The following is a 114,992-nucleotide window of genomic DNA, read 5'->3' on the forward strand; positions in this document are numbered from 1 at the left end:
TGCCATATAATCAAAATTTATTTCATATTTGAACCGAACCTGACCACCCGTTACCAAAGCTAATTGGCGGCGCGCACCGGACTGATGGCAGGTAGTGAGGGATGGGCCGAGCGTGCGAAGGGCCCGACCTTTTCGATGACGACACCCCGCCGCGACAGCCCACAAAATAAATCGACCGAGAGTCGCAAACCGGACCGACAACACGAATTTAATCGCGCATTAAATGCGAAAAGATAATGTTAACGAGTTGCGTGAGGGGGAGTGAGACCAGTGATCCGGTTGGCCGATCTGTCCGTCAAGAGGAAGATATTTAGCAGAATATTTGGCACGAAGCCGCAGGGATTTGGACATGCTAATTGTGAGGGCCTCCCAGAAGCCTTCGGTTGAAGCCGAAAGCCTCATTTCATAGGCCTGCCGGCTAAGCCGGCGGTATCCCGAGAATTCGCCAAGCAGGAATCCGGTCGGTTGGAGAAGCGTCGTCACGAGCAAGCTGCCCTTTGCTCGACAACGACCCCAGGTGCGATGCCCCCCCAAGTAACCCGCACCGACGAGAGCGCACTCCAGCCGACCGGCCCCTTTTTCAGCAGTATGTTTCTGGGAGGGTCACATGGGTATGGTCATGGTCGAGTGTCCGCAAACGGGTCGCGCGATTCCTACCGGCATCAAATCCGATCGCGAGACTTTCCTGCGGAGCATCGTGTTTTTCGGCAATACTCTTTGCCCAATCTGTGAGGCCAATCACAACTGGTTCGCCCGCGAGGCCTGGGTCGAAGAATCAATCGTCCGGACGGTGGATATCCTTCGTGCGGCTCCTTCGCGCTGAAGTAATGCCAGGGCCATTTCAAAGCGCGCGTCCAAACTCCCTTTTCCGATGCAAGCATTTTGATGCAATGCACTAGAGTGCTCGAAAATATTTCTGCGTATCGTCGTAAAGCGAACGGACGACTCCGGGATCCATTGCTTAGAAATTATTGTCACGTCGTCACAAATTCGATCTTCCCGTCACGGATTCGGCAAGGCCTGTTGGGGTGTTATAGTGAGTACTGGGGTTTGCAGCCTGGCTGTTCTGCATCATACAGCGATCGAGCTCGTTAACCTGCTCGCTCAATTGAAGCGGCTCCGGGAGAGAGTACGAAGGGCGGAAGCACGGCGCTCGGGAGACAGACGACCATCGGCGTCGCGTGCGCGAAAGCCACGAGCAACGAGATATCGCACGCGAACGATTCCCAAGTTAGTGCATTTCTGATCACCATGCTGCCTGAATCAAAGACCAGCATGGATGCGCAACGCCTATTCGCCGCAAGCGTGCCGTGTCCTCTCTAGCCCGCCTTCGACAGGCGCCAATTGCCTTCGATGGATCCTTTGGGGTCTACCGGTGCCCACATCCCGCCCACGAGAGCGAGGCCATACGGCCACTTGCACAGCGGCAAACATCGCAGCTTAGACCCTGATTCCGGCTCTCATCACGACCAAAGTCGCATCACAACAGACAGCGCCGAACGTATTCGCGCGAGTCTGATCGGGCTCTTCCCGTTTCCTCGCTTCGTACTTCCGGCTTCGTTGGACGAGACGCGTCGATGACTTCGGAACCGCTAGCTGTGAAGTGGCTCACATTGCGCAAGACAATATACGTGTATCCGTCGTGCTGGGTGGACATGGCAGACGGAGATGCGCATGAAACGCCTCTTGCTCTCGCTCATTGCAGCCTTGCTTCTCGCCGGAGCGGCCAGCAGCATGCTCAGATCGCACGCACTGTTCGATCAGAACGGCATGCCATCCATCCAAGAATTGCAGACAGGTCAGGCGAACAAGCTCCCTGAACAGGAGATGCAGGACCGTTCGATCTTGTTTGCGAAAGAACCGGCGCAATAGAGCGAACCACCCGCTTTCGCGGCTGTCCGTCTTACTCTGCCGCCTCGGTTGCGGGTCGTGACTGTCCGTCGTCGGGCCCCGCTCGTGCCGTCTCCTGGTCGAACCAGAGGCTATGGTGCTCGCGCGCCCAGTTGACGTCGACCTCGCCTGAGCCCATCGCCTCGAACGCACCTTCCATTCCGATCGTGCCAATATAGATGTGCCCGATCATCGCCGCGACAAACAGTACGGCCACAATGGAGTGGACGATCTGGGCCATCTGCATGGCCTCGATCCCGGTCATATAGAACGGGAACATGAGCGCGTACCCGGTGATTGCAACCAAGCCGCCGCCGATCACGACGATCCAGTAGATCATCTTCTGGCCGGCATTGAAGCGATAAGCCGGCGGATGATCGTGACCGATCAGGCCGCCGCCGCGCCTCGCCCAATCGACATCCACCTTGTTCGGGATATTGCCGCCGATCCACATCAGGAAGATCAGGACGACGCCGATGGTGAAGGGGAAGCTCAGATAGTTGTGGGCGTACTTGGCCCATTGCGACCATTCGGAGAAAGCTTCGAAGCCGATCAGCGGCAGCAGCAATGGCCGGCCGAACGTGATGTTCAGCCCGGAAATGGCCAGGACAATGAAGCAACTCGCGGTCATCCAGTGCACGAAGCGTTCAAACATGTTGAAGCGCACGATGGTGCGGCCCGACCGTCCGGCTTCGAGACGTACCATCCCGACGGAGAGATAGAAGATCACGATGATCGCGATCATGCCAAGGATGGCAACGCCCCCGACCCAGCGCAATGTCACGTTGCGGAACTCACGCCATTCCCGCCCCTGCGGCTGCTCGAGAACGCCCGACCGCTGATCGGGAATGCTGACGCGCCCCTGGATCCGGTTGAGCTCCTGCAAAAGCTGCTGCTCCTTGACCGCACTCGCGGTCGGATTGACCTGCTGAGCAGTTGCGGGCGCCGCCATGGCCAAGAGGAGCAGCGCGCACGCGCCGAAAGCCAGGCGAATGATCCTTTCAATTGACGCCATCACGTCCTCCCGGTGTTGTGCGCCCTTCGATTGTCCATTTCAGGACTCGATCGTCTCGCGATACGCGGTCTTCCAGCCCCACGCGCCCGAGCCGTAGCCGCGCTTCAAGACGCGCTCCTTGTAGATCTGGGCGATGATCTCGCCGTCGCCCGCAAGCAACGACTTGGTCGAGCACATTTCGGCACACAGCGGCAGCTTGCCCTCGGCGAGGCGGTTCGCGCCGTACTTCTCGTATTCCTCCTTGCTTCCGTCGGCCTCCGGGCCGCCGGCGCAGTAGGTGCATTTGTCCATCTTGCCGCGCGAGCCGAAGTTTCCGACCTTCGGATATTGCGGCGCGCCGAACGGACAAGCGTAGAAGCAATACCCGCAGCCGATGCAGAGATCCTTGGAATGCAGGACCACGCCATCGGCGGTGGTGTAGAAGCAGTTCACCGGGCACACCGCCGCGCAGGGCGCGTCGGTGCAATGCATGCAGGCCATCGAGATCGAGCGCTCGCCCGGCTTGCCGTCATTGATGGTGACCACGCGGCGCCGGTTGATGCCCCAGGGCACCTCATGCTCGTTCTTGCAAGCGGTGACGCAGGCATTGCATTCGATGCAACGGTCGGCGTCGCAGAGGAATTTCATACGTGCCATCGTCGTTGCTCCTTATGCCGCCGCGATCTGGCAAAGCGTGACCTTGGGCTCCTGCATGCCGGTCGCGGGATCGTATCCGTAGGTGGTGATGGTGTTCGCGCTTTCGCCAAGAACGATCGGATCGGTCCCTTTCGGGTAGGCGCTGCGAAGATCCTTGCCTCCCAGCCAGCCTCCGAAATGGAAAGGCATCCAGGCGACGCCCTTGCCGACGCGCTCAGTGACGAGCGCCTTCATCCTCGCCCTGGAATTGTTCTCGGCGCCCGTGACCCAGACCCAGCCGCCATCCTTGACACCGCGATCGGCAGCATCGGCCGGATTGATCTCGATGAACATGTCCTGCTGCAGTTCGGCAAGCCACGGATTGGTCCGCGTCTCCTCGCCACCGCCCTCATACTCGACCAGACGGCCCGAGGAGAGGATGAGCGGGAACTGCTTGGCAATCCCCTTTTCCACGGCAGCCTTCTGCACCGAGAAGCCGATATTGGGCATGCGGAACTGCTTGGCATCGGGCAGCGTCGGATATTTCTCGACGAGGTCGACGCGTGGCGTGTAGATCGGCTCGCGATGGACCGGAATCGGATCAGGCAGTCCGAATGCGTTCATGCGAGCCTTGCCATTGCCGTAAGGCACGCAGCCGTGCTTGAGCGCGACCCGCTGGATGCCCCCCGAGAGATCGAGCGACCACGACACCGAATCCGGATTGGTCGGATTGACCTTCATGATCGTGACCATCTCCGTTTCGGTGAGATCGGTGTCCCAGCCGAGCTTCTTCAGGCTCGCCAGCGTGAATTCGGGATAGCCGTCCTGGATCTCGGAATCCTTGGAATAGGATTTGTCGGCCAGCATGCTGACCTTGCGCGTGGTTCCGTCCGGCAGCTTCTCCTCGCGCTCGATACCGAAGCGTGGTCGGAACGTGCCGCCGCCGTCCATCACCGCGAGATTGGTGTTGTAGAGCAGCGGCGTGCCGGGATGCCTGACTTCCGGCGAGCCCCAGCACGGCCACGGCAGGCCGTAATAATCGCCACCGACTTCGGGATCGTCCTTCGGCGCGCGCATCGTCAGCATGTCGAACTTTGCTTGGTTCTTCATGTGCGCCTTGAGCCGCTCCGGCGACTGGCCGCAATAGCCGGTCGACCAGCTGCCGCGGTTCATCTCGCGCAGCACGTCTTCTGCTTCAGGCAGGTTGTTCTCGACCTTGATCTTCTTGAACATCTGGTCGGCGAAGCCGAGTTTCTTGGCCATGAGATAGATGACCTCGAGATCATCCTTGGATTCGAATATCGGCTTCACGATCTGCTCGCCCCATTGCAGCGAGCGGTTCGAGGCGACGCGAGATCCCTTGCACTCGAATTGCGTGGCCACCGGAAGAATGTAGATGCCGTCCTTGCGGCCAGCCTCCACCGCCAGCGACGCCCAGGTCGTGGGATGCGGGTCGGCAATGACAAGCAGGTCCAGCGCCTTCAGGCCCTTGAGAGACTCCGGAATGCGGGTGATGCTGTTGCTGGCGTGTCCCTGAACGAACACGGCCCGCACGTTGTCCTTCTGAGCGACTTGATCTTTCGGCAGCGTCACCGCCTCGAACCAGCGGGTCAGCGGAATGCCAGGAGTTTCCATGATCTGCTTGGAATCAAAGCGCAACTTCAGGAACTCGTAGTCGACTTCCCAGACCCGCGACCAGTGCTTCCAGGCGCCTTCTGCAAGGCCGTAGTAGAACGGCAGCGTCACGATATCGAGCCCGACATCGGTCGCGCCCTGCACGTTATCGTGGCCGCGGAAGATGTTGGCGCCCATGCCCGGTCCGCCGACATTGCCGGTCATGAGCAGCAGGATGCAGCTCGCCCGCACATTGGCGGTGCCGACGGTCTTCTGGGTCTGGCCCATGGCCCAGATCAGCGTCGACGGCTTCTCGGTGGCGAACATCTTAGCCACCCGCTTGAGCTGTTCGCCGGGAATGCCGGTGACGCGCTCGACCTCTTGCGGATTCCATTTCTCCACTTCCTTGCGGAGATCGTCGAAGCCGTAGACGCGTTGCTTGATGAATTCCTTGTCCTCCCAGCCGTTCTGGAGGATGTGCCACATGATGCCATAGAGCACGGGAATGTCGGTACCCGGACGCATCCGCACGTATTCCGTCGCGTGCGCGGCGGTGCGCGTCATGCGCGGGTCGATGACGATGAAGTTGGCCTTTTGCAGCTCCTTGCCCTCGAGCAAATGCTGCAACGAAACCGGATGCGCCTCGGCCGGATTGCCACCCATGATCATCTGGGTCTTGGCATTGCGAATATCGTTGTAGCTGTTCGTCATCGCGCCGTAGCCCCAGGTGTTGGCGACGCCGGTGACGGTGGTGGAATGGCAGATGCGTGCCTGATGATCGGTGTTGTTGGTGCCCCAGAACGCCCCGAGCTTGCGGAACAGATACGAGCCTTCATTGGTCATCTTGGCCGAGCCGAGCCAATAGACGGAATCCGGCCCCGATTTTTCGCGAACCTCGAAGATCTTGTCGCCGATCTCGTTGATCGCGGTGTCCCAGGAGACGCGCGTCCATTGCCCATTCACGAGCTTCATCGGATAGCGCAGACGCCGCTCGCTGTGCACCAGCTCGCGCACCGAAGCGCCCTTCGCGCAATGAGATCCGCGATTGATGGGGGACTCCCAGCTCGGCTCCTGGCCAATCCAAACCCCGTTCAATACTTCCGCGGTCACGGTGCATCCGACCGAGCAATGCGTGCAGATGCTCTTCTTGACGGCGGCGCCGGCGGTCAGCGGACCCGCCACGGCCGCTTCCGCCTTGCGCACGCCTGAAACCGGCAGGGTGCCGAGGGCTGCGAGCGCGCCACCCGCAAGACCGGACCGGCGCAGGAAGGTACGGCGATCGAGACCGGTAGTCTGGCTTGCAAGGGTGTTCGCGACAGAACCGCGGCGATTGGAATTCTGGTGGGTTCGCTTGATAAGCACGGGCGGCCTCCCTCTCAAGTCGGGTAGCGATTGACGCGGTAATAGGCCTTCACGTGGTCGGATTCCTTGTAGCGCGCCTTGCGCTTCTCATCGTTGTTCTCGCTGTCCGCTTGCGCGGAGCCGACCAGCGGCGTCGCGAGCGTCGCGCCCGCGCCGACCGTACCGATGCCGACCTTGCGCAAGAAATCGCGGCGTCCGACCTTGGCTTTGGTTTCTTCACTCATCGCATTTCTCCCGGACCGACGCGCGTCGATCAGTTGGCGAATGTGAATGCTTCCGTCTCGATCCCGATGAAGGTGCGACCGAGCGCGCCGACCGCCCGATAGAAACGGGCGTTCCCGGCACTCTCGATGTCGGCGAACAGCCGCGCCATCCAGGGCGACACATGTTTTTCGAAGAAGGCGCGCTGGGCATCGGGCGAGACGCCGAAGCGTCCGTCGGCAAGGCCCGACATGATCTCGCACAGGATGGCGGCGGAATCCTCAGGTTCGGAGTTGTTGGCAACCCGCTCGATGCCGAGCCCCGCCAGGTCCGCACGCAGGCGCGACAATGGCCGTTCGTTGAGGAAGCCAGTGAGGTAATAGGAGGCGTAGGGCAGCAATTCGCCGCGGCCGAGCCCGACGAACAGGTCGAAATATTCGCGCTCGACTTTCGCCGCGACAGCGCTTGAGGCCGCCTCAGCCAGCGCAACATGCGCGCGCCCGAGCGGCGTCGTGTCGCCCGTCAACATGGAAAGCTGGTCGAGCAATCGTCGCGACGGCGGCGCAGACAGCAGCATTGCCAGCAGCGCGTATTCCTGCGCCCGCGCAGCATCGACGGGATCGACGAGCTCTGAGGAAACGGCTTGTTCGCTGTAGAGGTCGGGCCGCAGGTCGTTGCGAGGAACGCCGGTGGCGGTTTCGACCGCAATCACCCGTTGTGCGGGCACGCGCGTCCAGTTCGAGACGGACGGCTGGCTGATGCCGATTTTGCGCGCAAGCTGGGCGATGCCGCCCGCGGCATCGATCGCACGATCAAGCCCGTCATCACGCACGTGGACCTCCCATCCAAGAGTCCCGTCTGCTTGATTTTTGCTTTTCTAACAAAGCACTAGGAAGAAGCGTAATCCCGGTTCCACGAACCGTCAATCGCCCGCCCATAGCCCAAGCCTATAGTCTTTGGTCGTGCTGCTCAGTGCGGCAGTGCACCACCGTGCGTACGCGGCCTGACGGGCTCGGCAAAATCCGCAGGTCTGTCCGCCACCGTCGGCTGCGCTGCAACAGGGATCGCCGGGCATTCCGCCTCGATCGGTGGCTCGACGACGTCGGATACGGCTGTCGAATCGGTTTGATGCAAATGCGCTGAAGAATCCGCAGTTTCAACCGGCGCCTCGGGGAGAGATCGGACTGCCTCACGCACCCCGCCGACGATGCGATCGACGAGTGCGGCCAGTTCCTCCGAAGAGCAATCGAGCGGCCCAAAACCCGACATCGCGGTCGGATCGTTGAAGTCCCACGCATTCTCCGCGAGCCCGATGAAGTCGCGAATGGCGGGATCGGCCGCCCAGGCGCGGCGAAGGGCCGCACGGCTCAACTCCTGCGGAATACCCTTGCGCAGGAACGCGGTGACGTCGGTCGCAGCGTTGATCTCGTCGATCGATGGCAGGCTTGAGAGGTCGAACTCGCTCTCGCCGTCCTTCGCGACGTCCTTTGCACCATCCTTGGCCTCGGGCGGCGGCGCGGGCTGCGCCTCGGCAGGCTTAGCCGGCTCCGGTCGCGACTCGCGCTTGCGGCGGGACCAACGCGCAAGGAACTCTTCCTCGCTCATTCCTGTCCGCCTTCATGTTCGCGCCGGGCGAGCGCCTCGGGGTCAGCCCGGCGCCGCGTGCGCTTGACGAACTCCCGCTCGACATGGTGCTCGACAACGAAGCTTTCAATCACCTCCCGCAGCACCTCCGGCATCGGCACCGCCTCGACGAGATTGTCGGCAGCCTCGGTAAAGCTCTCGCCTTCCGCGGGATCGGCGGTAACGGTCGTGACGACATAGGGCCACACGCCTTCCGAAGGCGACAGCACGGTCCAGATGCTCGGACTGCCGGAGGCGAGATTGTCGCGATAGCGCGCCGTCTCGGACGGATAAAGATCCACGGTCGCGCTTCCGGCATAGAACAGCGTCGTGCCGTCCTGCTCGCGAAGCACGGTCCAGGGTCTCGTGGCGGGCTCGTCCGGCAGGATGGCGACGCCACGCCAGATGAAATCGACCCAAGGAGAGTCGGCCTTGCGCCGCTCCACCACGACACCGACCGGAATCGACAGCAATGGCAGCGCCGCGGGGCTCATGTCACCATCTCCAGACGTTTGACCGGCAAGCCTGTCAGCAGATTCTGGGGCTTCATGCGCAGTTTTTGATCCGCCGACATCGACAGGATCAGGTAGACCGGCTCGTCCTCGACATCGTCGAGCGCGAGCGCTGAATCGACAAAGGTGAGGCGGAACAGCGCGAGCACACGGTCGGCGCTGGGCCCGTCGAGCTCCTCGCCGTGCCAGAGACGATCACCGAGCCTTGTGGCATCGGCATCGAGCCCGACATACCAGGTGAGCTTTGCGTCCTGCAGTGCGCGCAGCGGTTCGATCGTGACGTCCAGACCGAGCAGATGAGAGAGCCAGCGCCTCATCACCTGCGCCAGGGCAGTCGGCCCCATACCGTCGGCCGTGAGGTCGAAGGCCATGTCGAACTGGTCGCTGCGCTGCCAATAGGCAGCAACATTCTCCGCGTTCAAGACATCGACCACCGCATCAGTCGTGGCGCCCAGCATCGACATCAGCGAGAGCACCGGAGTTGGGCTAATTCCGCCGACGATCTCCTCGTCGCCGAGCAGCAGGGCCTGCTCATGCGGCAGAATCCGCTGGGCGCGGAAGAACAGTTCGGCCGCGCGCAGCACGAACGGATCGTCGCAACCGTCGAGCGCATTGCGCAGGATGACGTGCACGAGCTGATTGACGAACAGCGGCGGCAGATCGTTCGCGCCTGCGCGCACCGTCGCAAGATAAGCGGCTTCGAGCGTCGGATGCCGCAACAGGAGATCGCGAAAGGCCAGCACGAACTGCCAGTTCTCCCGGGCGTCGGGGTCGGCAATGCCGGCGATTTCGCCGGCGCTGACCGGTTGGCGCGGATCGGAGAGCAACTCCCGGTGCAGCCGGCGTTCGACCTGACACGCATCCTCCGGCGGCATCAGCTCGGGACGGGCAAAATAGGCCTTGAGGAATTCGTCGGTAATGCGGAGCCCACCGCCCTCGTCGCGATCGAGCAGATGATGGCCGCAGGCAATCCAGAAATCGTTCATCTGGCGGTTGGCCTCCGGCCCAGATCCACAAGCTTGAGATTGCCGTCAGGCTCGATGTCGTCCTCCATTTCCATGAACGAGAACGCCTTGCCGTGCCCCTGCCCTTCGCGCAGTTGCAGTCGGCGGAAGGACTCGCGAACCTCGCCGTCGCTTACGGCCCGGTGCACCGCAACAAGGGAGCTGATCGGATGGCTGCAGAGCGACTGCGAAAACGCTACCTCCTCCTCTGCGGCGCTCTTCGCGGCCGCCATATCCGGCGCGCCGAAACGATCGACCAGTTGCCCGGCAAGGAGATCGACCAGGCTGCGGTAATCGTCCTCGGTGGCCGGAACGATCTGCGCCAGCGTCGACCAGCCCCAGGATTGCACCCCGAGGAAACCGCCGCGAAAAGCCGCGCGCGCCTTTCCCTCGAGCTTCGCAGCATCGCAATCCCAAAAGCGGAAAACGCCGGAGACAGCCCATTCGCCCGGCTCCGCCGCCACATCAAACACGAATGTGTCGGAGGGATCGAGCGCGATGGTGCGCAGGAGCTTCACAGCCGCGGCCCCCCGAGTGCCGGATCGAGCCAGGATGGGGTCGCGAGCGCCTGCACGAGGTCGCCACGCTCGATCGCGCCGATCCCGATCCGGCGCGTGAGGAGATCGCCGCGATCATCGATGCGCTGAACGGTCTGCCGCTCGCGCGGCATGCGGGACAGATATTCGCGCGCGACGCCGTCAAAACCGTCCGCCTGCCAGCCATCGAATGCCAGCATCAGGTGCCGGGCAAAGCTCTCTGTGATCTGCGCCGCGCCGGCCTCACCAAAGCCTTCCAGGTCGAGCGCCGAGGCGAGCGGATGAACACCAGGCTCGTCGTCATTCATGGCAATCGTCCGGATCATCGCGCCGAACACCAGCCACGGCGACGGCTCCTCCTCAACGGCCGCGAGAGGCCACCCCATGCGGCCGCCGCCGACCAGGCCTCCGTCGATCCAGACGGCGTCCGGCCAGCCGATCGCGATCGACTTGCTCGGCGGCGCGTAGGCGCGCAGGGCATCGGTGAGCGCGACCATGCCGGCGTAGAACGCGCGTCGCGCGCTGCGCAGCGGCTCAGCCGGCTCGAGCACCACGGCGAACTCCGCCAGGTCAAAGCGCCCAACGTAGACGAGCGTGCCGGCGCCACTCTCCGGTGCAATGCGGCATGCTTGGGCAAAAGCGTTGCCACTCTCGCGCAACCGCACCAATGTGAACGGCGGCGGCAGATGGATCGGTTCCGCCACGGAAACGTGGCTGACAGGGGTCGACGTCAGGCCGTCCTCCGCTTTCCTTTTCTTCCCGATGAATAATGTCTATACGAGGCGAAGGGTCGGCGCGAGTCCGTCGTCGGCGCCCGAATGGCGGAGGGGTCAACCTGGAACAGCCATCGAAGACCGTCCTGATCTGCTCGTGCGAAGACACGATGCGTCTCGACATGGCCGCGATCCGGCGCGGATGTCCGAACAGCGAGATCAGAGGCTTTCGCCATCTCTGCGGGCCCGAACTCGATCATTTCCGCAAGGCAGCCGCGGAGACTGGCCCGCTGACGGTCGCCTGCACGCAGCAGGCCGCGCAGTTTTCGCACGAGGCGGGCGAACGGGCCAAGGCGATCAGCTTTGTCAATATCCGCGAGACGGCCGGCTGGTCACACGAAGGGGCGCGCACCGGCGCGAAAATGGCCGCCCTGTTGGTGGCCGCCTCCATCCCGGCGCCCGACTATCCGCTGGTCACCCTGTCGAGCGACGGCGTGATCCTGATCTATGGGCGCGACGAAGCCGCGATCGAGGCCGGCCGGCTGCTTGCGGATCACCTCGACGTCACGGTCATGCTGAAGCAGATCAGTGACACCGTGCCGCAGGCGGCAACGGTCTTCCCGATCGTGAGGGGCACCATCCGCTCCGCAAAAGGACACTTTGGCGCCTTCGAGCTCACGATCGACGACTATGCCAGGCCCCGCCCCTCCTCGCGCGATCGCTTCATGCTTGACCCTCCCCGAAACGGAGTGACGTCGCACTGCGATATCGTGCTGGACCTTTCGGGCGGAATGCCACTGTTTCCCGCACACGACGTGCGCGATGGGTATCTCCGCGCCGACCCGAACGATCCCGCCGCGGTGCTGCGTGCCGTGCTCGCCGCACGCGATCTCGTCGGCAGCTTCGACAAGCCGAAATATGTCGACGTTACGCCCGGTCTTTGCGCCCATTCGCGCTCGAAGCGCACGGGGTGCCATCGCTGCCTCGATCTCTGCCCGACCGGCGCAATCACGCCCGCCGGCGATCATGTCGCTGTTGACCCGAACATCTGCGCGGGCTGTGGGCAATGCGCCGCCGCCTGCCCGACCGGCGCTGCATCTTACACATTGCCGCCTGCCGATACGCAGCTTCAACGAATTCGCGCCATGCTGCTCGCCTACCACGAAGCCGGCGGCGCCAACGCGGTGCTGCTGTTCCATGACGGCCCGCACGGCACACCGCTGATCGATGCTCTGGCACGACATGGCGACGGTCTTCCGGCGAACGTGCTTCCCTTTGTCGTCAACGAACTCACGCAGGTCGGGCTGGAAGCGATCGTCGGCGCATTCGCATATGGCGTAACAGCCGTGCGCTTCCTGCTGCGGGCAAAGCCGCGCCACGATGTGACCGGACTATCGCAGACGATCGGCATTGCCGATGCGATCCTTGGCGGTCTCGGATTTGAGGGCCAGCGCGTCGCCACGATCGAGACCGACGACCCTGACGGGCTCGGCGGCCATCTGACCGGCATCGGCATGCTTGCGGCGGTCGCAACACCGGCGACCTTCAAGACCGTCGGCAAGCGGCGCGACCTCCTGCGCTTCGGCCTCAGCGAGCTGCATCGCCTTGCGCCAAAGCCGGTGGACGTGATTGCGCTGCCGCAGGGCGCACCAGTCGGCGCGATCAGCGTCGACACGGGCGGCTGCACGCTGTGTCTCTCGTGTGTCTCCGCCTGCCCGACCGGCGCGCTGCGCGACGACCCCGAGCGGCCCGTGCTGAAATTCATCGAGGATGCCTGCGTGCAGTGCGGCCTGTGCCAGACCACCTGTCCGGAAAAGGTCATCACGCTCAAGCCGCAGATCGATTTCCGCGCCGCCCGCGCACCCGCCGCGGTCATCAAGGAAGAGGAGCCCGCGCTCTGTGTCCGCTGCGGCGCGGCCTTTGGCGTCAAAAGCACGATCGACCGGATCGCCGCCAAGCTCGAGGGGCGGCACTGGATGTATCCCGCCGGCGACAAACGGATCGAGGCGCTCAGGATGTGCGCCGACTGCCGCGTCATCGTCATGAGCGAGCAGCAGTTCAATCCGTTCAAGGGCGTTCCCGAACGCACGCCACCGCGAACCACGGACGACTACCTACGTCAGCGCGAGGGCAAGGACTAGACAAGACCACCAGACATCTACGCAGGGGCAGGAAACCAGGGGGAGCATCACCATGTCTCGTTTGATCACAGCTCTGTCGACGTGCTTGATCTCCATCGCTTTCGCCGGCGCAGCGGCCGAAGCTGCCGCTCCTCCACTGACCAAGGCACAAAAGGTTGCCGTGAAACAGGCGATCGCCGCCTGCAAAGCCGAGGCCAAGGGCAAGAAGATCGCATGGCTGTCGCGTCGCAAATACGTCAATCACTGCGTCGCGGAAGCGCTCAAGGAGCACCCCAGCATCGACGTCATTCAGATCCTCAAGCAACATCCGGAGATGAGGGATCTTCCGATGGACAATTGGGATTCGATCTGAGAGGCAGCTATCGCGATGTCACGCGGCCAAGGAAATCGGTGAGCGCGCGGCGATCCTCGGGCGAGCCGATGCGCTGCTCCGGCATCTTGGTACCGGGGGTGTAGGCGTTCGGTCCAACCTCGAACAGCTTTGCAACCGTCTCCGGCGTCCAGACGATGTCCATCGTCTTCAGGGCATCGGAGAAGCGGTAGCCCGGCAGCGATGCGATCTTACGGCCAAACAATCCGGCAAGGGTCGGGCCTGCGCGCTGGACCTCCTTGTCCGACAGCGTGTGACAGGCAACACACGCCCGGAATACGTCGGCGCCATGATCGCCGGCATAGGCAGCAAGCGGATCGGCCGGTGAGCCCATCAGACTCGAGCCGACGGGATCGCCAGTGCGTGCATTCCACCGCCTGATCTTGCCGTCCGCGCCCCCCGTCATCAGCGTCTCGCGATCCGGAAGGAAGGCAACCGACCACACCGGCAGCCCAGGCCCGACCAGCGTGCGTAGCAGGCTGCGCGACTTGCGATCGATGATAGCCACTGTGCCTCCGATGCTGGCCGCGGCAATCAGCTTGCCGTCGGCCGACATCGCCAAGGCCACCACTGGTGTTGGGCCGGCCGATACCTCGCCGTTGACCTTGCCGTCCATGGTCAGCATCCGCAGCATGCCGTCGATCCCGCCTGTGACGATTTCACCGTCCGGCGCCACGGCCACCACGTTGAGCGGAGCCGGCAACGTTACGACTTCAGGCTGGCCGTCCGACAACCGCCAGATGCGCAACGTAAGGTCATAGCCGGCGCTGACGAGCGACCTCCCGTCGGGCGTGAAGGCGACGCCGTTGACGTTCTGCGAGTGCCCTTCGAGCACGCGCGACACGCCGTCCGACAGCGACCAGAGCCGCACCGTCCGATCCCATGAAGCCGACGCGAGCAGCGCGCCGTCGGGAGAGACCGCGAGTGCGACGATTGGACCGACGTGTCCCTCGAACACCCGGTCCGGCTGCCGCCTGCCCGCCATCCAGACCGCAATTCGTGCATCGGCACCCGCCGTGACCATGCGGCCGTCGCTCAGAAAGGCGACGGCATTGACTGCATCAGCATGATACCGCAGCACCTCCTCCGCTGGCTCCGCCTTTAGCGACCACCGAATGGCGGCTGAGTCGAAGCTGCCGGACAAGAGTCCGTTCCCATCGGGGGAAATAGCAAGAGCCCGCACGGGGCCGCCGTGTCCCGCCATGTCGGCGTGCACGGATGATACGGCAAAGATGGCCCACAATGCTGCGGCGCCGCCCGCGCAGAAAGGTAGTTTCATTGACCCTCGCCGCGTCACGTTCACGCTCTCAGATTGCCAGAACAGCGGACTGAGGAGAATATCCGAACCGATCTACTTGGCTGGTGCCGTCGTGCTCTTGGACGATCCGTGAGGCGCGGCCTGCATTCCAGGCGGACTCTGACCTTGGGGACTCTCGGCGGGCGCGCCACCCGAACCTGTATTGATTGGGCCCGTCCAGCCTTGCGGCTGTGGTTGACCCTTCTCCTCGGGAGGGCTTGGTGGCGCAGATGAGTTGGTTTGCGCGGGTTGGGCGGAGGCGCTCTGGAAGAAGCAGAGTGCTGCGAAGCACAAGATCGTTGTTGGCAATTTCACGTCGGATCCTCCGGTGCGTGTACTCAACCGGGCAACACGGCCTTCCGTTCCGGAGCGTGCATTGCAATAACCCGACTTCGCCCTCCTCCGCTTGAACGCCGGTGGTCCGAAGACTAGTCTCTTGCTGGTCACGTCAAGGACGACTGACATGCAGGGGCCAACGCGGCCATTTCTGCGGATGATGGCGCGGCTACGCGCTCTGCGCGCGCTTGATGGGCCGGAAGATCCCATTTCCCGGGAAGCCTCGCCCTTCCTGATCCTCGTTGCCATCGTGCTTGCGCTTCTTCTTGCGATATTGGAAGTCGACCTGAATAGCGCGGCGCTTCGGTCCGTAGGCTTGTTGGGCGATGGATTTTCCATCGATCCCATCTTCAAGAGCCCATAAGATCGCTTGTGCCTTGGTGCGATCAACGAGTTTGCTCGCGGCAAGCCGTGTCGTATAAACACCTTGACGTTTCGATCGAAGGAGGCTGCGGATGAAGGCTTTTCTTCTTGGCTGCGTCGCGGCCATCGTGATCGCGATTGCGGGAGTGGTGGTCTTGAATCGGGTCCAGGAGCCCGTCGCCCAAGCGTTTGCTACGACCGGGGTGCGTCTCTGAGACACTCAAATCTCGCAGAGCGTTAGGCCCCGTCGGCCGGTGCCATTCTCCACGCTTCTGCGTGCGAAAGACCCCACGATCGTCTCGGCTTTCGAGACAGTCGGGGCATCCTGTATCGGCAAGACGGCACGCGAGGAGTTCGAGAGCATCGAGGAACACTCGTGCACAGGCCTTGGCGGCTGCGGTGCAAGATATACTGCAAACGCCGAAGACCATCGCAGCGTTCGGCGTTAGCTTTTCCCGACCAGCCCTACCCGTTTTGGCCTTTCGGTGCACACGAAAACTGGAGTGCACATGCGTAGTGGCCTTCACTCAATTGGCATCAGGAACTGGCGCGGCCGAGTCCGCTGCAAGAGACATGATGTGGCTGAGACTTTTCGACGGGGCAAGGGCGGCGAAGGATGATGGAGCGCGAAGCCGGCAAGTCCTCGCCAGTGCTTCGCGTGGAACCTGGCGAAGGCAGTCTAACCCCGAGGTGGTGCGATATTTTTGAACCACTATTGCATGATACTCATAATATAAAAGACTATGTCGGCTTCGACCGCAGTTCCGATGGGAGGATAAAAATGCGCAGCACTGGAGCACACAATTTTCCGGCAATTGATCGCGTGATCTATGGCAGACCGGCGGCTGAGGCCATCAACGAAGAAGCGGAACGACTAAAGGCAACGCGCGTCTTCCTTATCGTCAGCCGCACCTTGAACACCAAGACCGACGAGATTGAGAAAATCCGGCATACGCTCGGCGACAAGCATGCCGCGACCTTCGACGGAATCGCACAGCACACCACGCGCAAGCAAGCCGCCGAAGTTGCCCTCCACGCCAAGGAAGCCCACGCTGATCTCGTCGTGGCCGTCGGCGGCGGTTCTGCCGTTGACCTCGCCAAGATCGTCATCATGGCGATGGAGCACGATATCCGCGATGAAGCGGGCTTCGATCCGTTCCCCATGGGACCGGGCGTGAGCCATTCCCCGTTCCGCGCGCCTGCAGTCCGACAGATCGCCGTGCCATCAACGCTAAATGGCGGCGAATATAATGCCGCAGCGCTTGTCACCGATGAGCGCAACAAGCTGAAGCAAATATTCTTTCACCCCCACATGATGCCGGTGGCAGTCATCCTCGACCCTGCCCTCACACTTCATACGCCTTCGAATCTCTGGATGGGATCGGGCACTCGCTCCATGGATCACGGCATCGAAGCATTGTGCTCGCCAGCTGGCACTCCCCTTGCTGACGAAGTGGTTCTGGCGGGTATCCGCGAGCTGCGCGAGGGAATGCTCCGGACCCTGCAGCAACCCGACGATTTCGAGGCGCGCCGCTTGTGTCAATACGGCTCATGGCTTGCGTCCTTTGGACTGCAGGCACGCGTTCCCATGGGCGCAAGTCACGGCATCGGCCACGTGCTTGGCGGGACCTTCGGGGTACCTCACTACTATTGCACGCCCGTCATCATGCCGAGCCTTCTTCGCTACAACAAGCCGTTCACCGATGACGCGCAGAAGCGTTTGGCGGCAGCTTTGGGTGCTCCCGGTGGGGACGCGGCAGACGCCTTTGCGGAGTTCGTCAGGCAACTTGGACTACCGGGCCGCCTCGCCGAGGTCGGCATCGGCGAAGACAAGTTCGGCAAGATCAGCGAAATCGCGATCAACCATCGCTTCGTCAAAGCCAATCCGCGCCCCTTCAACGATCAAGCCGAAATCGTCGATCTGCTGCGAATGGCTGCGTAGCCGCCACGGCTGCGGCCGATGGTGGAGGCACGGTCGTTTGCCTCCGCCATCGGCCTGCACCGCCCTGAAGCCAACATCGGTTAAGACAGGTCTCAATTGTCGGCCGAATGCGCTCTCTCGCAGTCGCACGCAACGGAATTGCCCAAAGCCTGCCGTCCGGCCTCCAGCAGGAGGTCGGACAAACGCTTGTCGTCGACCGCACGCGCCAGCACGACCGAACCGACCATGGTCGCAATTGCGCCGGCGGCCGTCTGTCTCACATCCGATGACGGCCTCGCCGAGGTCAACCGCGCGATAATATCGATCATCTTGCCGAGCCCCCTTTCAAGGGTGCGCCGCGCCTCCGGACCCGACCGCCCGATATCGGCCGCCAAGGCCGGCAGCGCGCAGCCCCGCCCCGGATCGTCACGGTGGCGGGGGCTCAGGTAAGACTCGACAAGTGCGTCGAATCCCTTCCCGGCGGGCAGCCCCTGCGTAAGACTGAGCCAATGCACGATCGTTCGATCCATGGCCAGGGCGAGCCCTTCGACGACCAACGCATCGCGCGATTTGAAGTAGGCGTAGAAGCTGCCATGCGTCAGATTGGCGAGCTTCATCAGGTCGGCCACACTCAAGCCATCGGCCCCGGCCTGGCGCAGACCGCGGGAAGCGCTTTCGACGATGCGTCTGCGGGTGTGCTGCCCATGGTCCTTTGCGTAACGCATCGCCTGCTCCGGGATGGCCCAAGATATTCGCTGATGACGGTCCCATCACGGCCGGAGCTTCCAGCCCGCGCAGAGACGACGAAATGTCGTCTGCAGCGCGGATCGCCAAGCCGTGGCTTCACGCGACCTTGAGCGTGGCCCCGCTGTCGGCGTCAAGGAATCCCGTCAGCCTGCCCCTGATCAATCGCTCGGCGTCCGCCATGATGCGGTCGATCAGCTCCTTCACGGTCGGAATATCGCGAATGAGTCCGACGACCATACCGCAGCTCCAGGCGCCCGCGTCCATGTCGCCGTCGATCATCACCCTGGGATAGACGCCTGCCACCTGATCATGGATGTCGTCGATCTTGAGGCTCTTGCCCTTCTCGCGCTCGATTTCGAGCAGATTCTCGACGCCCCTGTTGTTCAGGACTCGCTCCGTGTTGCGGAGCGCGCGCATGACGAGCCTGGTGTCGAGCTCGGACGCTGCGACCAGCGCCTTCTTGACGTTCTCGTGCACCGGCGCTTCCTTGGTGGCGATGAACCGCGTACCCATGTTCATTCCCGCGGCTCCCATCGCCAACGCCGCAACCAGGCTGCGCGCGTCGGCCATGCCGCCGGAGGCCACGAACGGGATCTTCAATTCTTCGGCCGCACGTGGCAGCAGGATCATGTTCGGCATGTCATCTTCGCCCGGATGACCGCCGCACTCGAAGCCGTCGACGCTGACGGCATCGCAGCCGATCTGTTCGGCCTTCAGCGAATGCCGGACGGAGGTGCATTTGTGGATCACCTTGATGCCGCCCGCCTTCAGGGCCGGCATGTACTGTTCAGGGCTGCGCCCGGCGGTCTCGACGATCCTGACGCCGCCCTCCCTGATGGCAGCGATGTACTCCGGATAAGGCGGCGCGCTGAAGGTCGGCAGGAACGTCAGGTTCACGCCGAACGGCTTGTCCGTCATGTCCCGGCAGCGCGCGATCTCCTTGGCAAGCAGCTCCGGCGTCCGCTGGGTGAGGCCCGTGATCAAGCCGAGCCCGCCGGCGTTGGATACCGCGACCGCCATTTCCGCGAAGCCGACATAGTGCATTCCGCCCTGGATGATCGGATGTTCGATACCGAACAGTTCAGTGATCGCTGTCTTCACGAATGATCTCCCCGCGTATCCGCTCAGTGGATGATTTCAAACAAGCCCGCGGCGCCCATGCCGCCACCGATGCACATGGTCACCACGCCGTATTTCGCCTTGCGCCGCCGTCCCTCGATCAGGAGGTGGCCGGTGAGCCGCGAGCCGGTCATGCCGTAGGGGTGGCCGATCGCGATCGAGCCGCCATTGACGTTGAGCTTGTCCGGATCGATGCCGAGCTTGTCGCGGCAATAGATTACCTGCACCGCATACGCCTCGTTGAGCTCCCAGAGATCGATGTCGTCGATCCTCAAACCATGGCGCTTGAGCAGGCGCGGGATCGCAGCGACCGGGCCGACACCCATCTCGTCCGGCTCGACGCCGGCGGCAACGAAGCCGCGGAAGACGCCGAGCGGCTTCAGCCCCTTGCTGGCTGCAAACTTGCCGCTCGTGATCACACAGGCCGAAGCACCGTCCGAGAGCTGGCTGGCATTGCCCGCGCTGATGGTCTTGCCCTCGAACACCGGCTTGATCTTGGCAAGGCCCTCGGCCGTGGTTTCCGGACGCGGACCCTCGTCCTTCGTGAGCGTCACCTGTTCGTAGGTGACCTCCTTGGTTTCCTTGTTGACGAGCGCCATCCTGGTCGTGAACGGCACGATCTCGTCGTTGAAGCGGCCGGCCTGCAGAGCGGCGCCGACACGGCGCTGGCATTCGAGACTGTATTCGTCCTGCTTGTCGCGGCCGATCCTGTACCGCTCGGCGACGACCTCCGCCGTATCGAGCATCGACATGTACATTTCGGGCTTCATCGCCATCAGCTCGTCGTCGACGGCGTGAAACTTGTTCATGTGCTCGTTCTGCACGAGGCTGATCGACTCGATCCCGCCGCCGATGGCGACTTCGACCCCATCAAGCATCACCGAGCGCGCGGCAACGGCGATGGCCTGCAGGCCGGACGCGCATTGCCGGTCGATCGTGGTGCCGGCCACCGTCACGGGCAGGCCAGCGCGGATCGCGCCCTTGCGCGCCACATTCATCACCATGGTGCCTTGCTGCATCGCGCAGCCCATCACCACGTCTTCGACCTCGCCCGGCGCGATGCCGGCGCGCTTCACGGCTTCGGCCATCACATGCCCGGCCATGGTCGGGCCGTCCGTGTTGTTGAGCGCGCCACGATAGGCCTTGCCGACGGCCGTCCGGGCGGTGGAAACGATGACTGCTTCAGTCGTCATGCTGGCCTCTTCTTTTACGCGGCCGCATCCAGCTGCGCGTAGCGCAGGACGTGGAATGCGGGATCGCCGAACTGGATGTTGATGGAGGAGATTCGCTTGAAATAATGTCCGACGTTCAGCTCGTCGGTCATTCCCATGCCGCCGTGAAGCTGCACCGCCTGGTCGGCTACGAACTTTCCGGTATAGCCAATCTTCGACTTGGCCCCGGAGGCGAGCCGCGACAGGCCTGAATCACGGGCGTTGAGGCTGAGATTGAGATGCTGCATCAGGGAGAGCGCCTCCTGATGGGCAATGAACATGTCGACCATGCGATGCTGCAACACCTGGAAGGAGCCGATGGTGGTGCCGAACTGCTTGCGGGTCTTCGAATAGTCCAACGTTGCGGCATTCAGCTCGCCGATCGCGCCGACGACCTCGGCGCAGAGCGCGCCGATCGCGCGGTCACGACAGGTTTCCAGCGCGGCAACGCCCTCGCCTTCTGCTCCCAGCAATTGCCCGCGGACCTCGCGCAAACCGATCTCGGCGGCGCGGCGTCCGTCGATCGTCTTGAAGCTCTGGAGATTGACGCCCCCGGCATGGCGGTCGACCACGAACAGGCTGACGCCGCCGCGGTCGCGATTATCGCCGGCGGTCCGCGCCGAGACGATCAGATGATCCGCCCACGGCGCTGCCATCACCATGGTCTTCTCGCCGCTCAGAACGTAGTCGCCTCCCTCACGCCGCGCCTTGGTCGCGACATTGGCGAAATCAAACCGGGAGGCTCTCTCGGTCCAGGCCAGCGACCAGATCCTGGAGCCGTCGATGATGCCTGGAATGAAACCCTGCTTCTGCTCGGACGTACCAAGCTGCTCGATCAGGCCGCCGGCAAGCACCACCGTTTCGACGAAAGGCTCGACGACGAGGTGACGGCCGAACTCCTGCATGACGATCATGGTCGACAACGGACCGCCGCCGAGGCCGCCGGCGTCCTCGGAAAACGGCGCAGCGAGCAGGCCGAGCTCGGCGAAGACCTTCCACCGCGTCCGGCTGAACCCCTCCTCGCTCGCCACGATCTTGCGCCGCGCCTCGAAATCATACTGGTCGCGCAGAAGGCGCTGAACGCTGGATCGCAGTAATTCCTGCTCTTCCGTGAACTGAATATCCATCCGATCCTCCCGATCCGCCGTTGCTTAGAGCCCGAGCACGGCTTTGGCGATGATGTTTCGCTGGATCTCGTTGGACCCGCCGTAGATGCTGAGCTTGCGCGCGTTCAGATATTTCTCGGACGCGGTGTGGCCGTAGTCCGGGCCCGGCACGAAGCGGTTGGAGCTGATCGGATGCTCGCGGATCGCAAGACCATAATTGCCGATCGCGCGGTGCGTGAGCTCGGTGATGTCCTGGAAGATCTCGGTGCCGCGGATCTTGAACAGCGACGCCGCCGGACCGGGATCGATGCCACGCGCCATCTGGGCGACGACGCGCAGTTCGGTCGCCTCCAGCGCCAGCACGTCCAGCTCGACGCGGGCGATGTCGCGTAGAAATTCCAGATGCGCCGGATCGTCGGCCGGTATCTCGGCCTTCACGATCTGCTTCAGCTTCCGGAGATAACGGGTGGACCGGCCGATGCCCGCCATGCTGGTGCGCTCGTTGCCGAGCAGGAATTTGGCGTACGTCCAGCCCTTGTTCTCCTCGCCGACCAGGTTCTCGACGGGCACCCGAACGTTTTCGAGAAAGACGTCATTGACCTCGTGACTGCCGTCGATCGTGATGATCGGCCGCACGGTGACGCCGGGCGACTTCATGTCGATCAGCAGGAAGGAGATTCCGGATTGCGGCTTCACATTCGGATCGGTTCGCACCAGGCAGAAGATCCAGTCGGCGTGCTGTGCCAGCGTGGTCCAGGTCTTGTGCCCGTTGACGACGTAGTGGTCCCCCTCGCGCACCGCCTTGGTTCTGACGGTTGCGAGATCGGAGCCGGAGCCTGGCTCGGAATAGCCCTGGCACCACCAATCCTCGCCGGACAGAATTCGCGGCAGAAACTTCTTCTTCTGCGCCTCGTTGCCGAACGTGTAGATCACCGGCGCGACCATGGTCACGCTAAAGGCAAGCGGCGGCAGCGTTCCCGCCCGGGAGGTTTCCTGCTCAAAGATGAACCGCTGTGTGACCGTCCAGCCCGGCCCGCCATACTCCTTGGGCCACAGCGGCGCGATCCAGCCCTTCTTGTGGAGGATCCGGTGCCAGAGCAGTGACTGCTCCTTGGTCAGGTCGGTCTCCGGATTGGGAACGCGCATCTCCGCCGGATAATTGTCCGCGATGAAGGCGCGCACTTCATCGCGGAAAGCCGCGTCCTCGGCAGACAGCGCAAGCTCCATCGTAAGGGCCTCCTTACCACTTCTCGCCGAAGGGGCGGATTTCCAGCTCGAACGTCCACGCGCTCTTCGGCTGCTGATAAAGCTGCCAATAGGACGCAGCGACGGACGACGGCGGCATCAAGAGATCGGGATCGTCGAGAGCATTCGGACCGAGCGCCTCGAGCCGGCGCTGCCGCACCCATTCCGTATCGACGCCGGAATCGATGATGAGATGCGCGACGTGAATGTTCTTGGGGCCGAGCTCGCGCGCCATCGCCTGAGCCACCGCCCGCAGGCCGAACTTCGCGCTGGCAAAGGCGGCATAGCCGCTGCCGCCGCGGAGAGACGCTGTCGCGCCGGTGAAGAAGATGTTGCCGCCGCCGCGAGGCAGCATGAGCCGTGCGGCTTCGCGGCCGGCGAGAAAGCCGGAATAGCAGGCCATCTCCCAGACTTTGCGGAAGACCCGCTCGGTCGTATCGAGGATCGGAAAGTTGACGTTGGCGCCGATGTTGAAGATGCAGACCTCCAACGGCGCGTGCTGGTCGGCATCAGCGAGGAAGGAGATAACCTCCTCCTCCTTGCGGGCATCCAGCGAGCGCGCGTGGATTTCGCCTCCGGTGGCCTCGATCTCCTTGACGAGCGGCTCGAGCTTGGCGCCGTTCCGGCGCCCGGCAAACACCGTGAAGCCCTCAGAGGCGAACTTCTTGGCGATCTCGCCGCCGATATAGTCGCCGGCACCGATCACTGCGACAGTTGCGTTTCTCTTTTGCACGGATCGTCTCCCGGTTGAATTGAACTTCGTAAACTCGTAGCTCTACGCCGTCCTGGCGACCGGCCTGGTTTGCTCGAGGATGGACTCCTCGACGTCTCGAAGCTGGTCCTTGCCGAAGAACATCTCCTTGCCGACGAAGAAGGTTGGCGACCCGAACGCGCCTCGGCTGACGGCGTCGTTGGTCAGATCAATCAACCTCTTCTTGACGTCGTCCTGTTGGGCGCGAGCGATCAATCTGTCGATATCGAGCCCCGAAGCGATGAACGCATTCCGGAAGATTTCGAGGTCATCCATCTTCTTCGGCTCCTCCCACATATGGTGATAGGCCGCGCGAAAATAGGACTCGAACACACCCTCGAACTGGGCCGCCACGGCACCCCGCATCAGCATCAGCGTGTTGACGGGAAAGAACGGATTCTGGCGGAATTTCGTGACGTTGTGGCGGCGGATAAACCGCTGGGTCTCGAGCGCCTGATATTGCGGCTTGTTCTTGATCCCACGAAGCGAGTCGAACGGCGACATGTTGCCCGTCGCCTTGTAGATGCCGCCGAGCAAGACCGGAACATACTCGAATTTCGCACCGGTGCGATGCTCGATGCCCGGAATCGCCACCTCTGCCAGATAAGCGTTCGGACTACCGAAATCGAACTGGAATTCAATCTTCAAGGTCATCTCGGCTCCTCCCGCGGAACATGTGCTTGCCCTGGCGATCCCGTCGCCGGCCTGACTTTCCTCAAACATACAGTTCTAAAATAGAACTGTCAAACACTCCCGCAATCTGCTGATTTCGTCTTGCCTGGAAGGGTATTGTTTGGAGTTTAGTACCTATCTAGAATGGCAAATCCCGCGCCGGCCTCCGCAACGATTCGAGACGAGGTCCGTGCCGCGGCGGCGATTGGAGTGTGTGGATGAAGTGGAAGGAACTCGAGGAAGAGCCGTGCTCGATGGCCCGAACTATCGGCGTGATCGGCGATCGCTGGACTCTTCTGATCCTGCGCGAGTGCTTTCTGCGCACACGCCGCTTCGAGGGATTTCAGTCGGCACTCGGAATCACCCGGCATTTGCTTGCCGAACGTCTGAAGAAGTTGGTTCGGCAGGGCATCCTGCGCCGCATTCCCTACCAGGAATCCCCCAAGCGGCACGAATATATCCTGACCCAGAAGGGGCTCGATCTGTATCCGATCATGATGGCAATCGTGCATTGGGGCGATACTCACATGGTCGACGAGCGCGGCCGCCCCCTGCTGCACCAGCATCGCAAGTGCGGAAAAGATTTTGATCCGGTCATGGTGTGCTCCGAGTGCGGCGAGCCGCTGTCGGCCAAGGAGGTTCATACTCATCCCGGGCCGGGTGCTCGCAGCGCCCCGGCGGCAGTGGCGCCGACGACCTCGAAAACAAAGGCGCGCTCGCGGGCCGCCTGAGGCCTGCACCGAAGCCGTTCCGCGGCAAACAATCCCGCAGAAGGTACCGGCAGACGCGATCTGGCGGCCAGGAGTCCGTAACGGCCGCACAGCGACAAGCTCGCTCTTAGACCCGGATCACGTCGGCGCCAGCCTCAAGTGTGTAGAGACGCTCAACCTGCTCGGATCGAACTTTCAGCACAGCGCGTTGGTTGACATAGGCCTTGTCGGTGATCTCTCCTGCCGCCATTGATGGCGGATCTTTCAGCAGAACGAAGGAGCAGATCCGTTCGCTGCTTCCAACAGTCTCGTTGTAGTCCCGAAAGCGATCCTGCAGGAATCCGACCACGGCGGGATCCGAGGTCAAATCCGCACCCGGAGTTTTCGAGATTCGCGCGGCCTCCGTGGGGTTCAACCAGCAGAGCAGCGCGCACGCCTCACGATTTTCGCCCGCGACCACCATGTCGAGCAAGACACCGCGCGTTGCGGCCAGGATTGCCGCGCGCATATTGCCGATCGAGACCCAGGTCCCATTCGCAAGCTTGAAGTTCTCGGAAATTCGACCGGTAAAGCGTAGCCCGAGCTCAGGCTTCTGCGGATCCAGAAACGAGACAGTATCGCCGATGCGATAGAAGCCTTCCTCGTCGAAGGCCATTTCCGTCAAATCCGGCCGCCCGAGATAACCCGGCGTGACGTTGGGTCCCTTGACCCTGACCTCGTAGGTATCCGAGACCGGAATGAGCTTGAGCCGCAGTCCCGGCGCGGGAAGACCGATCTCGCCGGGTCGATCTGTCGCCCAATGGGTCGTACTGATGGTCGGGGCGGTTTCGGTCGTACCGTAACCCGACATGACCGGAATTCGCCGGCCGGTCACCGAGAGTGTCAAGCGATAGAGCTTCTCCAGCGTGTCCTTTGAAATTGCAGCGCCGGCATAACTCATTCGGTCCATCCGCTTGAATACACTGGCGCCTAGATTGGGATCCTTCTCGACCGCGTCACACAGGAGGTTATAACCGGCAGGCACGTTGAACATGGCGGTCGGCGACACTTCCTTGAGATTGGCGACCGTCTTGTGAAAGAGCTGCGGCAGCGGACGGCCGTCGTCGATATAGAGCGTACCGCCGTTCTTGAGGATGCCGTGAAGAATGACGTTGCTGCCCATCGTGTGGTGCCAAGGCAGCCACTCCACCTGGACTGGCGCAGCCGGAGGAGACACGAGCTGGCTGCCCATTTGCAGGGAGCTTGCCATCATGCGATGGGTGTTGAGCACGCCTTTCGGAAAGCCTGTCGAACCCGACGTGAAGAGTATCTTGGCGACAGCGTCGCACGAGACCGCACGAGATGCCCCGGCAAATCCGTCGCACGCGGTTTTGGCTGTCAGGGTGCGGAACGGTACCGTGTCCGGCGCGCCATCGACACTGATCCAGGTCGCGGCCGCCAATTCCGGAATAGTGCGGCCTGCGGAAAACTCACGTCCGCTTTGGACGAACACGAAGCTCGGGCGCAGCACTTCGGCGATGTCCTTGAGACGAGCAAGTCCACCGAGCATCAGCGTGTAGTTTGGCGATATCGACGCCAGGATAACCCCGATTGACATCGCCGCAAACGAAACCACGGCGTTCTCGATCGAGTTTCCGGACAGGATGGCCAGCTTGTCCGCTGGCTTTGCGCCCAGATCGAGCAAACTTTGGCCCACCGCCTGGACCTGAGACCATGCCTCGCCGTAGGTGATCTCGTCCCACCCGCCTTTCGCATTGCGCTGCGCGAGGAATATCCGGTCCGGCGTGGCGCTCGCCCAACTCGGCAAGAAGTCCGTGATACGCCAGTCACACGGCTTCCACTCGAGGGGCGAACTCAATATGAGCGCGCCATCTGGTCGGCGCTCGATTGAAACCTCGCGCGGCGCAAACGTCAGTGCCTTCGTCGACATCGAATTGATCTCCTGAAGTACCGGGATGGCGATCGCACCCGTTGCGCTCAAGTCGCGCAGGACGCCGGCGCCGGCTCAATGCCGCTCCGCCCCTCGCCTGTTACCTGCTCATTCGGACCTGGCATCCAGCACCTCTCCGAAGGCTTCCCAAGTCGATCCGGTCCATCGCTGCAGGCGCATCTGCGTCCAGATCATGTTCTCGGTTTCGCTGGTGTTGATCTTGATGCCCGGCAGTGCGGTCGGTACGACGAAGTCCCGGAGGTTCTTGGCCTGCGCCAGGATATTCTTGCGGGACAGGTCGTCCCCACATTGCTTCAGGATCTGCTCGAGCAGGATGCCTTGCTGGTAACCGGTGAGATAGCTGCCGTTGGTGATATCGACGCCAGGCAGATATTTGTCGATAAACGCCCGATAGGCCTGCATGCCGGGATCATCTTTCCACTTCGGATCCACGACATCCTTGTTGATGGTGCCGACGATCACGCCAGTCGACTTGTCAAGGCCGGCCGGCGTGAGCGTGCCTCCAACCGAACCGGACGGAAAGTTGATGATGACGGTCGCCTTCCAACCAATCAAAGAGGCCTGCCGGATCGCCTGCGCAGCGAATTTCGGCGTGCCCGCGATCATCAGGGCATCCGCACCGGAGCTCTTCAGATTGGTGATCTGCGAATCGACGGTCGGTTCAGTGACCTCGTAGGACGCGGTGACGACCCTGCGATCGTAGTCCTTGCCGAGAAACGCCTTGAAGGCGTTGACGTAGTCTTTACCGAGGTCGTCATTCTGGTAAAGGATCGCATATTTGGCGTTCGGCAGGGCCTTCGTGAGGTATTTTGCGTAGATCTTTCCCTCGGTATCGTAGCTGACGAGGCCTGTCGTGATCAGTGGGTAACTGGCGACGTCGGTGAACTTGGACGATCCGCTGACGATCGCGATGCTGGGCACCCCTTTCGACTTCAGGTATTTTGACGTTGCCGAAATGGCGGGAGTGCCGAGTTGGCCGAACATGAATGCAACTTCATCGCTCTCAACGAGCTTGCGGACCTGCTCCACCGCCTTGGGCGGGCTATAGGCATCGTCATAGGCGACGTAATTGATCTTGCGCCCGCTGATGCCGCCGCGATCATTCAGGGACTGTATGTAGGCGATCAGCCCCTTGCCCACGAGACCGATCGATGAAGCCGGTCCGCTGAACGGAAACACCCCGCCAATCTTGATTTCGGTCGCGGTAACCCCGGGCTCGTCGGCCGCGAATGCCGGGCTGCCCAATAGCACGAGCAGAACGGCAAGACTCTTCCATCTCGGCAACATCGGCATCCTCCCTGAGGCGCACTCTTCCGGTGCGCCGTTCGATTCTTATGTGTCTCTACGACTCGCGAGGCGTAATGCCGTGCGAAATCGAGCGCGCTCGCCAAGCGTCGATGGCCAAGCGCGTCAACCGTTGCGGCTCTTGGATCGGCCGCCTCATTGCCCAAACTTACAGTTCTTTTTTAGAACTCGTCAAGCGCTAGATGTATCTCCCCTGAGAAGGAACGAAGCGCTTGCGATGTTGTGACGGGTTATACGTTTAACCCGATAAACTCCAGAGCAGTGGAGGGAATCGATGCCCAGTTGCGGGGATGCCCCGCTCAGCCCGGATATCGCGGGTTACAGTATCTGGTTACTTCATTCTATTATTGAACTTACAATCAAAGAAAAACCCGTGATTTGACCTACCGCCGAACGATGAGCCTCGCCCAGGCGGTAACACGGAGTCTGGGACCATCGCACCTACAGACCGGTCTGGCTGATAAACTTGGTGTTGAGGTAGGCTTTCCATGGCCTCGGTGCCCCCTTCCGAGCCGTAGCCGGAATCCTTGATGCCACCGAACGGCACTTCGGGCAAAGCCAGACCGAAGCTGTTGATGGACATCATGCCAGCTTCGATCGCCGAGCCGATCGCGGTTGCAGTCTTGGTCGAGCTGGTAAAAGCGTAGGAGGCAAGACCGAACGGCAGGCGATTAGCTTCCTCGAGTGCAGGCGCTGGCGATCGGCCTCGACCTCGCGGCCGACTGACAATTCATAACGGAGAAGATCATGGCATCGCATGGCACTACGAAAATTCTGGCTGGCAAGGTTGCGCTGGTGACGGGCGCTGGACGCGGGCTCGGCCGCGCATTTGCGGAGAAGCTTGCCGCGCTCGGCGCTGACGTCGCCATCCACGGCATGCGCGAGAACGGGCCGGCGGAATATGGCGAGGGCACCACGCTGACCGCGGTGGCCGCGGAGATCGGCAAGGACTATGGCGTCCGCAGCCAACGCGTGCTCGGAGATCTCACGGAGGGAGAGGACATCGCGCGCGTGATCGCCGAGACGGAAAGCGCGCTCGGTCCGATCGATATCCTCGTGCACAATGCCGGCGGCGATATTGCGGCTGCCGGCGGCAAGCCCGACCGGAACGACGCCGTGCACATCAGGGAAGCCGACGTGCGCGCGGTGCTGGAACGCAATTTGCTCTCGACCATCCTGACCTGCCAGGCGGTCGCGAAGGGCATGATGGAGCGGCGGAGCGGCCGCATCGTCACGCTCGGCTCGGTCGCCGCATTCAAGGGGCGCACCAACGGCTCGTTCTATGCAGTGGCGAAGGCCGGCGTGACGCATTACACGCGTTGTCTCGCCGACCAGCTCCGCGCTTACGACATCGCGGTCAACTGCATCGCGCCAGGCGACACCCGCACCGGCCGATTTCTCGGCACCCGCGCAGTCGATCCGAGCCGGATGGTCGAGGCCGGCACGCTCGACCGCATCGCCACCGTCGACGAGGTCGCGCGGGTCGTCGAATTCTTCGCCGGACCCATGGGCGCCTTCGTCTCGGGTCAGGTGCTGCGCATCGACGGTGGCGGACAGGCATGGCCGGCGTGAGCTCCGGGGTGCATGCTCCAGGCCGACCAGACGCCTGGCTTCAAATGGATCACCGGTTCACGTAAAGCTTCTGCGAAGGCTTCTCCCGACCCAGCGCTCGAGGTCGTCCATCACCGTGTAAAAGGCGGGCACGTACACCAAACTGAGAATTGTCGAGCTGAACAGTCCACCGATCACGGCGATCGCCATCGGCGCCCGCCTCTCGGCATCCGCTCCCATGCCCAGGGCTATGGGCAACATGCCGGCGCTCATAGCTATGGTGGTCATCACGATCGGCCGAGCTCGTTTCCGAGCGGCGTCCAACAAAGCCTGCGTGCGATCAAGGCCACCATCGCGCCGGGCCACAATCACGTACTCGACGAGAAGAATCGAGTTCTTCGCTGCGATTCCCATGAGCATGAGCATTCCGATCATGACCGGCAAGGACATCGACATCCGCGTCATCAGCAACGATCCCAGAGCGCCTCCGATCGACAGTGGCAGCGCGGCGAGAATGGTCACCGGCTGAACGAAGCCATTGAAGAGCAAAGCGAGAACGACGAAGAGCAGAACGATGGCCGATCCAACCGCGAGCTTGAACCCATCGAACAGCTCCTGCATGCGTTCGGAATCGCCTGCGGGCTTGTAGAATACTCCCGCCGGCAGCCCCCTCAGCGACGGCATCTGAGCCACCAAGTCCTCCGCCTCACCTACCGTCAGGCCACTCAGTTCCGCTTCGACCGTTTCGCTTCTGGTGCGATCGGTCCGCTCGATCTGGAGCGGACCCGAGCCAAAGCTGATATCGGCAATGGCGGACAACGGCACCGGCTTCTCGAAGGCAGGCACCAGCAGCAGCGACAGGCCTGCCATATCGGAACGAGCAGCGTCGTTTAACAAGATGCGCACGGGAATCTGCCGCGCGCCTAGGCTGAACTTGGACAGGTTCTGGTCGATATCTCCGACGGTGGCAATATTGACCGTCTTGGCAATCACGGCCGTAGGCACTCCAAGTAGAGCAGCCTTGTCCGGCTTGGGCGTTATCTGGAGCTCAGGTCGGGCGACGCTGCTCATGACTCTCGCGCGGTTGAATCCCGTAGTGGTACCCATATCCTGGGCCAACCGACGTGCCGCATCGGCGAGCGCAGCGGCGTCATCGCTCAACAGCGATACCTGGATTTTCGCGCCGGAAGATCCGTCCTCGCCGAGGCGGATCCGAATGCCCGGAATGATCGAAAGTTGCCGCCCGATCGAGGCTTCGAACGCCTGTTGGGACTGAGCCCTCTCGGCTCTCGGAACGAGATTGATCGTGACGGTCGATCTTCTGACCTCGCCTACCGAGGTAGACAGGTCTCCCGGGCCGGAAAACGTCGACGTCTCGGTTCCGACCGCGGCATAGACGGACGCCACTTCGGGTCTCGTCCTAAGCAAAAACGCAACCTTCTGCGTGGCGGCGTCCGTTTCCTGCAAAGTCGCCCCCGGTGCCAACTCCACGCTGAGCATCGTGCGGCTTCGATCGGCCGCCGGCATGAAATCCGTCGAAAGGGATGGAATAAGGGACAGGGACGCAACGAAAAACATCACGCCGGCGACGACAGTGGCCCATCGGTAGCGCAGCGTCCAGGTCAACGTCAGCGCATAGTACCGCACCCATGCCGGCTCGCGATGCTCCCTTTTGCCCGTCTTCAGGAGATAGGCCGCCATCAATGGCGTAAGCAGGCGGGCAACCACGAGAGAGAAGAAGACAGAGCTGCAAACGGCGATCGAGAAGGCCTTGAAGAACTGCCCAGGGATGCCCGGCATCAGCCCAACAGGGGCGAAAACCACGATGATGGCGAACGTCGTCGCAATCACGGCCAGGCCGATCTCGTCGGCCGCACCGATAGCCGATTCGTAAACGGTCTTTCCGGACTGCCGAATGTGCCGAACGATGTTCTCGATTTCGACGATAGCGTCGTCGACGAGAATGCCGACAACCAGAGCAATCGCCAGAAGAGTGATATTGTTCAGCGACTGATTCAGGGCATACATCACAGCGAAGGTCGGCAACATCGACAACGGCAGTGCAGCGCTCGAGATCAACGTCGCCCTGATATCCCGCAGGAAGATCCAGACGACCAGAACCGCGAGCAACGCTCCCAACAGAAGTGCCTCGATGGCGGCGTCGTATCCCTCGATGACCGCGTGGGTCGAGGATGTCACCTCGAGGATCCCTACGCCATCGTGAGCGGCGGCGAATTCGGCCATCCGCTTTCTGACGTCTCTGGTCACGGCGAACTCGCCGGTCCCAACGGCGCGATAGACGCTGAAGCCCACGACCTCCCTATCATTGAACCATGACCTCTGTCGCGGCTCGGCCCACCCGCGCTCGACGGTCGCAATTTCCGATAGCTTGACGCTGCGGCCGTCACTGAAGGCGAGCCGCATCTCCTTGAGAGCCGCGACGTCAGGGACACTGCCCACCGTACGAACGGCTTGCTCGGACCCTGCCAGTTTCACACGGCCGCCGGGCTGGGTGATGTTGCGGTTCCTCACGAGCTCGGAAACTTCTGCGGCCGTCAAACCAAGAGCGAGCAATCGGTCTGGTTCGAGCTTAACGGTAATTTCCGCATCGACACCACCGGATCTGGCAATCTTGGAAACGCCGGGCACGGCAAGCGCAGCTTTGGCGATGTCGTTGTCTATGAACCAACTCAGCGCGTCCGGCGCCATCATCGGCGCGTCGACGATGAACGTGAGGATCGCTTGCCCCGTGGCCTCGACGCGCCGGATCATGGGATCGAGTGTTCCTTGCGGCAGCTTCGAACGTATCGATACGACGGCATCCCGGACGTCGTTCGTGGCCCGGTCGATATCGGTACCGATCGCAAACTCGACCATCGTCATGGACAATCCCTCGTTCACGATCGAACGAGTGCGATTGACAGTCCCAAGTCCTGCGACGCCGTCCTCGACGAAGCGGGTGATTTGCGTCTCTATTTCACTCGGCGCAGCTCCGGGCCAGGCGACGCTGACCGTCACCGTCGGAATGTCCATATCGGGCATGTTGTTGAGCCGGAGCTTCGAGAACCCGACGGCCCCCGCCAGGCTCAGCAGCACGAACAGGATGATGGTCGCAACGGGATGACGGATCGCCCAACTGGAGATGCCGTTCATCGCAGTGCACCGCCTTTGAACGACGCGGTCTTGACGTTTACGAGATCTCCGTTGCTCAGAAGACCGGCACCTTGGGTCACAATGCGATCTCCAGCCTCCAGTCCGCGCAAAACTTCCACGTCATCCGATTCCTTGACGCCGATTCCGATCTCCACCAATGACACCAGACTGTCGCCTCCGACCTTGAAGACGTGAGCCTTCGCTTCTCGCCAGACCACTGCCTTCAAAGGAACGGTCAATACAAGCCGTCTTTCGACTGAAATCTCGACACGGGCGAACATCCCTGGCTTCAGATTCGTGCCCTTGGGGAGCGCGACATGCACCGTACCCAAGCGCGTCTTCGGATCCACCAGCGGCGAAACCATGCGGACCGCCCCCTGCTCGGCTTGCCCACCGGCGCCGACCACTGTCGCGTGTTGTCCAGCGGCAGCGGCGAGGATGTCTGTTTCAACGACGCGCGCATCGACCTCTATTCGGTTGTCCTGGATCAATCGGAACATCTCCACTCCGGCTTGGACCACCTGCCCGATCGCTACGGATCTTGCCGCGATCATTCCCGCCGCGGGAGCGACAATGACCGTCTGCCGTTGCCGCGCTTCTGCTTCGTCGAGCTGGGCACGAGCCGCGCCCAGCTTGGCCTCGGTCGTCTTGACGAGCGTATCGCGCTGCTCGACGACTTGAGCGCTCACTACCCCTGAAGAGACCGAATGCGCGCGCGCAGCATCCGATCTGGCACTGGCAAGGCTCGCTTCCAGTTCGTCGACCGCGGCCTTCTGCTTGGATACCGCTGCAGCCGTCAGATCCTGGCTGAGGCGGGCCAATACCTGACCTTTGGTAACGACATCACCTTCGTCCACGGTGACCTCGATCACCGCGATACCGCCAGCTTCGGAGCTGACCGGGATTTCGCGCCACGCGACGACGTTGCCTGTCGCGGCGATCGTCCTGGTGACCTCCAACTTCTCGACCGGTGCGGCCACCACAGTCATTGCGGATGAGGGAGTTTCCGCACGGACGATCGAATTGAAGATCAGAGAAGTCGCTATGATCCCAATCGTCCTCAGGCCACGATGGACACTCTTCATGCCAGCAGTTTCCTCCACGCACCGTCGACGCCTCAATGCCTCGCCAGCCGCCCACTTCCGAACGACCGGCGACGATGCAGGTAGGACGGGAGGTTTGCTCGCGTCGAACAATTTGTGTCGGATCGTCTCGGCGGGGCCCCGATTGTGTCGAAACATTGCTGGATTGGAGCCTTGGGGCGTTTCGTTACGAATTCCGGCTTCTTTCGACCCGACTTCGCGGTAGAACAAAATCCCCCGAGCCATCATGAACGGCGTCCATGAGCGAAGAAACCTCCCAAATTCTAGTGGTCGACGACGATCCCGAGATCCGAAAGCTGCTTGCGCGTTACGTGGAAAGCCAGTCGTTTCGCGTCGTTCTGGCTGCGAGTTGCGCTGAAATGCGCGAGCGCCTCGCGGGAGACCAGATCGATCTGGTGGTTTTGGACGTCATGCTTCCGGACGGCTCCGGGCTCGACGCCTGCCGCGATTTGCGCGCGAAGCGGAACACGACTCCGGTCATCCTCCTGACGGCGCTCAAGGAAGATGTCGATCGCATCGTCGGGCTGGAGATGGGAGCCGACGATTATCTGGGAAAGCCGTTCAATCCGAGAGAGTTGGTCGCCAGAATTCGTGCCGTCTTGCGGCGCCGCTCGGAGAGAAATCTCCGAGCCCAAGAGACAAGAAGGTACCGGTTCGACGGGCTCACGGCCGATCCGCAATTGCGCAGCGTTATCGACGGACAAGGCAATGCACTCGAATTGACCGGCGCGGAATTCGACCTGTTGCAGGTCTTCCTGGACAGACCGGGTCGCGTGCTTTCGCGAGATCAGCTGCTGGATCTCACGCGCGGCCGGGAAGGAGACGTCTTCGATCGCTCTATCGACGTCCTTGTCAGCCGCTTGAGGCGCAAATTGGACAGGCCCGGGATGCCACCGCTCTTCAAGACGGTTCGCAACGGCGGATATCAGCTCGTCGCAAAGGTCGGGCTGCAGGATTTCCCGTCGTGAACACTTTGCGCGCCAAGCTCGCCGTGCTTCTCACCGTCGTGATCATCTCGGTGGTCTGCATCCTGACCGGCATCCTCATCTACCTGTTCGATCCGCCCAACGAACGACAAGCAATTGGTCCACTCGTCGAACAGATAGAGCTGTTGACCCAAGCCAACCGGATCGCTCCCAAGTTGGTCGTCGTTCAGCAGGCTGCGGCTAGCGGCAAGGTCGAATCCAACCTCACCTCTTGGCTTCGCGACGCGCTGACGACTCGAGGAACTCCACGCGACGTTATCGTGTCTCGCAAGGACGACCTGCCGCTTCTGTCCATTCCATTGGACCAAGGGTGGATCGTTACGCAGATCACGGATTTGCCTCCAGGAGGCGGCGTCTTCCATCTACTCCTGATCTGGCTCGCGGTGACCACGCTTGGTACGATGGCAGTCGCTCTCTTCTTCGCGAACCGGATGGTCAAGCCTCTCGTCCTTCTCGAACGTGCAATCGAGACCGTCGGACCCGACGCCGTGCTTCCGGAACTCGCAATGACCGGGCCGGCCGAGGTACGGGTCGCGGCCAGAGCGCTGAATTCGCTCTCCTCGCGCCTGAAAGGGGCAATGGAGAGCCGGATGCGTCTCGTCGCCGCGGCCGGCCACGATTTGCGGACACCGATCACGCGTATGCGTCTACGTGCGGAGTTCGTAGAGAACGACGAGGACCGCGAAATGTGGTTGAAGGATATCGACGAGCTTGACCGGATCGCGGATAGCGCAATCCTTCTTGTGAGGGAGGAATCCGGCAAATCGGCCCCCGAACCCATCCGACTGGACATTCTCATTTCCGACCTCGTGGACGAGCTTCGGACCCTGTCGTATGACATCACTTTGACGCGCGCCGCGGCAGGGACCGCGCAGGCGAACCGAACAGGATTAAGTCGCGCCTTCAGGAACCTGATCATCAATGCGGCAACCCATGGGAAGAAAGCCCGGGTCGCCGTTCAGAGCACTGCGACGGAAATCATCGTGGTGATCGACGATGATGGGCCAGGCATCCCACCCGGTCTCATCGGCCAGGTTTTCGAGCCGTTTTTCCGCGTCGACCGAGCGCGCATGAAGCAGTTCGACGGTGCCGGACTAGGCTTGACGATCGCAAGAGAGATCATCCAGCGGGCCGGAGGCAGCATCAAGATCGAGAACGGTTCTCTGCGTGGGCTGATTCAGACCGTGACGTTGCCGGCTACGCAGTTGCTCCCGGCGGAGCCACATTGATTCGTGTCCTCTGTGGCGTCAGAGAGCCTGGATGCCCTCGCGGACGAGCCACCGCGCTCAGCCGTCCGCGCATCTCTTGCGCAAACTTCGGAAATAATTCTCCGCAATACGGCCCAGATGGACATGCATAGTTGTCAGCTGCGGGCGCATGCTTCTCAGGCTTGAGCTTCGCTAAGCCTCCGCCCTGGAAAGCCCCAATGAACCAGGGTGGAGGCTGACTTGATGTGGCGAAGGCCCCCGAGGGATCTCGCTACCTGAGTTCCGCGCCCTGGCCCGCCGAGAGGGATGCCGAACCGGGTGTGCTACTTATCGGCTCCGGGTTCTTTGCTATTCCAGGAGGCGCTTTCATCCAGTGATAGCCTGCGAACCCTGAACGATAGCCTTCCTCATACAGTGCTTGCATATATCCCGGCTCGAATGACTTCTCCCTCGTCGCACCAAAAGTCGATGGTATCGCCGCAAGGTTGAAGTTGACACCGTCGATCTTTGCTTTCGCATAGATCCGGTAAAGATCTCCGATGCTCTGGTTCTTTATCAGGGTGGAGATCGATCTCAGTGAAATCGAGAAAATGCCCGGTTCTACGGCTTCCCATTCCGGGCTGATCTTTCCGTTTCGGATGATGAATAGTCGCGCAGCGGTTCGTTTGGTCGAGGCGTCCCTGCGGATGGTTGTCGAAGGTCGAGGCACGAAGACTTGCTGAGTCACACCTCCGTCGACGTGCAGCTCCTCGTAGGTTCGATCTCCAGCTCTGACTTTGATGCGCACGGGAGGAAAAGCGCCGGGTACGGACGCGGAAGCCAGCAGGATTTTGCGAAAGAAGTTCAAGGCTTGAGGATGATCGCTCATTGCGATGCGGCCCATATCCCACAGGACCGGGCGCTGCGCGTCCAGATTGGTCGTTCCGACGAGCAATACCCTTCCCTTTCTCCGCTCGTTGGCGACTTCGCGGAGAAAGCGATCATCGACATATTTTGCGATCAGGCTTTCGAGCGGAGAGCTGTCGACCAAGCCCGATCCAAGCAGCGGCGCGATAACGCCGGGATCGTAGATATCGCTGCGCTCATATCGCGTGAAGACCTCCTTCAGTGCCGTGTCCCTGCTCCGCCCGAGATAGACCAACGGAGCCGTCAAAGCCCCGGCGCTAACCCCGGTGACGAGATCAAACTCAGGTCTCGTGCCGGCATCGCCCCAGCCGACCAAAAGACCGGCGCCAAAGGAACCATTATCTCCCCCGCCAGAGATTGCGAGAATATTCAGCCGGCCCGATTGAAATGCCGCGGCACCTGGCGCTGTCCCCGGCTGCTCGGTCGTGGAGAGCGCGGCAAGCGCTTCCGGCGGAGCGTCTCCCCATACCCGAATGTTCGGCATTCCCGCGAGTTCGGCCTCGTCGATGAGGCGTTTCGGAACAACATCGCGCGGAAACAGGGAGGCGCATCCGCAAAGAAGAACGGTCGTCAAAAGGAGCGCGAACAAGCGCATGACCAATCTGGACAGGCACACAGTCGTCACGATCAGCAAGCCTAATCCGACTCGCGAGAAGGCTGAGGAATGATTGGGATGGTCATCCGGGCCATCCCGTCCTGAACAGCGAAAAACCAACATAAGCTACAGCCCCGTACACGACGGCGAGGATGACCGTCATCATGGCGACCTTCGCGGTTGATCCGTGCAGGCAGCGTCCGTCGTTCCGGTCGTCCATAGCCGCGTCACCGCTTTCGCGTCGCCGCCGGACCGTCGTCGGTCCATTCAGGAGGAAGTCCGAGCTTGCCGCCGACCAGGCCAGCGATGCCAGGCGCGCGGCCATACACTTCGCAGGCCACGTATTTGGGGGCGAGACCGATGTTCGAACCGACTTTCTCCAAAGAGGGTATGTCGATGCTGAAGCCCTCGAAGGGGCTTTCGCCCTTACTGAGCATCTTCGCAAAGTCGTCGCCGAAGTCCCGGGCGAGGTCGTAGGCGTCACTGGCTTTCGATGCCCTCGGTGTACTGAAAAAGGCGGTCGCTCCTCTTCCCCAGACCATGGCGGCCTGCTGCCGCCCCGCGGCGTCGACGGCCTCAGCTTCGATGGACATATCCCCCAAGCCTACGGGAATGCGCGGCACCGGAATCGGCACGCTCGCATCGACGAAGCTCGATCCGAGACTCGCAGCAGCCGAGACGCCAGCGGCGACTTCATCAGTCGGCGTAGCGCGCGTAATGGCCGCACGCACCGTCAAATCTGCCCGCTGATCGGGCGGCACCAGTCTGAATCGATCGCTCAAGTTGATGCACAGGGCGCGACTAACCGTATTGGCAACAAGGACGCGCTGTTCGTGCGTCAGGTCGGGCGCAACATGCGCCGGGAATGCTGTCGGTGCGACGTTGATGGTTTTTGCTGCCGCTACCTGCTCCTTCTTCACCTGAAGGCGGGACTTGGTGATCTTTCCGTCGGACTGCTTCAACCCATCGTATGAGGAGAGGCCGTTGCCCTGCACCAGTGCGGGAGTCGCGCAGCCAGGTAGCACGGCAAGGATCGGCACGGCCGCCAACCACATCGCCTTGTTTCGGGCACCCACCGTTTGCTTCCGGCTCGCAGCGATCTCGGCGCAGAGCCGGTTACGCGGGTCGTATGGGATCTTCGCGCGCGCCTGCCGGCACAATAGCAGTCTCAGAGGCCGGAGAGCGCGGACGATCAGGAAGAACGCACTTGGAACGTTCTCGCCGAAAGCGTGCGTCTCCGGGATCGCCACAACCCGAAGGAGCGAGCACGACATGCCGAGCAGCCGCGATACGCCAAATCCAAGAGGCCCCCGGCGCTGGTACGGAAACGACTTATGTGACCGAGACTGGTTAAAACCGGCGGCGGAGCGCATTCAGACCCCCATATTGTGACCCTGCGCTTTTGATAGACGGGCTACATGGCTCGGAATCTGGCCGCGGATGACCTAATTTTGCTACTCGACCGCCATTTGTGTCGAAAGATGTCCACGCGAATTGGGGGACAGCCTTCGTTACAAATAATACTCTTCCAGTTGCTCGAACCGGACTAAACCGGCCCTATGCACGTTCCACAAATCCTTGTCGTCGATGATGATTTAGAGATCCGAAAGCTCCTTGCTCGCTACATCAAGGAGCAAGGCTTTCGGGTGCAGCTCGCGTCGAGGTGCGCCGAGGTGCACGAGCGGATCGCCACGAGCCAGATCGATCTGATCGTGCTTGACGTGATGCTTCCCGACGGATCCGGCCTCGATCTTTGTCGCGATCTCCGGTCCAGACGATCCCGAGTCCCCGTCATTCTACTCACCGCTCTGAAGGAAGACGTGGATCGGATCATCGGCCTGGAGATCGGCGCCGACGACTATCTTGGCAAGCCGTTCAACCCGCGCGAACTGATCGCCCGCATCCGTGCCGTCCTCCGGCGGGGCGAGAATGATCGCTCCTCTCCGGGCGGAAAGGGGCGCTATCTCTTCGAGGGATTCGCTGCCGACCCGTCCGCCCGGTCGGTGATCAGTCCGCAAGGTGGTTCGATCGACTTGACCGGCGCCGAGTTTGATCTCCTGTTGACCTTTCTCGATCGTCCCGGTCGCGTGCTGTCCCGAGATCAACTGCTCGAGCTGACACGCGGGCGCGACGGAGACGTCCTCGACAGATCCATCGATGTGCTGATCAGTCGACTGCGGCGCAAACTTTCAGAGAATGGCGCGAACCACATTTTCAAGACGGTGCGCAATGGTGGCTATCAGCTCGCCGCCAAAGTCACGTATCTGGACGAGCACTCTTAAGGCTGCTGCCCCGCAGTCCTCCGACCAGTGATGCTGGGTTTGAATTCCTGCTTGGTGCGACCGAGGCATGAAGCTGCGGGATCGCGCCGACATCCACGCCTCTGGTCGGTTCATCGAAGATGATCAGCGACGGCGGCGCGCCGACGCCGGTTGCCACCATCGAGATGCTGGCGGCGAGACTGCCGCATCTGCAGCTGCTCAGCGCCTATGGGGCAACCGAGACAACCTCGCCCGCGACCATCATGCCGCGAACGCAGTGGCGCGGACATATCGACAGCGTCGGAATGAGCGTACCTTGCGGCCGGATCAAGCTCGTCGATGACACCGGTATCGAAGTTTCCAGGGGCACGCCGGGCGAGCTGTGGATCGCCGGACCGATGGTTGTCCCCGGATATTGGCAGCGGTGATCATGCTGCGCACGACACCGCTGCCGCGCAATGCAAACGGCAAGGTTCTGAAAGCTGAGTTGCGCGAGAGCAAGACATGAAACCGCCCCGATTGTCAGGGGCCTGCAAATCTTGAGACGCCTGCTGACGTTACTGTCGGAAGACTTTCCTTGATCCAGGTGCGCACGTCGTGCAAGCTATTCGACAGGCGGCAGGTGATCGAATTGACCTGGCACGTGTCGCGGCCTGGCACAATGGTGCAATAAAGTTGTACTGGCCCTTTCCACCCTACGACCCCGCCTTCCCCTTGCGCGCAGCGATCTGCTGAAGCGCCCAGCGCGCGTTCTTGCGCACGTCGGGATCAGGATCGTTGGCGATCACCACGAGGTATGCCTCGCCCTCGGGAGCGGCGATCTCGCCGAGCGCGGCAGCCGCCTCCTTCCGCAAATTCGCCTGCTCATGGTTGATGCAGTTACCGATCGGACGCAGGGCGCGCTCGACCTTCATCTTGCCGAGGCTGCGGATCGCCTTGAGCCGCACCTGCCAAAACTCGTCGGCAAGTGAGACGATAAGCTGATCAGCGGCGAGCGAACCATTGACGTTGAGCCCGAGCGTCTCGGCTGCCATCTCCCGGACCATCCAGTCCGCATCCCTGAGTGCGCGGGTGATCGTCTCGGCCGCCGGCTTCATCTGCGAGAAGGCGAGCGCGCTCACGGCGGCGCGGCGTACATGGGCGTCGGGATCATGGATCAGCGCGGTGAGCGCCGGGATCGACTCTTCGAGCTTCAGGAAGCCGATGACGCCGATCGCCTGCACGCGGACGGCCGCGTCACCATCCTGGAGCGCTTCCAGCGCGGGCTTCAGCGTGTCCTTGCGGCGCAACTCCTTGAGCGCGCGCAGCGCGCCCATGCGGACGAAGGCGTGGGCATGCTTGACCAGCGGCAGGATGATTTCGGCGCAGGCGGGATCCTTGAATTCGGCCAAACTGTCGGCTGCGGCCGACGCCACGATCCGCTCGGGATCGACGAGCAGCTTGACGAGTGCACTCGCCGCTTCCCGCCCGTCGAACTCGCCGAGCGCCATCGCGACCTGCTGGCGCACGCCCGCGTCGGGATCTGACACCATGTTGGCGAGATGCGCAACCGCAACCGGATCGCCGGAATGGCCGAGCGCAATGATGGCGACGCGCCGCTCGGCTGGATCTGCGGCTTGCAACCGCTCGTCGGCGTGTTCGAGATCGTCATAGGATTCGAACGGGCTCGACATGACTACCTCAAGAGATAGGGAATGTTCACGGTGACGGCGCCGGTCGGGCAATCAGCCTCGCAGGGCATGCAGTACCAGCACTCGTCATAGGCCATATAGGCCTTGTTGGTCATGTCGCTGATGCGAAGCACGTCGAGCGGGCAGACGTCGACGCAGACGGTGCAGCCCTTGTCGGCGATGCATTTGGCGTCGTCGACGACCACCGGGACCGATGTCTGATAGGACGCGAGAGGCATCGTTGATCTCCTGTTGCTTGTCGTTGGCGGTGGATCAGGCGGTCGCGCGGATGCGCTGCTTGTCGTAGAGATCCTTCTCGTCGTCCGCGATCGGGACGACATAGGGTTCGACCGCGCGCTTCTCACTGGTCATCCTGCCGTTCTGTTTGCTCAGCAAGGTGTGGCAGAACCAGTTCTCGTTGTCCTTCTCCGGGAAGTCCGTGCGCCAGTGATAGAGACCCCAGCGGCTCTCCTCACGGTAGAGCGAGGCATGTACCGCCATGTCGGCGCAATCCATGATCGACTGCACTTCAAGCGCGCGGAGCAGCTCGTGTGCGTTACGCGCAATCATGTGTTCCTGCATGTCTTGCCGCGCCTCGGCGAGGCGGCGCATGCCGAGCTCGTATTTGCGCGTGACCTTCGGCGGCTGGAGATAGTCGTTGACGAGGCGCCGCGTCTTGTACTCGACCTGGTTCGGCGGAATGCCGTCCTCGCGCCTGGTCGGCGCCATCACGCGGTCGCGCTCCCTGGCCACGTCGGCGGCATCGAACTCCGCGAAGTCGTGGCTGTCGGCGAACTCCATCGCGTCGATGCCAGCCACCGCGCCGTTGGTGAAGGCGCCGAGCATGTAATTGTGCGGCACGCTCGCCATGTCGCCGGCGGCGTAGAGGCCGGGCACGGTGGTGCGCGCATTGTCGTCGACGAACACGCCGGAGGCGCTATGACCGGAGCAGAAGCCTATCTCGGAGATGTGCATCTCGATCGAATCGTTGCGGTAATCGACCCCGCGTCCCTGCTGGAACAGGCCACGCGTCGGCCGCTCCACCTTGTGCAGCGTTGATTCGATTTCCGAGATTGTATCCGGGTGGAGATGCTTGAGCTGGAGGAACACCGGGCCCTTACCCGACAGCAGCTCGTTGTAGAATTCGAGCATCATCTGTCCGGACCAGTAGTCACATTCGATAAAGCGCGATCCCTCGTTGTTGGCGGTAAAGGCGCCGAAGGGACCGGCGACATAGGCGCAGGCGGGACCGTTGTAATCCTTGATCAGCGGATTGATCTGGTAGCATTCGAGGTTCGCAAGTGCGGCGCCGGCGTGATAGGCCATCGAATAGCCATCGCCGGAATTGGCAGCATTCTCGTAGGTTCCGAACATGTAGCCGGAGGTCGGCAGACCCAGGCGGCCGGCCGCGCCCATGCACAGGATCACGGCCTTGGCCTTGATCACCAGCATCTCTGCGGTACGCGTATTGACGCTGATCGCGCCAGCGATGCGCCCATCTGCCGACTTGAGCAGACGCGTCGCCATGTATCGATTTGAGATCAGGATGCGGGCACGCCGGAGCTGGCGGTAGAGCGCCTTTTTCACTGTCTCGCCGTTCGGCATCGGCAGCACGTAGGTGCCGATGTGATGCACCTTCTTGACGGCGTAGTCGCCGTTCTCGTTCTTGAGGAAGCGGATGCCGAAGCTGTCGAGTTCTTCGATGATTCCGTAGCAGTTCTGCGCGTATTTATAGACCGCCTTCTGGTCGACGATGCCGTCATTGGCGATGGTGATTTCCTTGGTGTACTGCTCCGGCGTCGCATAGCCGGGAATGACGGCGTTGTTCAAGCCGTCCATGCCCATCGAGATCGCGCCGGAGCGCTTGACGTTGGCCTTTTCGAGCAGGACGACGTTGGCCTTCGGATTCTTCAGCTTCGCCTTCAGCGCAGCCATCGGGCCGGCCGTGCCGCCGCCGATGACCAGCACATCGCAGGAAACCTCCGAAAGTCCGTCGACGATCTGATCTAGTGCCATCGCTTGCTCCTGGTTCGCCGGCATTTCCGGCGCCTTTGCATCAGATTTGTTCAGAGGGCGTCTCGGCGATAGCAATTAGTTGTCGCCGGGACGCGATTTGCGCCTCAGCGCTCGACGAAGGCTTTCTCGATTACGAAATGGCCGGGCTGGCTGTGGTTTCCTTCGACGAAGCCGTGCGCGGAGAACATCGCGGGGAGCTCCTCCAGCATCGCCGGGCTGCCGCAGAGCATGATGCGGTCGGTCTCGATATCGAGGCTGCCCTGCCCGATATCGTCGAAGAGCTGGCCCGAGGCGATCAGATCGGTGATGCGGCCACGATTCCTGAACGGCTCTCGGGTGACGGTCGGATAGTAGACGAGCTTGTCGCGGATCAGCGGTCCGAAGAACTCGTGATTGCGAAGGCTTTCGACCACGTGCTCGCCATAGGCGAGCTCGGAGACCTGGCGGCAGCCGTGGGCGAGCACGATGGCCTCGTAGTTCTCGTAGACGTCTGGGTCCTTGATCAGGCTGGCGAACGGCGCGAGCCCCGTGCCGGTCGAAAGCAGCAGGAGGCGCTTTCCCGGAATGAGGTTGCCGGTGATCAACGTCCCCGTCGCCTTGCGGCCGACCAGAATGATGTCGCCTTCGCTGATCTTCTGGAGGCGCGAGGTCAGCGGACCGTCCTGCACCTTGATCGAGAAGAACTCGAGCGCTTCCTCGTGATTGGCACTCGCCATACTGTAAGCCCGCATCAATGGCTTGCCCTCGACCTCCAGCCCGATCATGGCAAACTGGCCGTTCTGGAAGCGAAAGCCGGGATCGCGCGTCGCGGTGAAGCTGAACAGGGACTCGGTCCAGTGCCTGACCGACAGAACCGTCTCTTTCTGAAATGCGCTCATCCGCCGTCTCTCCATGCCTCGTTTGCGCACAAGGTTTCGGAGAGACGAGAATCCGGCAACGCGGAAGTGAATTTCCCGGTCGATTAGTTTCACATTTCGCGGGCGATGATCGGAGAGCAGCCGGCGTTGGCAACTAGTTGCTATTCGCGCGCGTCCGCGACGACGTAGAAGGGGGGTCGGAGATACGCCATGACCGCGACATTGGTAGCACCGACCGTGGCCGACTACGAAGCGAGCGCCGATCTGGCGACGCTACTCGTCCGCACCACACAGGATGGCGCGCTGAGCGTCCCTGCCGAAAAACTTCGCCTCTCCTGCAAATGCGCCCACTGCACCCGCGCCCGCTTTGACGGCCGCTTCCCCGAGCACTTTACCGGCATCGCCATCACCGAGATCGGCGACCTCGGCTATGGGCTGAACATCTCGTTTTCGGACGGGCATAACAGGGGGATTTATCCGAAGCCGTATCTGCTGAGTTTGGCGGGGGATGACCCATAACTGGGATCGTCATTCCGGGGCGCCCGAAGGGCGAGCCCTGAGTGACGCAGAAAGTTAATCACCCCCAATCTGGCACGGACATTGCTCCTCTTTAGAACGATTTGAACGTTCCGGAGGCAGATGATGTTGCAGGCGGCGAATGCGGTTCGCGGGGCTGTTCCCCCGGCAGTCCGGCCTGCAGGCAGCTCCTCGCTGCTGCTCACCGAGAACCAGCGATGGATCGGCGGGCCCCCGCCGCTGATGGACAAGCTCTCCCCGCGCGAGCGGGAGCAGGTGCTGAAGCAGGGCCGCCGAAAAGTGCTCAACCGCGGCCAGACGCTGTTCAGCCAGGGCGGGAAGCATGACGGCATCTGGCTGATCGAGAGCGGCCGTATCCGGGTGTTCTACACCTCCCCGCTCGGACGCGAGATTACGCTGGCCTATTGGCATGTCGGAAATTTCGTCGGCGGGCCGGAAGTGTTCGAAGGCACCGTGCATCAATGGTCCGGTGTTGCGTCCAGCAATTGCAGCGTCGTGCACCTTCCCGGAAAGGAGCTGCGATCCCTTGCCGTCGAGATCCCGAACCTTGCGATCGGCCTGATCGAAGGCCTGACGTTCAAGGGCAAATGCTATTCGGCCCTCGCGCAGATGCTGGGAACGCGCTCGATCACGCAGCGCCTTGCGCATTTGCTGCTGCATCTCGTCGAGCTCTATGGCGTCGAGGACGCCGATGGCAGGGTGATCGCGGCCGCCTTCACCCATGCCGACATTGCACACATGGTCGGGGCCACCAGGCAATGGGTCACGATCAGCCTGAAGCGGATGCAGGAAAAGGGAATCGTACAGACCAAGCGGTCACAGATCGTGGTCTGCCGGACGGACGTGCTGGAGGAGATGCGCGGCCACGCATCCGACTGACCGAATTTGCGACCATCGCCCCTGCACAGGCAAGCGGCTTTATAGTGCAGAACTGCTCAAGGAGTATGCAATCAGCTTTTCCCGGCAACTAATCGACTGCAGCGCTCATTCCGGATTTGCCCTGTCCGGGCCCTCACCCAATCATGGCAACCACAGCACATCCAACCGAATGAGGATGAGAATGGTCCGCCGTCTTCCCACGCTCTCGATCGCGACGTCGGCGACGTCGCTGGCCCTTCTGGTCGCGCAGCCGGCCTCGGCGGAAACCGTCACGCTCGGCATTGGAACGCAGGATACGACAACCAACACGGTGACCGCCGGTGTCGTCATCCGCCAATTGCACCTACTCGAGAAATATCTGCCAAAAGACGGCAAATACAGCAACATCAAGTTCGAGCTGGAGTGGCAGAACTTCACCTCCGGCCCGCCCGTCACCAACGCGATGATGGCCAACAAGCTGCAAATCGGCATGATGGGCGACTATCCTCTGATCGTGAACGGCTTCACCTTCGAGAGTAACCCCGAAAGCAAGAGCCGGCTGATCGGTATCGCCGCCTACAGCCAGTCCGGCTCCGGCAACGGCATCGTCGTTCACAAGGACTCGCCCTATTACGATCTCGCCGACCTCAAGGGCAAGCTCGTCAGTGTGCCGTTCGGCTCCGCCGCCCATGGCATGGTGCTGAAAGCGATGCAGGACCGTGGCTACACGTCCGACTTCTTCCAGCTCGTCAGCCAGAGCCCGGAGGTCGGCTCGACCAATCTCCAGGAAAAGAAGATCGACGCGCATGCCGACTTCGTTCCCTTCGCCGAGCTGCTGCCGTTCCGCGGCTTCGCGCGGAAGATCTTTGACGGCGTCGAGACCAATGTCCCGACCTTCCACGGCATCGTGGTCCGCACCGATTTCGCCGAGAAATATCCGGAGGTCGTCACCGCCTATCTGAAGGCGGTCATTGCCGCCAATCAGTGGCTGCGCGACGATCCCAAGCTCGCCGCTGAAAAAATTCAGGAATGGACCGGCATCAGCAAGGAAGTCGTGTACATCTTCCTGGGACCCAGCGGCAACATGACCACCGATCCCACGATCAAGCCGGCACTGATCGACGCCGCCTCCGCCGACGTCAAGGTTCTGCAAAATCTCGGCCGGATGAAGGAGTTTGATCCGAAAAAATGGGTCGACGATGGCTATATCCGCAAAGCCTATGCCGAGATGAAGCTCGATTACGACGCTCAGCTCGCGAGCACCAAGAATTACGAGATCGCCGGCGAAGACGCCTTCTGCAAGAAGCCGATCACCGATCCGCGCAAGTCCGGTGAGGTCTGGGTAGATGATGCCGGCATCATGCCGTTTGCGTCCGCGGCGTGCACCTTGGGGGCCTATGCCGACTTCAAGGCCAGGGGCAAGAAGATCAATGTCGCCTACGTCTTCGACACCACGCGCGGCATCAAGCTATTCGCCGACCAGGCCTTCTTTGCGGTCGGCGATGGCGACGTCGCGCCGTTCCTGCTGAAGAAGGACGCAGAAGCCCATGCCGCCAAGATCGGCGGCAAGGTGATGGGCTTTGACGACGCGGTGAAGGCAGCAGTCGGCGGAGGCAAGACGTGAGCAGTCCCGCCATCCTCAGACATCCCGAGGACAGCATGCCGGCAACAGCCATTGCGGAGACGGGCCCGGAGCCCGTCGCCACCCCGCCCTCCTTCGGCACGCTCGCGCTGCGCTGGTATCGACTAAACCGCAGCGGCCTGCGCACGATCGCGATTGGCATCACCTCGCTGCTGGCGTTCCTCCTGGTCTGGCACCTGCTCACGACCTATCGCGTCGTGTTCTTCGTGCGCTTCACCAACGTGCCCTCGCCGCTCGCGGTCTACGCCAGCTTCATCAAGGCGATCCACGATCCCAAGTTCCTGATGCACATCGTCTTGAGCTGCCGGCGCATCCTCGTCGGCTTCTCCCTGGCAGCCATCATCGGGGTCCCGCTCGGTCTGGTGATGGGTCGCTTCAAGCTCGTCCACGAGATCATCTTCCCGGTCGCAGAAGTGCTGCGACCGATCCCGGCAATCGCCTGGGTACCGATGGCGATCATGCTGTGGCCGACCAACGAGCAGAGCATCGTCTACATCACCTTCCTCGGCTCGTTCTTCCCGATCCTGGTGAACACACTTCACGGCATGACGCTGGTCGATCCCGTGCTGGTGCGCGCTGCGCAGTGCCTCGGCGCGCGGGAGCGCTCGATCTTCCGCGAGGTGTACTTTCCGGCATCGCTGCCGCACATCTTCACCGGTCTTACGGTCGGCATGGGCGTGGCCTGGGTATCGCTGATCGCGGCCGAGATGATCTCCGGCCAATACGGCATCGGCTACTTCACCTGGGAAGCCTATTCGCTGGTCCAGTACGCCGACATCGCGCTCGGCATGATCGCAATCGGCGTTCTCGGGCTGGGATCGAGCCTGCTGATCCGGGGCGCCGGACAATTGGTGATGCCGTGGAGAGCGAAATGAGCGAGATCCCCGCCAAGGCACCGCAAGGCCATATCGAAGTCAGAAGCTTCTCCCTCAGCTATGACGGTATCGAGGGACCGGTCCAGGCCGTCACCGATACACAGATCCATGTGAAGCCGGGCGAATTCGTCTCGATCGTCGGGCCTTCCGGCTGCGGAAAGTCGACGCTGCTCAACGCGGTCGCGGGCTTCCTTAAACCCACCACAGGGATCGTCACCGTCGACGGCGAGCGTGTGAGCGGTCCCAGCGCCGAGCGCGGCATGGTGTTCCAGCAATATTCGCTGTTTCCCTGGAAGACGGTGCGGGAGAACGTCGAGTTCGGGCTGAAGATGCGCGGCATGCCGCGCTCGCAGCGCGAGCGCGCCGCCCGGACGCTGCTCGGGCTGGCGGGCCTGGAAGCCTTCGAGAAGCACTATCCGGAAAAGCTCTCAGGCGGCATGAAGCAGCGCGTCGGCATCGTCCGCGCGCTCGCGACGGGGCCGAAAGTGCTGCTGCTGGACGAGCCCTTCGGTGCGCTCGACGCCCAGACCCGCGTCATCATGCAGCAGATCCTCACCAATATGTGGCAGCGGCTGAAGATCTCGGTGCTGTTCGTCACCCACGACATCGACGAGGCGATCTTCCTGTCCGACCGCGTCTACTGCATGACCGCGCGCCCCGGCTCGATCAAGGCGGAGATCCCAATTCCGCTGGAACGGCCGCGGCAGCAATCGATGATGATGTCCTCGGAATTTTTGGCGCTGCGCCGCGGGCTGATGTCCCTGATCCGCGAGGAGAGCCTGAAGGCGATGGGCGGTGAGATCAACGACCTCGGCATGCGGGGATTGAACATCGAGCTGCACGGCCAGTCTTTGGCCGAGGTACTTTAGGCGAAGAACACCCCAAACCCGCACATCTAGATGCTGCGATAGCGCTCGATAGCTGAGAGATCCGGCACTATTCCGAGCCCCGGGTCGTCACTCAGCTGAACCATGCCTTCACGCACGTCGATCAGGGAGCCGCAAAACAAATCGCGCAGCGGATTATCGTTGGCGTCGACCTCCAGCCAGCCATCTCCTCCGATACCGGCCAGCAGATGAGCCGAGGCAAGCAGTCCGATGCCGCCGCCGAGATAGTGCGGGCAAAACGTCTTGCGCACGTCGAGAATGTCACGCGCCAGCCCGGCACAGACCGTGAGCCCGCCCCATTTCGCGATGTCCGGCTGAACCACGCCGAGCACGTCCTCGGTCAGCACCTGCCTGAAGCCTTCGACGCTCGAGATGTTCTCGCCGGCCGCAATCGGCATGTCCGCGCCTGCCCGCAGTCTTTGCCATTCTTCGCGTGGCCGATCGGCGCGGATGGGCTCTTCCAGCCAGCGCAGATCGAACCCGCCAAGCCGCTCCAGCATCTGAAGCGCCTGTTCGACCGACCAGCCCTGATTGGCGTCCGCCGCGAGCATGCCCGCGCCGACGATCTGGCGCAGGGCTGCGAGATTGGCGAGGTCGATGTCGGCGCCGAATCCGACCTTCAGCTTCAACGCGCGATGACCTCGCTCGACTGCGGCTTCGGCCGCCTGCGTGGCGCCGCCGGGATTGATGCCGCTGGCATAGACCTTGATCGTGCTGCCGTGCCCACCGAGCAGCCGCCACAGCGGCAAACGCCGACGGCGCGCCGAGAGGTCCCATAGCGCGAGATCGATGCCCGCGATCGCCTGCGCAAACGGACCGGGTTCGCCGCATTGCAGCGCCAGCACTTCGGTGCTCCCACTCAGGCTCTCGAAGGCTTGAGCCGGACCGTCGAACTTGCGCCCGACGAGACCCGGTGCGAGCACCTCGTTCACGAGCCGTGCGCGATGCTCCGCACCCGGCGCGGGAAAATTCGACCAGGCTTCGCCCCATCCCTCGACGCCATCTTCATCGACAGCACGAATGAAGACAGCGGGGCGGTTGAGCATGCGGCCGAACGACGTCACCACCGGCGTTGCCAACGGATAGCGATAGCAGAACGCTTCGATCGAGCGGATTGTGAAGCTGTCAGACGTCATGTTGCAGATCCTGCGATCGGGATCAGACCACGCGGAACGGCCATCAGCTCAATACGCGCGCGCGAAGTCCCCTTCCCGCTTGATATCAGTAAATACGGGAAAGCGCGCCTTCCACGGCGTTCCCTTGGCCTTTGTCAGCTCGTTGAGCCGTTCGAGCACACCAAGGCCGTCCTTGCGCAGGCTGGCGGCAACCGCCGCGCGGTCCGGGAAATTCTTCAAGACGGCATCGAGCCAGATCGTGCGGCCCGCCAAAAACCCGCCCGCCCCCGCGGCATAGGCAAAGTCGAGCACCCGTTCGAATTTCTCGGGCGCAGCACCGCCGGAGAGCAGCACCCATGGGATGCTGCGCGCGCGGCAGATGTCGCCGATCGCATCGAACTCCGTCTGCGCGGCTTTCGCCTCGGCGCTGCCATCCCGGGCAGGCAGACTGTTGGCCGCCAGCGGGCTCTCCAGCTTCAGAAGGTCGACGCCATATTCCGGCTTGGCGAACTCGCGCACGCTCTCGATGACCAGACCTGGAAGTTTTCCGGGCGACTCCACGTAGTCGGCGGTGTGATTGGCGCTGCCGAGGAACGGATAGACGAGCAGTTCCAGGACGTAGGGAATGTCGTGACGGGCGCAATCCTGCCCGATCTCGCGAACGAACCGCTTCTGATGCTCGTTGACCGCAGCATCGGCGTCCGGCCGGTACCACGCCAGCACCTTGACGGCGTCGCCGCCCATGGCGCGGATCTTCTCAACGCTCCAGTCGGTGATCGCCCGCGACTTGCGTCCGCCCGAGGTCTCATCCACCCGGTGCTCTTCAAGGGTCATGATGAGACCGCAACGCGGCGGCAGAAGATCGATTGCCGCGGGCACCGCGAAATTCGGATCGAACAGCATCGAGCTGCAATGCGGCGCGAGGTTCTCGACGAGCAGACGCTTTGCTGCCGTCACGTCGGAATATTCGACCTGGTCCCGCGTAATCCCCTTTGCTTTCGCAATAGCATCAAACAGCGGCGGCCGCTGATCCAGCGCGACCATGCGAAAATGACCGTCCGCGTCGGCCAGACGCGCCAGGCCGCGGTTCTTTCCAATCGTTCTCATGGCTTCGTCCTCATGAATGCAAGACACTCGTTGATGGTGGGGATTCCGTTGCGTCCGCCTGCGTGGCGGCATTTCATCGCGGCCGCCGCAGCCGAAAACGCCATCGCGTCGCGCACGTCGAGACCGGCGCCGATCGCGAGGGCATAAGCGCCATGGAAGACGTCGCCGGCGCCGGTGGTGTCGACCACATCGACCGCGAAGGCCGCCTGTCGGTGCAGACGGCCGTTCTCGTACCAGCTCACGCCCTCCTCACCGCGCGTGACGGCGATGATGCGACACCCGAAGCGGGCGAGCGCGGCGAGGGTTTCATCCTTGGCCGAGCCGCCAAAAGCCGTGATCGCGGGCTCGGAGAAGATTGCATGGTCGGTCAGGGGCAACAGCCGCTCGAACACCTCGGCATCGGCCATGTCGCCGTCGAGCACCGTCGGGATCCCGCGCGCGCGGGCTTCGCGGAACAACGTCGCGGCCCCCTCGACCCAGCGCGGATCCGCCAGCACCGAGGATGCGCGGGCAACGGTCTCCAGCGGCAGCCAGTCGGCTGCTTCCGGATAGAGACCGCGGAAATTGACGATCTGCCGTTCGCCGGAATTGTCGACGATGACACCGGAGACGGACGAGCGGCCGTCCGCAAACAGCCGGAAATTCTCGATGTCGACGCCTTCCGCGGTGAAGGCCGACTTCATCTCGTGCCCGGCAGCATCATTCCCTGCCCGCCCCCAGAACGCGACGGATGCGCCGAGCTTTGCGACCGCAACGCTCGCATTGGCGGCCATGCCGCCGCCGAGCGTGCCGTACTCGACGGCCTTGATCTTCTCGCTTCCACCCGAGAACGGCCGGTCGACGCGCCAGACCTGGTCGAGCGCGGACAACCCGAGACAGATCACGTGCACGGGCCTCGCCTTGGACGCGACGTCCGCCAGCGCCGAGAGATCGCCGATGTTGACCAATGCGCTCACCGCACGACCTGTCCATTTGCGGCATCGAACAGATGCGTCTTGCCGGGCTGCGGTCGCAGATTGATGCGATCGCCGACCTTCGGTCGTAGCGACGGATCGACCCGCGCGATGGATGCCGCGCCGGCGAGATCGAAATGGATCAGCGTGTCCGAGCCGAGCGGCTCAACGAGCTTGACGTTCACTGTAATGCCGTCGGCAGCATCGGTGGCAACGGCAAAATGTTCGGGGCGAATGCCAAGCACAGCGCTGCCGGCATGCCGCAGCCCGTTTGCCGTCTCCTCGCCCAACGGCACCACCGTTCCGCCTTGCGAAAGGATCGCACGCTCCTGTCGCCATTCGACCGGGAAGAAATTCATGGCTGGCGAACCGATGAAGCCGGCGACGAACTGGTTGGCCGGCCGCTCGTAGACCGCCTCGGGCGTGTCGTATTGCTGGATCGTGCCGCTCTGAAGCACCACGATGCGGTCGGCCATGGTCATGGCCTCGATCTGGTCATGCGTCACGAAAACCATGGTGGTCTTGAGCTCCTGCGACAGCGCCTTGATCTCGGCGCGCACCTGCCCTCGCAGCTTGGCGTCGAGATTTGAGAGCGGCTCATCGAACAGGAAGGCTTTTGGATTGCGCACGATCGCACGTCCCATGGCGACACGCTGGCGCTGGCCGCCGGAGAGCTCCTTCGGCTTGCGGTCGAGATACGGCTCGATGTGCAGCAGCGCCGCCGCGCGCTTCACCCGCGCGTCGATCTCCGCCTTCGGCGTTCCCCGCAGCTCCAGCGCAAAGGACATGTTGTCGTAAACCCGCATGTGCGGATAGAGCGCGTAATCCTGGAACACCATCGCGATGTCGCGCTGCGCCGCCTGCACGCCGTTGACGCGCGTGTCGCCGATGTAGAGGTCGCCGGAGGAAATGGGCTCGAGACCTGCGATGATCCGGAGCAAGGTCGACTTGCCGCAACCGGACGGGCCGACGAAAACCACGAATTCGTGGTCCGCGATCTCCAGATTGAGATCGGGGATCACAGTGAAATTGCCGTAGCGTTTGGTAAGGTTGCGGATCGAGATCGAGGCCATATCGCTTAGTCCAGCGCCAGTACAGGCTTGATCAACTCGCCCTTGGCGAAGCGGGCGAAATTCTCGGGCAAAGCGGACAGGCCGAACTCGCCGTCGACGAGAACGCGGTATTCGTCCTTGTACCTGCGCAGCAGTTCGACGTTCGGCTCGAAATCCTGGAACGGGAAGTAGAACGTGCGGATCATGTAGAAATCCTTGCGGCGGAACACCTTGCCTTCCTCGATGGTCCAGGGCGCGGCGTTCTCGCCGACCAGCACCAGCGCCCCGCGCGGCAGGACGAGCTCGATGCCGAGATTGCGTGCCGCATGCGCGCCGGAGCATTCCATGATGAGGGCGAACCGTTTCGACGTGTCGCCGACCGGATGCGGTTTCGCGCCGAACGATCGGGCGATATTCAAGCGTGCGGCGTTCGGATCGGCCACATGGATGTCATCATAGCCGAGACTGCGGAGTGCCAGCACGACGCCGAGACCGACAGGCCCCGCTCCCATCACGAGGACCGCACCTGCCTCGTCCGGCGGCACGACACGACTGACGAACCGGACGGCGTGGCCGGAGGTGCCGATGGTGTCGAGCAAGAGCGGCGCGAGGCTGTCCTCGATATCGTCGGGCACCGGCAGCAGGCAATTCTCCGGCACCGGCACGTATTCGGCGTAGCCGCCCGGCCTGTTCCAGCCGATCAGGCTCGAGACCTCCAGGCACATCTGGGTGTCGCCGCGTTTGCAGGCCGCACAGTGGTCGCAGTGCAGCGGAATATAGACGGCGCAGCGGCGGCCATGCAGGCGGTGGCCGGGCTGCTCGACCACGCCAAAAATCTCGTGACCGGCGGTGAACTCGGCGCCCTTGTGCCAGAGCTTGAAGTCGGAGCCGCACAGCGCGGTGCGCGAGACCCGCACCAGCACCTCGCCTGCCCCGACGTCGGGCATCCGCACCGGCTCGATGGTGATGCGTTCGTGACCATGGAACACCGCCGCCTGCATGATCGCGTTCGGACGAGGCATTTCGTTCATCAGATACCTAACCTTTCACCGCGCCGAGCGTCAGCCCGGACACCAGCCAACGCTGAACCAGAGCCGCCAGCACCAGCGGCGGCAATGCGATCAGCGTCGCCGCGGCCATCAGGGCGCCCCATTGCGTCGAGCCCTCGCCGATGAAATTGAAGGCGGCCGCGATCAGAGTCTTGGTGTCGCCATTGGAGAGCACCAGCGCAAACAGGAAGTAGTTCCACGAGAATACGAAGGCGAGTATGGCCGAGACGGCGATGCCGGACGCCACCAGCGGCAGCGCGATGCGCCAGAGGATGCGGGTGACGCTGCATCCATCGACCTGCGCCGCCTCGAACACGCTGCGCGGGATGCCGTCGAACGACGGCAGCAAAACCCAGATCACGATCGGGAGTGTGATCACCGCGTGGCTGAGGATCAGCGCCGTGTACGACCCGATCATGCCGACCTGCCGGAACATGACGTACCAGGGCAGCAGGAACAGCGTCCCCGGTGCCATGCGCGCCGCGAGCGTCAGGATCGCCGGCCACGAAATACGCGTCCAGGAGACGGCGAACGCGGCAGGGATTCCGAACAGGAGCCCAAGCGCGGTCGAGCCGACGGTGACGATCAGGCTGTTGAGGGCGTAGCTCAGGAACGGCGTCGTCTTGGTCAGCTCGACATAATTGTCCAGCGTCGGCGTGAAGATCAGGGTCGGCGGATAGGCCGTCACCTCGAAGGACGGCTTGAAGGAGGACAGCACCATCCAGACCGTTGGCGTCATGATGATCACGCCGGCCAGCACGAGCTGCACCAGGTTGAGCCACCGTATCCAGCGGTCGGTGTTGACTGCGTCGGTCATGAGATCACCACGCTACCGCGCCGCGCAGGCGGTTGAAGGCGAGCACGGCGCCGAACACGATCGCGGTCAGCGTCAGCATCAACGCGCTGGCATAGCCGATGTTGAAAAACTCGAAGCCGACCCGGAAGCCGTAGATATTGAGCGTATTCGAGGCGTTGCCGGGGCCGCCCTGGGTCGTGATGTAGATGATGTCGAAGAAGCGCAGGAGATCGACGCTGCGCAGGATGGCTGCAGTGACGATGGTCGGCAGCAGCAGCGGCAGCGTGATGCGCTGGAAGGTCTTGAACGCAGATGCGCCATCGATCTGCGCGGCCTCGTAGACGCTCGGCGGCAGAGATTGCAGGCCGCCAAGCACGATCAGGGCGACGTACGGCGTCCATTGCCAGCTATCGATCAGCGCGACCGTCGGAATGACCCATGTCGGCGACGCCAGCCAGTCCGATGGCGGCAAGCCGAGCGATTGCAGGATGTAATTGGCCGCGCCCAGCGACGGATCGAGGATCACGAGCCACATCATTCCGGCGACCACCGGCGGCATCATGAAGGGCGAGATGAACAGCGAGCGCACGATCCCAGGAAGGCGCTTGGCATGAAATAGCACCAACGCAAGCCAGACGCCGAAGACGAGCTGCAGCACCAGCGAGAGCACGAACAATGCAATGGTGATCCACAACCCATGCCAGAACTCGACGTCGGAAATCAGCTTGGTGTAATTGGCAAGGCCGGCAAAGGACTGCTTGCCGGTCGAAGAGAAAGTCTGGAAGCCGAGCCAGATCGTATAGACGACCGGAAATGCGATCATCGCGACCGTGAAAATCACGGCCGGTGCCGAGAGCGCCGCCATTTCCAGCTTCTGCCGGTCCTGCGTGAGTGTCGCAGCCGTATCAGACATGTATTCCTGCCCTCGATCGAGTTAGGTGCCGGCCGGCGCGGACACCAGCCGGCACCAGGCGGTCAGTTCAGCGCGATCAGCGCGTCCAGCGCCTTGTCGGCGTCCGCACAAGCCTGATCGACGGTCTTCTGCTTCAGGATCAAATCCTGCACCGCCTGACCAATGAACTCGCGCGATTGCGGATTGGCGACGATGGGATAGCCGACTTCGGACGAGCCCTTGGTGGCGAGCACATCGAGCGCGGCCTGCCATTCCTTGCGCACCGGCTCCTCGTCGATCCATTTGCGATATTCGGGGTCCTTGGCGACGGACGGACGCGGCGGGGCAATGCCCTGCAGAGCCATTTTCTTCTGCACCTCGGGGCTCGTCGCCCATTGCACGAAGTACCAGGCCGCATCGGGCTGCTTGCTGTGCGAGGACACCGCCATGCCCCAGCCGATCGTGGTCGGCACCTGGCCGGCCTCGCCCGCCGGGAACGGCAACAGGCCGGTGTCCTTCAGGCGCGCGCCGCCTTCCATCACCGTGCGCAATTCATTCGAGGATTCGAACGCCATCGCCGCGCGGCCGCCGCGATACAGCGCCGAAATCTGCTGGAAGCTATAATTGACGACGCCGGGCGGTCCGAAGTCGCGCAGCAACCGGCTATAGGTGTCAAGCGCCTCCTTGCCCTTGGCCGAGCACAGGCTCGACTTGCCGCTCGCGATATACGTGCCGCCGATATTGTGCAGCATGTTGCTGAAGGTGTAGGCGATCGCAGGCTTGAGGCCACGCGAGACGAACGGCGTCACCGTGCTGTCGCAGGTCTTGATCTTCTCGGCGGCGGCCTCGACGTCCTTGATGGTCTTCGGCGCCTCGAGGCCGCACTTCTTGAAGATATCGGTTCGGTAATAGAAAATCGGGCCCTCGATGTTCATTGGCATGCTGGTCAGCTTGCCGCCGAACGTCGCGGCCTTCAGCAAGGCCTGGCTCAACCCCGCCGGATCGTAGTCCTTGGCGACCTCGTTCTTGGCCATCGCGGTGAGATCGCCGTACCAGCCGGCAGCGGCGAATTGCTCGCCTTCGCGCGAGGGCAGCGTCATGAACACATCGACCTCGTCGCTGTTCGCATTCATGACGGTGACCAGACGCTGGCGCATCTGCTGTTCCTGATAGCCGTCGACCTTGAGGGTCATGCCGGTCAGCTTCTCGAAATCGGCCTTATAGGTGAGCAGCGCCTGCGAAACCGGATTGTTGTTGGCGAGAAAGGTGACGGTCTTGCCCTTAAACTTCATCCAGTCGAAATCGGCTGCGCGCGCCTGCGCGCTGACGGCGGCAATCGCAAGAACGGGCAACGCGACGCGCGTCGCGAGCATCCTGACTTTCATCGAACTCTCCTCCCGCTGGCCTCATTATGCTGTCGGCACTTTCTGAAAACGGTTACATCCTAAGCGCCAACGCACCTCTGTCAAGCGATAGACAATCGATCCTTTGTGCGGCATTATCGCAATTATTCTGCTTACCTCGCTCGTGGGACGATACTGTAACGTTACATTATGAACGCACCGTCCGCCAAATTGACGAAGCAAGGCATCCGCGCCGTCGCGGCACGAGCCGGCGTGTCGACGGCATCGGTCTCGCGTGCGCTCAACAATCCCGATGCGGTGAGCCCGTCCCTGCGCGCGCGCATCGCGCAGGCAATCGAAGCCGTCGGTTACATCCCGCATGCGCCGGCCCGCATTCTGTCATCGCGGCGATCGCGTACGCTTGGCGCGATCGTGCCGACGATCGACAACACGATGTTCGCGCGCGGCATCGCCTCGCTGCAAAAATACCTCTCCTCGGTGGGTTACATGCTGTTTCTCACCACGAGCGGATACGATCTCGACGTCGAGCTGCAACAGGCCCGCAACCTGATCGGCCGCGGCGTCGATGGCCTCGTGCTGCGGGGCGACTGCCATCACGAGGGGTTGCGCAAGCTACTCGCGGACAATGCGGTGCCTTTCATCAATGTCGGGATCTATCAGCCCGACCGGCCCTACCCTTGCGTCGGCACGAACAACGAGGCCGCCGCCCATCGGGCGGCCGGGCATGTCATCGAGCTCGGCCATCGCCGGATCGGAATCGTTTCCGCGCTTCAGCGCAACAACGACCGCGCCGGCGCCCGCGTCGCCGGCTTTCGCCGCGCGCTCGCGGAGAACGGCCTGGAGTTGCCTCCGGAATGGCATGTCGAGGTGCCCTATACCCTGGACGACGCGCGCGAGGCGGCCCGCCATCTCCTCAACCTCAAGAATCGCCCGACGGCCGTGGTCTGCGGCAACGACGTCATTGCCTATGGCGTCCTGTTGGAAGCGGAGCGCAGCGGCTTTTCGGTGCCGCGTGATCTGTCGGTCGTCGGCTTCGACGACCTCGACTGGAGCCGCCATTTGCGACCGAGCCTGACGACGATCCACGTCCCAACCGACGAGACCTGGCAGCGGGCCGGAGAATATCTGGTGCGCAGCCTCGCCGGTGAGCAGACCATCATGCATCGCGAGATCGACTTCTCGCTGGTGGTCCGGGAATCGACGGCTCCGCCTCCTGCAATCCCGAAGTGAGATCCTCCGATGAGTGCCAGCTTTTCTCTCACCCCCGGCTTTCATGCCGTCGTGATCGGTGGCGCCGGCGACATCGGCGCCGCGATCAGCAACCAGTTCTGCGACCTCGGGGCGACGGTGACCGCCACAGGCGTCAATGACGCCGATCTCGCACGCTCCCTGCTCAAGCCGCGCGCCGGACTTGCGCTCACGACGCTCGATGTCACGAGCGATGAAGCCGTCGCGTCACTCGCCGGGCAGCACCAACGCGTCGATGCGCTGATCAATTGCGCCGGCATCCTGGCGCGGGACAAGGAATACGAAATCGAGACCTTCATGAAAGTGCTCGACGTCAATCTCACGGGCACGTTCCGGACCTGCATGGCGTTCCGCTCGCAGCTGGCGAAGATGAAAGGATCGATCGTCAACATCGCCTCGATGAATGCAACCCTGGCTCTGCCGCGGATTCCCGCCTATTGCGCCAGCAAGGGCGGCGTCGTGATGTTGACCAAGGCGCTGGCCCTGGCGTGGGCCGAAGACGGCATCCGCGTCAACGCCGTTGCGCCCGGCTATGTCGAAACCGCGATCAATGCCGCCGGCCGCACCGACCGCGCCCATTATCAGCGCATCGCCGACCGCACCGCGTTCAAGCGCTGGGGCCAGCCCGAGGACATCGCCGGTGCCGTCGCCTTCCTCTGCATGCCGGCCTCGCAATACGCGACCGGAACGGTGGTCGCGGTGGATGGCGGGTTTCTTGCGGGGTAGCGGCTGGCGCGGCCGCAGGTGCAGCCGCGCCGATCCAGCTCAGCGGAAGTTGCCCTTGGTCTCGGGGATCACGACCGCGCCGATCAAATAGATCACGAACACGCCGACTGCGAAGTAGGCCAGCGACATCGGAATCTCCGCGGGGCTGCCGCTTACCAGCGAAACGAACGTCGGCATCATTCCGCCAAGCGCAAAGCCGATATTCCAGGACAGGCCGGTGCCGCTGGCGCGGAGCGCCGTGGGGAAACGCTCGTTCAGGAAGATCAGCACCGGCGCATAGCCGGCATTGCCGATGAAGGCGATGGCAAGCGCAAGAAGCGTGATCTGCGTGGTGTCCTTGGTCACGGCGAGGTTCAGATAGCACAGCGGCAACAGCACCGCCGCCAGGACCCCGATCAGCAGGAACGTCTTCTTGCGGCCGATGAGATCGCTCAGCGCGCCGACCAGCACCGCGGCGAAGAACGCCGAGACGCTGGCGCCCATCAGGATCAGCGAGGAGGTCTGGTTCGGAACCGCGTTGATGACTTTCAGGAAGCTCGGCAGGTACCCCGAGGTCAGATAATAACCGGCGCCGCCGCCGAAGGTAATGAGCAGGTTGATCAGCAGGACGCCGCGATACTCGCGGGACAATACGTCCTTGACTGGCGCCTTCGAGACCTTCGCCTGCTTGTTGCCCTGCTGGCGCTTGAGCTCCTTGAAGTAGGGAGATTCTTCAAGATTACGGAAGATGAACCAGCCGAGCAGCGAGCTCAGCAGCCCCGAGAAGAACATGAAGCGCCAGCCCCAGACGGCAAAGGCATCTCCGGGAAATACCGAGGATGTGATCAGGAAGATGAAGGACGCCAGCAGCGCGCCAATGCCGGCGCCGCCGCCGCCGACCAGGCCCGACATCGCGCCGCGCCAATGCGGCGGCACCGATTCCGTACCGATCGTGTGGGTCGAGGCTACGACACCACCGACGAACACGCCCTGCACCAAGCGTAGGATCAGGAACACGATGGGAGCGATCACGCCGACCTGCGCAATGGTCGGCAGCAGGCCGAACGCGGCCGTGCTGATGCCGACGCCGATGATGGCGATCAGCATCGCCTGCTTGCGGCCGTGCACGTCGGCGTAGTGCCCGAACACCGCCGAACCGAGCGGTCGCATCAGCAGCGTAACGGCGAATGAACCGTAGACCGCGGCGAGCGACAGCGCCGCATTGCTCGACGGGAAGAACAGCGCGCCAACCACCGGCGCCACATAGAGCAGAATGAACAAATCGAACAGGTCGAGTGCCCATCCGAGCACTGATGCGATGATCGCATTGACCATCTGCTTGTTATCGGTCGATGCCCGTGCACCGGCGACCGGCATATCCATCTCAGCCATTTTGATTTACCCTCCCCGTTTGAATAGGACCGCGGTCCGCGCCATTGCGAACCGCGGCAGCTTGTTGCGTCGCGTATCAGCGACCGGCGAATTTCGGCGGACGCTTGGCGTTGAAGGCCTCGACGCCTTCCCTGAAATCTTCCGACTGGCGCAGACGGCTGTAGCAATGGCCTTCGAGCTCGATGGCGATGGCGAGCGTCGAATCCTCGGTGTCGTTCAGGAGTTTCTTGGCGGTGCGCTGCGCCAGCGGCGAGAAGCTGCGGAGCTCGTTGACGAGCTTGCCCGTCGCCTTCTCCAGTTCGGAATCGGGCACGCATTCGGTGGCGATGCCCCACTCCAGCGCCTGCTTCGCCGAGATGCGCTTGGAGCGCATCACGATGTCCTTGGTGCGGGTGATGCCGACCATCTTCTGCAGCCGCGCCGACCCGCCGGAGCCCGGGATCTGGCCGAGCTTCTGCTCGGGCAGCGCGTACTGCGTGGTCTCCGAGGCGATACGGAAGTCGCAGGCCAGCGACAGCTCGAAGCCAACGCCGAAACAATAGCCGCGATTGGCGACGATGACAGGCTTGGCGCAACGCGCCGGCGCGGCGATGTTCCAGGCGAGCTTGGAGACGTGCTCGGGGCTCGCTTCCATGAAGCCTCCGATATTGCCGCCGCTCGAGAAATGCTCGCCCTCTCCGCGCAGCACGATGATGCGCACGCGCGGATCCTCATCGAGAGTCTCGAAGGTCAGCCGGAGCTGGTCGCGCTGCGGCATCGCCACAACGTTGTAGGGCGGACGTCCCAGGATGATGTCCGCGCGCTCATGCGCCTCATCGATCTCGACCTTGAACCCATCGAGCTTGGCGAGTCGAGGATCGGCAAAAGTATAGGGTGACGGCATTTTCGCTTCCTTCTGTTGATGCGTGACGATCAAGCGGCGTCCGATGGCGGCCGGCGCTCGGTCTCGTATTCTCCGGCGACGAGCAGGCGCCGCAGCAGCTTGCCGACCGGCGATTTCGGAATCGCGTCGACGAAGACGTAGCGGCGTGGCCGCTTGAAGTTGGCGAGGCCCGAGGTGCGGCAGAACTTCTCCAGCTCGCTCTCGGAAACGTTGCGATTGCGCTTGACGAAGGCGGCGACGATTTTGCCCCACTTCTCGTCGGCGACACCGACCACGGCGACCTCGTCGACGGCCGGGTGCAGCGACAGGCAGCTCTCGATCTCGACCGGCGAGACGTTCTCGCCGCCGGTGATGATCATGTCGTCGACGCGGCCCGTGACGAACAGGTCGCCGTCCGGATCGATAAAGCCGGTGTCGCCGGTGAAATACCAGCCCTCGCGCAGCGACTTTGCGTCGGCCTCGGGACGACGCCAGTAGCCCTCAAAGGCCTCGTCGCCGGCGAGCGTGGCAATGATCTCACCCTCCTCGCCCACCGCGGCAAGCTCCGCCACCGAACGCGCGCCGATGCGCACGACCTTGACGTGCTGGTTAAGCCCGGCCTTGCCCGCCGAGCCGGGTTTTGCCGTAGCGTTCTGATCGATCGTGAAGGTGTAGATCTCGGAGCTGCCGTAATGATTGACGAACAGCTCCGGCCTGAAGGCCTCGTTCAGCTTCTTCAGCAGGCCATCCGTCATCGAGGCGCCGGCAAAGCCGAGCTTGCGCACGCTGGAGACGTCGGTCCGGGCAAAGGCCTCGTGATGGACGAGATCGTGATAGAGCGTCGGCACCAGATAGAGATTGGTGATCCCTTCCCGCTCGATCAGCTCCAGCGCCTGGCAGCTGTCATAGCGCGGCAGGCAGATGAAGCTGCCGCCGATCAGCGACATCGCGAGCAACGAGCGGACGCCCATGGTGTGGTAGAGCGGCATCACGCCGAGCGTGCGCTCGCCGCGGCCGTAGAGATTTTGCGCGACGTGGGCGATCGCCGCGGCACGCTCGGCGCGATGACGCCGCGGCACGCCCTTCGGCCGCGAGGTTGTGCCCGATGTGTAGAGCATGATGGACCAGGCATCAGAGTCGACGCACGGCTCGGCGTCGAGCGCGCTGCCCCTGATCAGATCGGCAAAGCCGACCGCCTCGCCTGTGCCCGGATCGACCGACACGCGTAGCAGCCGGCCAGCGAGCGCCGAACCCCGCACCGCCTCGGCAGAAACATCCTGGTAGAAAACCGCGCGGGCTTCGGCGTTCTCGATGCAGAAGTCCAGCTCGTCGGCCTTGGCGCGCCAGTTGATCGGGGTGATTACGAGTCCTGCGAACTGGCAGGCCCAATGCAGCGTCGCGGCCTCCCAGCGGTTTTGCAGCAGCGTGACGACGTGGTCGCCGGGTTTGAGGCCCAGGCGGCCGAAGGATGCGACCAAAGCAGAGATCTTGTCGTACCATTGCCGGTAGGTCAGGCGGAGATCGCCATCGACCAGCGCAATCGCGTTGGGGTCGCGCGCGACGCTGGCCATGAAGCTGCTGGCGAGATCAAGCATCTGACGTCTCTTTTTTCGATGAAGCGAGCTGGGCGGCGGCTTCGAGGGCCGCCTGGACGATCGGCGTGTAGCCGGTGCAGCGGCACAGATGCCCGCTGAGGAGATCGCGAATCTCCGCCTCGGTCGGCGCCGGGTTCCTGGCGAGATAATGATCGAGCGACATCAGGATGCCGGCGGTGCAGAAGCCGCACTGGAGCGCGTGGTGACGGCGGAAGGCCTGTTGCAGTACGCCGAGACGATCGGCCGCGGGTGCAAGCCCTTCAACCGTCCTGATCTCGCAGCCATCGACCTGCGCCGCCAGCGTGAGGCAGGAACGGGTCAGCATGCCGTCGACGACGACCGTGCAGGCGCCGCAGACGCCGTGCTCGCAGCCGACATGGGTGCCGGTGGCGCCCAATCGGTGGCGCAGGAAATCGGACAGCAGCGTCCGAGGTTCGGCTTCCCCCGCGACGGGCTCGCCATTCAGCGAGACGTGGATGGGATGGCGGGCGTCGGATTTGAAACGGGTCATCGCAGAACCTCGCCGATCAGATCGCGGCCGATCATGCGCACGAGGTCGCGGCGATAGCGCGCGGTGGCATGGACGTCGTCGCGGGCGCCGAGCTCGTAGGCAAAGGCGTTGAGGGCATCGTCGACCGCGCTGCCCTCGAGTCGCGGCCAGTCCCGCGCGGTCGGGACGTCCGCAACGCCACCGACCGCGAGGCGGACGCCGGATGGCGTCTTCATCGCGGCGCAGGCCACAATGGCAAAATCGCCGTGCCGGCGTGCGACCTCGCGGAACGCGAAGCGAGATCCATTGATGACCGGAAGCGAGATGCCTTCGATCAGCTCGTCGTCGCTGCGCGCCGTCAGCATCATCCCGGCGAAGAAATCCTTGGCCGCGACGCGGCGACGGCGCCTGGCACTGCGCAAAAGTACCTCGCCGCCGAGCGCGACCAGCGCGAGCGGCATCTCGGCGCTGGGATCGGCATGCGCGAGCGAGCCGCAGATGGTGCCGCGGCTGCGGGTCTGCATGTGACCGACGCAGGGCAGCGCCAGCGCCACCAGCGGCAATGCCTCGGCCAGATCCGGCCAGGCCAGCAGATCGGCCTGGCGCACGCCGGCACCGATGACGACGGCATCGGCTGTCCGCTCGATCTTGCGTAGCTCCCGGATCCGCATGATGTCGATCAGAAGCTTCGGCTTGGCGAGGCGCATGTTGAGCATCGCCATCAGCGACTGTCCGCCGGCGAGCACACGGGCATCGCCGCCTTGTTGCGCCAGCCCGTCGAGGACTTCGCCGACGGTTTCGGCGCGGAGATAGTCAAATGCGGGCGGCTTCATCGGCGCCCCCCGAACCGGCCGGCGACCTTCGTCAGCAGAGCCAACAGCGAGAAGCCGCCCGAGGCACCACCGCCGCCGGCCTTGCGGGCGAGCGCTGCGAAGAACTGGCTGATGATCACCCGCGTCGCGCCGTCGAGCAGCCGGCCGCCGATGCTTGCGATCTTGCCGCCGATCGCGGCGTCATAGCTGTAGGTCAGCTTCGTCCCGCCGCTGCCGTCGGGCGCGAGTGTGACGCGCCCCTCAGCGCTGCCGAAGCCGAGCGCGCCGGTGGCGCCGCCGCGCAAGGTGACCGCGCACGGCGGATCGAGATCGAACAGCTCCACGTCGGCGCGATAGCGCCCGGTGACGGGTCCGATGCCGAGCGTGACATCCGCGCGGAAATGCGTCTCGGTGATCTTGTCGACGCGCTGGCAGCCGGGAATGATCGATTGGAGCGTGGCGGGATCGAGCAGCATGGCCCAGACCTGCTCGGGCGTCCCCCTCACCGAGGCCTGCCCTTCGCCGCGGAGCCGCCGATCTGCTTCGCGCGCGGGCGCCGCGGCCACGCCATCCGCGGGAGGCGGCGGCTCGGCGCCGCGCACCAGCTCGGCAAGCCGGGCAGGCACCAGAGGCAACGTGATGTCGGCAATACCGAGCGCATCCGCGACCGCGTTGGCGAGGCAGACCGGCGTCGACATGCAATTGCCTTCGCCAACGCCTTTCGCGCCGAGTGGCGTGAACGGCGATGGCGTCTCCATGTGGAAGATCTCGGGCTCCGGCACCTCGGTGGTGGTCGGCAGCAAATAGTCCGCGAGCGTTCCCGTGAGGAAACTGCCGTCCTCGGCGTAGGCATATTCCTCGTAGAGCGCGGCACCGAGCGCCTGGGTGAAGCCGCCACGGATCTGGCCATTGACCATGCCGAGATGGAGGATGGTGCCGCAATCGTGCATGGTGACGTAGCGGTCGATCCGCGTCTGCAGAGTAATGCGGTCGATCTCGACGCCGCAGAAGTCGAAGATGAAGCCATGGCACAGCGAGGAGTTGATGCGGTCGTCCTCGCCGGGCGGCGTCAGCTCCGGCGGTGTCCAGAACACGGTCTCACGAATGGTCTGGCCGGCATCGTCAGGCAGCGATCCCGGCGACCAATGACTGAGCGCTGCGACACGCGAGAACGAGATCCGGTTCTCCGGATTGTGTTTTGAGGCCACGAAACCTTTCGCGAACTCGATGTCCGCGGCCTCGACGTTGAGCTGACTGGCAGCAATACGGGCGAGACGGCCGGCGACGCGCTCGGCCGCGATCTTGGCGGTGCCCGCCACCGCCGCAGCAAAACGGCTGGCATAGTTGCCCGACGCGATCGACCAGGCGTCCTTGGCAGTGTCGATCTCGGTGTTGACGCGGATGTCTTTCGGCTCAAGGCCGAAGACGTCGGCGACCACCTGCGACAGCACGGTGCGATGGCCCTGCCCCTGCGGCACGGAGGCGACGTGAACGGTGACGCTGCCGACCGGATCGAGGCCGACAGTGGCGGTCGCCTGCGCCCCGTTCTTCGGCCCGGCCTTGCGGCGCTCGGCGGCAGTTAGCACCGTTGTGATGTAACCCATATTGGAGACGCTGGGCTCCACCACCGCCGTGAAACCGATCCCGTAGAGACGCCCCTCTGCCCGCGCAGCGTCGCGCCGCGCCTTCAGTTCCGCAAGCCTGCCCTGCTCGACCGCGCGCGCGATCGCGTCCTGGTAGTTGCCGGAATCGAGCAACGCGCCGGTTGCGGTACGATAGGGAAAGGCACCTGCCTCGATCAGATTGCGCTCGATGACATCGAGCGGATCGAGACCGAGCCCGATCGCGATGCGCTGCACCAGGCGTTCCAGCGCGAAATAGACCTGCGGCCCGCCGAAGCCGCGGTTGAGGCCGGTCGGTGTCTTGTTGGTGACGACGACGCGGTTGCGGATCCTGACGTGGCCGATGTCGTAGGCCCCCGTCATGTTGCCGTGCATGCGGTAGAGCGTGGCGGGCTCGGGCGCGCGCAGATGCGCGCCGCAATCCTCGACCTGGTCCCAGTCGAGCGCGAGAATCTTGCCGTCGGCCGCAACCGCCGCGGCCAATGTCGTCGCGCGGTTGGTCGCTGACACCGACGCGGTGAGATGCTCGAGCCGGTCCTCGATCCACTTCACCGGCCGGCCCGTGACGCGCGCAGCAGCCGCGATCAGAACGATGTACGGAAACACGCCCTGCTTGACGCCAAAGCTGCCGCCGGAATCCGGCGGCGTGCGCAGCCGCAGCCGATTGCCCGGCACCTTCAGTGCACGCGCAATCACGGTGTGAATGCTGAACGGCCCCTGAAAATTCGCGAGAACCTCAAAGGCATCCTCGCCGGCATCATGCGAGGCGACGACGCCATAAGTCTCGATCGGCGTGCAGGAGTTACGGGGATAGCGGATGTCGATAGAGAAGCGATGCGGCGCATCCGCAAACGCTTTTTCAGGATCGCCGTAGTGGAACGCGCGGTCGCTGGCGAGATTGCCGGGAAAACCGTCGTGCAGGACCGGTGCACCCGGTGCTATCGCCCCGAGCGGGTCGACTGTGGCCGCTCGCGGGCGATACGCGACATTGATGAGTTCGGCCGCATCTTCGGCGCGGGCACGATCAGTCGCCACGATCACGGCGACCGGCTCGCCGACATAGCGCACGCGCTCGACCGCAATCGGCCAGCACTCGACCGGCGCCTTCACGCCGACGACGAGACTTGTGGTGACCGCCTTGATCTGCTCGCCGGTCAGGACCGCGGCAACGCCCGGCAGCCGCCTGGCCGCTTCAACGTCGATCGAAACAATATCGGCGTGGGCGTGCGGCGAGCGCAGGATCGTCGCATGCAGCGTGCCGGGCTGGACGCCGAGATCGTCGATGAAACGGCCGCGACCGCTGAGCAGCGCGGCATCCTCGACGCGCTCGATTGAACGCCCGACCCACGGCTTGTCGTCACCCTGATCAACCGAATTTGCGGATTGAACCGCGGCCTGCACCATGTCCCGGCATACCTCCCGACGCGTTCTCTGACGCGACGGCGACGTTTGTCAGGACAGGAGGCGCGAGGGCCATACCGCCCGCTCTCACGACTTACCAAATCGTCTCATTCGAGAGCGTGCAGCGCAATATCAACCCGCAAGGATCAGCCCGCGAGGCGCGAGACGTTGCGAAACTCGCGCGGGCTGACACCGGCATGATCGCGGAAGAAGCGCGTGAAATGCGCAGGCTCCGGAAAACCAAAGCGCTCGCTGAGCTCGCCGAGCGGCGTGTCCTCGCGCATCACCGCGTCGAGCGCGCGCTCCATGCGGACGACGTTGAGGTAAAGCTTTGGCGAAACGCCGAGCGAGGTCTCGAACAGGCGGAAGAACTGCGCGCGCGACAGGCCCGCGCCCTTCACGAACTGATCGACGTTGGCGTAGGAATCGTTCACGCGCATCGCGTCCATCGCGCGGCGGATCCGCCAGTCGCAGCTCACCGCGCTCATGCCGCGGATCGAGGTCGGAAAGCTGCGCCAGGGCGTGAAGCGCTCGATCACCGTGATCATGAGGTCCGAAAGGGTCTGCTCGTGGGTTCGCACCGCATCGGGATTCGCCATCATTTCGGCCGCAAGATGCAGCGTGAGTTGCCGAATGCGCGGCGAGACTTCGCCCGAGGGCCGCTCGAAAAAGCCCGGCGCGCCACTCGCGGCCCATCCGGGCCGGAACTCCTTCAGCCATTCCGGCTCGATATAGAGCGCCATGATGAGCGTGCGCGGGCGATTGACGTCATGCACATAGGCATGCGGCTTCCAGCCGTCGACCAGAACGGCGGCCGTGTCCGTCAGCGGCGTGACCTGGTCGCCGACCAGAAACTGGGTGTCGGCGCCCTCGATCTTGAGCAGGACGTGGCAGTGATGATGAGCGTGGCGGACCAGCGAACGGTCCATGTCGAGCAGAGCGACCCTGCCGAAAGCGCCATGAGCGATGCGCAGGGCCGTCGACATCAGTTTCTTCCTCCCGGCGTTGTGCCGCAAAATGGTTGCCTTGCTGGTGCGGCATTATAGGCCGCCCCAGCTACATATTCCAACGGCGCAAACGGACGCAAGCCGCTTCCGGGCAGCAACCCGCTCACATCCGCGTCTCCGCAAGAAGGCGCGCGACCGCAGCGCCCGGATCGGCCTGCAGGGCTGTCGTCAAGTCGACGTCCTCCTCGCCCTTGACGCGGATGCGCTTGAAGGCGAGCTCGGACGCCCTGACCGGCGCGGTCGCGTCGAGGCCCATCTTGGCGCCGATACCGTCATCCGTGGTCGGATCGAGTTTCGAGCCGAGCGCGCCGGCGACGACCATGAGATCGCGGTCGGCCTGGAAGCGCGTCGCCACCGCCCATTCGATCTCCTCGGAGGAAGAGATATCGACATCCTTGTCGACCACAACCACCTGCTTGATGTCGTAATGCGCGCCGAAGGCGCACATCATGACGTTCTTCGGCTCGCCGTCATTGGTCTTGTCCAATTTGATCGCGAGATGGTAGCGGCAGGTGCCGCCGCGCGTGAGGCGAACATCGAGCACGGTCGGGAAGCTGCGGCGCAGATGCTGGAGCAGCGTCGCTTCGCGCGGCACGCCGCCGAGAATCAGGTGCTCGAAGCCGCCGCCGACGATGGTATGGAAGATCGGCTTGGCGCGATGTGTGATGGCATCGACTTCGATCACCTCGCGAATGGCGCGCGGGCCGTAATATTGCGGGAATTCACCGAACGGTCCCTCCGGCTCGCGTACGCCTTGCAGGATTCGTCCTTCAATCACGATCTCCGCATGGGCGGGAACGCGAACCGAATTGGTGCGACATTTGACGACTTCCACGGGCGAGCCGAGCAGCGCGCCCGCAATCGCCATCTCGTCCTCGTCAAGCGCAGCAATCGCCTGCGAAGCCAGCAGCAGCGCCGGATGCGCGCCGATGACGATAGCGATCTCCAGCGCCTGGCCCAGCTCCTCCGCGAGACGATAGTAAGAGAAAGTGTGCCGCGGCAGTAGCAGAACGCCGATACGATTCCTGCTGCTGACCTGACAACGATGAATCGAAACGTTCTGAACGCCGGTCCTCGGATTGCGGGCGATCAGCAGGCCGGCCGTGATATAGGGACCGCTATCGCGTTCATTGTGCTTCGGCACTGGAAGCTGTCGGAGCAGATCGACGTCGTCGTGAACGACCTCTTGCACTGGACCGTCGGGAACCTCGCGGGTCGGCAGCGGATTGCTTGCGGCAGCAAGGAATCGTGGCAGCAACTGGTCCTCGGTGACGCCGATGGAATCGGCGACCCAATCACGGCCGGCAAACAGGTTGGCGATGACGGGGATCTCGTGCCCGTCGGGGCGCGGGAACAGCACCGCGCTGTCGCGCTCCAGCCGCTTCGCGATGGCGGCGAGTTCATCGGTCAGCGCAATGCCCTCGCGGGCAATCGCGAGCTTGCCGCGCTCGGCGAGGTAAGCGAGCCAGGCACGCAGATCGGCCGGTGCGTTCGTGCTCTTCGCCGAATTTTGCCTCGCCGAATTTTGCATTCGCATATGACCTATCTCTCCTCGAGCGTTCGGGTCAGGGCGCGATCTTGCGCAGCGACGGCGAGCGGCGCTTGAGCGCTTCGTCCTCGCCCCAGCGGCGCACCACGCCGATATCGATATCGAAGAGGTCGAGCACCCGGCCGACGGTGTGCTCGACCATGTCGTCGAGATTCTCGGGTTTTGCGTAGAAGGCGGGCACAGGTGGCGCGATGATCGCGCCCATCTCTGATAGCGCCGTCATCGTCCTGAGATGCCCGGTGTGCAGCGGGGTCTCGCGCACCATCAGCACCAGGCGCCGGCGCTCCTTGAGCACGACATCGGCGGCGCGGGTCAAAAGCGTCGTGGTGACGCCCGAGGCGATCTCGGACATCGAGCGCATCGAGCACGGCGCCACGATCATGCCGGCGGTACGGAACGAGCCGCTCGAGATTGCCGAAGCCATGTCGTCGATCGCATGGCTGACATTGGCGAGCGCCCTCACCTCCGCGATCTTCAGGTCGGTCTCGTAGGCAAAGGTCTGCTCGGCCGTCTTCGACATCACCAGGTGAGTCTCGACGCCGGCATTGCGCAGGAGTTGCAGCAGGCGCACGCCATAGGTGACGCCCGAGGCGCCGGAAATGCCGATGATCATCCGCTTGGGCGCTGCGTGCTGCATATGTCTGATTTCGCTCCCGTAGGCACGTACCCTCGAGGTCACGTAGCCGGCCGCAAAACTAGGCAATCTCTGCCATCACAACAAATAATGATTGATTATATCGTTCATCATCAGAGATGATGGATCGCGAGCGAGTTGGCGAACGAAGGACTAGCGTCGTGGAACTCAGGCAGATGCAATATTTCCTGTGCCTGGCCGATGAAAAGAACGTCACGCGGGCCGCGCGCCGGCTCAACATCGTGCAGCCGGCGCTCAGCATGCAAATCGCCAAGCTCGAGGCCGAGCTCGGCCAAAAGCTGTTCGACCGCAGCGTCCAGGGCATGACGCTGACCAGCGCCGGCGAGGCGCTGGTGCGGCTGACGGCGCCGATCGTGCGCGATGCGGAGTATGCGCGCCAGGAGATGGCCCAGGTCGGCGGGCGGATTTCGGGCCGCGTCGCGGTCGGCCTCATCACCTCCGTCGCGCAGAGCACGATGGCGAGCTCGTCAGCGACTGTCGCGCGCCGCTATCCCGAGATCATCCTCTCCGCGTGCGAAGGCTACACCGAAACGCTGGTCGACTGGGTCAACAGCGGCCAGCTCGATTTCGCGCTGATCAACGTGCCGCGCCGAAGGACGCCGCTCGCCGCACATCACATCATGGACGAGGAAATGGTGTTCGCCTGCCGCAAGGACGGCTCGATCAAGCCGCCCGCAAAACTGCGCTTCGACCACATCGCGAATTTCGATCTGGTGCTACCATCGAAGCGCCACGGACTGCGGCTGATCCTCGATGAGCACGCCGCAGCCCTCGGCATCGACCTGCGGCCGCGCCTGGAGCTCGACACGCTGCCCGCCCTCTGCGACGTGATCGCGACCACCGACTTCGCGACCGTGCTGCCGACCATCGCGCTCCGGCAGTCACTGGCAAACGGAACCATTCGAGCCCATCGTTTCGACGCGCAACGGATCGTTCGCTCGATCGCCTGGGTGCATCACCCGCGGCGAGCGGTCTCGGTTGCGGCCAAGGCCGTGCTGGACGTCATCAGCCACGATCTGGCGCAGGCCGCGGCGGTGGCAAAGGAGTTGGCTGAACCTGGCTCCGGCGGCGCAGCCTCGTCATCCCGCAAGCGGCGTCGCAAGGCTGGGAAGATGATTTCCTGAATTCCGAACGCTCATTCGGACAAGATGTCGCGCCCGTTGCAAAATGAGACGGGTTGGTAAGTTTCGAGACGAGCCGGCATGACGGTCACGTCAAGCCGCTAACTACGGTCCAGGCGCAGAAAATCGCGGCCTGGCGCTCCTCCCGGACATTCTTGTCACGGACGCTCCCAAGGCTTGCAGAACAAGACACGGTCGGGAGATTCAGTCCGCGATGGCAAGGTTCGGTCACAGCAAGATCACGGACGGCACAGCGCCGCGCGTTGAAGGATTTCACCCTGACCGCAGGTCTTTGCTCTCGCTCGGCCTGGGCGCAGCTCTCTCCGCCACCGGGCTGCGTCCTGCGCAAGCGCAAGACTACCCCGCACGTCCGATCCAGGTGCTCGTGCCCTTCGCAGGCGGCAGCGCCAGCGACGTCATCACGCGCATCCTCCTTAACCGCATGTCGGCGTCATTGGGACAGGCCTTCGTGGTCGACAATCGCCCCGGAGCCGGCGGCAATATCGGTACCGCGGCCGCTGCACATGCCGCCCCGGACGGCTACACGCTGCTGATGAGCACCTCCGGCCCACTGGCCGCGAACCGATCATTGTACAAGGAGCTGCCCTACGATCCGCTGAAGGATCTTGCCCCGATCGGGCTGTTTGCCACGCTGCCGAATGTCATTGTGATCAATTCGAGGCTGCCGCCAAAATCGCTGCGCGAGCTGATCGAGTACACCAAGGCGCGCCCGCGGGAGCTGAACTACGGGACGGTCGGAGTCGGCTCGTCGCAGCACCTCGCTGCCGCCTATTTCGAGCAGCTCACGGGCACCGAGATAACCCACGTTCCTTATCGCAACATCGCCGCTTACACGCCGGACTTCATCGCGGGCCAAGTCCCGCTGGGCTTCCAGCTCTTGCCGAACGTCATCGGTCTGATCAGGAGCGGCGACGCGCGCCCGCTCGCGGTTGCCAGCGACAAACGCATGACGGCGCTGCCGGACGTGCCGACCGCGGCCGAGGCTGGCCTGAAGGATTACGAGAGCGCGGCGTGGCTTGCCCTGCTCGCGCCCGCGGGCACCGGCACCGCCGTTATCGACAAGCTCTATGCCGCCATGATCGAAGCCATGAACGATCCGAAGGTGCGTACCCTCCTGGGGGAGCAGGGCGCCGAGCCCCTGGTAATGGACCCCCGAGGTCTTAAGGATTTCATGACCGCGGAAACCAAGAAATGGGCCGGGATCATCAAGAAGATCGGCATCGAGCCGATGTGACTTACAGCTTTTGGGTAGTCGTCAGCCGCTTCCGCGTGATCCGCTATCCGCGCTCTGCTCGCCCAAAGCTCGCTCGCTGACCGGCCCGCGCCTGGCTCAACGCTGCGGCGCTCGCGGTATGAGCTCGCGTTACGGCAGATTGTCCCGCAGAAAAATGTCGATGCGGATGCGCTCCTGGTCGGCGCTGATTGGCTCGCCCGAACAGTGCGCGAGCAGAATGCGTGCCGCGGAGCGCGCCTCGTGCCCGGGATCCTGATTGATCACGGCATCGAGGGTGCCGCGAACCAGGAAACGCCGTGTGTATTGGGTCAGCTCATGGGTAATCCAGACCACTTCGCGAGCGCGGCCCGAAGCCTCGAGCGCATCGGCGATGCCGCGGTTTCCGGCACCGCAGCAGTATATGCCGCGAAGATCTGCATGGCGCGCCAGCAGCGCGGCCGTGAGCTCCCGTGTGCGATCGCTGTCGTCGCGGCCCTCGATGACCGGCAGCGCGGGCAGGTTTGGATACTCGCTGGACAGGATCTGGTGGAAACCGAACTGCCGTTCGGTGTGATCGCGCAGCGACAGCGACCCCGCGATCACCGCGACCGTCCCCTCGCGCCCGGCGAGGAAGCGCCCCATCAGCGTCGCGGCAGTGCGGCCTGCGGCGGGATTGTCGATGCCGACATAGTGCAGGCGGCGCGAGCTTGGCGCGTCCGACACGAGGGTCACCACGGCGACCCCGCGTCCGACGAGCTCGTCGATCGCGGCCCGAACCCTGGGATGATCGAGCGCGATGACGGCAACACCCTGGTAGGCCGGCGACAGGGTCTCCAGCGCGCCGGCAAGCACATCCGCATCGAACACATCGACATGGAGAATGTCGATGAAGCCGCGCTGGCCGGCGAGCCAGTCCGCGGTGCGCAGGACCTGCTCGCTCAGATTGGTCATGAAGCTGTTGCTGCCGGTCGGCAGCACGAAGGCGAAGCGGAATGTTTGCCCACGGGCGAGCCGCGCGGCCGCGACGTCGGCGCGATAGCCGAGTTTTGCCACCGCGGCCTCGACACGCGCGACGGTCTTGGCGCGCACGCCCTCGCGCCGGTTGACGACTCGATCGACGGTCGCAAGCGAAACGCCGGCCGCACGCGCGACGTCCTCGAGCGTGGCACGAATCACCGGCTGCGTCGCCCCACCCGTCATTCGCGCGCCGCCCACAGCATGCCGCGGGTCATCAGTGTCCGGATCTCCGGCACGTCGAGCTCGTAGGCACGGTGGCCGAGCGAGGAATAGAACACCCTGCCCGCGCCGTAGCGCTTCTTCCAGACCACGGGCATCACCACACCCTCGATCCACGGCGCGTGTTCGCCGGTGAAGGTCGTCGTCGCCAGCACCTCGTTGGCGGGGTCGACATGCATGTAATACTGCTCGGAACGATGTTCGAAACTGTTCAGGCCCTTCATGATGGGGTCATCCGGCTTCGTCAAGTCGACCTTGTAGTCGATGATGTTGCCGGGATGGGCAACCCACTGCCCGCCGCACATGAATTGGTAGTCGACCGAATCGCGGAACGCATCGCACATGCCACCATGATGACCGGCGAGCCCGACGCCGCTCCGCACCGCCGCGCAGAGATTGAGCGCTTCCGCCTTCTCGATCTTCGACATCGTGTAGATCGGGATGATCAGCGACATGTCGTGGATCGCGGGATCGGCGAATGCCGCCGTCGTCGTCTCGATCCGCACCTCGAAGCCTTCCGCCCTCAGCCAGCCGCGAATCATCGAGGCGCAGAGATCCGGATCGTGTCCCGGCCAGCCGCCCCATACAATCATTGCCTTGCGCATGGTCATTCCCTCAGTCGATCTGTCCCGTTTCACGTCCCGCCGGCAGCATCGCCGGCCGCTCGACGCTGCTCTCGATCTTGACGCGGCGCCCTTCATCGGCGGAGGTCTGGAACGCCTCCATCACCTCCAGCACGTGGAACGCAAGCGCGCCGCTGGCGCGGTGCGGTCGGTTGTTCAGGATCGCGGACGCCATGTCGGCGACCCCGATGGAGCGGAACTCGCCTTCGACATGGCCGTGCGTCAATGGCATTGCTTCCCATTCGCCACCGGTCCTGGCGAGGTGCACCTCGCCGCCGAAGCGGTTCGGGTCCGGCACCTGCAGGCTGCCCTTGTCGCCATAGATCTCGATCGGCGCGTGCCGGTGCTTCGGTACATCAAAGCTCATCGCGATCGAGATGACCGCTCCGCTCTCGAATTCAAGCGTGCCCGCGACATGGGTCGAAACCTCGACCGGGATCAGCGTGCCGTTCATCGGCTGGCTGGTGACCAGGCGCTCCGATTTCGGCCGCGCGGTTGAGCCCATCACGCTCGCGACCGGGCCGAGCAATTGCACGAGATCGGTGATGTAGTACGGCCCCATGTCGAGCATCGGCCCGCCGCCGCGCAAGTAATAGAAGCCCGGCGCCGGGTGCCAGCGCTCATGGCCGGGGCAGCCGAAGAAGGCACTGCCCGCCACCGGCGTGCCGATCGCACCGTCGTCGATCAGCTTGCGGGCGGTCTGATGCCCGCCGCCAAGGAACGTGTCGGGCGCGCAGCCGACGCGCAGGTTCTTCTGTGCGGCGAGATCGATCACCTTGCGGGCTTCGGCGGCGTTGATGCCGAGCGGCTTCTCGGAATGGACATGCTTTCCGGCATTCAGCACTGCGAGACTGACATCCGTGTGTGCCAGCGGCACCGTGAGATTGATGACGACCTCGACGTCATCGCGTTTGAGTAATTGATCGACCCGCATCGCCGGCAGCCCGAAAACGGCACCCTGCCGCTCCGCGACTTCACTGCGCATATCGGCGAGCGCCCTGACCTCCATGACCGGGAAGCGTTGCGCCGCCTTGAGGTAGGCGGTGCTGATGACACCGCAGCCGATGATTCCAATTCCGACTTTTCTCATTGTGATCTCCGTAAGGGTCCATTCATCCCTTGACCGCACCCGCAGTGAGGCCGGCAACGATGTGCTTCTGCGCCAGAAGGAAGAGAATGATCGTCGGCAGGATGGTCAACGTGATGAAGGCCAGGATCAGGTGCCATTCGGACGAATACTCGCCCTGATAGACCATGATGCCGAGCGGCCAGGGATAGAGCGCATCCGTGTTGAGCATCACCAGCGGCAACAGATAGGCGTTCCAGCTGTTGACGAAGGTGATGGTCCCGACGGTCGCCAGGATCGGCCGCGACAGCGGCAGCGTCACATAGCGGAAGAACTTGATGTAGCTGCAGCCGTCGACCAGCGCAGCCTCGAGCAGTTCGTAGGGAATGTCCTTGAAGAACCGCCGCAGCAGCAGCACGCTCATCGCGAGGCTGAAGGCCACCTGCGGCAACGCAACGCCGAAATAGGTATCGAGCAGCCCGAGATCGCGCACCTTGATGAACAGCGGAAGCACCGCGGTCGCCGCCGGAAACAGCAGGCCGAGCGTGAGATAGCTCAGCAGCATCGAGCTGCCGTAGAACTTGACATGGGCAAAGGTGAACGCCGCCATCGATGCGGTGATCAGGGTCAACACCACCGCGAGCGAGGATATGATCAGCGAGTTGCGCAGGAGCTGCCAGTAGCGCGCGGAGAACAGGATGTCGGAGTAATTCTGCCATTCCCATTGACGCGGCAAACCGAACGGGTTGACGCGCAATTCGCCGAGCGATTTGAAACCGCCGAGCAACGTCGCGAGCAGCGGCACCAGCACGAAGATGGCCACGATGGCGAGGAACACGGCCTTGAACAGCACGGCAGGATCGACCGGGTTGCGGGAAATCTTCGCACTATTCATCGCGCATGAACCAACGCTTGTAGGTAAAGGCAAAGGTCACGCAGATCGCGAACAGGATGACGCCGATGGCGCTGCCATAGCCGACCCGCATGCGCGAGATGCCGTTGTTGTAGAGGAAGCTCACCATCGTGTTCGAGGAGTCCGCAGGCCCCCCGCGTGTCAGCGGCATGACGAGGTCGAACAGCTGCAGCGAGCCGACAATGGCGAAAAACACCGAGAGGCGGATCGTCGGATAGAGCAAGGGAATGACGACATGGCGCAGGGCTTGCAACCTTGTCGCCCCGTCGATGCGCGCCGCCTCGATCAGGCTCTTGTCGAGACTCTGGAGCGCCGCGATGAACAGCATCATGTGGAAGCCAAAATACTTCCACACGATCACGATCAGCACGGCCAGCATCGACGTATCGGTCGAGGCCAGCAAATGCGGCGGCTCGGCGCCGAAGCTGCGCCAGATCGAGGCGACGAGGCCGTAGTCGCCGTCATAGACGAAGCTGAAGATCAGCCCGGTCGCGATCTCGGCCAGGATATAGGGCATGAAGAACAGCATGCGCAGCGCCACCGACCCGCGAAAGCGTTCGGCGAGCATCAAGGCGAGCGTCAGCGCGAGCGGAAGCTGGATCGCGAGCGAGACCGCAATAATCAGCCCATTGTTGCGCAGCGCGAGCCAGAAGGCGCGCGTCTCCAGCACGAAGCGGTAATTGTCGAAGCCGATCCAGTTGGTCGGCCTGCCGAACCCGTTCCAATTGAAGGCCGAGTACCAGGCGGCCTCGCCGATCGGCAGCACCACGAACAGCGTGAACAGCAGCAGCGCCGGCGGCAGGAACAGGATCAGGACCGTGAAGCGGCCGTCCCAGGCCGGGCCGCGGACCGCGAGCGAAGAGAACGGTGTCCCCGCAACGCCAATCGCGGGCGAATTCGCGATACGCCGCGCCACCGTCAGTTGCCCTGCTTCCACGCCGCCTCGATCGCCTTCGCCGCATTCTGCGGGCTCATGCTGCCACCGGCGATCTCCGCGGTGACGTCGTTGACGACGCGGCCGACCGACGGACCAAGGCTCTGGTCATAGAAGTTCTGGTGGTAGTTCGACTTCGCCAGATTGGCCGCGATCAGCTTCATGAAGGCACTGTTGAGACCAGCGTCCGCGCCCTGCACCACCGGGATGATGAAGTTACCCGCCGCAAGCCGCGTCTGCACGTCCTTCGAGACGAAGTACTTCAGGAAATCGACCGCCTCCTTCGGCGAACCTTTCGTGACCAGCCAGCCGGTAATGCCGCCGAGCGTGTCGGTCGGCGCGCCCTTGCCGCCGGCCACCACCGGGAAGTCGAACCAGCAGATCTTGTCTTCGCTCAATCCGACCTTGTCGGCGGCGAGAGCGCGCTGCAAATGATAGACAGTGCTGATCGCGAGCGTCATCGCCGCCTTGCCGTCGCCGAAATAGCCGACGGCCTGCGGGTTCTTGAAGCCAAGGAAGCCATTCTGGAACGGCTGGAGATCGACGAGCTGCTTGAACAGCTCGCCGGATTTCTGGAAGGTCTCGCCGGCGAAGCCGCTGTCCTCGCCGCGCAATGCCGCGTCGAATGCCGGCTTGCCGCCGATGCGCACCGCAAGATGGGTCCAGTAGAAGTGCAATGGCCATTTGTCGGCGCCGCCCACCACGATCGGGGTCACACCGGCGGCCTTCAACGTCTTCACCGCCGCAAGCAGATCGTCCCAGCTCTTGATCCCGGCAGGATCGACTTTCGCCTTGGCCATCAGCTCCTTGTTGCAGAGGAAGCCGACCTGCGACAGCGCGGTCGGCAGACCATAAACGCGGCCGTTAGCGGTGAACGCGGCGAGCGCGGCCGGCGTGAGACTGTCGCTGTAACCCTTCACCTGTTCGGTGATGTCGTCGAGAACACCTGCCTCGATCTGGGTCTTCAGGACGCCGCCGGCCCAGCTGTAGATGATGTTCGGGCGATCCTTGGATTGCAGGATGGTCGGCAGCTTGGCCTTGTAGGCTTCGTTCTCGAGAAACTGCATCTCGACCTTGACGCCAGGATGGGAGGCCTCATAGGCGCGCGCGACCTCCTCCCAGATTTTCACCTGGGCCGGATTTGCCTCGATGTGCAGCCACTTTACGATCGTATCGGCTGCGGCGGCGTCGGCCAAGAGCAAGCATGCGGCAGCGGCGAGTCCCAGCTTCCGGAGCAGTCTCATCACATCTCCTCCCGACCGATCTTATTCTTTGCCGCGATCCTGCTCCCGATTTTTGAGGTACGCAACTAAAATTCTGATCTACGTACCTCAGAAGCAAGCACGCGCATTCGCCAATGCGCTCGATGTTGTCGTTAGCAATGCGACAATGTTGATTTCAGCCGCTCGCGGCCGGCAAGCCCGTCGTCTGCTGCGGCACGCCGGCGCGGTCGACAAGCAGATCCGTGAGTCCCGCCCCCAGCCACATGCCGCCGAGCACGAGCCAGGCGGTGAGTGCGAATACGGAGGCACCAGTCACGCCGGCGCCGACCGCGCAGCCGCCGGCAAGCATCGCGCCAAACCCCATCAGCACCGCCCCTAACAGGTAGCGCCGCATGCCGAGCCCGTCCGAAAATCCCTCAAGCTTAAGTTCATGTGCGCGCGCCGCGGCCAGAAACGAGCCGAGGAATACGCCGGGGACGATGCCGAGGTCGAAGCCGAGCCGAAGCTGCGCGCTGTTGATCACCAGCATCAAGAGCTCGGCCGACGGACGGCTGAAGGTGAGGCTCTTCAAGGTCACCGGCGCGAAGGAAGCCTGCGACAGTTGGTAGGTGAAGAGCCAGCCGGCGACGACGGCCGTTCCGGTCGCAATCGCGGCAAGGATCAGCCGGCGCGGCAACCGGCTGCGAAAGGCGAAGGCCAGCCCCGCAATCAGCCACAAACCTCCGAATGCAAGCTTCTCGGGCGTGCCGGCACCGAACATGGCCATGATGTCGCGCGACGGACCGCCATCGACCAGCCACAGGTTGGTCACCCATTCACGGGCGGGCGACAGCAGGCCGCGATAGGAGGCTTGCGCGGTCACCGCAAACACCAGCCCCGACAACAACGCCCGGAGATTGCCATTGGCCGAGAGCACCAGCAGCCGGCTGGCGCAGCCCCGCGCCAAAATCATCCCGCAACCGAACATCACACCGCCCAGGAGAGCGCCGGAGATGCTGCCCTGCTGCGCGAGCTGGCGCGCCTCGGATATGTCGAGCCAGCCGAGCGCGACCAGGCCTTGCGTACCCACCAGCGCCGCGGCAAAAGTCAGGAGCCAGACGGCAAGGCGCGGCCCGCCCTCGCCTCGGGAAAATTCGACCGCCGCGGCACGCAGACAGAAGCGGCTGCGCTGCGCGAAGAACCCGAACAGACCTCCGACCATGAGGCCGCCGAACCATGACAGCGGATCTTCACCCAAGAGATCGATGATCGGCGTCAGCACGTCCGCCTCGGCTGTTGCTGCGAGCATGCAATTCTAGCGATCGCGTCGTCGCGTCCCATGAGCCAGATCAAAGCTCGACGTCGCAGGATGCCGGAACACAGCGGCCTCAGGGGTGCAAATAGGCAAATCCCTGCTGTTGGAACTCGACGAGCCGCACCACGCCCTTCTCGGCCACCACGAAACCGGGCGTGAGATCGTCCAGCTTGACGCCCTGCGCCTTCATCGTGTTGGCGCAGGCATCGAAGCCGACGCCGGCATCGACGAGCTTCGTCATCATCGCAACGGTGTGGTCCTGCGCCGCGAGCGCGTGGAAGGCACGCAGCGCCGGTCCGTGCACGACCAGCCTGATGTCGGCCTTGCCGGGTCCACCGACGCCGTCGACATGGTTCTGCAGATTGCCCAGAACAAAGACGACACGATCGGCATCGGCCAGATGATAGACGACGCGCTGTCGCGCGGCCGTTTCCGTCGCCGCCGACGCCTGGCGCACCGCGAACGCACCAAACAGCCCGGCAAGGCTCGCGCCAAGCATGGATCGACGCTGCATGGTCCCTCCTATCGTGCCTGCTTGATGAACTCGGCGATTCGATCGGCAACGTCTTCCGCGAACAGGTCGCGGAAGAAATGATCGGCATCCTCGATCTTGTCGAGATGCACCCTGCCCCCGCTCGAACCGGCAAGCGACGTGAAGGCGGCCGCCACGTCGGGCACGACGGTGTCCTTGGTCGCGGCGAGCACCAGCACCGGCAGCTTCACGCGCGCCACCAGCGCGGCCGTGTCCTGGCCGGCATCGGGACCGTAGAATGACGCAAAGGCCCGCGCGAAAACCACGGCATTGCGGCAATAGACGAAGCCCGGCACGTCCATCCACTCCCCGCCCCGGCCCGCCGCAACCGCTTTCGTCGCCAGCTCCAGAACCGGCTCGAGCGGCTTGCCATAGGTCTTGGCATAGGAGGCGCGCAGATCGGCCTCGGCTTTTGCGGTCACCGGCGCCAGCAGCACCCCACCCGCCACCGGCGAAGTCTCGTTCGCTGCAAGATACCGCGCCACCTGGTTGCCGCCGCGCGAATGGCCGAACGCGAAGACGAGCCGGGACATGCCCCTCGCCCGCGCGACCCAGGCGCCGATCTCCGCGACTGCATCCTCAACGACATAATCATGCCGTGCGGTACAATCGTACATGCCTTTGCGGCGATCGAGCCCCAGCGACAGCGTGTGGGCGAGCGAAGCGATGCCGCGCTGCTCAAGCGCCTTGGCAACGCCCTGAATGACCTCCATGTCCTTGTGCGCGAGCGTGCCGTGGGTCATTACGACGAGCGGCGTGTCCGGTGTCATCGCGGCTGGCGTGCGCAGTGTCGCGAGCGTGGTGCGGCCGTCGACCGACAATTCGAGCTCCTGTTCGGCCGCATATGCGGACCCTGCGAACGCGAGCAAGGCGGTCAGTCCTATCAACCATCGCATCAGCGGCTTTCTCCTCAGGGCCGGACAATCGTCCAGTTCTTCTCCGCCAAATCCATCAGCGCGGCAACCCCGACCTGCGTGACGCTGACGCCCTCAATCAGCGGCGGCCGCTTGTCCTCCTTCGTCGCCAGCGTCTCCAGCGTGTTGCCGCAAGCGATGAAGCTCACATTGGGCATCGATTTCAGGAAGTTCGCCAGGCGCTCCTTCACCGGCGAGCGGTCCTGAAGCAGCATGTCGAGGCCGCCGTTGAAGGCAACCACTGCGATTTCGACGTCCTCGCCCTGCCCCGAATAATGCCGCGAGACGTTGGCCGCAACATCGAGCACGGCGCGCATCTTGACCGGGTCGTCGTCGCTGATCTGCAGCGCGAGCCTGTGGGGTTCGGCCGCCTGGGCCACGGCCGGATGGATTACGATGAGCGAGCCAACAGCGAGAGCCGCATGCAGCAGCGCGCGGCGGCTCGCCCGGCCGTGTCTCACTCCACGCCCCGCGACTTCTTCTCCTTGCCGTCCTCGGGCGTCACGTCGATGGCGGCAGCGCGCCCCGTGATCTTCACCGGGGCAATGCAGTTCTTCATGCAGGGGTCTTTCTGCCAGAACGACTTCTCGCTGGTGGCGCGGTCGTCCATCACGAACCCCTGCTCGTTCGGCATCTTGATCGTCGCAAGGGTCTTCTTGTTCAGCTCGAAGTTCTGATCGGTGACGACGTCGTTCAGATAGAGGACGTAAGCGACCAGCGCATAATATTCATCGACGGACAGGGATCCCGTATTGCCATAAGGCATAGCGTGACGGACGTAGTCAAACACGGTGGACGCGTAGGGCCAGTACGAGCCGACCGTCTTGACCGGGTTGTCAGACGTCAGTGAGCCCTTGCCGCCGGCCAGCACCGGCCAGCGGCCGTTGCCCTCGCCGAACTCGCCGTGGCAGGACGAACAATTGTCCATGAACAGCTTTTCGCCCTGCATGGCCGTGCCCTTGCCTTCCGGCAGGCCCTGACCGTCGGGCCGCACGTCGATATCCCAGCCGTGGATCTCGTCCGCGGTCGGCGCGCGGCCAATGTGATAGCGTGGACCGCTCTTGGCGTCCGCCTTCTGCTGCGCGAGCGCCGGCACGCTCAGCGCGCATGCGAGCAGCGCGGCTGCAGTGAACTTAAGCGACTTCGACATTCTCGACCTCACCATTGGCCTGCACATGCCAGGTCTGGATGCCATTGTTGTGATAGATGGAGTTGACGCCGCGGATCTTGCGCAACTCCGCCTTGCTCGGCTGCGCGTAGCCGGTTTCGTCCTGCACGCGCGATTGCAGCAGCAGCGGCTCACCGTTCCAGTCGAACTCGTAGTAAAAACGCGTCAGCGCCTTGTCGAGAACGGGCCCGTCGAGCCGCGCCGGCCACCAATTTCGGCCGCCGTCGAGTGACACGTCCACGCGCTTGACCTTGCCGTTGCCGCTCCAGGCCAGACCCGAGACGATGGTAAAGCCTTTGCCGTGCTTGATCGGCGCTTGCGGGCTCGGGCTCGTGATCACGGACTTGGCGTCCATCGACCAGGTGAAGCGGCGCGCCTTGCCGTTCGGCATGAGGTCCGTGTATTTCGACGTCTCCTCGCGGGTGTGCCAGGGCTGGTCGCCGACCTTGATGCGGCGCAGCCACTTGACCCAGAGATTGCCCTGCCAGCCCGGCACCACGAGCCGCATCGGATAGCCCTGCTCGGGATAGAGCGCCTCGCCGTTCATCTTGTAGGCGATGATGCAGTCGTCGAGCGCTTTCTCGATCGGCAGGCTGCGGTCCATCGCCGCCGCGTCGGCGCCTTCGACCAGCAGCCACCTGCCGCTCGCCTTGACGCCGGCTTCCTCCAGCAGGGTGCGCAGCGAGACGCCGGTGTACTGCACGCAGTGGATCATGCCGTGGGTGAACTGGCAGCCATTGAGCTGGGCGCCGCGCCATTCCATGCCCGAATTCGCCGCGCATTCCATGAAGTGGATGCGGTTGACGCGCGGATAGCGCTTCAACTCCTCCAGGGTGAGAATGAGCGGACGCTCGACCAGCCCGTGGATCATCAGGCGATGATCGGCCGGATCGATCTCGGCGATGCCGCCGTGATGCCGCTCGAAACAGAGGCCGTTCGGGGTGATGATGCCTTCGAGCTCATGCAGCGGCGTGAAACTCACCGAGGATTCGCGCGAGGCGGTCAGCCATTCGACGTCGCGCCGGACGACGTCCTTCTCGAATTTCGACGGCTTACCATACGGACGCACCGCGACGCCCTCGCCGAGCGACTTGGTCCATTCCGGCACATTGGGCGGCTGGTTGGCGGGATTTCCGCCTGCGGCCGCCGGCCTTGCCAGCATCGAGGCTGCGACGCCGGCGCCGGCGGCCAGGAAGCTGCGACGGGATTGACTGTCCATCTTCGACATCGCTTCTTACGCTCCGGTAACTTTGACGGCCCGGTTGGGCTCGAGCCGAACGGTTTTCTGTCGCGTCAGGTAATTCGCGACGACGTCCCAGATCGGCGGCCCTTCGGTTCCTTCGTTGACGCTGGCCCAGCCGGCGACCTGATATTCCCTGGCCGGATCGATCGGCGCGCCGGTCTTGACCATCTGCATGTCCGAGATGCGCTGGCCCTGCGGCTTGGCGACGTCGATCGCGTAGGACAATCCGCCGATCCGCACCATGTCGCCGCCCTGCTGATAATAGGGGTCGACGTTGAAGAGATTGTCGGCGACGTCCTCAATGATCTCCTTCAGCCGCGCGCCGGTCATGCCCATGCGGTAGACCGCGGGATAGGTGATCGCGGTGGCGTTGGTAACGTCCTCAAAGGTGATGTCCTGCCCCGGCAGCACGCTGGTGCCCCAGCGGAAACCGGGCGAGAGTGCGATCTCGGCATCGCGCTCCTGCAGCAGCGCCTGGCAGATCAGATCGTCGAACGTGCCGTTGAAATTGCCGCGCCGGTAGAGCAGCGAGTCGGTCTTGCCGAGCACCTTGGCCAGATCGGACGCGAAAGGCTTGCGGACCTCGGCGATCTTCGCGGCCATCTCGGCGTCCGCCGTGATCACATCGGAGAACAGCGGAATGAGCTTGTACCTGAAAGCCTTGATCTCACCGTCGCGGACATCGAGATCGAGCCGCGAGACGAACTTGCCGGAGGAGCCCGAGGCGATCAGCAGGGTCTTGCCGACTTTGACGGCCTCGGGCAAAGCGTCATGGGTATGCCCGGTCAGGATGACGTCGATGCCCTTGACGCGGCTCGCGAGCTTGCGGTCGACGTCAAAGCCGTTATGCGAGAGCAGCACGACGAGCTGCGCGCCGCCCTTGCGCGCCTTGTCGACTTGCGCCTGGACGTCCTCCTCGCGCACGCCGAACGACCAGTTCGGAATCATCCAGCGCGGATTGGCGACCGGTGTATAGGGGAAGGCCTGGCCGAGCACCGCGATCTTGACGCCGCCACGCTCGATCATCGTCGAGGGGTCGAACGCCGCCTCGTTCCATTCGGTGTCGCGGATATTGAGGCCGAGGAACGGGTAGCCGAGGCCTTCGATGGCCTGCTTGACCCGCTCGCTGCCGTAGGTGAACTCCCAATGCCCGGTCATGGCGTCGGGCTTGAGCAGTGCCATGCAGTCGATCATGTCCTGGCCGCGCGTCTTCAGTGACGACCATGAGCCCTGCCAGGTGTCGCCGCCGTCGAGCAATGCGACCTTGTCGCCGCGCTCGGCACGGATCGCCTTGATCACGGTCGCGGCGCGGTCGAGGCCGCCGATCCGGCCATAGCTCTTGGCGAGCGCCTCGAAATCCTCCGAGCTCAGGGCATAAGCCGCCGACGAGCCGGGCGCGATGCCGAAGCGGGCGAGAAACTCCTTGCCGGTGACGTGCGGCGGAAGGCCCTTGGCCTCGCCCACGCCGAGATTGGTCGAGGGCTCGCGGAAATAGAGCGGCATCAGCTGGCCGTGGATATCGGTCACATGCACCAGCGTGACGTTGCCGAGCGGCTCGAAGGCCAACAATTCCTTTTCGGTCAAGCGCTGCTGGGCGAACGCACGGGTCAGGCTGGAGCCCACACCGGTCGAAAGTCCCGCCGTTGCCGCGGCAACCTGAATGAACTCGCGGCGAGAGATCATGCGCAACACTCCTGCAAGCTCAACGTTTCAGTTGCGCACCGATGGCGTCTCGACCGGAAGGCCGATGCCGCGCCAGGCCACATAGAGCTCGAGCGCGAGGAACTCGTCCGATAGCGGCTTGAACGGCTCGGCGCGCACGTCGAACATGCAGCCTTCGAATCGCTCATGCAGTGGCACCAGGCGCTGGTCGCGCAGCCGATAGGTCGGAAAACCGTTGGTCTGGCCCTGGCTCAGGAAGTCCGCGCGCATGAACTTGCCGTTGTTGCGCTCGTGGCAGGACTCGCAGGCGAGATCGAGTTGGCCGTAGCGCGTGTAATAGATCTGCTTGCCGCGCTCGAACCAGGGCGACATCGGCCCGTCGGTCTTCACCGAGACTTTCATGCCGTGCGATTGGTAGCGCACGAACGCTGTCATGTCGGTCAGCTCACGGGATTTGAATTTCCAGGACTCGGCCTTCATGTGCTCGCTGCGGCAGATGTTGATGCGCTGTTCGAGATTGACCGGCTTCTTCAGCTTGTCGTCCCATTTCGGCATGGCGGCGCCGACGCCCTTCATGCTGGTCTCGGCCTCGCCGTGACAGCTCATGCAGGACTTGCCCTCGCTGCCCTCGACCTTCTTCCAGACGTCAGCCGCGCGCTCCACGGCGAGGAAGCCCGGATTTTCGAGATCGTCGTCCTGCAGCGCGCGGGTCTCCTTGCTGCGAAATTCGTAGCCGGAGATGATGGTCTTGAAGACGTGGCCGGGCGGAGCCGCGATGCCCTTGCGCTCAGCGTCCTCGGCGACCGCGAGCGTCGCAACCGACGCGGCGGCCGCGACCAGAGCGGCCAACCCAACATATCGTCGCGCCATTGCGTGCCTCCCTCAATGCGCGATGCGCATTATGCCTTGAGCGCAATCTTCTCTTCAGCCGTGATCACCGTGCCATCGTCGTCCGTCCAGGAGAACTTGAACGTGCCGGCTTCGTCGACCCGCGCGTCGAACTGGACGTAGGGATTGGCCGAGATCGCAGGCTCGAGCGCGCAGGAGAACACCGGCTTTCCGTTGAACTCGCAGGCGAACTTGTTGATGATCTTGCGCGGAATGGCCTTGCCCTGCGCGTCCTTGCGCTGGCCGGATTCCATGACATGCGAGACCAGGGTCTTGATCTGGATCACCTCGCTTTTGGCCGCTTCCTTGGGAAGCTTGATGCGCGGTTTGTCTGCCATTGTTCCTCTCCTGACGCCCTAGCCGCCGCAGCCGCCGATGGTGACCTTGACGGTCTTCTGCTCCATGAACAGCGAACCGTCACTCATCTTCGCGACCGCAATCACGTTCTGCGTGGTCGCAAGCCGGATCCGGATCGAAGCTTCCGCCTTGCCCGACAGCGGCGTAAACGACAGCGTCGCCACGCCCGCATTGGGGTTGCCGTCGGCGATGATCAGAACGTCTTTCACATAGGCGTCTGCCGTCATCGGGCTCTCGATGTTGATCGAGAGCGGCACGGTGTTGCCGTTCTCCGCGATCTCCGGCAGGTCGAGCGCGATCTTGCCCTTGGCAGGCTGCTTGCCGCCGGTGAACGTCTCGATCCACTTCGCCGCATCGCCCGTCACTTCGGCATCGGCTGCGATGGGCATCAGCGTCAGCACGACGAAGCCGCCCCCGAGCGCAAATGCCTGCCGTCGATTGATGGCTCTCATTCCTGATCCTCCTCGCCGTCAGTTCAGCGTCTTGAGAAAAGCGATGACGTCCTCGACCTGCGCGGCCGTCAAAATGGACTTGCCGACGAACTCCGGGCGCACCCGGCTGAGGCCATCATTCCTGAAGAACGCCGGCATGACGGTGTCGGTGAAGATGCGCTTGGGGTCGGCGATGATGAGGCGCAATTGCTCCTCGGTGTAGCGGCCGGCCACGCCGTCCAGCGACGGACCGAACTCGCCGTGGAAATCCTCGGACTTCAGGCTGGTGACCTGGTGGCAGGCCAGGCAATTGCCGAGCGTGCGCGTCAGAAACACCTTCTTGCCGGCGGCGGCATTACCGGGCGCGCCGGTCAGGGATTTCGGCAAGGAGTCGTTGACGATATCGAGCCTGATCGGCTCCTTGTTCGGATCTTGCGCCAGAGCGCTTCCGGCCGACAGACAAAGTGCAAACGCAGCTGCAAGCGAGCGCCGCATGTTCCCTACCCTCGGATCGCGGGGTGACGCCCGCTTGGTCACGATGGACTCACAGTCCATCAAATTCAGTTATTATGATATGTTCATATAAACGCTGGCGTCAAGCGGAATTCGACGGCGTTCCGCATCAGCCGTTCGCGGCCAGAAAATCCCGGAACGAGCCGCGCTCGTAAGCGCGCTCCCGCACGAAGCGAAACATCGCCAGGAAGTGCGGCGGCTTGAGATAGCCGGGTGCCCGCGCCACCTCGCGCGCCATTGCATCCTTTGTTTCGAGGCCATCGGCGGATGGTGGAAAGAACTGAAAGGTCGGCGTGAACCGGATCCCGTATTTCTGGGCGAGCTCTTTCTCTGTTAATTCCTGGCGGTCGAAGTCCGTCACCTTGCGCGAGCCGATCAGGTTGAGCTGCAACACCTCGAAATTGTCGCGGATATAGCTGGCGATGCCGGCATCGGCGAAGTTCACAAGATGCGTCTCGCGGCAATAGGGGCAGCCGCGCAGCTCCCACACGATGGCAAGCCGCTTGCCGCCGGCCGCAGCGCCCTCCAGATCCTCGCGCAGATCGAGGAAGCTCTGCAGAAACCAGGGCTCGTGATAGAGCCCGTCTTCTCCGACGGCGGGCTCGGCCGCCGCCACGCCGCGGCCGGCCAACGCCGCGCCTGCAGCGAATGCCAGGACGCCGCGTCGCGTCGGCGTGCGAAGCGACGTCGGGGTTTCGTTCCTCGGAAAGTCTTGCGCGTTGCTCATTTTCATTATGATATTCGAATACACGAATGTGACAAGGAGATCCGATCTTGCGCTGCACCATCGTGCTGCTGGCATGGCTGGCCTCGAACGCGCTCGCGCTCGGCGCGGAAGCCGATAGACCTGCGGATTTCGCATCGGCGATGGCGCCTATCATGGCCAATCTGCGCACCGCCGCGAGCTATGCGCGCACTGGAAATTTCGCACTGGCGCAGATCGAGACGGACGAAGCGGTCGCCGGGTGGAAGCGGCTTGTGCCGAGCGCATCCGGTCCTCCACCCGCTTATGCGCCGGCCGAATTGACGCGATTTCTCGACGGAGGTCGCGAGAGACTCACGGCGATCACGGGCGCGCTGGACCGCGGAGACAATGTCGCCGCCGGCCGCGAGTTGCTTGCAGTTCGGCAGGCTTTTCACGCGCTCAGGCGTCACGCGGGCCTGTACGACCTCGGCGATTGCATCTTCGAGATTGCGCCCGCCATGGAAGCGTTGCGTATCGCCGCCACCAGGTACGGCGAACAGCCGGCATCGGCGAATGCCGAGGACACCGTCGCCGCCGCGAGCGCGTTCCGCGATCGGCTTCAACGCCGTAACGAATGGGCAAACAGCGAGATCGCCGCCCAAGGTGAATTCCGCCGCCTGATCGACGGCGCAATCGCCAGCAGCGGCGAGATCGCTCATGCCGCGATGGCGGGCGACGGCCCCCTCGTGCATCGTTATCTCATCGAGCTGCAATCCTTTGCCCAGTTGCTCGACTTCCGTTACGGCTAGCCTCAGCCGATGCTGGTCAATGCAGGAAAATGCTCGAGCAGCCATTCGGAGACCACGGGCATCAATCCGGTCAGGAACATCAGACCCGTCGCGACCAGGAATACGCCCATCGTCTTCTCGATCAGGCCGAGATGCCGGCGCACACGGCCGAGCGCGGCAATGAAGCGACTGGTGAAGGCCGCCGCGACCAGGAAGGGAATGCCGGTCCCGACCGAATAGGCGAGGAGCAGCAGTGCGCCCCGTCCGGTCGTGTCCTCCGATCCCGCCATCAGCAGGACGGCGGCGAGGATGGGGCCGGCACAGGGCGTCCAGCCAAACGCAAAGGCCAGGCCCATGACGAAAGCCCCCGCCACGCCGGCCGGGCGGTTGTCGACTTGCACGGTCGCGCTGCGATAGAGCAGCGGAATCCGAAGGAGCCCCAGGAAATGCAGGCCCATGACGATAATCAGCCCGCCGGCGACGATGCCGAGCGTCGACAGGTGCGCGGAAATGAAACGTCCCGCGATCGAGGCGGTCGAGCCGAGCGCGACGAACACCAGCGAAAAGCCCGCCACGAAGGCCAGCGCGGAGATCAGGATCCGCGGCCGCAGATCCGGCCTGTCGCCGGACAGATCCGTGACCGAGACGCCGGCCATGTAGCACAGGAAGGGCGGCACCAGGGGCAGGATGCAGGGCGACAGGAACGACAACAGGCCCGCGACGAAGGCCGCACCCAGCGTAACGTCCAAGGTCATTTCCGCCCCATCCCTAGCACATATACGAATTTAATGATATAAAGCGCCGATCGACGTTTGGAAAGCAAGTCCTTCACGAGGAAGTCTGCAAAGGCCGGTTACGCAGCATGCACAGAATCATCGTTTTGCTCGCGCTCGCCGTCGGGCTCACGCTGCCCGCCACGGCATCGCGCGCCGCCGAGCTCGTCATGTTCGAGCGCGCCGGCTGCGCCTGGTGCGCGCGCTTCAACGCCGAGATCGCCCCGATCTACGGCAAGACCGACGAAAGCCGGGCTGCACCACTGCGCCGGGTCGACCTGAACAGCCCCCTTCCCGCCGATCTCGCCGGAATCGATCCGGGTCCCTTCACGCCGACCTTCGTCGTGGTACAAGAGGGCCGTGAGATCGGGCGCATTCGCGGCTATCCCGGCGATGCCTTCTTCTTCGGCCTGTTGGACCGAATCCTGTCAAACACGGGATCGGAACCCGGGAGGTCGTGACCATCTTGCGGATTTTCTGAGAGGAACTTGACGCGATGCCGTTGCCAAAGCTGAAGGATATCGAGGGCTCCGCCGAACTCGAGCAGATGATCGAGAAGGCGCGCGAGGCCAGCGACATGCTCAAGGCGCTGTCGCACGAGTCCCGATTGCTGCTGCTCTGCATCCTCGCCGAGGGCGAGAAGTCCGTGACCGAGCTTGAGCAGTTCCTTGGCGAGCGCCAATCGACCGTCTCCCAGCAGCTCGCGCGGTTGCGGCTCGATCGGCTGGTGACGACCCGCCGCGACGGCAAGACGATCTACTACAGTCTCGCCAGCGAGGACGTCCGCAAGATTCTCACCGCCGTTTACGACGTGTTCTGCGAGCCGGTGCGCCGGCGCCGCCGGTAGTTCTCCACGCTGGATTTTCGCGCCCCACCGGCGCAGACTACCCGCAAGGCAGAACCAAAAACGAAGCGGGAGGAATGCTGAGCCCTTCGACCATAGCGTTCGCATGCGGGCTTGCCGCCGGCGCCGTGCTCGGCGTTGCCGGCCGCGCGGGTCGTTTCTGTACGCTGGCGATGCTCGAGGACGCATTCTTCGGATCGGATTTTCGTCGGCTGAAATCCTTCGCGCTGGCCGCGGCAGTCGCCCTGCTCGCGACCCAGGTGCTCGCCGCGTTCGGCATTGTCGATCTGTCGCGGTCAATCTACCTCACGGCGTCGATCGGTCTTGGCGGTGCGATCATCGGCGGGCTGATGTTCGGCGTCGGTATGGCGCTAGTCGGCACCTGCGGCTTCGGCACGCTGGTGCGCGTTGGCGGCGGCGATCTGCGCGCCATCGTGGTCTTTCTCGTGCTCGGCCTGTCGGCGCTCGCGACCATGCGCGGCATCACCGGCATGCTGCGCCTGATGCTGATCGAGCCGTTGTCGTTGCGGCTACCCGAGGGAAGCACCCAGACCTTGACGTCGCTGCTCGGCGCAGGCAGCGCGATGCGCGCGATCCTCGTCGTGGCGATGTCCGCCGCGCTCGCCTTCTGGGCCCTTGCAGATGGCAGGCTGATCCGGTCGCCGCGGCTGCTGGCCTCCGGCATTGCCGTCGGCGCCGCGATTGCGTTCGGCTGGTTTGCCACCGGATGGCTTGCCGACGACGAGTTCGACCCCGTGCGGGTCTCCTCGCTCAGCTTCGTGGCGCCGCTTGGTGACGCCATTCTCTACGTCGCCACCTTCTCCGGCGCGCGGCTCAATTTCGGCATCGGCTCGGTTGCCGGCGTCGTCGCAGGCTCGTTTGCCGCTGCGATGCTCGCGCGCGGCTTCCGCTGGGAAGCGTGCGACGACGCACGCGAGCTGAAGCGTCACATGATCGGCGCGCTGCTGATGGGCATCGGCGGCATCATGTCGATGGGCTGCACCATCGGTCAGGGCCTCAGCGCGCTGTCGACGCTCGCGGTTTCGGCACCCGTCACGATGTTGGCCATCGCCTGCGGCGCGCGCCTCGGGCTCGAGTTCACGATGACCGGCGAGTGGCTGCCGGCCGTTCGCAGACTGTTCGGGGTCTCGACCTGACGAATTCGCCTCAAGCCGGGCGACGACGGTGAGTTGGTGACGGACATGCCTTCGCAGCCTCGCGGCGCAATTCGCCCGAGCTTTGCTTCGTCTCGCTACCCTCTAAGGCCAAGAGGGCGCAGGGAAGGCCGGGTGCCGGCTCGCACCCGCGGTCCGCTGCGCGAAAAGCACACGCAGAAAGAACCGCACAGCAGCATACAGGTGGTGCCGATCACTCGGCCTTCCCTGCGCGATGGTTGGACGGCTTATGCCGTGATCTCCCGGGAGCCGACCATTCCTTCTGGCCTCCCTCGCCCCGCGAATTTGGATGATGCAGTCTGCCCGGTTGGGCTCGCTCGCATCTCCGCGAAAGGCTTGACCGTAGCAACGACGGCCAGGACCACACGGTTTTGCCGTACGCGCGTTCGCTGGTCACCACATTATCTCCCGGCCTTGTCGACGTTGCCGGAAGAATGTGGCGAGACGAACTGAACAGCGCCGCTCATCCGCACGAAGCCTCGGGCTCACAGGGACTACCCGCCCTGCCCGCGCCTCTCGTGCCGACGCTGCCGCGTCCACCGCAGACCCGGCTCGCGACAGTGACGACACATAGTCGCCCCTCTTGGGTGAGCCGGGATGGGCAACACATACGCCGAAACCGAATTTCGGTAAAGTGGAATATTTTTAGCGAAGCGGATTGACAGAGGGCGACACAGGCTCGGCCCCGGAGCCCGAGCGTAGCGACATCCCGGATCGGCGCGGGAGCGCAAGGGCCTCGTTTGCGCCTTCAGTCGTGAGCGCCGGACATTTCGTCGTGCTTCAAGTGCCGCCTGCGGATATTGCGGGTGACGATCCAGACCACCGCCACGGCAACCGGCACGAAGATCGCGGTTGCCAGCGAAGGCTCGACATGCAGGCCGCCGTCATGGGCGCCCTTGGCGAGGTAGCCGAACAGGCTGACGACGTAGTAGCCGATGGCCGCCACCGACAAGCCTTCGACCGTGCTCTGTAGCCTCAATTGCAACCGGGTACGCTCATCCATCGAGCGCAGCAGATCGCGGTTCTGCTCCTCGAGCTCGACATCGACGCGTGTGCGCAACAGATCAGCCGCGCGCGCGAGCTTGATCGACAGATCGGCCTGCCGGTCCTCCATCGTCGCGCAGGTGCGCATCGCAGGTGCCATGCGGCGGGCGAGGAAGGAGGACCAGGTCGGATAGCCCGCGATCTCGCCGCCTTCGATCACGGCGAGGCGCGCCTGCACGATGTCGTTGTAGGCGCGGCTCGCGCCGAACCGAAACGAGCTGCCGGCAGCTCCCCTTTCGAGCGAAGCCGCCAATGCGGTCAGTTCCGTCAGGAGATGGTTGTTGAGCTTGAGATCCTCGGCGCCCTGCATCTCCTCAAGCACTTCGACGAGCCGCCTACCGATATGATCGACAGCGGGCGCAAGCTCGAGCGCGGCGGGCAGACCGAGCAGCGCCAGCGTGCGATAGGTCTCGATCTCCAGCACACGCTGCACAAGGGCGCCGAGCCGGCCGGGCGAGAGGCCGTCGTTGCAAACGAGAATGCGGACGAAGCCCTGATCGTCCGTGCGAAAGTCGGATGCGACGACGGCAGGTCCGCTGCGGACCGCGGCGATGGCGAGACTGCCTCTCTCGAACAACTGCTGCGCACGCTCCAGCGCCGCCGAAGTCTGCTCGACCTCGAGCTTGACGGCGACCAGCAATTGGCCGGATTGGCGCAGAGACCGGATCAACGCGGCCGGCTCTTCACCGATCTCGCCGAACCGGCGCGCGGGCGTCTCCGGGCTGCTCAGGATCCAGGTGAAGGTGCTGAACTCCGAGTGCTGCTCCCGGCGGAGCTGGGTGGTGTCGATCGTCACCTGATGATGCTTGGTTCCGGCGTCCGGCGGCGCCTGGCCGTGCGACATGCAGAATGCCACGAAGCTCTGCCGGTCCGCCTCAGCGACCTCGCCCTGGCCGAGAAAGGCAAAGCGCAGCACCGTGACCGGCGCTGTCAGCCGGGTGAATGGGCGGGCATGCACCTCGGCCAGCACCGCACCACGCTGCGGGTGCAGTTCGAAGTCGGCGAGATCGAGGTCACGGTTCATCGACGGTCCCCCTGCTGGGCTTTCAGGCCGCGATGTGTCGCCAACCTCGCCGTTCACTACCACAACAAACCTCGCCTGCAACGCATCGCGCGTTGCGGGACCATTTTTTCGCGCGGAGACTCTCGCGGCCCATGGCCTGCCGCGACCTAGAACGTCCCGGCGATGGTAAGACGGAACGTCAACGGCTCCACGGGGTGTAGCACGTAGTCCATCACGCCGTTCTGACAGACTGAAGTTGGCGCAGTGCCCGATATGCAGAGGTTGTAGAGCGTATCGGTCTTGAGCAGCGAGCCATAGGCATAGCTGATCTGGTTCGCCCTCGTGTTGAGGAGGTTCAACACGTCGAGCTGAAGGCGCCAGCCATTGTCGATGCGATAGCCAAGGCGGCCGTTGAAAATGCTGGTCGCAGAGGAGCGGAATGCGTTGTCCTCTGTCAGAGGGCTCGACGCCAGATAGCGCCAGCGCAAAGTTCCGAACCAGCCTGTTCTCTCGCCCAGCGTGACGCCTGCCAATGCCACCATCGCCGGCGCATTCGGAATGTAGTTGCCGGGCGCGTGACCGATCTGCGCCTCGGGATAGCCGGAGAGCGAGGCATAGACGTCCGCCTGCTCGCTATCATAGCCGCGGAAGCGTGCATGGGTCATTGCGAGATCGGCGTCGATGTCGATCCAGGACGTCGGCCGGTAGTGGTTGGTCCATTCGAAGCCGTAGCGGCGGCTGGCGCGGGTCGCTGACGTATCCCCGGCATCGCCGGAGAACAGGATCTCGGAATCCTGATCGAGGATAAAGACGCTGAGCGAGGTGTCGAGGCCGGGTACGATCCTGCTGCGCACGCCGACCTCTGCACCCCTGGTGCGCACCAGGAGCGGCGATGGCGTCAGCCTCGTCGCGGGATCGCTGGGATCCTCCGCCGTGGTCGCGCCGCGGGCGTCGTTGGAGTGCATGCCGTAGCCGGCGCCGAAGAAGAATTCGGTCTGGTTGAACGGGCCGAGCACCATCCTGAATTTCGGGCTGCCGAGTACGGCGTCGGTGCGGCCGGAGTTGTTGGCATTGAACCGCGAGGTGACGTCGGCGGCATAATAGTCGCCGCGCCAGCCCAGCGTCGTCCTGAGCCAGTCGGTCCAGCGCACCGTATTTTCGGCATAGATGCCGACGCTCCCCTCGCCGACCTTGTCGCTGCGAATGTTGGCAAGGAAGCCGCGCTGGAAAGTGTTGGTGAGCGCGAGATCGATCGCATCATAGCGCGACTGCAGGCCAAAGCTGGTCTGCATCGGCAAGCCTGCCAGCGAGCCGTTCAGCGTGCGCGAAATGTTGGCGCCCGCCATCAGGCGATCGTCGTGCTGGTGGAACTGGTCGCCGAGCACGGGATCGCTGAGGAAGTAGGTGAAATTGTTGAAGAGGTCGAGCTGGCTCTTCACGACATAGGCGTTGGATTTCCAGGAGCCGAGATCGTCGCTCTGCGCGATGCGGCCCGAGAGCGCGAAGCGGTTGGTGTTGCCGCCGTCGCTTGGATCTTCCGAGCCGAAGCGATCGAGAAAGCCGGATGCGATCGCGCGCTGCGGGACCTGGTCCGTCGAATTCCATTTGTTGGCGTAGGCCATGCCGGTGACGGAGACGCCGTCGGTCGCGGTGCCCTGGCTATAGCGCACGAGGCCGTTGAGCTTTCGCACATTGTCCGGGTTGTCCCACGGGCCGTTGTAGGTCCCGATCTCGCCGGCCACGAGCAAGGAGCCGTCACCGACCTTCGCGGAGTCCATGCCGAGCAGGCGGCGATAGCCGAAGCTGCCGGTGGTCAGCTGCGCTATTCCCCTGGTGCGGTCGATCAGACCGATATGGACGCTGCCGGCCGAAGCGAAATCGCCTTCGTCGGCGAAGTACGGCCCCTTGCGCGCGTCCACTGCGGCGATGGTTTCCGGGATCAGCCAGTTGAGATCGGCATAGCCCTGGCCGTGCGCGTGGGTGCGCATGTTCACGGGGACGCCGTCGACGGTGATGGCAAGGTCTGTGCCGTGGTCGAGATTATAGCCGCGCAGGAAATACTGGTTGGCTTTGCCCTCGCCGGAATGCTGCGTCACGATGAGACCCGGCACGGCTTCGAGCGCTTCGCCCGGCCGCGTGAAAGGGCGTGCATTGATCTCCTCGCCCGAGACGGAGATCTCGCTGGCCATGCCAAGCTGACCCTTTGCACCCGAGGCGACGCTGCGCACATCCGACGCTTGCGCCGCTGCCGGATACGCGGGGATGCGGTGGTCGGCCGGGGACGGCTTGCCGGCCCGGCGCGATGCGACCGGCTTCTTGCGCCCCGCCGTCTCGCCGCCGCCGACCTGGATTGCCGGCAGCTCGCGTGAGGTGTTTTCGCCCTGGGCGAAAGCGCGGCCGTCATCCGCGAGCAGAACAAGGGCCGAGAGTGCCGTCAGCGCGCCGCCGCCACGAAAGGGCTCATGCCGCTTCGGTCGCATCGGCGCATGCCAGAGCTTTCGTCGCGGCCCGGTGCCGGCCGTCCGCAAAGATGCGGCGATAGAGCACGACCGAGACGAGCCAGGCGATTGCAAACAGCGCGATCACGGCAAAGCCGACATTGGCGAGCGACTCGTTGAGGCCCTCGACCAGCGTCCACATCCCTCCGGACAAGTCGAGCCGGTCGGCGATCAGCCCGAGCGCCTCGATACCACCGATGAACAGCGCGACCGCCACGGAGGCGCCGGTGATCGTGAGGTTGTACCAGAGCTTTCGCAAGGGATCGACGAAGGCCCATCGATAGGCGCTCACCATCAGCGCGGAATCGGCGGTGTCGACCAGCGCCATGCCCGACGCGAACAGTGCAGGGAAAACCAGCACGTCGGCGACCGACGCGCCGCGCGCGGCTTCGGTTGCTGAGATGCTGAGCAGGCCGATCTCGGTCGCCGTGTCGAAGCCCAGCCCGAACAGGAAGCCGAGTGGATACATGTGCCAGGGTTTCGTGACCAGGCGGAACAGCGGTCCGAGCAGTCGCGCGAGGAAGCCGCGGTTGGCGAGCAGCGTCTCAAGACCTTCGGCGTCGTGAACCCCCTGCTCCCGCACCGCGCGAAACGTCCGCCACAGGCCGGCGAAGATGACGAGATTGATGGCCGCGATCACGAGCAGGAACAGCGCCGACACCGACGTGCCGATGAGGCCCCCGATCTCCTTGAGCAGACTATCGCCGCCCAGGCTCACCACGCCGAGCGCGAGCAATATGGTCGCGACCACGACGACGGTGGAATGGCCGAGCGCAAAATAGAGGCCGACGCTACGCGGCGCGCCACCCGTCTGCATCAGCTTGCGCACGACGTTGTCGATGGCGGCGATGTGGTCGGCATCGACGGCGTGGCGCAGACCGAACACCCACGCTAGCAGCGCAGTCGCAAGCACCGTCGGCCGGTCGCCGAACAGCGCGAAGGCCCAGGCCCATGCGGCGATGTTGGCGGCGATCAGCCCCCCGAACAGCACCACCGTTCCGGGCTCGACCGCCCGCAGAGTCCGCCTCACCGCCTGCTCCATCCACCTGATCCCGCAGTATGACGTTTATCAAGAACCCTCATACTGGCAAGAGCAAGAGCCGCGCCACTTTTCGGCCTGGCGGCCGAAAGGGCCCACCGAGACGGAAGTCACCTCGTTGATTCAATGGAGACTTTTTTAGTCCGGCGCATCACGGCGCCGGAGCGGAATGCTGGGCTGCGTTTCACGCAAGCGAAATGCGCAACGATCACATGTCCACGGTCATCGACAGGAGATATGTGCGCGGTGCTCCCAGGAAGAACGTTCCGAACGAAGCCACGCTGGACCAGTAACTCTCACCGGTCACGTTCTGGATGTTTGCGCGGAAAACCGTCTTCTTGCCGTTGATCGCGGTGGTGTAGCGAGCGCCGAGGTCGAGCCGCGTCCACTCGGGAATCGGCTGCTTGTTCGCTGTGTCGACGAACTGCCTGCCCGTGTAGATCACGGCTCCATTCACGGTGAGCTCTCTCATCCACGGGAGGTCCCACTCCGCGCCGATATTGGCCTGTATGTTCGGAACGCCGATCGGCGTGTTGCCCACATTGGCCGCGACGGCGGTCTTGGTCAGGGTGCCGTCCAGCAGCGAAACGCCTCCGAGGATACGAACATCCGGCGTGAGCTCGCCGGAGACGTTGAATTCGAGCCCGCGGACTCGTTGCTCGCCTGTCGCCGCGAAGCGCCCGGCGGACAGCTCGCCGCTCGCCTTCGATATCTCGAACGCGCTGAAGGTGGTTGCAATCCGGCCAAAATCCACCTTGATGCCGGCCTCGTACTGCTTGGCGACGTAAGGCTGCAGCACTTCGCCGAAATTGGACGCGTTCTGAGGAGCCACGTCGCCCCGGGCGAGACCTTCGACGTAGTTCGCGTACAGGGAAATATTGTCCACGGGCCGGACGACGAGGCCGACCACAGGGGTGACCGCGCTCTTGTCATAGGACGACGTCAGTGTCCCGACGTTGGAGAGGTAGTTGTGCGCCTCGATGCCCTGGCGCCGGACGCCCAAAGTCAACAGGACGCGCTCATCGAGCACGGACAAGGTGTCGGCAATCGAGAGCCCGGTAAGCTCGCTGTCCGAGAGCCGGGGACGGTCGCTGATCTCGTTCGCGAACTGCGTCGGCGCGACGGTCGGACTGTAGATGTTCGAGGTGACCAGACTGCCATTGGTGAGCCGCCGGTGCAGCGCGTCGTGATAGACCGAGGCCTGGAAGGCGACGGCATGGTGGACGAAGCCGGTATCGAAGCGGGCGCGAACACCGCCATCATATGTAGTTCGATCGATGCTGAGGCCGAAGTACTGGGGCGTTGAGGTCGTATTGCCGCTCGTGCTGACGATGGTCGGAAGACCGAAGAACCGCTCGACGTTGGTCTTGGAGCCGCCGACATCCGCGAACAGCGTGACCTGCTCGGTGAGATCGTACTCGGTCCGCAGCAAGGCGGACTGGTCGTTGATGCGCGACCATTCCCAGGGCTGGGTCACGTTCAGCTTGCCGTCCGGCGCCTTCGGCACCTGCAGGCCGGGAGCCATCAGAAAGGGACGTGACGGCGCGTCGAACCGATCGGTCTGGGCGATGAGATAGAGCCAGGACCTGAACCGTTCGCCTTGATAGTCGAGCGCCAGCGATCCGACACCTGTCGTCTCGGATTGGCGATTGATGGGCGTGTCGCCGCCGCGGACGCTTCCGCTGGCGCGTACGCCCCATTCCTTGCCATCGCCGTAGCGCCTCGCAACATCCCAGTGACCGCCGAAACGAGCGGTCGAGCCGTAGCTCGCGGTCAAGCGGGTCAAATCCTCTTCCGCGCGCTTGGGCACGACATTGATGACGCCGCCAACGCCGCCATTGGGCGCCATGCCCGAGAGCGCGGCCGAGGGACCCTTGAGCACTTCGATGCGCTCGACGTAGTCCGTGAAGATCCGATATGTCGGCGCGATTCCGTAAAGGCCCTCGAAGGCGAACTCACCGTTATTGCCTTCGTTGATCGGAAAGCCGCGTATGTTGAAGGAATCGACGATACCGCCGGCCGGATGGGAACTTCGCACGGAGGGATCGAGGATCAGGGCATCCGCACCCGTTGCCGCTTGCTGATCCCGAATGAGCTTGTCCGTGTAGCTCGTCACGCTGAACGGCGACTTCATGGTGTTGGTATTTCCGAGCATCCCCAGTCGCGCGCCTTGAGCGACCTGCCCGCCGGCAAATGGCGGGACGACAGCCGGTTGCGATTGCACTGCGACCGTCGGGGCTTGCGGGGCGCGCCGTGAGGTCGATCGGACCCGCGCATCGTTTCGCCTGGTTGGCGCACGGCGAACCGACTGTTGCGTCGGGGCTTCGACAGTCACGGGCGGAAGGGAATTACCGCCCTGGGACGTTTGGGATTGAGCAGGCGATTCGAACCACGTCAGCCATGCCACACCACCCAGCAGCGCCGCACCAAAGCGAGCTACCGTCTTATCCCCACCCGCACGTCGCATTCCAGAAAGTCCTTCATCAATAGCGCGCAGCCCGCCGTGAAGCGGCTTCCGCGTTTGACCAGCAACGACCATGGATCGAAGAGCAGCTCTTCGTATCCGAGCTCGGCCGGCATGCATGGCCCGTCAATCAGTTGCTCTGCAGACGCGCACGCGCGTTTGCTGCCTTCGTCTTGGCGGCAACATCCGAACGTCAGCGATCTGCATCGCCTCTTTAAAAAGACGCCATCGTGACGGCAACGCAAATGCGTGCGCGCGACTTAGAATGCCTCGATCATCGCCAACCGGGAGGAGAATGTCTGGAACGATTCAAATGCGCTTTCGATGATTGCAGATCGGTGCGGTCAAAATGCCGCAGGAAGATTCGCCGGGAGTGCGGTCGTCAGGAATGCTTCGGCGCCATCACTTCGTTGCTGTGGCCTTTATTGCGACGACATCTGCCGCTGCGTGAGGTGCGCTCGATCTCAGCGAGATCATGATCCGGCTGATGATGGCCGCAATGCCGATAGGTCCGGGGGTCGCGACAGGACGGACGGGGCTGCTCAGATCGGCGGAAATTGCCGAGCGTTACGACATTCTGGTTGCGAGACGGGCGATGTTGAGCTGGTGGATCCGGCTGATGCCCTCATCTCATTCCTGCAGCGCCTCCTCGCGCCGCGCCCGGATCGTGGGCAGCATGATCAGGAGAATCGCGATGGCGGCCGCGGCCAGGAGGCTCGCCGAGAGCGGCGATGTGAGCAGCACGGTGACGTCGCCGCGCGACAGCACCATGGCACGGCGAAAATTCTCCTCGATGGCAGGGCCCAGAACCAGCCCCAGCAGCAGCGGCGCCGCCGGCAATTGCAGCTTGATCAGGACGTAGCCGAACACGCAGAACATCGCGGCCTCGTAGACCTCGAATGTTCCGCTGTTGATGGAATAGACGCCGATCGAACAGAACACCATGATCGCCGGAAACAGATATCGGTAAGGAATGGTGAGCAGCTTCACCCACAGCCCGACGAGCGGAAGATTGAGGATCAGCAGCATCAGATTGCCGACCCACATCGAGACGATGAGGCCCCAGAACAGGGTCGGGTTCTTCGTCATCACCTCCGGGCCCGGGTGGATGTTGTGGATGTTCATGGCGCCGACCATCAGGGCCATCACGACGTTGGAGGGAACGCCGAGCGTCAGCAGCGGAATGAACGAGGTCTGCGCGCTTGCGTTATTCGCCGATTCAGGCCCTGCAACGCCTTCGATGGCCCCTTTGCCGAACTGCTCGGGATGGCGCGACAGCTTCTTCTCGAGCGTATAGGACGCAAAGGACGAGAGCACCGCACCGCCGCCAGGCAGGACGCCCAGCAACGTGCCCAGCGCCGTACCGCGCAGCATCGCCGGCACCATGCGGCGGAAGTCGTCGCGGGTCGGAAACAGATTGGTGATCTTCTGGGTGACCAGCGACAGCTTGTCGTCCTGCTCGAGATTTTTGACGATCTCGGCAAAGCCGAAGATGCCCATCGCCAACGGCACGAAATCTAGACCGTCGAACAGCTGGGGAATGCCGAAGGCAAAGCGCTGGCTGCCGCTGTTCAGATCGGTGCCGACGAGGCTGAGGAGCATGCCGAGCACGACCATGCCGATGCCCTCGATGAACGGGCCGCTCGACAGCACCGAGGCGAGGATCAGCCCCAGGATCATGAGCGCGAAGAATTCCTTTGGGCCAAACAGCAGCGCCGTCGCGGTCAGCGGGCCTGCAAGGGCGGCCAGCGCGAGCGTGGCCACGCATCCGGCAAAAAACGAGCCGATGGCAGCGGTGGCGAGCGCGACGCCGGCGCGGCCCTGCTTCGCCATCTGGTAGCCATCGATCGTGGTCACGACAGAGGAGGACTCGCCGGGCAAATTGACGACGATGGCAGTGGTCGAGCCGCCGTACTGCGCGCCGTAATAGATTCCGGCGAGCATGATCAGCGCGGCGTCCGGCGGCAGTGCATAGGTGATCGGCAGCAACATCGCGATGGTTGCGAGCGGGCCGAGGCCGGGAAGCACGCCGATCAAGGTCCCGAGCAGACATCCGAAGAAGGCGTAGAGCAGGTTGGCGGGCTGGGCGGCGGTCGCAAAGCCGATCGCCAGATTGTGGACGAGATCCATCGATCGGCCCGTTCAGGTGAGAAGGGACGGCCAGACGGGCAGCTGCAACCCGAGACCGTAGATGAAGACGGCAAGACACAGCGCAATGAGCACCGCCGCATTCGCCAGCGCGCCTGTCCAGGTGAACTCGGAGCTGGCCCGGCTCGACACCATGATCAGCACGAACAAGGCGCCGACCAGACCGAGCGGAAACAGCAAGGCTGCGAACAGGACCACGGACCCGGTCACCCAGGCGAGCCCCTTGAAATCCCATTTGCGCAGCAGCTGCCGTTCCGCGGCGGGCTTCATGGCACTGAGAATCACGACGAGGCCGATGGCAGCGAGCACGATCGCGAGCAGGCGCGGGAAATAGCCCGGCCCCATTCGCGCGACCGTGCCCGCGGGGTAGCCGAGCGCCGCCACGAAGAAGAAGATTGCAAAGGCGAGGAACAGGACACCGGACGCGAAGGCCCTGTGATTGCGGATCGCCAATCCCTTCATGCTCGCTCTCCCTCGCCCGGCCCTTCCCCGCTTGCGCCGGCCATCGACGAACGCTCATCGAGGGCTTCCATCAGAACCGGCACTCCGATGGCGCAGGCATGAACGCCCAGATGCGCGGTCATCTGGAGAACCTGAAGCATCTCCCGCTGGCCGATGCCGAGCCGCAGGGCCCGTCGAATCTGCACACGCAGCCCTTGCGGGTTGAGCGCTGTGAAGCAGGCGTTCAATGGGATCGAGATCAGACATTGCGACCGTTGGTCGAGGCCCTCCCCGGCCGCTCCGCCCGCGAGGAGATCGAACAAGAGGGCGAAATAGCCGGGATCGTGTCGCAGCCACTGCTCGCAGAAGTCAGGCCAATCGCCGAACCGCGCGACATAGGCATCCCGCAGCACCCTCTGCTCGTCCGAGAGCTCGCCTTGATCGACCTCCAGGCCCGCGCTTGCCAGTTCTTCCGCGAGAATGCCGACGCCGACGTTGCAGCCGTCGAGCCCCTGGGCCGTTGCGAGACGGAATACATCGACGATCTCCCGCGCCGACGCCCCCTCCTGAAGCGCGAGGCCGAGGTGCAGTGCGAGCCCTGAGCGGAACAGATGCGTCGCTGAGCCATCGAGCGCGACGTAGATCAGCTCCCGCATCTTCGGCGACAGCGGCCCCTTCTCCGCGGCGTAGCCCGCATACTTGCCGTAGGTCTGAAGAAATTCGGGATCGAGGCGCAGCAGGCCTTCCGTCCAGGGCCGCCAATAGCCGCGCGCCTTGATATAGGCCTCTTTCAGGACCTGCTGTTCCGGCGTCAGACTGGACATGGCGATCGCACCGTCAGGCAATGTTGGTCAGGGTGATCCCGCCATCGACGGTGAGCACCTGTGCCGAGATGAATCCGCTGTCGTCGCCGGCGAGGAAACAGATCGCCTTGGCGATGTCGTCGACCGTGCCGAGCCGCCCCAGCGGCGTTCGTGCGATCCGGCGCGCGTCGAGCTCGGCGTTGCGGTTGCGCATGGTTCCCTCGGTCGGAATCGCCGAGGGCGCCACCGCGTTGACGCGGATGTTGCGCTCTCCGAGCTCCGCCGCGGCTGCGCGTGTGATGCCCATGACGCCGGCCTTGATGCCGCTGTAGACGATGCTGTTCTTGGCCGACAGCAGACCGGCCACCGAAGCGACGTTGACGATCGCGCCGCCACGTTCGGCATCCATGACTTCCGCGGCCGCCTGGATACCCCACATCACCGACTTGAAGCCGATATTGAGCATGCGCTCGACGGTCTCCGGCGCGATGTCGGCGACCGACTGGTAGCGAACCCAGGCTGCGTTGTTGACGAGGATGTCGAACCGTCCCTGCCGCTCCGCCACTCCAAGCACCGCCTGCCGCATGCCGTCGCGACTGGACACGTCCTGCGTAACGGCCAACGCCTCGCCGCCGGAGGCCTTGATCGCATCGACCGTGCCGTTCACGAATTCCGGCTTCAGATCATTGACGCCGACAATCGCGCCGCGTGAGGCCAATTTGAGCGCAGTCGCACGGCCGATGCCGTTTCCGGCACCGGTGACGAGTGCAACGCGGCCCGCGAGCGTCTGATCCCGGGTCTCGGTCATGGTCATCTCCTTCATGCTCCTGCCTCAGTGAACGGAGCAACTTCCGATACGTAACGGCGGCCAAATGCGCTGATCAGGCCGCTGGCATCGCCCTGCGCTTGCAGCGTGCGGATCCGGCGCAAATGACGATGCACCGGAATGTCCCAGGTGAAGCCCATACCGCCATGGATCTGCAGCGCGCCTTCGCTGATCGAGCTGCCATAGGTTGCCGCGGCCAGGAACGCCGCATCGCGCTGAACGGAACCACTCCCCTCGGACAGGCTTCGCGTGATCGCATGACGAATGCTCTCCAGCCCCAGCTTCTGTCGCGCCAGCGCATGACGAATGGCTTGATTGTAGGACAGAGCGTGACCGAACTGCCGGCGCGTCGACGCATGCTCCTGCGCCAGCGACAGGCAGGCCTCGGCAGATCCCAGGATGGCCGCGGCACGCAGTACGTTGGCGTCTGAGCTGAGCATATCCCACGTGTTCGCCGGCAGGATCGAATCGATGGGGATGCGGACCCTCTGGAGACGCACCGCGTGTTCCGGCACAGTCAGGTCGAGGCCTGCCGCGTCTTCCACCACAACGCCTTCGGCATCGATCGGAATCAATGCCGCAGCACCTTCGCTGATCCGGACCAACAGATAGTCGATCTTGTCCGCGCAGGGGGCTCGCGCAACCCAGCCGCTCAACACGACAGCTTCACCTTCCCGCTCGGCGACAGCCTCGCCCTGCCACGCGATGGACACCAACGTCTCGCCCGAGACGATCGCGGTGGCGAGATGCGGCAGCGACTGCTGGAGCAGGCGGCCGGCAAAGAGCGTCTCGAGCAGCGGAAAGCCGAGCAGTCCGGAATGGGCGGCCGCGATCACCGGCACCGCGAAGCCGAGCGGCAGGGCAAGTCCTCCGACCTCCTCGTCCGCGATGATGCCGAGCAGTCCGTCACCGGCGAGATTGCGCGCCTGCGCCCGCATCTCCTGCCCCGCACAGGCGATGACCGCACGCGTCGCGGTTGCGGCGAATTCGGCGGGCTGCAGTCCTTCACCAGCCACGATCATCACTTGCCTCGCGAGAGCTGGAGGATCCGATCGGCGACGATGCCGAGCTGTATCTCGGTCGTGCCGGCGTAGATCGTTTCGGCGCGGGCCTGCAGATAGATCGCCTCGAACCGCCGCCGCGCCACCTTGATCGCCGCGAGCTGCGGCAACATGGCCTGCTGGAGCAGCTCCAGGGCGAGCGCGGCAAAGCGCTGATGCGATTCGCTCCAATAGAGCTTCGCAAGGCTGCCCCGCGCGCCGATCTTGTCACCGTTGACGAGCGCCTCGACGGCGGTCTCGACATGCGCTTTCAGCACCTCGATCTCGACCGCGACCTCGCCGAGCCTGACGGCGTAGTGATGATCGTCGACCAACTGCGACAGCGCGGCGTCCGCCTTGCAGACCGAAATCAGGTGGCGCAGCTCGTTCTCGAAGCGCCAGGCGCGATACATGCGGTTGGTGGCGCGCTCGATCTCCAGCACGCGGATCGCCGCGGCCCAGCCCTCGTCGGGCGCGCCGATCGCATCGGTCTGGGCCACCTCGACCTCGTCGAAGAAGACCTCGCAGAAGCTCTCGCGGCCATCGATCGACTTGATGGTCTGCACCCGCACGCCCTTCGCATCGAGCGGCACCGCGAACATCGCAAGGCCGCGATGGCGGTCCTCCAGCGGCCCGGTGCGGGCGAGCACGAGACAGCGTTGGGCCCGGTATGCGCCGCTGGTCCAGATTTTCTGGCCGGTGATGCGCCAGCCGTCACCGTCCCGGGTGGCGCGGGTGCGGAGCCCCGCCAGGTCGGAGCCGGCTTCGGGCTCGGAAAAACCCTGACACCAGATGTTGCGCATGTCGAGGATCGCAGGCAGGAAACGCTGCTTCTGCTCGTCGGTCCCAACCGCGAGAATGATGGGACCAGCAAGCTCCTTGCCGATTGAGTTGACGCTTTCGGGCATCGCGAGCGCACCGATCTCCTGATTGGCGATCAGGTGCTCTCGCAAGGAGCGGCCGTGCCCACCATAGGCCTGCGGCCAGGTGATGCCCGTCAGCCCGGCGCGGTACATCGCCGCCTCCCAGGCAATGGACTGCTGAAGTGTGGGCGATGCGAATGCAGCGCTGTCGCTGCGGAAACTGGCGGGCAGATTGCCATGCAGCCAGCGACGCATCGCGCCGCGATAGGCTTCACCCGTCAGGTTCTCCACCGCGACGGCTTGCATCGATACCGCTTCAACCACGCTCATCGCACGCTTCCTGCTTTCGTCATATCTGCCGACATGTCCTGCCCGGCCGCCAGTCCTTCACTGCGACTTGAGAAGATCGCAGGCGCTCTCCGATGCCGGCCGCCACGCATCCTCGGGCGCGATCGTGCCCGTGATGTCGTAATAGTCGTAGGTGTATTTGGATTCCGCCGGAGCCTTGATGCGCGCGACATAGAGCGGTCGCATGACCTGGCCGTCAGCCCTGATGCTGACATTCTTCATTTCGAAATCGTTGATCGGCGTGTTCTTCATTTGCCGCATCACGGCGTCGCCGTCGTCGGAACTGGCGGCAGCGACCGCCTTCAGATAATGCGTGATGGCGCTGTAGGTGGCGGCCTTGCCCTCGTTGAGAAGCTGACCATTCGTCGCCTCGGCATAGCGCTTGGCAAAGGCCCGGCTTTCCGGCGTCATGTCCCAGTAGAACGGCGTCGTCAGCCGCACGTTCTGAAGATCCTTGAGACCAATTCCATGCGTCTGGCTGATCATGAGGCCGAGGGGAACAAGCAGCTGCGATTTGGTCAGCCCGAACTCCTGCGCCTGCTTGATCGCATTGGCGAAATCCGCGCCCGAATTGGCGAGCGCAATCGCCTTGGCGCCGCTGGCCTGTGCCGTCAGCAGGAACGAGGAGAGATCCGACGAGTTGAGCGGATGCAGCACCGAGCCCACCACCTTGCCGCCGCCCGCTTCGATGAACTTGGTCGCATCCGCCTGCCAGGCCTTGCCGAAGGCATAATCCACCGTCAGGAAAAACCAGCTATCGATCCCCTGCGCGAGCAGGGCTTTCACGGTGGCCTTCGGCTGGGCATAGGTATCAACCACCCATTGCGTGGTCATCGGCGAGCATTTGTCGTTGGTGAAGAACGAGCCCGCGGTGCCGGCCAGAAGATAAGGCTTCTTGCGGTTCTTCATGATATCCTGCACAGCCAGCGCGATCGACGACGCCGAGCAGCCGACAATGGCGTCGACACCTTCGTTGTCGACCCAGCGCAGCGCGATGGCGACGCCGATATCGGGCTTGTTCTGGTCGTCAGCGATCACGAGCTCGATCTTCTTGCCATTGAGCGTTCCGCCAAAGTCGCCAACCGCGAGCTTCGCCGCGGCGACCGAGCCGAGGCCGCAATTGTCGGCATAGGGGCCGTTCTGGTCGTTCTTGATGCCGATCTTGACGACGTCGCCGGAGATGCCCTGTGCGGACAGCGGCGCATTCGTGAGCAGCAAGGCAATCATGCCGAGCGCAGTGATCGTCGATCTCTTCACCGTTTCCTCCTGCTTTGACGCGCTTCCTCTGGACCGGTTTCTGCCGGTTCTCTTCGTTTAGATTCAGTGTGGGACCGGCCGCTCTCCGTGCGGGATCAGCAGCGCATCGAGCGCCACGGCCCCCTCACCCTCCGCCCGTAGCAGCAGCGGGTTGACGTCGATCTCGGCGATCTCATCGACATGCGCGGCGGCAAAACGCGACAACGCGGCAACGGCCGAGGCCGCAGCTGCGAGGTCGGCCCGCGGCCGGCCGCGCGCGCCGTCGAGCACCGCGAACGCCTTGAGCGATTTCAGCATGGCCATCGCCTGCGTCTCGCTGACCGGCGCCATCTCTACGGCGGAGTCCTGGAGGATCTCTGCGAAGATGCCGCCGAGGCCGACCATCACCACCGGCCCGAAGACGGGATCGATGCGGCTGCCCAGGATGAGCTCGGCGACGCCCTTGGCCATTGGCGCTACGATCACACCATCAATCGTTGCATGCGGCGCCCTGGTGACGACGCGGTCGCGCATTTGGGCATAGGCCCGCCGGACCTCGGCTTCCGAGCCCAGGCCTACGACCACACCACCGGCCTCGGTCTTGTGCGGCAGATCGGGCGAGGCAATCTTGAGCACCACGGGATAGCCGATCTCGGTGGCGGCACGCGCCGCCGCATCGACATCCTGCACGAGACGCTCGGCAAGGACTGGAACGCCGGCCTTGGCCAGCGCGCGCTTGGCTCCGAGCTCGTGGCGGAAGGCATCGGTCGGGAGCGGCCCCGCCAGCGCGACGGCCGCGGGCGCGTCCTGCGGACGCTTCGACACCGCCTGCAATCGCACCAGCGCGGCGATGGTTGCGCAGCAGCCGTCGAAACTTTCCACCGTCGGAAAGCCCAGTGCGTGCAGCTCGGTCAGCGCATCCTCTGGACCGTCGACGCACAGGATGACGGGACGGTGCGGAAATTGCGTGCGGATGTTGCGCAGCGTGTCCATATAGATGGATCGCAGGCGCGGCAGGTGCAGCGAGAACGGCAGCGGCAGGATCACCGCATCAGCGCTCTCGTCCGCCACCACGGCGGACATGATCTTCTCCAGAAGATCCGGACGGCTCGACATCTGCGCCGTGGCGTCGACCGGGTTGCGGGCCGATGCGAACGGCACCAGCTCAAGAATCTGCCGCTGCGTCTCCTGTCGGAGTTCCGGCAGGGTCAGCCCGACCGCTTGTGCCGCATCCGCGAGCAGCACGCCGAAGCCGCCCGACGCCGTGAGGATCGCGATGCCCGGCCCTTTCGGCAGCCGGTCCGGCAGCAGGATCGATGCGGCGTGGCCGAGATCGACCAGCTCGTCGATGCTGCGGACGCGCACCGCGCCGCAACGGGCAAACAGTGCGTCGAATACGGCGTCCGATCCGGCCATTGCTCCGGTGTGCGACGCCGCGGCAGCCTGCCCAGCCGCCGACGTCCCGATCTTCATCCCGATGACCGGCTTGCCGGCATCACGCGCCTCTTCCAGCGCCGAGATCAGGCGGCCGGCGTCACGGCAGGCTTCGAGGCAGCACAGGATGACCTTGGTGGCGGGATCACGCGCCATCCAGGCGATGCCGTCGGCGATGTCGATGTCGCACTCGTTGCCCGTCGTGATGAAGCGGCTGACGCCGACACCGCGCTCGCTGGCGAGCCGCATGGTGTAGCTGCCGAGATTGCCGCTCTGCGACACGATTCCGAGCGAGCCGGCAACCGGCATGCTGTGCTCGAGCACGATCGAAAACGTCGCGATGCTCTTCTCGGCGATGCTGACCGCGCCGAGACAGTTCGGCCCCAGCAGGCGCATGCCGCCATTGCGCGCGGCGACGCGCAGCCGCTCCTGCATCGCGCGGCCCTGTTCGCCGAGCTCAGCAAAACCGGACGAGAACACGACGACGCTGCGGACGCCACGCGCGGCGCACTGCTCCACGGCCTCGCCCGCGCGCTCCGCGTCAACCGCGATGATGGCGAGATCCGGCGCCTCCGGCACCTCGGCAACGGAAGCATAGGCCTTCAGGCCCTGCACCATCGCGGCCTTCGGGTTGACCGGATAGATGCGGCCTGCGTAGCCGTGGCGACGCAACAGATCGACCGGCCGGCCACCGATCTTGGTCGCCTCTTGCGAGGCGCCAATGATCGCGATCGAACGCGGCGACATCAGCGCGTCGAGACCTTCTCCCGGCCGCATCTCAGCGCCCCTTGAACACCGGTGCGCGCTTCTCCAGGAACGCCATCCGCGCTTCCTTGGCGTCTTCCGTCTTCGACAGCGCCATGGTGATGTTCTGCTCGAAGCGATAAGCGTCGCGCGGCGGCATCAGCTCGACCATGTTCGCCGCGTTCTTGGCGTATTCCATCGCGATCGGGCTCTTGGACGCGATCTCCCGGGCGAGCTTCATCACTTCGGGGATCAGGTTTTCCTTGGTCGTGCAGGCCTCAATGATGCCGAGGCGGTAAAGCTCGGCGGCCGGCACGCGATAGCCGGTGAAGAACATGCGGCGCATCAGCGAGCGGCCGAACAAGGTGTTCAGCATGGCCGCACCGCCGGCGAGCCCCACATTGATCTCGGGCATGCCGAACACGGCCTCTTCGCTGGCGTAGAAGATGTCGCAGGAGGCCATCAGGCCAACGCCGGCCCCCAGCGCAACGCCGTTGATGGCCGCAATGACGGGCTTTGAGCATTCGCGGATGCAATTTCCGGTCTCGCGCGTGATCCGGTTGTGGCTGTGGAACGCACCGATCTTGGTCGGATCCGGACGATCCTTCAGATCCGCGCCGCTGCAGAACACCTTTCCGGCTCCGGTCAGGATTGCGACCCTGACGTCGCTGCGCTCGGAAATCTCGTCGAACACCGCGACGATGCGGTCGCGCATCGCGCGATCGAGCGCATTCACGGGAGGCCTATTCAGCGTCACCAGCGCGATGTGGTCGGACACTTCGAGGGTGACGATATCTCCTGACATGGCTTCCTCCTGGGCTTCTGCTTGCCTGGTTTGTCTTGCTTGTTATCGCCTGACCGATCGGTCAGCTTTTCGCGGTGATAGCACCGAACGTCGCAGCTGGCAATATCCTGCCGATGTCCTATTGACCGACCGATCGGTCAGCCGATAGATTCACATGCAATCAAAGAACGACCTTGAGGAGGACTCGCATGCCCAGGATCAGCCGACGCCAGGCGGCAACTCTGATCGCCGGCGCCCTCGCCGCTCCGCTTGCCGCACCTGGCATCGTGAGAGCGCGCTCCTCTCAGACGGTTTTCATCATTGTGCCTTATGCGCCCGGCGGCTCCATCGACAGCCTGATGCGCTCGATCGCGAAGGCGATGGCGGAAAGCCTGGACCAACCGGTTCTGGTCGACAACAAGCCCGGTGCCAACGGCATCGTCGGATCGCAATATGTGGCGCGCGCGCCGAAGGATGGATCGGTCCTCTTGGCCGGCGGCACCGGCCCGATTTCGCTGAACGTGCTGCTGCGCAAGAACCTGCCCTACAAGCTCGCGGATTTCGCCTCCGTCGCCATGCTCTGCAACGGCCCGCTGTCGCTGACCGTCAACGCGCGGACGCCCGTCGCCGACGTGAAGAGCTTCGTCGCCTATGCGAAAGGGCGCGACAAGCCGCTGTTCTACGCTACCCTCGGTCCGGGCAGCGTCACTCATCTGTTCGGAATCATGATGAGCAAGTCGATGGGATTTGCCGTCACCGACGTCGCCTATCGCAACAATCCGGCCTCCATCATGGAAACGCTGTCGGGAGAATGCGACCTCAATTTCGCAACGCCCGCCGCAGTCATCGAGCACGCGCGCAGCGGTCAGCTTCGCATCCTCGCGGTCTCCTCGGACAAGCGCATGGCCAGCTTCCCGGAGATCCCCACCCTGGCCGAATCCGGCTATTCCGACCTGACGGCATCGTTCTGGACCGCGCTGCACGCGCCTGCGGGCACGCCGCGCGATGCGATCGCGCGGCTGAACGCGGCGGCCAACGCCGCGATGCAGAAGCCCGAGATCGCAAAACAGCTCGAGACCGACGGCTTGATGGTCGATACCGGCGCACCGGACCGGCTCGACGCGCAGCTGACCAAGGATGCCGCGCTCTGGGGACCGGTGATCAAGGCGCAGAACATCGTGTTGGAATGAGGCCCGGCCACCAGCCGCCGCTCAGCGCGATTTGCGCCGGCCTGTCTTGAGCGGCTCCTTGGGCGGCACCGCTCCGGGAAGCTCGACCAGCTCGCCGCTTCGCAGCCCGTTGAAGATCATGTCGAAGAATATCTCCGCGATCTGCTCCGGGGTCGCGGACTTGTTGGGGTTGTACCAGCGATGCATCCAATTGAGCGAGGAAAGGATCAGCCGCCCGGTCATGGGAACGTCGACCTTGCGGATTTCGCCGGCATCGATGGCTTCCTGGATCAGGCCGCGGAGAAAATTCTCGAAACGGTCGCGGCGCGTCAGCCGCTCCTTGTGCCTGTGGCGATCGGGATCGTTCCAGAAGGCGGTCGTGGAGGCGATCCAGGCCCAACGATAGCGCCGGAAGTATTCGGCCGTGGCGACCATGAACGCGCGGATCTTCTGCGAGGGCGCCCCGTCGGGAATGCGATCGCGCACGAACAGATAGAGCTCGAGCGTCGAGCCGACCGCCACGCGCGCGTAGATCTCGTCCTTGTTGGCGAAATGGTGGTAGAGCAGCGACTTGGAGATGCCGCAGGCGAGCGCGATATCGCGCATCGACGTTCCCTCGAATCCCTTGCTGGCGAACAGCCGCCCGGCTTCGGCAAGAATCTGCAGCACGCGGTCGGAGGCCTCGGCCTGGTTCGCAACGCCGTCCTTCATCGTTGACAGTTCAGTCATGAAGCCTGCAATCCATTCGGCGGCCCGGCGCCGACCAGAGAACCCTGGAATGAAACTAGTTTTTCACAGACCGATCGGTCAAGCCCGGCGCCCCCTTCGAGAGGAACCATGAGCGCAATCCGGATTATGCGCATGGGCGCGACAAAGGACCAACTCGGCGAGAGCCCGGTATGGGATGAGCGCCGCAAGCGCTTCTTCTGGATCGACGCGCTGGCCGGATTGATCCGCATGCGCGATCCCGCCACCGGGCTGGCGGACGCGTTCAGCGTGCCTGCGCCGATCGGTTCGATGGCCCTGCGAGACGATGGCGGCGCGGTGCTGGCCATGCGCCACGGATTTGCCGGTTACGATTTCGACAAGCGCACACTGATCGAGGGACCGTCGATCGGGCTGGACCACCCGAAGCTGCGGCTGAATGACGGAAAGGCCGATCCCCATGGTCGCTTCCTGGCAGGCACGATGCACAGTGACCGCGCCGAGGATGAGACGCCGCTGGGCGGTCTCTACCGGCTGGACGCAACAGGCGCGGTGGAGCTGCTGGAGACCGACCTTGCCGTGAGCAACGGACCGTGCTTCAGCCCGGACGGCCGGACATTCTATCTCGCCGACAGCGCAAGATGGATGATCTGGGCCTACGACTACAGGGCGGAGGGTCCCCTCGCGAACAAGCGCGTCTTCGTCGAGACGGAGGCGCAGCAGTCGGGTTGCGACGGTGGAACGATCGACTCGGAAGGCTATCTTTGGTCCGTCCTCGTGCGCATCGGCAAGATCGCGCGGTTTGCACCTGACGGGACGATGGTGCGGACGATCGACATGCCGATCCGTCACCCGACCAGCCTCACCTTCGGCGGACCCGATCTCGACGTCCTCTACGTGACATCGATCTCGCGCAGCCACGCGCTCGCCGACGATCACCCGGATGCCGGCGGCCTGTTCGCGATCGAAGGCCTCGGCGTGCGCGGGCTGCCGGCGCACAGGTTTGCTTCGGGCTAAGCGCGACCTCGATTACTGCGATCGCTTGACCTGCTTCGGTACGTTCTCCGCCATGTAGTCCACGAACACCCTGATCTTCTCCGGCAGATAGCTGCTCTGGAGAAACGTCGCGTAAATGCCTTCATCGAAGGTGGAGTTCGTCACCCGGAAGCCCGACAGCAGGCGGATCAGACGCCCGCTCTTCAACTCCTCCGCCACGGTGTAGTCGTCCAGCAGGGCAATGCCGTGCCCGGAAACGGCGTGATCGCACAGCACCACGCCGTTGTTGCTACTCAGGGACGAAGGCACGACGATCTCGCGCAGCCGGTTCTTGCGCATGAACTTCCAGACCACGTCGTCGGGACCCATCCAGTAGGTCAGGCAATTATGGCGGGTGATGTCCTCCGGTTCGCGCAATTTCGGCATGCGGCCGACGTAGTCCGGTGAAGCCACGAGAATCCGCTCGCTCCTCAGCAGCCTTCGCTGCATGAGGCCCGCGTCCTTCGCCGCCTGGATCTGGAAGTCGACGTCGAATTCATCTTCGCGAAGCTGTGGACGCCGCTCGGACAGACGCAGCTCCACCTTCAGCTCCGGATAGAGCTTCTGAAAGCCCGGTATCAGGGGCGAAAGCACCTTGATGCCGAACAGCGTCCGCGAGTGCACCCGCAGCGTTCCACGCGGTGCAGTCT

The 114,992-nt window shown here is 63.5% G+C and carries 107 protein-coding genes and 1 pseudogene (1 of these 108 only partly in view); 26 read left to right on the plus strand and 82 right to left on the minus strand.

Going from position 1 to position 114,992, the window contains the following annotated elements; genetic code table 11:
* Positions 1-607 precede the first annotated feature (607 nt).
* The gene (locus tag GGD65_RS17035; RefSeq protein WP_179731121.1) at positions 608-823 is read left to right on the plus strand and encodes a hypothetical protein; all 216 of its coding nucleotides are present in this window, start codon (positions 608-610) and stop codon (positions 821-823) included.
* An 851-nt stretch (positions 824-1,674) separates the two neighbouring features.
* Entirely contained in the window at positions 1,675-1,872 is a 198-nt protein-coding gene (locus tag GGD65_RS17040) for a hypothetical protein (RefSeq protein ID WP_246783314.1), read from the plus strand.
* A gap of 31 nt (positions 1,873-1,903) precedes the next feature.
* On the opposite strand, the gene GGD65_RS17045 is transcribed toward GGD65_RS17040, so the two are convergent.
* The 10 genes from GGD65_RS17045 to GGD65_RS17090 all read right to left on the minus strand — a co-directional run bounded on the left by GGD65_RS17045 (position 1,904) and on the right by GGD65_RS17090 (position 11,076).
* On the minus strand, positions 1,904-2,905 hold the full coding sequence (locus GGD65_RS17045) for a formate dehydrogenase subunit gamma (RefSeq protein ID WP_183235981.1): 1,002 nt from the start codon (positions 2,903-2,905) through the stop codon (positions 1,904-1,906).
* Between the two features lie 39 nt (positions 2,906-2,944).
* Positions 2,945-3,541, minus strand: a complete 597-nt coding sequence (gene fdh3B, locus GGD65_RS17050; RefSeq protein ID WP_018316106.1) for a formate dehydrogenase FDH3 subunit beta — start codon at positions 3,539-3,541, stop codon at positions 2,945-2,947.
* A gap of 12 nt (positions 3,542-3,553) precedes the next feature.
* A complete protein-coding gene (locus tag GGD65_RS17055; RefSeq protein WP_183235982.1) occupies positions 3,554-6,496 on the minus strand; it encodes a formate dehydrogenase subunit alpha in 2,943 nt (980 codons plus the stop codon).
* Between the two features lie 14 nt (positions 6,497-6,510).
* On the minus strand, positions 6,511-6,720 hold the full coding sequence (locus GGD65_RS17060; protein ID WP_026201605.1) for a twin-arginine translocation signal domain-containing protein: 210 nt from the start codon (positions 6,718-6,720) through the stop codon (positions 6,511-6,513).
* Positions 6,721-6,749: 29 nt separating this feature from the next.
* Positions 6,750-7,529, minus strand: a complete 780-nt coding sequence (locus GGD65_RS17065) for a molecular chaperone TorD family protein (RefSeq protein WP_179731125.1) — start codon at positions 7,527-7,529, stop codon at positions 6,750-6,752.
* A 137-nt stretch (positions 7,530-7,666) separates the two neighbouring features.
* On the minus strand, positions 7,667-8,302 hold the full coding sequence (locus tag GGD65_RS17070) for a DUF3306 domain-containing protein (RefSeq protein WP_183235983.1): 636 nt from the start codon (positions 8,300-8,302) through the stop codon (positions 7,667-7,669).
* A complete protein-coding gene (locus tag GGD65_RS17075; RefSeq protein ID WP_179731129.1) occupies positions 8,299-8,814 on the minus strand; it encodes a DUF3305 domain-containing protein in 516 nt (171 codons plus the stop codon). The genes GGD65_RS17070 and GGD65_RS17075 overlap by 4 nt, the downstream gene beginning before the upstream one ends.
* Positions 8,811-9,818: a DUF6352 family protein gene (locus tag GGD65_RS17080; RefSeq protein ID WP_183235984.1), complete on the minus strand. Its 1,008-nt coding sequence runs from the start codon at positions 9,816-9,818 to the stop codon at positions 8,811-8,813. The genes GGD65_RS17075 and GGD65_RS17080 overlap by 4 nt, the downstream gene beginning before the upstream one ends.
* Positions 9,815-10,354 carry a DUF6505 family protein gene (locus tag GGD65_RS17085; protein ID WP_018316100.1) on the minus strand — a complete coding sequence of 180 codons (540 nt, stop codon included), beginning with the start codon at positions 10,352-10,354 and terminating at the stop codon, positions 9,815-9,817. Before GGD65_RS17085 ends, GGD65_RS17080 begins: the two co-directional genes overlap by 4 nt.
* Positions 10,351-11,076 (minus strand): biotin/lipoate--protein ligase family protein, encoded by a 726-nt coding sequence (locus tag GGD65_RS17090; RefSeq protein ID WP_312017713.1) that lies wholly within the window; start codon positions 11,074-11,076, stop codon positions 10,351-10,353. The genes GGD65_RS17085 and GGD65_RS17090 overlap by 4 nt, the downstream gene beginning before the upstream one ends.
* Before the next feature lie 179 nt (positions 11,077-11,255).
* On the opposite strand from GGD65_RS17090, the gene GGD65_RS17095 reads away from it, so the two are divergent.
* Both GGD65_RS17095 and GGD65_RS17100 read left to right on the plus strand, forming a co-directional pair.
* Positions 11,256-13,226, plus strand: coding sequence for a 4Fe-4S binding protein (locus tag GGD65_RS17095; protein WP_183235985.1), 1,971 nt, complete (start codon positions 11,256-11,258; stop codon positions 13,224-13,226).
* A gap of 52 nt (positions 13,227-13,278) precedes the next feature.
* Positions 13,279-13,578, plus strand: coding sequence for a hypothetical protein (locus tag GGD65_RS17100; RefSeq protein ID WP_038970411.1), 300 nt, complete (start codon positions 13,279-13,281; stop codon positions 13,576-13,578).
* Between the two features lie 7 nt (positions 13,579-13,585).
* Here the strand turns inward: GGD65_RS17100 and GGD65_RS17105 are convergent, their stop codons facing one another.
* Together GGD65_RS17105 and GGD65_RS17110 are read right to left on the minus strand one after the other, a co-directional pair.
* A complete protein-coding gene (locus tag GGD65_RS17105) occupies positions 13,586-14,875 on the minus strand; it encodes a c-type cytochrome (RefSeq protein WP_183235986.1) in 1,290 nt (429 codons plus the stop codon).
* Between the two features lie 523 nt (positions 14,876-15,398).
* Positions 15,399-15,719, minus strand: a complete 321-nt coding sequence (locus GGD65_RS17110) for a hypothetical protein (RefSeq protein WP_183235987.1) — start codon at positions 15,717-15,719, stop codon at positions 15,399-15,401.
* A 654-nt stretch (positions 15,720-16,373) separates the two neighbouring features.
* Here GGD65_RS17110 and GGD65_RS17120 point away from each other — a divergent pair.
* Positions 16,374-17,534, plus strand: a complete 1,161-nt coding sequence (locus tag GGD65_RS17120; RefSeq protein WP_018316094.1) for an iron-containing alcohol dehydrogenase — start codon at positions 16,374-16,376, stop codon at positions 17,532-17,534.
* Positions 17,535-17,626: 92 nt separating this feature from the next.
* Here GGD65_RS17120 and GGD65_RS17125 read toward each other — a convergent pair whose 3' ends face one another.
* From GGD65_RS17125 to GGD65_RS17155, 7 genes are all read right to left on the minus strand, one after another.
* Positions 17,627-18,238, minus strand: coding sequence for a TetR/AcrR family transcriptional regulator (locus tag GGD65_RS17125; RefSeq protein WP_183235989.1), 612 nt, complete (start codon positions 18,236-18,238; stop codon positions 17,627-17,629).
* A gap of 118 nt (positions 18,239-18,356) precedes the next feature.
* Entirely contained in the window at positions 18,357-19,361 is a 1,005-nt protein-coding gene (locus GGD65_RS17130; RefSeq protein ID WP_183235990.1) for a nitronate monooxygenase family protein, read from the minus strand.
* A gap of 23 nt (positions 19,362-19,384) precedes the next feature.
* Positions 19,385-20,572, minus strand: a complete 1,188-nt coding sequence (locus tag GGD65_RS17135) for an acetyl-CoA C-acyltransferase (protein ID WP_183235991.1) — start codon at positions 20,570-20,572, stop codon at positions 19,385-19,387.
* Between the two features lie 14 nt (positions 20,573-20,586).
* Entirely contained in the window at positions 20,587-21,717 is a 1,131-nt protein-coding gene (locus tag GGD65_RS17140) for an acyl-CoA dehydrogenase family protein (protein WP_183235992.1), read from the minus strand.
* Between the two features lie 24 nt (positions 21,718-21,741).
* Positions 21,742-22,923, minus strand: coding sequence for an acyl-CoA dehydrogenase family protein (locus GGD65_RS17145; protein WP_018316089.1), 1,182 nt, complete (start codon positions 22,921-22,923; stop codon positions 21,742-21,744).
* Between the two features lie 13 nt (positions 22,924-22,936).
* Positions 22,937-23,674 (minus strand): SDR family oxidoreductase, encoded by a 738-nt coding sequence (locus GGD65_RS17150; RefSeq protein WP_018316088.1) that lies wholly within the window; start codon positions 23,672-23,674, stop codon positions 22,937-22,939.
* Between the two features lie 42 nt (positions 23,675-23,716).
* On the minus strand, positions 23,717-24,346 hold the full coding sequence (locus tag GGD65_RS17155) for a 2-hydroxychromene-2-carboxylate isomerase (protein WP_183235993.1): 630 nt from the start codon (positions 24,344-24,346) through the stop codon (positions 23,717-23,719).
* A 236-nt stretch (positions 24,347-24,582) separates the two neighbouring features.
* Here GGD65_RS17155 and GGD65_RS17160 point away from each other — a divergent pair, with 236 nt between their 5' ends.
* The gene (locus GGD65_RS17160; protein ID WP_018316086.1) at positions 24,583-25,095 is read left to right on the plus strand and encodes a helix-turn-helix domain-containing protein; all 513 of its coding nucleotides are present in this window, start codon (positions 24,583-24,585) and stop codon (positions 25,093-25,095) included.
* A 106-nt stretch (positions 25,096-25,201) separates the two neighbouring features.
* On the opposite strand, the gene GGD65_RS17165 is transcribed toward GGD65_RS17160, so the two are convergent.
* From GGD65_RS17165 to GGD65_RS17175, 3 genes and pseudogenes are all read right to left on the minus strand, one after another.
* Positions 25,202-27,004 (minus strand): AMP-binding protein, encoded by a 1,803-nt coding sequence (locus tag GGD65_RS17165; protein ID WP_246783316.1) that lies wholly within the window; start codon positions 27,002-27,004, stop codon positions 25,202-25,204.
* 108 nt (positions 27,005-27,112) lie between these two features.
* Positions 27,113-28,312, minus strand: a complete 1,200-nt coding sequence (locus tag GGD65_RS17170; RefSeq protein WP_038948946.1) for an ABC transporter substrate-binding protein — start codon at positions 28,310-28,312, stop codon at positions 27,113-27,115.
* Between the two features lie 459 nt (positions 28,313-28,771).
* Positions 28,772-29,018 (minus strand): annotated as a pseudogene (locus GGD65_RS17175) (aldehyde dehydrogenase family protein); the annotation flags it as partial.
* Positions 29,019-29,077: 59 nt separating this feature from the next.
* Here GGD65_RS17175 and GGD65_RS17180 point away from each other — a divergent pair.
* Positions 29,078-29,902 carry an SDR family NAD(P)-dependent oxidoreductase gene (locus GGD65_RS17180; protein WP_183235995.1) on the plus strand — a complete coding sequence of 275 codons (825 nt, stop codon included), beginning with the start codon at positions 29,078-29,080 and terminating at the stop codon, positions 29,900-29,902.
* Positions 29,903-29,959: 57 nt separating this feature from the next.
* Here the strand turns inward: GGD65_RS17180 and GGD65_RS17185 are convergent, their stop codons facing one another.
* Entirely contained in the window at positions 29,960-33,034 is a 3,075-nt protein-coding gene (locus GGD65_RS17185) for an efflux RND transporter permease subunit (RefSeq protein WP_183235996.1), read from the minus strand.
* A complete protein-coding gene (locus GGD65_RS17190) occupies positions 33,031-34,119 on the minus strand; it encodes an efflux RND transporter periplasmic adaptor subunit (RefSeq protein ID WP_183235997.1) in 1,089 nt (362 codons plus the stop codon). Before GGD65_RS17190 ends, GGD65_RS17185 begins: the two co-directional genes overlap by 4 nt.
* A 257-nt stretch (positions 34,120-34,376) precedes the next feature.
* Between GGD65_RS17190 and GGD65_RS17195 the strand changes: the two genes are divergently transcribed.
* Together GGD65_RS17195 and GGD65_RS17200 are read left to right on the plus strand one after the other, a co-directional pair.
* The gene (locus GGD65_RS17195) at positions 34,377-35,105 is read left to right on the plus strand and encodes a response regulator (protein WP_092261908.1); all 729 of its coding nucleotides are present in this window, start codon (positions 34,377-34,379) and stop codon (positions 35,103-35,105) included.
* Positions 35,102-36,352 carry an ATP-binding protein gene (locus tag GGD65_RS17200; protein WP_312017714.1) on the plus strand — a complete coding sequence of 417 codons (1,251 nt, stop codon included), beginning with the start codon at positions 35,102-35,104 and terminating at the stop codon, positions 36,350-36,352. The genes GGD65_RS17195 and GGD65_RS17200 overlap by 4 nt, the downstream gene beginning before the upstream one ends.
* Before the next feature lie 250 nt (positions 36,353-36,602).
* On the opposite strand, the gene GGD65_RS17205 is transcribed toward GGD65_RS17200, so the two are convergent.
* Positions 36,603-37,862, minus strand: coding sequence for a patatin-like phospholipase family protein (locus GGD65_RS17205; protein ID WP_312017717.1), 1,260 nt, complete (start codon positions 37,860-37,862; stop codon positions 36,603-36,605).
* A gap of 197 nt (positions 37,863-38,059) precedes the next feature.
* Positions 38,060-39,205, minus strand: a complete 1,146-nt coding sequence (locus GGD65_RS17210) for a DUF3313 domain-containing protein (RefSeq protein WP_246783318.1) — start codon at positions 39,203-39,205, stop codon at positions 38,060-38,062.
* A 186-nt stretch (positions 39,206-39,391) separates the two neighbouring features.
* Here GGD65_RS17210 and GGD65_RS17215 point away from each other — a divergent pair, with 186 nt between their 5' ends.
* Positions 39,392-40,114, plus strand: coding sequence for a response regulator transcription factor (locus tag GGD65_RS17215; protein WP_092261907.1), 723 nt, complete (start codon positions 39,392-39,394; stop codon positions 40,112-40,114).
* Between the two features lie 119 nt (positions 40,115-40,233).
* Positions 40,234-40,521 (plus strand): AMP-binding protein, encoded by a 288-nt coding sequence (locus GGD65_RS17220; RefSeq protein WP_183235998.1) that lies wholly within the window; start codon positions 40,234-40,236, stop codon positions 40,519-40,521.
* Between the two features lie 267 nt (positions 40,522-40,788).
* Here GGD65_RS17220 and GGD65_RS17225 read toward each other — a convergent pair whose 3' ends face one another.
* The 4 genes from GGD65_RS17225 to GGD65_RS17240 all read right to left on the minus strand — a co-directional run bounded on the left by GGD65_RS17225 (position 40,789) and on the right by GGD65_RS17240 (position 44,657).
* Positions 40,789-41,766 (minus strand): HEAT repeat domain-containing protein, encoded by a 978-nt coding sequence (locus GGD65_RS17225; protein ID WP_183235999.1) that lies wholly within the window; start codon positions 41,764-41,766, stop codon positions 40,789-40,791.
* Between the two features lie 2 nt (positions 41,767-41,768).
* Positions 41,769-42,002, minus strand: coding sequence for a ferredoxin family protein (locus GGD65_RS17230; RefSeq protein ID WP_007593252.1), 234 nt, complete (start codon positions 42,000-42,002; stop codon positions 41,769-41,771).
* 34 nt (positions 42,003-42,036) lie between these two features.
* Entirely contained in the window at positions 42,037-43,779 is a 1,743-nt protein-coding gene (locus GGD65_RS17235; protein ID WP_183236000.1) for a fumarate reductase/succinate dehydrogenase flavoprotein subunit, read from the minus strand.
* A gap of 104 nt (positions 43,780-43,883) precedes the next feature.
* Positions 43,884-44,657, minus strand: coding sequence for a ferredoxin--NADP reductase (locus GGD65_RS17240; RefSeq protein ID WP_183236001.1), 774 nt, complete (start codon positions 44,655-44,657; stop codon positions 43,884-43,886).
* A 189-nt stretch (positions 44,658-44,846) separates the two neighbouring features.
* Between GGD65_RS17240 and GGD65_RS17245 the strand changes: the two genes are divergently transcribed.
* The 5 genes from GGD65_RS17245 to GGD65_RS17265 all read left to right on the plus strand — a co-directional run bounded on the left by GGD65_RS17245 (position 44,847) and on the right by GGD65_RS17265 (position 49,417).
* A complete protein-coding gene (locus GGD65_RS17245; protein ID WP_183236002.1) occupies positions 44,847-45,155 on the plus strand; it encodes a gamma-butyrobetaine hydroxylase-like domain-containing protein in 309 nt (102 codons plus the stop codon).
* A gap of 120 nt (positions 45,156-45,275) precedes the next feature.
* Positions 45,276-46,052, plus strand: coding sequence for a Crp/Fnr family transcriptional regulator (locus GGD65_RS17250; RefSeq protein WP_183236003.1), 777 nt, complete (start codon positions 45,276-45,278; stop codon positions 46,050-46,052).
* 181 nt (positions 46,053-46,233) lie between these two features.
* Positions 46,234-47,655 carry an ABC transporter substrate-binding protein gene (locus GGD65_RS17255; RefSeq protein WP_183236004.1) on the plus strand — a complete coding sequence of 474 codons (1,422 nt, stop codon included), beginning with the start codon at positions 46,234-46,236 and terminating at the stop codon, positions 47,653-47,655.
* Positions 47,652-48,548 carry an ABC transporter permease gene (locus tag GGD65_RS17260; RefSeq protein ID WP_183236005.1) on the plus strand — a complete coding sequence of 299 codons (897 nt, stop codon included), beginning with the start codon at positions 47,652-47,654 and terminating at the stop codon, positions 48,546-48,548. Before GGD65_RS17255 ends, GGD65_RS17260 begins: the two co-directional genes overlap by 4 nt.
* Positions 48,545-49,417, plus strand: coding sequence for an ABC transporter ATP-binding protein (locus GGD65_RS17265; RefSeq protein ID WP_183236006.1), 873 nt, complete (start codon positions 48,545-48,547; stop codon positions 49,415-49,417). Before GGD65_RS17260 ends, GGD65_RS17265 begins: the two co-directional genes overlap by 4 nt.
* 26 nt (positions 49,418-49,443) lie before the next feature.
* On the opposite strand, the gene GGD65_RS17270 is transcribed toward GGD65_RS17265, so the two are convergent.
* The 8 genes from GGD65_RS17270 to GGD65_RS17305 form a co-directional block, all read right to left on the minus strand.
* A complete protein-coding gene (locus tag GGD65_RS17270; protein WP_183236007.1) occupies positions 49,444-50,571 on the minus strand; it encodes a mandelate racemase/muconate lactonizing enzyme family protein in 1,128 nt (375 codons plus the stop codon).
* A 48-nt stretch (positions 50,572-50,619) separates the two neighbouring features.
* Positions 50,620-51,657, minus strand: coding sequence for a tagatose 1,6-diphosphate aldolase (locus tag GGD65_RS17275; protein WP_018316078.1), 1,038 nt, complete (start codon positions 51,655-51,657; stop codon positions 50,620-50,622).
* Complete coding sequence (locus GGD65_RS17280; protein ID WP_183236008.1) at positions 51,654-52,613, minus strand: sugar kinase; 960 nt, start codon at positions 52,611-52,613, stop codon at positions 51,654-51,656. The genes GGD65_RS17275 and GGD65_RS17280 overlap by 4 nt, the downstream gene beginning before the upstream one ends.
* Positions 52,610-53,683, minus strand: a complete 1,074-nt coding sequence (locus GGD65_RS17285) for an ABC transporter ATP-binding protein (protein ID WP_018316076.1) — start codon at positions 53,681-53,683, stop codon at positions 52,610-52,612. The genes GGD65_RS17280 and GGD65_RS17285 overlap by 4 nt, the downstream gene beginning before the upstream one ends.
* A 5-nt stretch (positions 53,684-53,688) precedes the next feature.
* Positions 53,689-54,693 carry a zinc-binding dehydrogenase gene (locus tag GGD65_RS17290; RefSeq protein WP_183236009.1) on the minus strand — a complete coding sequence of 335 codons (1,005 nt, stop codon included), beginning with the start codon at positions 54,691-54,693 and terminating at the stop codon, positions 53,689-53,691.
* Between the two features lie 7 nt (positions 54,694-54,700).
* Entirely contained in the window at positions 54,701-55,528 is an 828-nt protein-coding gene (locus GGD65_RS17295) for a carbohydrate ABC transporter permease (protein WP_179731169.1), read from the minus strand.
* A gap of 4 nt (positions 55,529-55,532) precedes the next feature.
* Positions 55,533-56,420 (minus strand): carbohydrate ABC transporter permease, encoded by an 888-nt coding sequence (locus tag GGD65_RS17300; protein ID WP_049814758.1) that lies wholly within the window; start codon positions 56,418-56,420, stop codon positions 55,533-55,535.
* Positions 56,421-56,482: 62 nt separating this feature from the next.
* The gene (locus GGD65_RS17305) at positions 56,483-57,784 is read right to left on the minus strand and encodes a sugar ABC transporter substrate-binding protein (RefSeq protein ID WP_092261892.1); all 1,302 of its coding nucleotides are present in this window, start codon (positions 57,782-57,784) and stop codon (positions 56,483-56,485) included.
* A 168-nt stretch (positions 57,785-57,952) separates the two neighbouring features.
* On the opposite strand from GGD65_RS17305, the gene GGD65_RS17310 reads away from it, so the two are divergent.
* Positions 57,953-58,993: a LacI family DNA-binding transcriptional regulator gene (locus GGD65_RS17310; protein WP_018316072.1), complete on the plus strand. Its 1,041-nt coding sequence runs from the start codon at positions 57,953-57,955 to the stop codon at positions 58,991-58,993.
* A gap of 9 nt (positions 58,994-59,002) precedes the next feature.
* Entirely contained in the window at positions 59,003-59,737 is a 735-nt protein-coding gene (locus tag GGD65_RS17315) for an SDR family NAD(P)-dependent oxidoreductase (RefSeq protein WP_179731174.1), read from the plus strand.
* A gap of 39 nt (positions 59,738-59,776) precedes the next feature.
* On the opposite strand, the gene GGD65_RS17320 is transcribed toward GGD65_RS17315, so the two are convergent.
* From GGD65_RS17320 to GGD65_RS17360, 9 genes are all read right to left on the minus strand, one after another.
* On the minus strand, positions 59,777-61,108 hold the full coding sequence (locus GGD65_RS17320) for an MFS transporter (RefSeq protein ID WP_183236010.1): 1,332 nt from the start codon (positions 61,106-61,108) through the stop codon (positions 59,777-59,779).
* A 76-nt stretch (positions 61,109-61,184) separates the two neighbouring features.
* Complete coding sequence (locus GGD65_RS17325) at positions 61,185-61,991, minus strand: enoyl-CoA hydratase/isomerase family protein (protein ID WP_183236011.1); 807 nt, start codon at positions 61,989-61,991, stop codon at positions 61,185-61,187.
* Positions 61,992-62,020: 29 nt separating this feature from the next.
* Positions 62,021-63,565, minus strand: coding sequence for an AMP-binding protein (locus GGD65_RS17330; protein WP_183236012.1), 1,545 nt, complete (start codon positions 63,563-63,565; stop codon positions 62,021-62,023).
* Positions 63,558-64,076 carry a (2Fe-2S)-binding protein gene (locus GGD65_RS17335; RefSeq protein WP_183236013.1) on the minus strand — a complete coding sequence of 173 codons (519 nt, stop codon included), beginning with the start codon at positions 64,074-64,076 and terminating at the stop codon, positions 63,558-63,560. Before GGD65_RS17335 ends, GGD65_RS17330 begins: the two co-directional genes overlap by 8 nt.
* On the minus strand, positions 64,073-64,888 hold the full coding sequence (locus GGD65_RS17340) for a xanthine dehydrogenase family protein subunit M (protein ID WP_183236014.1): 816 nt from the start codon (positions 64,886-64,888) through the stop codon (positions 64,073-64,075). Before GGD65_RS17340 ends, GGD65_RS17335 begins: the two co-directional genes overlap by 4 nt.
* Positions 64,885-67,893, minus strand: a complete 3,009-nt coding sequence (locus tag GGD65_RS17345; protein ID WP_183236015.1) for a molybdopterin cofactor-binding domain-containing protein — start codon at positions 67,891-67,893, stop codon at positions 64,885-64,887. The genes GGD65_RS17340 and GGD65_RS17345 overlap by 4 nt, the downstream gene beginning before the upstream one ends.
* Positions 67,894-68,036: 143 nt before the next feature.
* The gene (locus GGD65_RS17350) at positions 68,037-68,876 is read right to left on the minus strand and encodes a helix-turn-helix transcriptional regulator (RefSeq protein WP_183236016.1); all 840 of its coding nucleotides are present in this window, start codon (positions 68,874-68,876) and stop codon (positions 68,037-68,039) included.
* A 124-nt stretch (positions 68,877-69,000) separates the two neighbouring features.
* Positions 69,001-70,434 carry a UbiD family decarboxylase gene (locus GGD65_RS17355; RefSeq protein WP_183236017.1) on the minus strand — a complete coding sequence of 478 codons (1,434 nt, stop codon included), beginning with the start codon at positions 70,432-70,434 and terminating at the stop codon, positions 69,001-69,003.
* Positions 70,435-70,462: 28 nt separating this feature from the next.
* Positions 70,463-71,083 carry a UbiX family flavin prenyltransferase gene (locus tag GGD65_RS17360; RefSeq protein WP_183236018.1) on the minus strand — a complete coding sequence of 207 codons (621 nt, stop codon included), beginning with the start codon at positions 71,081-71,083 and terminating at the stop codon, positions 70,463-70,465.
* Positions 71,084-71,256: 173 nt separating this feature from the next.
* On the opposite strand from GGD65_RS17360, the gene GGD65_RS17365 reads away from it, so the two are divergent.
* Together GGD65_RS17365 and GGD65_RS17370 are read left to right on the plus strand one after the other, a co-directional pair.
* On the plus strand, positions 71,257-72,225 hold the full coding sequence (locus GGD65_RS17365; protein ID WP_183236136.1) for a LysR family transcriptional regulator: 969 nt from the start codon (positions 71,257-71,259) through the stop codon (positions 72,223-72,225).
* Positions 72,226-72,436: 211 nt separating this feature from the next.
* Positions 72,437-73,477 carry a tripartite tricarboxylate transporter substrate binding protein gene (locus GGD65_RS17370; RefSeq protein ID WP_183236019.1) on the plus strand — a complete coding sequence of 347 codons (1,041 nt, stop codon included), beginning with the start codon at positions 72,437-72,439 and terminating at the stop codon, positions 73,475-73,477.
* 129 nt (positions 73,478-73,606) lie between these two features.
* On the opposite strand, the gene GGD65_RS17375 is transcribed toward GGD65_RS17370, so the two are convergent.
* The 18 genes from GGD65_RS17375 to GGD65_RS17460 form a co-directional block, all read right to left on the minus strand.
* Positions 73,607-74,656, minus strand: coding sequence for a LacI family DNA-binding transcriptional regulator (locus GGD65_RS17375; RefSeq protein ID WP_179731193.1), 1,050 nt, complete (start codon positions 74,654-74,656; stop codon positions 73,607-73,609).
* A complete protein-coding gene (locus GGD65_RS17380) occupies positions 74,653-75,297 on the minus strand; it encodes a ThuA domain-containing protein (protein WP_028143575.1) in 645 nt (214 codons plus the stop codon). Before GGD65_RS17380 ends, GGD65_RS17375 begins: the two co-directional genes overlap by 4 nt.
* Before the next feature lie 10 nt (positions 75,298-75,307).
* Positions 75,308-76,405, minus strand: coding sequence for a Gfo/Idh/MocA family protein (locus tag GGD65_RS17385; RefSeq protein ID WP_179731195.1), 1,098 nt, complete (start codon positions 76,403-76,405; stop codon positions 75,308-75,310).
* Between the two features lie 22 nt (positions 76,406-76,427).
* Positions 76,428-77,276, minus strand: coding sequence for a carbohydrate ABC transporter permease (locus GGD65_RS17390; RefSeq protein ID WP_179731197.1), 849 nt, complete (start codon positions 77,274-77,276; stop codon positions 76,428-76,430).
* The gene (locus GGD65_RS17395; RefSeq protein ID WP_018316058.1) at positions 77,269-78,210 is read right to left on the minus strand and encodes a carbohydrate ABC transporter permease; all 942 of its coding nucleotides are present in this window, start codon (positions 78,208-78,210) and stop codon (positions 77,269-77,271) included. The genes GGD65_RS17390 and GGD65_RS17395 overlap by 8 nt, the downstream gene beginning before the upstream one ends.
* A gap of 2 nt (positions 78,211-78,212) precedes the next feature.
* On the minus strand, positions 78,213-79,472 hold the full coding sequence (locus GGD65_RS17400) for an extracellular solute-binding protein (RefSeq protein WP_183236020.1): 1,260 nt from the start codon (positions 79,470-79,472) through the stop codon (positions 78,213-78,215).
* Between the two features lie 154 nt (positions 79,473-79,626).
* Positions 79,627-80,712, minus strand: a complete 1,086-nt coding sequence (locus GGD65_RS17405; RefSeq protein WP_183236137.1) for a YeeE/YedE family protein — start codon at positions 80,710-80,712, stop codon at positions 79,627-79,629.
* A gap of 106 nt (positions 80,713-80,818) precedes the next feature.
* Positions 80,819-81,259 (minus strand): DsrE family protein, encoded by a 441-nt coding sequence (locus GGD65_RS17410; protein WP_183236021.1) that lies wholly within the window; start codon positions 81,257-81,259, stop codon positions 80,819-80,821.
* An 8-nt stretch (positions 81,260-81,267) separates the two neighbouring features.
* Positions 81,268-82,173: a S9 family peptidase gene (locus GGD65_RS17415; RefSeq protein ID WP_183236022.1), complete on the minus strand. Its 906-nt coding sequence runs from the start codon at positions 82,171-82,173 to the stop codon at positions 81,268-81,270.
* A 14-nt stretch (positions 82,174-82,187) separates the two neighbouring features.
* The gene (locus GGD65_RS17420) at positions 82,188-82,652 is read right to left on the minus strand and encodes a hypothetical protein (protein ID WP_409362745.1); all 465 of its coding nucleotides are present in this window, start codon (positions 82,650-82,652) and stop codon (positions 82,188-82,190) included.
* Complete coding sequence (locus GGD65_RS17425) at positions 82,649-83,341, minus strand: c-type cytochrome (RefSeq protein WP_246783319.1); 693 nt, start codon at positions 83,339-83,341, stop codon at positions 82,649-82,651. Before GGD65_RS17425 ends, GGD65_RS17420 begins: the two co-directional genes overlap by 4 nt.
* Complete coding sequence (soxC, locus tag GGD65_RS17430; RefSeq protein WP_183236024.1) at positions 83,325-84,587, minus strand: sulfite dehydrogenase; 1,263 nt, start codon at positions 84,585-84,587, stop codon at positions 83,325-83,327. The genes GGD65_RS17425 and soxC overlap by 17 nt, the downstream gene beginning before the upstream one ends.
* Before the next feature lie 6 nt (positions 84,588-84,593).
* Entirely contained in the window at positions 84,594-86,285 is a 1,692-nt protein-coding gene (gene soxB / locus GGD65_RS17435; protein WP_183236025.1) for a thiosulfohydrolase SoxB, read from the minus strand.
* Positions 86,286-86,312: 27 nt separating this feature from the next.
* Positions 86,313-87,134, minus strand: a complete 822-nt coding sequence (gene soxA / locus GGD65_RS17440) for a sulfur oxidation c-type cytochrome SoxA (protein ID WP_183236026.1) — start codon at positions 87,132-87,134, stop codon at positions 86,313-86,315.
* A 29-nt stretch (positions 87,135-87,163) separates the two neighbouring features.
* The gene (gene soxZ / locus GGD65_RS17445) at positions 87,164-87,490 is read right to left on the minus strand and encodes a thiosulfate oxidation carrier complex protein SoxZ (RefSeq protein WP_183236027.1); all 327 of its coding nucleotides are present in this window, start codon (positions 87,488-87,490) and stop codon (positions 87,164-87,166) included.
* Positions 87,491-87,508: 18 nt separating this feature from the next.
* Positions 87,509-87,961 (minus strand): thiosulfate oxidation carrier protein SoxY, encoded by a 453-nt coding sequence (gene soxY, locus GGD65_RS17450; protein ID WP_183236028.1) that lies wholly within the window; start codon positions 87,959-87,961, stop codon positions 87,509-87,511.
* Positions 87,962-87,979: 18 nt separating this feature from the next.
* A complete protein-coding gene (gene soxX, locus GGD65_RS17455; protein WP_092261868.1) occupies positions 87,980-88,435 on the minus strand; it encodes a sulfur oxidation c-type cytochrome SoxX in 456 nt (151 codons plus the stop codon).
* Positions 88,436-88,562: 127 nt separating this feature from the next.
* Positions 88,563-89,180, minus strand: a complete 618-nt coding sequence (locus GGD65_RS17460) for a thioredoxin family protein (protein ID WP_246783320.1) — start codon at positions 89,178-89,180, stop codon at positions 88,563-88,565.
* Between the two features lie 47 nt (positions 89,181-89,227).
* On the opposite strand from GGD65_RS17460, the gene GGD65_RS17465 reads away from it, so the two are divergent.
* On the plus strand, positions 89,228-89,947 hold the full coding sequence (locus GGD65_RS17465; RefSeq protein ID WP_183236029.1) for a hypothetical protein: 720 nt from the start codon (positions 89,228-89,230) through the stop codon (positions 89,945-89,947).
* Positions 89,948-89,949: 2 nt separating this feature from the next.
* Here GGD65_RS17465 and GGD65_RS17470 read toward each other — a convergent pair whose 3' ends face one another.
* On the minus strand, positions 89,950-90,681 hold the full coding sequence (locus GGD65_RS17470; RefSeq protein ID WP_183236030.1) for a cytochrome c biogenesis CcdA family protein: 732 nt from the start codon (positions 90,679-90,681) through the stop codon (positions 89,950-89,952).
* 107 nt (positions 90,682-90,788) lie between these two features.
* Between GGD65_RS17470 and GGD65_RS17475 the strand changes: the two genes are divergently transcribed.
* From GGD65_RS17475 to GGD65_RS17485, 3 genes are all read left to right on the plus strand, one after another.
* The gene (locus GGD65_RS17475; RefSeq protein WP_183236031.1) at positions 90,789-91,160 is read left to right on the plus strand and encodes a thioredoxin; all 372 of its coding nucleotides are present in this window, start codon (positions 90,789-90,791) and stop codon (positions 91,158-91,160) included.
* Positions 91,161-91,195: 35 nt separating this feature from the next.
* On the plus strand, positions 91,196-91,546 hold the full coding sequence (locus tag GGD65_RS17480; RefSeq protein ID WP_018316042.1) for a metalloregulator ArsR/SmtB family transcription factor: 351 nt from the start codon (positions 91,196-91,198) through the stop codon (positions 91,544-91,546).
* A gap of 74 nt (positions 91,547-91,620) precedes the next feature.
* Entirely contained in the window at positions 91,621-92,700 is a 1,080-nt protein-coding gene (locus tag GGD65_RS17485) for a YeeE/YedE family protein (RefSeq protein WP_183236032.1), read from the plus strand.
* A 766-nt stretch (positions 92,701-93,466) separates the two neighbouring features.
* On the opposite strand, the gene GGD65_RS17490 is transcribed toward GGD65_RS17485, so the two are convergent.
* The 14 genes from GGD65_RS17490 to GGD65_RS17555 all read right to left on the minus strand — a co-directional run bounded on the left by GGD65_RS17490 (position 93,467) and on the right by GGD65_RS17555 (position 111,454).
* Positions 93,467-94,786, minus strand: coding sequence for a DUF3422 domain-containing protein (locus GGD65_RS17490; RefSeq protein ID WP_183236033.1), 1,320 nt, complete (start codon positions 94,784-94,786; stop codon positions 93,467-93,469).
* A 146-nt stretch (positions 94,787-94,932) separates the two neighbouring features.
* The gene (locus GGD65_RS17495; protein WP_183236034.1) at positions 94,933-97,245 is read right to left on the minus strand and encodes a TonB-dependent receptor; all 2,313 of its coding nucleotides are present in this window, start codon (positions 97,243-97,245) and stop codon (positions 94,933-94,935) included.
* Entirely contained in the window at positions 97,226-98,305 is a 1,080-nt protein-coding gene (locus GGD65_RS17500) for a HoxN/HupN/NixA family nickel/cobalt transporter (protein ID WP_183236035.1), read from the minus strand. The genes GGD65_RS17495 and GGD65_RS17500 overlap by 20 nt, the downstream gene beginning before the upstream one ends.
* A gap of 205 nt (positions 98,306-98,510) precedes the next feature.
* Positions 98,511-100,457 carry a TonB-dependent siderophore receptor gene (locus GGD65_RS17505; RefSeq protein ID WP_246783321.1) on the minus strand — a complete coding sequence of 649 codons (1,947 nt, stop codon included), beginning with the start codon at positions 100,455-100,457 and terminating at the stop codon, positions 98,511-98,513.
* 281 nt (positions 100,458-100,738) lie between these two features.
* A complete protein-coding gene (locus tag GGD65_RS17510; protein WP_183236143.1) occupies positions 100,739-100,882 on the minus strand; it encodes a hypothetical protein in 144 nt (47 codons plus the stop codon).
* A gap of 514 nt (positions 100,883-101,396) precedes the next feature.
* Positions 101,397-102,896 (minus strand): tripartite tricarboxylate transporter permease, encoded by a 1,500-nt coding sequence (locus tag GGD65_RS17515; RefSeq protein WP_183236037.1) that lies wholly within the window; start codon positions 102,894-102,896, stop codon positions 101,397-101,399.
* A 12-nt stretch (positions 102,897-102,908) separates the two neighbouring features.
* Entirely contained in the window at positions 102,909-103,376 is a 468-nt protein-coding gene (locus GGD65_RS17520) for a tripartite tricarboxylate transporter TctB family protein (protein WP_183236038.1), read from the minus strand.
* Positions 103,373-104,179 (minus strand): carboxymuconolactone decarboxylase family protein, encoded by an 807-nt coding sequence (locus GGD65_RS17525; RefSeq protein ID WP_183236039.1) that lies wholly within the window; start codon positions 104,177-104,179, stop codon positions 103,373-103,375. Before GGD65_RS17525 ends, GGD65_RS17520 begins: the two co-directional genes overlap by 4 nt.
* A 13-nt stretch (positions 104,180-104,192) precedes the next feature.
* The gene (locus tag GGD65_RS17530) at positions 104,193-104,966 is read right to left on the minus strand and encodes an SDR family NAD(P)-dependent oxidoreductase (protein ID WP_026201585.1); all 774 of its coding nucleotides are present in this window, start codon (positions 104,964-104,966) and stop codon (positions 104,193-104,195) included.
* Positions 104,967-104,977: 11 nt separating this feature from the next.
* Positions 104,978-106,006: an acyl-CoA dehydrogenase family protein gene (locus tag GGD65_RS17535; protein WP_183236040.1), complete on the minus strand. Its 1,029-nt coding sequence runs from the start codon at positions 106,004-106,006 to the stop codon at positions 104,978-104,980.
* Positions 106,006-107,217: an acyl-CoA dehydrogenase gene (locus GGD65_RS17540; protein ID WP_183236041.1), complete on the minus strand. Its 1,212-nt coding sequence runs from the start codon at positions 107,215-107,217 to the stop codon at positions 106,006-106,008. Before GGD65_RS17540 ends, GGD65_RS17535 begins: the two co-directional genes overlap by 1 nt.
* A gap of 57 nt (positions 107,218-107,274) precedes the next feature.
* Positions 107,275-108,492: an ABC transporter substrate-binding protein gene (locus tag GGD65_RS17545; RefSeq protein ID WP_312017715.1), complete on the minus strand. Its 1,218-nt coding sequence runs from the start codon at positions 108,490-108,492 to the stop codon at positions 107,275-107,277.
* A gap of 63 nt (positions 108,493-108,555) precedes the next feature.
* The gene (locus tag GGD65_RS17550) at positions 108,556-110,682 is read right to left on the minus strand and encodes an acetate--CoA ligase family protein (protein ID WP_183236042.1); all 2,127 of its coding nucleotides are present in this window, start codon (positions 110,680-110,682) and stop codon (positions 108,556-108,558) included.
* Position 110,683: 1 nt separating this feature from the next.
* The gene (locus tag GGD65_RS17555; protein ID WP_092256041.1) at positions 110,684-111,454 is read right to left on the minus strand and encodes an enoyl-CoA hydratase/isomerase family protein; all 771 of its coding nucleotides are present in this window, start codon (positions 111,452-111,454) and stop codon (positions 110,684-110,686) included.
* A gap of 188 nt (positions 111,455-111,642) precedes the next feature.
* Between GGD65_RS17555 and GGD65_RS17560 the strand changes: the two genes are divergently transcribed.
* Positions 111,643-112,623, plus strand: a complete 981-nt coding sequence (locus GGD65_RS17560) for a tripartite tricarboxylate transporter substrate binding protein (protein ID WP_183236043.1) — start codon at positions 111,643-111,645, stop codon at positions 112,621-112,623.
* A 21-nt stretch (positions 112,624-112,644) separates the two neighbouring features.
* Here the strand turns inward: GGD65_RS17560 and GGD65_RS17565 are convergent, their stop codons facing one another.
* Positions 112,645-113,331 (minus strand): TetR/AcrR family transcriptional regulator, encoded by a 687-nt coding sequence (locus GGD65_RS17565; protein WP_026201583.1) that lies wholly within the window; start codon positions 113,329-113,331, stop codon positions 112,645-112,647.
* A 108-nt stretch (positions 113,332-113,439) separates the two neighbouring features.
* Here GGD65_RS17565 and GGD65_RS17570 point away from each other — a divergent pair, with 108 nt between their 5' ends.
* Entirely contained in the window at positions 113,440-114,324 is an 885-nt protein-coding gene (locus GGD65_RS17570) for an SMP-30/gluconolactonase/LRE family protein (protein ID WP_183236044.1), read from the plus strand.
* 12 nt (positions 114,325-114,336) lie between these two features.
* Here GGD65_RS17570 and GGD65_RS17575 read toward each other — a convergent pair whose 3' ends face one another.
* Positions 114,337-114,992: the 3' portion of a LysR family transcriptional regulator gene (locus tag GGD65_RS17575; RefSeq protein ID WP_183236045.1), read on the minus strand. It continues 259 nt past the right edge of the window; the window shows 656 of its 915 coding nt (coding positions 260-915); the start codon falls outside the window, past its right edge; its stop codon occupies positions 114,337-114,339.

Origin of the sequence: Bradyrhizobium sp. CIR18 (genome assembly GCF_014198295.1) — a bacterium.
Classification (GTDB): domain Bacteria; phylum Pseudomonadota; class Alphaproteobacteria; order Rhizobiales; family Xanthobacteraceae; genus Bradyrhizobium.

Coding starts and splice junctions, on each gene's coding strand:
- GGD65_RS17035 (WP_179731121.1), top strand. CDS start 608: ATGGGTATGGTCATGGTCGAGTGTCCGCAAACGGGTCGCGCGATTCCT.
- GGD65_RS17040 (WP_246783314.1), top strand. CDS start 1,675: ATGAAACGCCTCTTGCTCTCGCTCATTGCAGCCTTGCTTCTCGCCGGA.
- GGD65_RS17045 (WP_183235981.1), bottom strand. CDS start 2,905: ATGGCGTCAATTGAAAGGATCATTCGCCTGGCTTTCGGCGCGTGCGCG.
- fdh3B (WP_018316106.1), bottom strand. CDS start 3,541: ATGGCACGTATGAAATTCCTCTGCGACGCCGACCGTTGCATCGAATGC.
- GGD65_RS17060 (WP_026201605.1), bottom strand. CDS start 6,720: ATGAGTGAAGAAACCAAAGCCAAGGTCGGACGCCGCGATTTCTTGCGC.
- GGD65_RS17070 (WP_183235983.1), bottom strand. CDS start 8,302: ATGAGCGAGGAAGAGTTCCTTGCGCGTTGGTCCCGCCGCAAGCGCGAG.
- GGD65_RS17075 (WP_179731129.1), bottom strand. CDS start 8,814: ATGAGCCCCGCGGCGCTGCCATTGCTGTCGATTCCGGTCGGTGTCGTG.
- GGD65_RS17080 (WP_183235984.1), bottom strand. CDS start 9,818: ATGAACGATTTCTGGATTGCCTGCGGCCATCATCTGCTCGATCGCGAC.
- GGD65_RS17095 (WP_183235985.1), top strand. CDS start 11,256: ATGCGTCTCGACATGGCCGCGATCCGGCGCGGATGTCCGAACAGCGAG.
- GGD65_RS17100 (WP_038970411.1), top strand. CDS start 13,279: ATGTCTCGTTTGATCACAGCTCTGTCGACGTGCTTGATCTCCATCGCT.
- GGD65_RS17105 (WP_183235986.1), bottom strand. CDS start 14,875: ATGAAACTACCTTTCTGCGCGGGCGGCGCCGCAGCATTGTGGGCCATC.
- GGD65_RS17110 (WP_183235987.1), bottom strand. CDS start 15,719: ATGGCCGCGACGCAGCCAAGAAGAAAAGCCTTCATCCGCAGCCTCCTT.
- GGD65_RS17120 (WP_018316094.1), top strand. CDS start 16,374: ATGCGCAGCACTGGAGCACACAATTTTCCGGCAATTGATCGCGTGATC.
- GGD65_RS17125 (WP_183235989.1), bottom strand. CDS start 18,238: ATGCGTTACGCAAAGGACCATGGGCAGCACACCCGCAGACGCATCGTC.
- GGD65_RS17135 (WP_183235991.1), bottom strand. CDS start 20,572: ATGACGACTGAAGCAGTCATCGTTTCCACCGCCCGGACGGCCGTCGGC.
- GGD65_RS17140 (WP_183235992.1), bottom strand. CDS start 21,717: ATGGATATTCAGTTCACGGAAGAGCAGGAATTACTGCGATCCAGCGTT.
- GGD65_RS17145 (WP_018316089.1), bottom strand. CDS start 22,923: ATGGAGCTTGCGCTGTCTGCCGAGGACGCGGCTTTCCGCGATGAAGTG.
- GGD65_RS17155 (WP_183235993.1), bottom strand. CDS start 24,346: ATGACCTTGAAGATTGAATTCCAGTTCGATTTCGGTAGTCCGAACGCT.
- GGD65_RS17160 (WP_018316086.1), top strand. CDS start 24,583: ATGAAGTGGAAGGAACTCGAGGAAGAGCCGTGCTCGATGGCCCGAACT.
- GGD65_RS17165 (WP_246783316.1), bottom strand. CDS start 27,004: ATGTCGACGAAGGCACTGACGTTTGCGCCGCGCGAGGTTTCAATCGAG.
- GGD65_RS17170 (WP_038948946.1), bottom strand. CDS start 28,312: ATGTTGCCGAGATGGAAGAGTCTTGCCGTTCTGCTCGTGCTATTGGGC.
- GGD65_RS17180 (WP_183235995.1), top strand. CDS start 29,078: ATGGCATCGCATGGCACTACGAAAATTCTGGCTGGCAAGGTTGCGCTG.
- GGD65_RS17185 (WP_183235996.1), bottom strand. CDS start 33,034: ATGAACGGCATCTCCAGTTGGGCGATCCGTCATCCCGTTGCGACCATC.
- GGD65_RS17190 (WP_183235997.1), bottom strand. CDS start 34,119: ATGAAGAGTGTCCATCGTGGCCTGAGGACGATTGGGATCATAGCGACT.
- GGD65_RS17195 (WP_092261908.1), top strand. CDS start 34,377: ATGAGCGAAGAAACCTCCCAAATTCTAGTGGTCGACGACGATCCCGAG.
- GGD65_RS17210 (WP_246783318.1), bottom strand. CDS start 39,205: ATGCGCTCCGCCGCCGGTTTTAACCAGTCTCGGTCACATAAGTCGTTT.
- GGD65_RS17215 (WP_092261907.1), top strand. CDS start 39,392: ATGCACGTTCCACAAATCCTTGTCGTCGATGATGATTTAGAGATCCGA.
- GGD65_RS17220 (WP_183235998.1), top strand. CDS start 40,234: ATGATCAGCGACGGCGGCGCGCCGACGCCGGTTGCCACCATCGAGATG.
- GGD65_RS17225 (WP_183235999.1), bottom strand. CDS start 41,766: ATGTCGAGCCCGTTCGAATCCTATGACGATCTCGAACACGCCGACGAG.
- GGD65_RS17230 (WP_007593252.1), bottom strand. CDS start 42,002: ATGCCTCTCGCGTCCTATCAGACATCGGTCCCGGTGGTCGTCGACGAC.
- GGD65_RS17235 (WP_183236000.1), bottom strand. CDS start 43,779: ATGGCACTAGATCAGATCGTCGACGGACTTTCGGAGGTTTCCTGCGAT.
- GGD65_RS17240 (WP_183236001.1), bottom strand. CDS start 44,657: ATGAGCGCATTTCAGAAAGAGACGGTTCTGTCGGTCAGGCACTGGACC.
- GGD65_RS17245 (WP_183236002.1), top strand. CDS start 44,847: ATGACCGCGACATTGGTAGCACCGACCGTGGCCGACTACGAAGCGAGC.
- GGD65_RS17250 (WP_183236003.1), top strand. CDS start 45,276: ATGATGTTGCAGGCGGCGAATGCGGTTCGCGGGGCTGTTCCCCCGGCA.
- GGD65_RS17255 (WP_183236004.1), top strand. CDS start 46,234: ATGGTCCGCCGTCTTCCCACGCTCTCGATCGCGACGTCGGCGACGTCG.
- GGD65_RS17265 (WP_183236006.1), top strand. CDS start 48,545: ATGAGCGAGATCCCCGCCAAGGCACCGCAAGGCCATATCGAAGTCAGA.
- GGD65_RS17270 (WP_183236007.1), bottom strand. CDS start 50,571: ATGACGTCTGACAGCTTCACAATCCGCTCGATCGAAGCGTTCTGCTAT.
- GGD65_RS17275 (WP_018316078.1), bottom strand. CDS start 51,657: ATGAGAACGATTGGAAAGAACCGCGGCCTGGCGCGTCTGGCCGACGCG.
- GGD65_RS17285 (WP_018316076.1), bottom strand. CDS start 53,683: ATGGCCTCGATCTCGATCCGCAACCTTACCAAACGCTACGGCAATTTC.
- GGD65_RS17290 (WP_183236009.1), bottom strand. CDS start 54,693: ATGAACGAAATGCCTCGTCCGAACGCGATCATGCAGGCGGCGGTGTTC.
- GGD65_RS17295 (WP_179731169.1), bottom strand. CDS start 55,528: ATGACCGACGCAGTCAACACCGACCGCTGGATACGGTGGCTCAACCTG.
- GGD65_RS17300 (WP_049814758.1), bottom strand. CDS start 56,420: ATGTCTGATACGGCTGCGACACTCACGCAGGACCGGCAGAAGCTGGAA.
- GGD65_RS17305 (WP_092261892.1), bottom strand. CDS start 57,784: ATGAAAGTCAGGATGCTCGCGACGCGCGTCGCGTTGCCCGTTCTTGCG.
- GGD65_RS17310 (WP_018316072.1), top strand. CDS start 57,953: ATGAACGCACCGTCCGCCAAATTGACGAAGCAAGGCATCCGCGCCGTC.
- GGD65_RS17315 (WP_179731174.1), top strand. CDS start 59,003: ATGAGTGCCAGCTTTTCTCTCACCCCCGGCTTTCATGCCGTCGTGATC.
- GGD65_RS17320 (WP_183236010.1), bottom strand. CDS start 61,108: ATGGCTGAGATGGATATGCCGGTCGCCGGTGCACGGGCATCGACCGAT.
- GGD65_RS17325 (WP_183236011.1), bottom strand. CDS start 61,991: ATGCCGTCACCCTATACTTTTGCCGATCCTCGACTCGCCAAGCTCGAT.
- GGD65_RS17330 (WP_183236012.1), bottom strand. CDS start 63,565: ATGCTTGATCTCGCCAGCAGCTTCATGGCCAGCGTCGCGCGCGACCCC.
- GGD65_RS17335 (WP_183236013.1), bottom strand. CDS start 64,076: ATGACCCGTTTCAAATCCGACGCCCGCCATCCCATCCACGTCTCGCTG.
- GGD65_RS17340 (WP_183236014.1), bottom strand. CDS start 64,888: ATGAAGCCGCCCGCATTTGACTATCTCCGCGCCGAAACCGTCGGCGAA.
- GGD65_RS17345 (WP_183236015.1), bottom strand. CDS start 67,893: ATGGTGCAGGCCGCGGTTCAATCCGCAAATTCGGTTGATCAGGGTGAC.
- GGD65_RS17350 (WP_183236016.1), bottom strand. CDS start 68,876: ATGTCGACGGCCCTGCGCATCGCTCATGGCGCTTTCGGCAGGGTCGCT.
- GGD65_RS17355 (WP_183236017.1), bottom strand. CDS start 70,434: ATGCGAATGCAAAATTCGGCGAGGCAAAATTCGGCGAAGAGCACGAAC.
- GGD65_RS17360 (WP_183236018.1), bottom strand. CDS start 71,083: ATGCAGCACGCAGCGCCCAAGCGGATGATCATCGGCATTTCCGGCGCC.
- GGD65_RS17365 (WP_183236136.1), top strand. CDS start 71,257: ATGCAATATTTCCTGTGCCTGGCCGATGAAAAGAACGTCACGCGGGCC.
- GGD65_RS17370 (WP_183236019.1), top strand. CDS start 72,437: ATGGCAAGGTTCGGTCACAGCAAGATCACGGACGGCACAGCGCCGCGC.
- GGD65_RS17375 (WP_179731193.1), bottom strand. CDS start 74,656: ATGACGGGTGGGGCGACGCAGCCGGTGATTCGTGCCACGCTCGAGGAC.
- GGD65_RS17380 (WP_028143575.1), bottom strand. CDS start 75,297: ATGCGCAAGGCAATGATTGTATGGGGCGGCTGGCCGGGACACGATCCG.
- GGD65_RS17385 (WP_179731195.1), bottom strand. CDS start 76,405: ATGAGAAAAGTCGGAATTGGAATCATCGGCTGCGGTGTCATCAGCACC.
- GGD65_RS17390 (WP_179731197.1), bottom strand. CDS start 77,276: ATGAATAGTGCGAAGATTTCCCGCAACCCGGTCGATCCTGCCGTGCTG.
- GGD65_RS17400 (WP_183236020.1), bottom strand. CDS start 79,472: ATGAGACTGCTCCGGAAGCTGGGACTCGCCGCTGCCGCATGCTTGCTC.
- GGD65_RS17410 (WP_183236021.1), bottom strand. CDS start 81,259: ATGCAGCGTCGATCCATGCTTGGCGCGAGCCTTGCCGGGCTGTTTGGT.
- GGD65_RS17415 (WP_183236022.1), bottom strand. CDS start 82,173: ATGCGATGGTTGATAGGACTGACCGCCTTGCTCGCGTTCGCAGGGTCC.
- GGD65_RS17425 (WP_246783319.1), bottom strand. CDS start 83,341: ATGTCGAAGTCGCTTAAGTTCACTGCAGCCGCGCTGCTCGCATGCGCG.
- soxC (WP_183236024.1), bottom strand. CDS start 84,587: ATGTCGAAGATGGACAGTCAATCCCGTCGCAGCTTCCTGGCCGCCGGC.
- soxB (WP_183236025.1), bottom strand. CDS start 86,285: ATGATCTCTCGCCGCGAGTTCATTCAGGTTGCCGCGGCAACGGCGGGA.
- soxA (WP_183236026.1), bottom strand. CDS start 87,134: ATGGCGCGACGATATGTTGGGTTGGCCGCTCTGGTCGCGGCCGCCGCG.
- soxZ (WP_183236027.1), bottom strand. CDS start 87,490: ATGGCAGACAAACCGCGCATCAAGCTTCCCAAGGAAGCGGCCAAAAGC.
- soxY (WP_183236028.1), bottom strand. CDS start 87,961: ATGAGAGCCATCAATCGACGGCAGGCATTTGCGCTCGGGGGCGGCTTC.
- soxX (WP_092261868.1), bottom strand. CDS start 88,435: ATGCGGCGCTCGCTTGCAGCTGCGTTTGCACTTTGTCTGTCGGCCGGA.
- GGD65_RS17460 (WP_246783320.1), bottom strand. CDS start 89,180: ATGAGCAACGCGCAAGACTTTCCGAGGAACGAAACCCCGACGTCGCTT.
- GGD65_RS17470 (WP_183236030.1), bottom strand. CDS start 90,681: ATGACCTTGGACGTTACGCTGGGTGCGGCCTTCGTCGCGGGCCTGTTG.
- GGD65_RS17475 (WP_183236031.1), top strand. CDS start 90,789: ATGCACAGAATCATCGTTTTGCTCGCGCTCGCCGTCGGGCTCACGCTG.
- GGD65_RS17480 (WP_018316042.1), top strand. CDS start 91,196: ATGCCGTTGCCAAAGCTGAAGGATATCGAGGGCTCCGCCGAACTCGAG.
- GGD65_RS17485 (WP_183236032.1), top strand. CDS start 91,621: ATGCTGAGCCCTTCGACCATAGCGTTCGCATGCGGGCTTGCCGCCGGC.
- GGD65_RS17490 (WP_183236033.1), bottom strand. CDS start 94,786: ATGAACCGTGACCTCGATCTCGCCGACTTCGAACTGCACCCGCAGCGT.
- GGD65_RS17495 (WP_183236034.1), bottom strand. CDS start 97,245: ATGCGACCGAAGCGGCATGAGCCCTTTCGTGGCGGCGGCGCGCTGACG.
- GGD65_RS17500 (WP_183236035.1), bottom strand. CDS start 98,305: ATGGAGCAGGCGGTGAGGCGGACTCTGCGGGCGGTCGAGCCCGGAACG.
- GGD65_RS17505 (WP_246783321.1), bottom strand. CDS start 100,457: ATGCTCGGAAATACCAACACCATGAAGTCGCCGTTCAGCGTGACGAGC.
- GGD65_RS17510 (WP_183236143.1), bottom strand. CDS start 100,882: ATGCCGGCCGAGCTCGGATACGAAGAGCTGCTCTTCGATCCATGGTCG.
- GGD65_RS17515 (WP_183236037.1), bottom strand. CDS start 102,896: ATGGATCTCGTCCACAATCTGGCGATCGGCTTTGCGACCGCCGCCCAG.
- GGD65_RS17520 (WP_183236038.1), bottom strand. CDS start 103,376: ATGAAGGGATTGGCGATCCGCAATCACAGGGCCTTCGCGTCCGGTGTC.
- GGD65_RS17525 (WP_183236039.1), bottom strand. CDS start 104,179: ATGTCCAGTCTGACGCCGGAACAGCAGGTCCTGAAAGAGGCCTATATC.
- GGD65_RS17530 (WP_026201585.1), bottom strand. CDS start 104,966: ATGACCGAGACCCGGGATCAGACGCTCGCGGGCCGCGTTGCACTCGTC.
- GGD65_RS17535 (WP_183236040.1), bottom strand. CDS start 106,006: ATGATCGTGGCTGGTGAAGGACTGCAGCCCGCCGAATTCGCCGCAACC.
- GGD65_RS17540 (WP_183236041.1), bottom strand. CDS start 107,217: ATGAGCGTGGTTGAAGCGGTATCGATGCAAGCCGTCGCGGTGGAGAAC.
- GGD65_RS17550 (WP_183236042.1), bottom strand. CDS start 110,682: ATGCGGCCGGGAGAAGGTCTCGACGCGCTGATGTCGCCGCGTTCGATC.
- GGD65_RS17555 (WP_092256041.1), bottom strand. CDS start 111,454: ATGTCAGGAGATATCGTCACCCTCGAAGTGTCCGACCACATCGCGCTG.
- GGD65_RS17560 (WP_183236043.1), top strand. CDS start 111,643: ATGCCCAGGATCAGCCGACGCCAGGCGGCAACTCTGATCGCCGGCGCC.
- GGD65_RS17565 (WP_026201583.1), bottom strand. CDS start 113,331: ATGACTGAACTGTCAACGATGAAGGACGGCGTTGCGAACCAGGCCGAG.
- GGD65_RS17570 (WP_183236044.1), top strand. CDS start 113,440: ATGAGCGCAATCCGGATTATGCGCATGGGCGCGACAAAGGACCAACTC.